The sequence below is a fragment of the Bradyrhizobium amphicarpaeae genome (genome assembly GCF_002266435.3).
GTDB lineage: Bacteria > Pseudomonadota > Alphaproteobacteria > Rhizobiales > Xanthobacteraceae > Bradyrhizobium > Bradyrhizobium amphicarpaeae.
Map to the genome: position 1 here is coordinate 616,640 of NZ_CP029426.2, position 112,190 is coordinate 728,829.

General features: G+C 64.7%; 110 protein-coding genes and 1 tRNA gene (2 of these 111 running past the window's edge). 56 read left to right on the forward strand and 55 right to left on the reverse strand.

The window, feature by feature from the left end; all coding sequences use genetic code 11:
• The 4 genes from CIT40_RS03050 to CIT40_RS03065 all read right to left on the reverse strand — a co-directional run.
• Positions 1-656: the 5' portion of an ABC transporter ATP-binding protein gene (locus CIT40_RS03050; RefSeq protein WP_094890968.1), read on the reverse strand. Its footprint begins 43 nt before the window's first position; 656 of the gene's 699 nt are visible here — the first part of the coding sequence; the start codon lies at positions 654-656; its stop codon lies beyond the left edge, outside the window.
• Entirely contained in the window at positions 653-2,491 is a 1,839-nt protein-coding gene (locus CIT40_RS03055) for a branched-chain amino acid ABC transporter ATP-binding protein/permease (protein ID WP_094890967.1), read from the reverse strand. The genes CIT40_RS03050 and CIT40_RS03055 overlap by 4 nt, the downstream gene beginning before the upstream one ends.
• Positions 2,492-2,502: 11 nt before the next feature.
• Entirely contained in the window at positions 2,503-3,378 is an 876-nt protein-coding gene (locus CIT40_RS03060; RefSeq protein WP_094890966.1) for a branched-chain amino acid ABC transporter permease, read from the reverse strand.
• A 100-nt stretch (positions 3,379-3,478) separates the two neighbouring features.
• Positions 3,479-4,810: a substrate-binding protein gene (locus CIT40_RS03065; RefSeq protein WP_094890965.1), complete on the reverse strand. Its 1,332-nt coding sequence runs from the start codon at positions 4,808-4,810 to the stop codon at positions 3,479-3,481.
• A gap of 457 nt (positions 4,811-5,267) precedes the next feature.
• Here CIT40_RS03065 and CIT40_RS03070 point away from each other — a divergent pair, with 457 nt between their 5' ends.
• Positions 5,268-5,666 (forward strand): hypothetical protein, encoded by a 399-nt coding sequence (locus tag CIT40_RS03070; protein WP_244611903.1) that lies wholly within the window; start codon positions 5,268-5,270, stop codon positions 5,664-5,666.
• 185 nt (positions 5,667-5,851) lie between these two features.
• The gene (locus CIT40_RS03075) at positions 5,852-6,265 is read left to right on the forward strand and encodes a MarR family winged helix-turn-helix transcriptional regulator (RefSeq protein WP_244611904.1); all 414 of its coding nucleotides are present in this window, start codon (positions 5,852-5,854) and stop codon (positions 6,263-6,265) included.
• A gap of 21 nt (positions 6,266-6,286) precedes the next feature.
• On the opposite strand, the gene prfA is transcribed toward CIT40_RS03075, so the two are convergent.
• The 3 genes from prfA to CIT40_RS03090 all read right to left on the reverse strand — a co-directional run bounded on the left by prfA (position 6,287) and on the right by CIT40_RS03090 (position 11,328).
• On the reverse strand, positions 6,287-7,372 hold the full coding sequence (gene prfA, locus CIT40_RS03080) for a peptide chain release factor 1 (RefSeq protein WP_094890962.1): 1,086 nt from the start codon (positions 7,370-7,372) through the stop codon (positions 6,287-6,289).
• Between the two features lie 59 nt (positions 7,373-7,431).
• Positions 7,432-9,699: a phosphoenolpyruvate--protein phosphotransferase gene (gene ptsP / locus CIT40_RS03085; protein WP_094890961.1), complete on the reverse strand. Its 2,268-nt coding sequence runs from the start codon at positions 9,697-9,699 to the stop codon at positions 7,432-7,434.
• Between the two features lie 372 nt (positions 9,700-10,071).
• Positions 10,072-11,328: an aspartate kinase gene (locus CIT40_RS03090; RefSeq protein ID WP_094890960.1), complete on the reverse strand. Its 1,257-nt coding sequence runs from the start codon at positions 11,326-11,328 to the stop codon at positions 10,072-10,074.
• Between the two features lie 151 nt (positions 11,329-11,479).
• On the opposite strand from CIT40_RS03090, the gene CIT40_RS03095 reads away from it, so the two are divergent.
• The 3 genes from CIT40_RS03095 to CIT40_RS03105 all read left to right on the forward strand — a co-directional run bounded on the left by CIT40_RS03095 (position 11,480) and on the right by CIT40_RS03105 (position 13,741).
• The gene (locus tag CIT40_RS03095; protein ID WP_094890959.1) at positions 11,480-11,947 is read left to right on the forward strand and encodes a PH domain-containing protein; all 468 of its coding nucleotides are present in this window, start codon (positions 11,480-11,482) and stop codon (positions 11,945-11,947) included.
• 14 nt (positions 11,948-11,961) lie between these two features.
• Complete coding sequence (ubiG, locus tag CIT40_RS03100) at positions 11,962-12,735, forward strand: bifunctional 2-polyprenyl-6-hydroxyphenol methylase/3-demethylubiquinol 3-O-methyltransferase UbiG (protein ID WP_162307327.1); 774 nt, start codon at positions 11,962-11,964, stop codon at positions 12,733-12,735.
• Between the two features lie 106 nt (positions 12,736-12,841).
• Complete coding sequence (locus CIT40_RS03105) at positions 12,842-13,741, forward strand: EamA family transporter (protein WP_094890958.1); 900 nt, start codon at positions 12,842-12,844, stop codon at positions 13,739-13,741.
• 59 nt (positions 13,742-13,800) lie between these two features.
• On the opposite strand, the gene CIT40_RS03110 is transcribed toward CIT40_RS03105, so the two are convergent.
• Genes CIT40_RS03110 through CIT40_RS03125 form a run of 4 tightly spaced genes read right to left on the reverse strand, consistent with a single transcriptional unit; the run spans position 13,801 to position 16,275 of the window.
• Complete coding sequence (locus CIT40_RS03110; RefSeq protein WP_094890957.1) at positions 13,801-14,283, reverse strand: DUF1178 family protein; 483 nt, start codon at positions 14,281-14,283, stop codon at positions 13,801-13,803.
• Positions 14,280-15,158, reverse strand: a complete 879-nt coding sequence (locus CIT40_RS03115) for a carbon-nitrogen hydrolase family protein (RefSeq protein WP_094890956.1) — start codon at positions 15,156-15,158, stop codon at positions 14,280-14,282. The genes CIT40_RS03110 and CIT40_RS03115 overlap by 4 nt, the downstream gene beginning before the upstream one ends.
• The gene (gene grxC / locus CIT40_RS03120; protein ID WP_094890955.1) at positions 15,155-15,430 is read right to left on the reverse strand and encodes a glutaredoxin 3; all 276 of its coding nucleotides are present in this window, start codon (positions 15,428-15,430) and stop codon (positions 15,155-15,157) included. Before grxC ends, CIT40_RS03115 begins: the two co-directional genes overlap by 4 nt.
• Before the next feature lie 35 nt (positions 15,431-15,465).
• Positions 15,466-16,275, reverse strand: coding sequence for a ComF family protein (locus CIT40_RS03125; protein ID WP_094890954.1), 810 nt, complete (start codon positions 16,273-16,275; stop codon positions 15,466-15,468).
• Positions 16,276-16,339: 64 nt separating this feature from the next.
• Between CIT40_RS03125 and CIT40_RS03130 the strand changes: the two genes are divergently transcribed.
• Positions 16,340-17,188 carry a methyltransferase domain-containing protein gene (locus CIT40_RS03130; protein ID WP_094890953.1) on the forward strand — a complete coding sequence of 283 codons (849 nt, stop codon included), beginning with the start codon at positions 16,340-16,342 and terminating at the stop codon, positions 17,186-17,188.
• A gap of 144 nt (positions 17,189-17,332) precedes the next feature.
• On the opposite strand, the gene CIT40_RS03135 is transcribed toward CIT40_RS03130, so the two are convergent.
• The gene (locus tag CIT40_RS03135; RefSeq protein WP_094890952.1) at positions 17,333-17,743 is read right to left on the reverse strand and encodes a (deoxy)nucleoside triphosphate pyrophosphohydrolase; all 411 of its coding nucleotides are present in this window, start codon (positions 17,741-17,743) and stop codon (positions 17,333-17,335) included.
• Between the two features lie 150 nt (positions 17,744-17,893).
• On the opposite strand from CIT40_RS03135, the gene CIT40_RS03140 reads away from it, so the two are divergent.
• Complete coding sequence (locus CIT40_RS03140) at positions 17,894-19,246, forward strand: TadE/TadG family type IV pilus assembly protein (RefSeq protein ID WP_094890951.1); 1,353 nt, start codon at positions 17,894-17,896, stop codon at positions 19,244-19,246.
• A gap of 153 nt (positions 19,247-19,399) precedes the next feature.
• On the opposite strand, the gene argJ is transcribed toward CIT40_RS03140, so the two are convergent.
• Both argJ and CIT40_RS03150 read right to left on the reverse strand, forming a co-directional pair.
• Positions 19,400-20,659 carry a bifunctional glutamate N-acetyltransferase/amino-acid acetyltransferase ArgJ gene (gene argJ, locus CIT40_RS03145; RefSeq protein WP_094890950.1) on the reverse strand — a complete coding sequence of 420 codons (1,260 nt, stop codon included), beginning with the start codon at positions 20,657-20,659 and terminating at the stop codon, positions 19,400-19,402.
• A gap of 123 nt (positions 20,660-20,782) precedes the next feature.
• Positions 20,783-21,709, reverse strand: a complete 927-nt coding sequence (locus CIT40_RS03150; protein WP_094890949.1) for a peptidylprolyl isomerase — start codon at positions 21,707-21,709, stop codon at positions 20,783-20,785.
• 354 nt (positions 21,710-22,063) lie between these two features.
• On the opposite strand from CIT40_RS03150, the gene secA reads away from it, so the two are divergent.
• Together secA and CIT40_RS03160 are read left to right on the forward strand one after the other, a co-directional pair.
• Entirely contained in the window at positions 22,064-24,904 is a 2,841-nt protein-coding gene (gene secA, locus CIT40_RS03155; RefSeq protein WP_094890948.1) for a preprotein translocase subunit SecA, read from the forward strand.
• A gap of 258 nt (positions 24,905-25,162) precedes the next feature.
• On the forward strand, positions 25,163-26,680 hold the full coding sequence (locus CIT40_RS03160; RefSeq protein WP_094890947.1) for a sensor histidine kinase: 1,518 nt from the start codon (positions 25,163-25,165) through the stop codon (positions 26,678-26,680).
• Here CIT40_RS03160 and CIT40_RS03165 read toward each other — a convergent pair.
• Positions 26,640-27,050 carry a response regulator gene (locus CIT40_RS03165; protein WP_202975464.1) on the reverse strand — a complete coding sequence of 137 codons (411 nt, stop codon included), beginning with the start codon at positions 27,048-27,050 and terminating at the stop codon, positions 26,640-26,642. The two genes, CIT40_RS03160 and CIT40_RS03165, sit on opposite strands and share 41 nt — an antisense overlap.
• A gap of 328 nt (positions 27,051-27,378) precedes the next feature.
• On the opposite strand from CIT40_RS03165, the gene CIT40_RS03170 reads away from it, so the two are divergent.
• Positions 27,379-27,783 carry a DUF6006 family protein gene (locus CIT40_RS03170; protein ID WP_148667164.1) on the forward strand — a complete coding sequence of 135 codons (405 nt, stop codon included), beginning with the start codon at positions 27,379-27,381 and terminating at the stop codon, positions 27,781-27,783.
• A gap of 63 nt (positions 27,784-27,846) precedes the next feature.
• Here CIT40_RS03170 and CIT40_RS03175 read toward each other — a convergent pair whose 3' ends face one another.
• Complete coding sequence (locus tag CIT40_RS03175; RefSeq protein WP_094890944.1) at positions 27,847-28,281, reverse strand: MarR family winged helix-turn-helix transcriptional regulator; 435 nt, start codon at positions 28,279-28,281, stop codon at positions 27,847-27,849.
• A 179-nt stretch (positions 28,282-28,460) separates the two neighbouring features.
• On the opposite strand from CIT40_RS03175, the gene CIT40_RS03180 reads away from it, so the two are divergent.
• The 7 genes from CIT40_RS03180 to CIT40_RS03210 all read left to right on the forward strand — a co-directional run bounded on the left by CIT40_RS03180 (position 28,461) and on the right by CIT40_RS03210 (position 36,022).
• Positions 28,461-29,645 (forward strand): substrate-binding domain-containing protein, encoded by a 1,185-nt coding sequence (locus CIT40_RS03180; protein ID WP_162307328.1) that lies wholly within the window; start codon positions 28,461-28,463, stop codon positions 29,643-29,645.
• A 144-nt stretch (positions 29,646-29,789) separates the two neighbouring features.
• A complete protein-coding gene (locus CIT40_RS03185) occupies positions 29,790-31,304 on the forward strand; it encodes an amidase (protein WP_094890942.1) in 1,515 nt (504 codons plus the stop codon).
• Between the two features lie 99 nt (positions 31,305-31,403).
• Positions 31,404-32,261 (forward strand): branched-chain amino acid ABC transporter permease, encoded by an 858-nt coding sequence (locus tag CIT40_RS03190; RefSeq protein ID WP_094890941.1) that lies wholly within the window; start codon positions 31,404-31,406, stop codon positions 32,259-32,261.
• A 3-nt stretch (positions 32,262-32,264) separates the two neighbouring features.
• Positions 32,265-33,482, forward strand: coding sequence for a substrate-binding protein (locus CIT40_RS03195; RefSeq protein WP_094890940.1), 1,218 nt, complete (start codon positions 32,265-32,267; stop codon positions 33,480-33,482).
• A gap of 6 nt (positions 33,483-33,488) precedes the next feature.
• Entirely contained in the window at positions 33,489-34,613 is a 1,125-nt protein-coding gene (locus CIT40_RS03200) for a branched-chain amino acid ABC transporter permease (protein WP_094890939.1), read from the forward strand.
• Positions 34,603-35,334 (forward strand): ABC transporter ATP-binding protein, encoded by a 732-nt coding sequence (locus CIT40_RS03205; protein WP_094890938.1) that lies wholly within the window; start codon positions 34,603-34,605, stop codon positions 35,332-35,334. Before CIT40_RS03200 ends, CIT40_RS03205 begins: the two co-directional genes overlap by 11 nt.
• The gene (locus CIT40_RS03210; RefSeq protein ID WP_094890937.1) at positions 35,327-36,022 is read left to right on the forward strand and encodes a branched-chain amino acid ABC transporter ATP-binding protein; all 696 of its coding nucleotides are present in this window, start codon (positions 35,327-35,329) and stop codon (positions 36,020-36,022) included. The genes CIT40_RS03205 and CIT40_RS03210 overlap by 8 nt, the downstream gene beginning before the upstream one ends.
• A 518-nt stretch (positions 36,023-36,540) precedes the next feature.
• Here CIT40_RS03210 and CIT40_RS03215 read toward each other — a convergent pair.
• The 5 genes from CIT40_RS03215 to CIT40_RS03235 form a co-directional block, all read right to left on the reverse strand.
• A complete protein-coding gene (locus CIT40_RS03215) occupies positions 36,541-37,638 on the reverse strand; it encodes a helix-turn-helix transcriptional regulator (protein WP_094890935.1) in 1,098 nt (365 codons plus the stop codon).
• Positions 37,639-37,975: 337 nt separating this feature from the next.
• Positions 37,976-39,469 carry a murein L,D-transpeptidase gene (locus CIT40_RS03220; RefSeq protein ID WP_244611905.1) on the reverse strand — a complete coding sequence of 498 codons (1,494 nt, stop codon included), beginning with the start codon at positions 39,467-39,469 and terminating at the stop codon, positions 37,976-37,978.
• 484 nt (positions 39,470-39,953) lie between these two features.
• Positions 39,954-40,916 carry an acetyl-CoA carboxylase carboxyltransferase subunit alpha gene (locus tag CIT40_RS03225; RefSeq protein ID WP_094890933.1) on the reverse strand — a complete coding sequence of 321 codons (963 nt, stop codon included), beginning with the start codon at positions 40,914-40,916 and terminating at the stop codon, positions 39,954-39,956.
• A 278-nt stretch (positions 40,917-41,194) separates the two neighbouring features.
• Positions 41,195-42,154, reverse strand: a complete 960-nt coding sequence (xerD, locus tag CIT40_RS03230; RefSeq protein WP_094890932.1) for a site-specific tyrosine recombinase XerD — start codon at positions 42,152-42,154, stop codon at positions 41,195-41,197.
• A gap of 17 nt (positions 42,155-42,171) precedes the next feature.
• Entirely contained in the window at positions 42,172-42,318 is a 147-nt protein-coding gene (locus tag CIT40_RS03235; protein ID WP_014439243.1) for a hypothetical protein, read from the reverse strand.
• 146 nt (positions 42,319-42,464) lie between these two features.
• On the opposite strand from CIT40_RS03235, the gene CIT40_RS03240 reads away from it, so the two are divergent.
• From CIT40_RS03240 to CIT40_RS03250, 3 genes are read left to right on the forward strand one after another with little or no spacing between them, the layout of a single operon-like run.
• Positions 42,465-43,088 carry a shikimate kinase gene (locus CIT40_RS03240; protein WP_162307329.1) on the forward strand — a complete coding sequence of 208 codons (624 nt, stop codon included), beginning with the start codon at positions 42,465-42,467 and terminating at the stop codon, positions 43,086-43,088.
• Positions 43,085-44,233 (forward strand): 3-dehydroquinate synthase, encoded by a 1,149-nt coding sequence (gene aroB, locus CIT40_RS03245; RefSeq protein ID WP_094890930.1) that lies wholly within the window; start codon positions 43,085-43,087, stop codon positions 44,231-44,233. Before CIT40_RS03240 ends, aroB begins: the two co-directional genes overlap by 4 nt.
• Before the next feature lie 29 nt (positions 44,234-44,262).
• Positions 44,263-45,567: an HlyC/CorC family transporter gene (locus CIT40_RS03250; protein ID WP_094890929.1), complete on the forward strand. Its 1,305-nt coding sequence runs from the start codon at positions 44,263-44,265 to the stop codon at positions 45,565-45,567.
• Between the two features lie 38 nt (positions 45,568-45,605).
• On the opposite strand, the gene CIT40_RS03255 is transcribed toward CIT40_RS03250, so the two are convergent.
• Positions 45,606-45,875, reverse strand: coding sequence for a BolA family protein (locus CIT40_RS03255; RefSeq protein WP_094891073.1), 270 nt, complete (start codon positions 45,873-45,875; stop codon positions 45,606-45,608).
• Between the two features lie 158 nt (positions 45,876-46,033).
• On the opposite strand from CIT40_RS03255, the gene CIT40_RS03260 reads away from it, so the two are divergent.
• Positions 46,034-46,669: a J domain-containing protein gene (locus tag CIT40_RS03260; protein WP_094890928.1), complete on the forward strand. Its 636-nt coding sequence runs from the start codon at positions 46,034-46,036 to the stop codon at positions 46,667-46,669.
• A 548-nt stretch (positions 46,670-47,217) separates the two neighbouring features.
• On the opposite strand, the gene CIT40_RS03265 is transcribed toward CIT40_RS03260, so the two are convergent.
• Positions 47,218-48,312, reverse strand: coding sequence for a citrate synthase/methylcitrate synthase (locus tag CIT40_RS03265; protein ID WP_094890927.1), 1,095 nt, complete (start codon positions 48,310-48,312; stop codon positions 47,218-47,220).
• A gap of 81 nt (positions 48,313-48,393) precedes the next feature.
• On the opposite strand from CIT40_RS03265, the gene CIT40_RS03270 reads away from it, so the two are divergent.
• The gene (locus CIT40_RS03270; RefSeq protein WP_094890926.1) at positions 48,394-49,614 is read left to right on the forward strand and encodes a citrate synthase family protein; all 1,221 of its coding nucleotides are present in this window, start codon (positions 48,394-48,396) and stop codon (positions 49,612-49,614) included.
• Positions 49,615-49,713: 99 nt separating this feature from the next.
• Here CIT40_RS03270 and CIT40_RS03275 read toward each other — a convergent pair whose 3' ends face one another.
• Positions 49,714-50,373 carry a DedA family protein gene (locus CIT40_RS03275; RefSeq protein ID WP_094890925.1) on the reverse strand — a complete coding sequence of 220 codons (660 nt, stop codon included), beginning with the start codon at positions 50,371-50,373 and terminating at the stop codon, positions 49,714-49,716.
• A 312-nt stretch (positions 50,374-50,685) separates the two neighbouring features.
• On the opposite strand from CIT40_RS03275, the gene cobS reads away from it, so the two are divergent.
• From cobS to CIT40_RS03310, 7 genes are all read left to right on the forward strand, one after another.
• Positions 50,686-51,669 (forward strand): cobaltochelatase subunit CobS, encoded by a 984-nt coding sequence (gene cobS / locus CIT40_RS03280; protein ID WP_370139181.1) that lies wholly within the window; start codon positions 50,686-50,688, stop codon positions 51,667-51,669.
• Positions 51,670-51,681: 12 nt separating this feature from the next.
• Positions 51,682-52,092: a GNAT family N-acetyltransferase gene (locus tag CIT40_RS03285; protein WP_094890924.1), complete on the forward strand. Its 411-nt coding sequence runs from the start codon at positions 51,682-51,684 to the stop codon at positions 52,090-52,092.
• Positions 52,093-52,132: 40 nt separating this feature from the next.
• Complete coding sequence (locus CIT40_RS03290) at positions 52,133-52,636, forward strand: DUF29 domain-containing protein (RefSeq protein ID WP_094891071.1); 504 nt, start codon at positions 52,133-52,135, stop codon at positions 52,634-52,636.
• Between the two features lie 27 nt (positions 52,637-52,663).
• The gene (gene cobT, locus CIT40_RS03295) at positions 52,664-54,565 is read left to right on the forward strand and encodes a cobaltochelatase subunit CobT (RefSeq protein ID WP_094891070.1); all 1,902 of its coding nucleotides are present in this window, start codon (positions 52,664-52,666) and stop codon (positions 54,563-54,565) included.
• On the forward strand, positions 54,562-55,656 hold the full coding sequence (locus CIT40_RS03300) for an esterase-like activity of phytase family protein (RefSeq protein WP_094890923.1): 1,095 nt from the start codon (positions 54,562-54,564) through the stop codon (positions 55,654-55,656). Before cobT ends, CIT40_RS03300 begins: the two co-directional genes overlap by 4 nt.
• A 134-nt stretch (positions 55,657-55,790) precedes the next feature.
• Positions 55,791-56,903 (forward strand): NADH:flavin oxidoreductase/NADH oxidase, encoded by a 1,113-nt coding sequence (locus CIT40_RS03305; RefSeq protein WP_094890922.1) that lies wholly within the window; start codon positions 55,791-55,793, stop codon positions 56,901-56,903.
• A gap of 127 nt (positions 56,904-57,030) precedes the next feature.
• On the forward strand, positions 57,031-57,438 hold the full coding sequence (locus CIT40_RS03310; protein WP_094890921.1) for a hypothetical protein: 408 nt from the start codon (positions 57,031-57,033) through the stop codon (positions 57,436-57,438).
• 175 nt (positions 57,439-57,613) lie between these two features.
• Here CIT40_RS03310 and CIT40_RS03315 read toward each other — a convergent pair whose 3' ends face one another.
• The 3 genes from CIT40_RS03315 to CIT40_RS03325 form a co-directional block, all read right to left on the reverse strand.
• Entirely contained in the window at positions 57,614-57,865 is a 252-nt protein-coding gene (locus tag CIT40_RS03315) for a PilZ domain-containing protein (protein WP_094890920.1), read from the reverse strand.
• 181 nt (positions 57,866-58,046) lie between these two features.
• Complete coding sequence (locus CIT40_RS03320; protein WP_094890919.1) at positions 58,047-59,381, reverse strand: DUF2235 domain-containing protein; 1,335 nt, start codon at positions 59,379-59,381, stop codon at positions 58,047-58,049.
• Between the two features lie 315 nt (positions 59,382-59,696).
• A complete protein-coding gene (locus CIT40_RS03325; RefSeq protein ID WP_283810060.1) occupies positions 59,697-59,828 on the reverse strand; it encodes a hypothetical protein in 132 nt (43 codons plus the stop codon).
• A gap of 194 nt (positions 59,829-60,022) precedes the next feature.
• Here CIT40_RS03325 and CIT40_RS03330 point away from each other — a divergent pair, with 194 nt between their 5' ends.
• The 3 genes from CIT40_RS03330 (at position 60,023) to CIT40_RS03340 (ending at position 60,957) form a co-directional block, all read left to right on the forward strand.
• Entirely contained in the window at positions 60,023-60,304 is a 282-nt protein-coding gene (locus CIT40_RS03330) for a hypothetical protein (RefSeq protein ID WP_094890918.1), read from the forward strand.
• Positions 60,297-60,593 (forward strand): hypothetical protein, encoded by a 297-nt coding sequence (locus tag CIT40_RS03335; protein ID WP_094890917.1) that lies wholly within the window; start codon positions 60,297-60,299, stop codon positions 60,591-60,593. The genes CIT40_RS03330 and CIT40_RS03335 overlap by 8 nt, the downstream gene beginning before the upstream one ends.
• An 85-nt stretch (positions 60,594-60,678) precedes the next feature.
• On the forward strand, positions 60,679-60,957 hold the full coding sequence (locus CIT40_RS03340; protein WP_094890916.1) for a DUF1488 family protein: 279 nt from the start codon (positions 60,679-60,681) through the stop codon (positions 60,955-60,957).
• A 131-nt stretch (positions 60,958-61,088) separates the two neighbouring features.
• On the opposite strand, the gene CIT40_RS03345 is transcribed toward CIT40_RS03340, so the two are convergent.
• The 4 genes from CIT40_RS03345 to rpmB all read right to left on the reverse strand — a co-directional run bounded on the left by CIT40_RS03345 (position 61,089) and on the right by rpmB (position 65,019).
• Positions 61,089-62,624 carry a hypothetical protein gene (locus CIT40_RS03345; RefSeq protein WP_244612032.1) on the reverse strand — a complete coding sequence of 512 codons (1,536 nt, stop codon included), beginning with the start codon at positions 62,622-62,624 and terminating at the stop codon, positions 61,089-61,091.
• Between the two features lie 485 nt (positions 62,625-63,109).
• Positions 63,110-63,595 (reverse strand): hypothetical protein, encoded by a 486-nt coding sequence (locus CIT40_RS03350; RefSeq protein ID WP_094890914.1) that lies wholly within the window; start codon positions 63,593-63,595, stop codon positions 63,110-63,112.
• Positions 63,585-64,505, reverse strand: a complete 921-nt coding sequence (locus tag CIT40_RS03355) for a hypothetical protein (RefSeq protein ID WP_094890913.1) — start codon at positions 64,503-64,505, stop codon at positions 63,585-63,587. Before CIT40_RS03355 ends, CIT40_RS03350 begins: the two co-directional genes overlap by 11 nt.
• Before the next feature lie 202 nt (positions 64,506-64,707).
• Positions 64,708-65,019 (reverse strand): 50S ribosomal protein L28, encoded by a 312-nt coding sequence (rpmB, locus tag CIT40_RS03360; RefSeq protein ID WP_094890912.1) that lies wholly within the window; start codon positions 65,017-65,019, stop codon positions 64,708-64,710.
• A gap of 598 nt (positions 65,020-65,617) precedes the next feature.
• On the opposite strand from rpmB, the gene CIT40_RS03365 reads away from it, so the two are divergent.
• The 5 genes from CIT40_RS03365 to CIT40_RS03385 all read left to right on the forward strand — a co-directional run bounded on the left by CIT40_RS03365 (position 65,618) and on the right by CIT40_RS03385 (position 72,749).
• Positions 65,618-66,418, forward strand: a complete 801-nt coding sequence (locus CIT40_RS03365) for a DUF3108 domain-containing protein (protein WP_162307817.1) — start codon at positions 65,618-65,620, stop codon at positions 66,416-66,418.
• Positions 66,419-67,326: 908 nt separating this feature from the next.
• Positions 67,327-70,776: a helicase-related protein gene (locus CIT40_RS03370; protein WP_094890911.1), complete on the forward strand. Its 3,450-nt coding sequence runs from the start codon at positions 67,327-67,329 to the stop codon at positions 70,774-70,776.
• Between the two features lie 114 nt (positions 70,777-70,890).
• Positions 70,891-71,112: a S4 domain-containing protein gene (locus CIT40_RS03375; protein ID WP_244611906.1), complete on the forward strand. Its 222-nt coding sequence runs from the start codon at positions 70,891-70,893 to the stop codon at positions 71,110-71,112.
• 132 nt (positions 71,113-71,244) lie between these two features.
• Positions 71,245-71,583, forward strand: a complete 339-nt coding sequence (fdxA, locus tag CIT40_RS03380) for a ferredoxin FdxA (RefSeq protein WP_094890909.1) — start codon at positions 71,245-71,247, stop codon at positions 71,581-71,583.
• Positions 71,584-71,930: 347 nt separating this feature from the next.
• Positions 71,931-72,749, forward strand: a complete 819-nt coding sequence (locus CIT40_RS03385; RefSeq protein ID WP_162307331.1) for a CarD family transcriptional regulator — start codon at positions 71,931-71,933, stop codon at positions 72,747-72,749.
• A 78-nt stretch (positions 72,750-72,827) separates the two neighbouring features.
• Here CIT40_RS03385 and CIT40_RS03390 read toward each other — a convergent pair whose 3' ends face one another.
• From CIT40_RS03390 to cyoA, 7 genes are read right to left on the reverse strand one after another with little or no spacing between them, the layout of a single operon-like run.
• Positions 72,828-73,361 carry a response regulator transcription factor gene (locus CIT40_RS03390; protein ID WP_094890907.1) on the reverse strand — a complete coding sequence of 178 codons (534 nt, stop codon included), beginning with the start codon at positions 73,359-73,361 and terminating at the stop codon, positions 72,828-72,830.
• Entirely contained in the window at positions 73,351-74,754 is a 1,404-nt protein-coding gene (locus tag CIT40_RS03395) for an ATP-binding protein (RefSeq protein WP_162307332.1), read from the reverse strand. Before CIT40_RS03395 ends, CIT40_RS03390 begins: the two co-directional genes overlap by 11 nt.
• On the reverse strand, positions 74,726-75,574 hold the full coding sequence (locus CIT40_RS03400; RefSeq protein ID WP_094890905.1) for an SURF1 family protein: 849 nt from the start codon (positions 75,572-75,574) through the stop codon (positions 74,726-74,728). Before CIT40_RS03400 ends, CIT40_RS03395 begins: the two co-directional genes overlap by 29 nt.
• Positions 75,571-75,951 carry a cytochrome o ubiquinol oxidase subunit IV gene (gene cyoD / locus CIT40_RS03405; protein ID WP_094890904.1) on the reverse strand — a complete coding sequence of 127 codons (381 nt, stop codon included), beginning with the start codon at positions 75,949-75,951 and terminating at the stop codon, positions 75,571-75,573. The genes CIT40_RS03400 and cyoD overlap by 4 nt, the downstream gene beginning before the upstream one ends.
• Positions 75,948-76,577, reverse strand: coding sequence for a cytochrome o ubiquinol oxidase subunit III (cyoC, locus tag CIT40_RS03410; RefSeq protein WP_094890903.1), 630 nt, complete (start codon positions 76,575-76,577; stop codon positions 75,948-75,950). Before cyoC ends, cyoD begins: the two co-directional genes overlap by 4 nt.
• A complete protein-coding gene (gene cyoB, locus CIT40_RS03415; RefSeq protein ID WP_094890902.1) occupies positions 76,578-78,575 on the reverse strand; it encodes a cytochrome o ubiquinol oxidase subunit I in 1,998 nt (665 codons plus the stop codon).
• 25 nt (positions 78,576-78,600) lie between these two features.
• Positions 78,601-79,761, reverse strand: a complete 1,161-nt coding sequence (gene cyoA, locus CIT40_RS03420; protein ID WP_094890901.1) for a ubiquinol oxidase subunit II — start codon at positions 79,759-79,761, stop codon at positions 78,601-78,603.
• 181 nt (positions 79,762-79,942) lie between these two features.
• On the opposite strand from cyoA, the gene CIT40_RS03425 reads away from it, so the two are divergent.
• Entirely contained in the window at positions 79,943-81,271 is a 1,329-nt protein-coding gene (locus CIT40_RS03425) for an MFS transporter (protein ID WP_094890900.1), read from the forward strand.
• A 138-nt stretch (positions 81,272-81,409) separates the two neighbouring features.
• Here CIT40_RS03425 and CIT40_RS03430 read toward each other — a convergent pair whose 3' ends face one another.
• Positions 81,410-82,900, reverse strand: coding sequence for a M48 family metalloprotease (locus tag CIT40_RS03430; RefSeq protein WP_100298057.1), 1,491 nt, complete (start codon positions 82,898-82,900; stop codon positions 81,410-81,412).
• Between the two features lie 34 nt (positions 82,901-82,934).
• Positions 82,935-83,786: a thermonuclease family protein gene (locus tag CIT40_RS03435; protein WP_094890899.1), complete on the reverse strand. Its 852-nt coding sequence runs from the start codon at positions 83,784-83,786 to the stop codon at positions 82,935-82,937.
• Between the two features lie 250 nt (positions 83,787-84,036).
• On the opposite strand from CIT40_RS03435, the gene CIT40_RS03440 reads away from it, so the two are divergent.
• The 3 genes from CIT40_RS03440 (at position 84,037) to CIT40_RS03450 (ending at position 86,914) form a co-directional block, all read left to right on the forward strand.
• Entirely contained in the window at positions 84,037-85,242 is a 1,206-nt protein-coding gene (locus CIT40_RS03440) for an ABC transporter substrate-binding protein (RefSeq protein ID WP_094890898.1), read from the forward strand.
• Between the two features lie 134 nt (positions 85,243-85,376).
• Complete coding sequence (locus tag CIT40_RS03445) at positions 85,377-86,165, forward strand: enoyl-CoA hydratase (protein WP_094890897.1); 789 nt, start codon at positions 85,377-85,379, stop codon at positions 86,163-86,165.
• 2 nt (positions 86,166-86,167) lie between these two features.
• Positions 86,168-86,914, forward strand: coding sequence for a VOC family protein (locus CIT40_RS03450; RefSeq protein WP_162307818.1), 747 nt, complete (start codon positions 86,168-86,170; stop codon positions 86,912-86,914).
• 184 nt (positions 86,915-87,098) lie between these two features.
• On the opposite strand, the gene CIT40_RS03455 is transcribed toward CIT40_RS03450, so the two are convergent.
• Genes CIT40_RS03455 through CIT40_RS03465 form a run of 3 tightly spaced genes read right to left on the reverse strand, consistent with a single transcriptional unit; the run spans position 87,099 to position 90,193 of the window.
• Positions 87,099-87,911, reverse strand: a complete 813-nt coding sequence (locus CIT40_RS03455; RefSeq protein WP_094891068.1) for an enoyl-CoA hydratase/isomerase family protein — start codon at positions 87,909-87,911, stop codon at positions 87,099-87,101.
• A 40-nt stretch (positions 87,912-87,951) separates the two neighbouring features.
• A complete protein-coding gene (locus CIT40_RS03460; RefSeq protein WP_094890895.1) occupies positions 87,952-89,112 on the reverse strand; it encodes an acyl-CoA dehydrogenase family protein in 1,161 nt (386 codons plus the stop codon).
• A gap of 16 nt (positions 89,113-89,128) precedes the next feature.
• A complete protein-coding gene (locus CIT40_RS03465; RefSeq protein WP_094890894.1) occupies positions 89,129-90,193 on the reverse strand; it encodes an acyl-CoA dehydrogenase family protein in 1,065 nt (354 codons plus the stop codon).
• A 271-nt stretch (positions 90,194-90,464) separates the two neighbouring features.
• On the opposite strand from CIT40_RS03465, the gene CIT40_RS03470 reads away from it, so the two are divergent.
• Positions 90,465-91,250 (forward strand): SDR family NAD(P)-dependent oxidoreductase, encoded by a 786-nt coding sequence (locus tag CIT40_RS03470; RefSeq protein ID WP_094890893.1) that lies wholly within the window; start codon positions 90,465-90,467, stop codon positions 91,248-91,250.
• A 130-nt stretch (positions 91,251-91,380) separates the two neighbouring features.
• Here the strand turns inward: CIT40_RS03470 and CIT40_RS03475 are convergent, their stop codons facing one another.
• The gene (locus tag CIT40_RS03475) at positions 91,381-91,653 is read right to left on the reverse strand and encodes a GlsB/YeaQ/YmgE family stress response membrane protein (RefSeq protein WP_080670147.1); all 273 of its coding nucleotides are present in this window, start codon (positions 91,651-91,653) and stop codon (positions 91,381-91,383) included.
• 42 nt (positions 91,654-91,695) lie between these two features.
• The gene (locus CIT40_RS03480) at positions 91,696-92,268 is read right to left on the reverse strand and encodes a YidB family protein (RefSeq protein WP_094891067.1); all 573 of its coding nucleotides are present in this window, start codon (positions 92,266-92,268) and stop codon (positions 91,696-91,698) included.
• 162 nt (positions 92,269-92,430) lie between these two features.
• On the opposite strand from CIT40_RS03480, the gene CIT40_RS03485 reads away from it, so the two are divergent.
• Both CIT40_RS03485 and CIT40_RS03490 read left to right on the forward strand, forming a co-directional pair.
• Complete coding sequence (locus CIT40_RS03485) at positions 92,431-93,438, forward strand: 2-dehydropantoate 2-reductase (RefSeq protein WP_094890892.1); 1,008 nt, start codon at positions 92,431-92,433, stop codon at positions 93,436-93,438.
• A gap of 17 nt (positions 93,439-93,455) precedes the next feature.
• On the forward strand, positions 93,456-93,671 hold the full coding sequence (locus CIT40_RS03490; protein WP_094890891.1) for a hypothetical protein: 216 nt from the start codon (positions 93,456-93,458) through the stop codon (positions 93,669-93,671).
• A gap of 122 nt (positions 93,672-93,793) precedes the next feature.
• Here CIT40_RS03490 and CIT40_RS03495 read toward each other — a convergent pair whose 3' ends face one another.
• Positions 93,794-94,414 (reverse strand): hypothetical protein, encoded by a 621-nt coding sequence (locus CIT40_RS03495; protein ID WP_162307333.1) that lies wholly within the window; start codon positions 94,412-94,414, stop codon positions 93,794-93,796.
• A gap of 232 nt (positions 94,415-94,646) precedes the next feature.
• Between CIT40_RS03495 and CIT40_RS03500 the strand changes: the two genes are divergently transcribed.
• The 6 genes from CIT40_RS03500 (at position 94,647) to CIT40_RS03525 (ending at position 99,671) form a co-directional block, all read left to right on the forward strand.
• A complete protein-coding gene (locus CIT40_RS03500; protein ID WP_094890890.1) occupies positions 94,647-96,164 on the forward strand; it encodes an AMP-binding protein in 1,518 nt (505 codons plus the stop codon).
• 21 nt (positions 96,165-96,185) lie between these two features.
• Complete coding sequence (locus CIT40_RS03505; RefSeq protein ID WP_094891066.1) at positions 96,186-96,824, forward strand: RraA family protein; 639 nt, start codon at positions 96,186-96,188, stop codon at positions 96,822-96,824.
• 25 nt (positions 96,825-96,849) lie between these two features.
• The gene (locus CIT40_RS03510) at positions 96,850-97,221 is read left to right on the forward strand and encodes a dimethylsulfonioproprionate lyase family protein (RefSeq protein ID WP_094890889.1); all 372 of its coding nucleotides are present in this window, start codon (positions 96,850-96,852) and stop codon (positions 97,219-97,221) included.
• A gap of 49 nt (positions 97,222-97,270) precedes the next feature.
• A complete protein-coding gene (locus CIT40_RS03515) occupies positions 97,271-98,227 on the forward strand; it encodes a tripartite tricarboxylate transporter substrate-binding protein (protein WP_094890888.1) in 957 nt (318 codons plus the stop codon).
• 102 nt (positions 98,228-98,329) lie between these two features.
• Positions 98,330-98,406, forward strand: a tRNA-Arg gene (locus tag CIT40_RS03520).
• A 125-nt stretch (positions 98,407-98,531) separates the two neighbouring features.
• Positions 98,532-99,671 (forward strand): amidohydrolase/deacetylase family metallohydrolase, encoded by a 1,140-nt coding sequence (locus CIT40_RS03525; protein ID WP_094890887.1) that lies wholly within the window; start codon positions 98,532-98,534, stop codon positions 99,669-99,671.
• A 36-nt stretch (positions 99,672-99,707) separates the two neighbouring features.
• Here CIT40_RS03525 and CIT40_RS03530 read toward each other — a convergent pair whose 3' ends face one another.
• The gene (locus tag CIT40_RS03530; protein WP_094890886.1) at positions 99,708-100,433 is read right to left on the reverse strand and encodes an alpha/beta hydrolase; all 726 of its coding nucleotides are present in this window, start codon (positions 100,431-100,433) and stop codon (positions 99,708-99,710) included.
• Positions 100,434-100,593: 160 nt separating this feature from the next.
• Here CIT40_RS03530 and CIT40_RS03535 point away from each other — a divergent pair, with 160 nt between their 5' ends.
• The gene (locus CIT40_RS03535) at positions 100,594-101,574 is read left to right on the forward strand and encodes a helix-turn-helix domain-containing protein (RefSeq protein ID WP_094890885.1); all 981 of its coding nucleotides are present in this window, start codon (positions 100,594-100,596) and stop codon (positions 101,572-101,574) included.
• Position 101,575: 1 nt separating this feature from the next.
• On the opposite strand, the gene CIT40_RS03540 is transcribed toward CIT40_RS03535, so the two are convergent.
• The 5 genes from CIT40_RS03540 to CIT40_RS03560 are packed head-to-tail and all read right to left on the reverse strand — an operon-like array spanning position 101,576 to position 105,635.
• Positions 101,576-102,721: an acyl-CoA dehydrogenase family protein gene (locus tag CIT40_RS03540; RefSeq protein ID WP_094890884.1), complete on the reverse strand. Its 1,146-nt coding sequence runs from the start codon at positions 102,719-102,721 to the stop codon at positions 101,576-101,578.
• Between the two features lie 14 nt (positions 102,722-102,735).
• Entirely contained in the window at positions 102,736-103,563 is an 828-nt protein-coding gene (locus tag CIT40_RS03545; protein WP_094890883.1) for an SDR family NAD(P)-dependent oxidoreductase, read from the reverse strand.
• A gap of 19 nt (positions 103,564-103,582) precedes the next feature.
• Positions 103,583-103,993, reverse strand: coding sequence for a MaoC family dehydratase (locus tag CIT40_RS03550; protein WP_094890882.1), 411 nt, complete (start codon positions 103,991-103,993; stop codon positions 103,583-103,585).
• Complete coding sequence (locus CIT40_RS03555; RefSeq protein ID WP_094890881.1) at positions 103,990-104,445, reverse strand: MaoC family dehydratase N-terminal domain-containing protein; 456 nt, start codon at positions 104,443-104,445, stop codon at positions 103,990-103,992. Before CIT40_RS03555 ends, CIT40_RS03550 begins: the two co-directional genes overlap by 4 nt.
• Before the next feature lie 8 nt (positions 104,446-104,453).
• On the reverse strand, positions 104,454-105,635 hold the full coding sequence (locus CIT40_RS03560) for a lipid-transfer protein (RefSeq protein ID WP_094890880.1): 1,182 nt from the start codon (positions 105,633-105,635) through the stop codon (positions 104,454-104,456).
• 87 nt (positions 105,636-105,722) lie between these two features.
• On the opposite strand from CIT40_RS03560, the gene CIT40_RS03565 reads away from it, so the two are divergent.
• The 3 genes from CIT40_RS03565 to CIT40_RS03575 all read left to right on the forward strand — a co-directional run bounded on the left by CIT40_RS03565 (position 105,723) and on the right by CIT40_RS03575 (position 108,797).
• A complete protein-coding gene (locus CIT40_RS03565; RefSeq protein ID WP_094890879.1) occupies positions 105,723-106,475 on the forward strand; it encodes a TetR/AcrR family transcriptional regulator in 753 nt (250 codons plus the stop codon).
• Positions 106,472-108,028, forward strand: a complete 1,557-nt coding sequence (locus CIT40_RS03570) for an acyl-CoA synthetase (RefSeq protein ID WP_094890878.1) — start codon at positions 106,472-106,474, stop codon at positions 108,026-108,028. Before CIT40_RS03565 ends, CIT40_RS03570 begins: the two co-directional genes overlap by 4 nt.
• Before the next feature lie 64 nt (positions 108,029-108,092).
• On the forward strand, positions 108,093-108,797 hold the full coding sequence (locus tag CIT40_RS03575) for an alpha/beta hydrolase family protein (RefSeq protein ID WP_094890877.1): 705 nt from the start codon (positions 108,093-108,095) through the stop codon (positions 108,795-108,797).
• A 3-nt stretch (positions 108,798-108,800) separates the two neighbouring features.
• On the opposite strand, the gene CIT40_RS03580 is transcribed toward CIT40_RS03575, so the two are convergent.
• Complete coding sequence (locus tag CIT40_RS03580) at positions 108,801-109,775, reverse strand: ketopantoate reductase family protein (RefSeq protein ID WP_094890876.1); 975 nt, start codon at positions 109,773-109,775, stop codon at positions 108,801-108,803.
• 149 nt (positions 109,776-109,924) lie between these two features.
• On the opposite strand from CIT40_RS03580, the gene CIT40_RS03585 reads away from it, so the two are divergent.
• Positions 109,925-110,728 carry an enoyl-CoA hydratase-related protein gene (locus CIT40_RS03585; RefSeq protein ID WP_094890875.1) on the forward strand — a complete coding sequence of 268 codons (804 nt, stop codon included), beginning with the start codon at positions 109,925-109,927 and terminating at the stop codon, positions 110,726-110,728.
• A gap of 3 nt (positions 110,729-110,731) precedes the next feature.
• On the opposite strand, the gene CIT40_RS03590 is transcribed toward CIT40_RS03585, so the two are convergent.
• Both CIT40_RS03590 and CIT40_RS03595 read right to left on the reverse strand, forming a co-directional pair.
• Positions 110,732-111,004 carry a hypothetical protein gene (locus CIT40_RS03590; protein WP_094890874.1) on the reverse strand — a complete coding sequence of 91 codons (273 nt, stop codon included), beginning with the start codon at positions 111,002-111,004 and terminating at the stop codon, positions 110,732-110,734.
• A gap of 162 nt (positions 111,005-111,166) precedes the next feature.
• Positions 111,167-112,051: a LysR family transcriptional regulator gene (locus tag CIT40_RS03595; protein ID WP_094890873.1), complete on the reverse strand. Its 885-nt coding sequence runs from the start codon at positions 112,049-112,051 to the stop codon at positions 111,167-111,169.
• A gap of 111 nt (positions 112,052-112,162) precedes the next feature.
• Here CIT40_RS03595 and CIT40_RS03600 point away from each other — a divergent pair, with 111 nt between their 5' ends.
• Positions 112,163-112,190 carry the start of an FAD-dependent oxidoreductase gene (locus tag CIT40_RS03600; RefSeq protein ID WP_094890872.1) on the forward strand. The gene runs 1,337 nt beyond the window's last position, so only the first 28 of its 1,365 coding nucleotides appear in the window; it begins with the start codon at positions 112,163-112,165; the stop codon falls past the right edge of the window.

Consider the following 112,190-nt stretch of genomic DNA (forward strand, 5'->3'; position numbering starts at 1 on the left):
AGCTCCTGAGCCGGGCCCTCGTGGACGATGTGGCCGTTGTTGATGATGTAGATCCGGCTCGCCAGCGCCAGCGTCGCGGCCAGGTTCTGCTCGACCAGCACGATGGTCTGGCCGGCCGCCGCCAGCTCGCGGCAGGCCTTGACGAGATCGTGGACGATGACGGGTGCAAGTCCCTCGAACGGCTCGTCGAGCAGCACGATCTTGGGATCGCGCACCAGCGCCCGCGCGATCGCGAGCATCTGCTGCTCGCCGCCGGAGAGCTCGGTGCCGCGGTTGCTGCGCCGCTCCTTCAGCCGCGGAAACATCTCGTAGATGCGGCCGAGCGGCCAGCGCTTCGGCGCGGTGATCCCGGCAAGGACGATGTTCTCCTCCACCGACAGGCTGCCGAAGACGCGGCGCTCCTCGTGCACGAGCTGCATTCCCGCCTGCGCGATCCTGTGGCTCCTGCGTCCGGCGATATCGACGCCGTCGAACTTCACGCTGCCGCTGCGCGGCGTCACGACGCCCATCAGGCTCTTCAGCGTCGTGCTCTTGCCGGCGCCGTTGCGGCCAAGCAGCGCCACCACCTCGTGACGTTCGACGTGCATGGCGACGTCGAACAGGATGTGGGAATCGCCGTAATAGCTGTTCAAGCCGTTGACCTCGATCAGGCTCATGCGGCGATCTCCCCATGCACGCCGCCGAGATAGGCCTCCTGCACCGCGGCGTTGGTCTTGATTTCCTCCGGCGTACCGGAGACCAGCACTTTGCCCTCCTGGAGAACCGTCACGCGTTCGACCAGCTCGAACATCGAATCCATGTCGTGGTCGATGATGATCATGGTGCGGCCGCGCGCGATCGATTTGAGCAGCTTGACGGTCTCGACCCGCTCGCGCGGGCTCATGCCCGCGAGCGGCTCGTCGAGCAGCAGCAGGCGCGGCGAGGTGGCGAGCGCGAGTCCGATCTCGAGCCTGCGCTTCTCGCCATAAGCGAGTTCGGCAACCGGCGTGTCGGCGCGGCGGGTCAAATTGACCAAGGCGAGCGTATGCTCCACCTGCTCCGTCAGGCCTTTGACGCTGGAGAGCTTGCGGAAGAGATCGAGGCGGAACTTGCCGCGCAGCTCGGCGAGTGCGGCGATCGTCAGATTCTCCCGTACGGTGAGGCCGGTGAAGAGCTGGTTGACCTGATAGCTCTTGGTGAGCCCGAGCTGGCAAACCTCGGTGACCTTCAATCCCGTGATGTCGCGCCCCTCGAACACGATCTGGCCCGATGTCGGAGCGATCTCGCAGGTCAACATCTTGAAGAAGGTCGATTTGCCGGCGCCGTTGGGACCGATGATGCCGCGCAGCTCACCCTGATTGACGCTGAAATCGATGTCGCTGTTGGCGACGAGTCCGCCATAGCGCTTGGTGAGGCCGGTGGCTTTCAGGATCGGCCCGGAATAAGCGGGGTGCGCGACCTCCTTGGCCTGCATCGGCGCCGGCGCGGGTTGCGCTGTCGTCTCGGCGTCCGGCTCGGCCTCCGTATCGCGCCGCTGACGCCTGCCGGAGACGAGGCGATAAAGGTCCGCTAGACCGCCGATGATGCCGCCGCGCAGGAAACACACCAGCAGCACGAACACGACGCCGAGCACCAGCTTCCAGGCGGCACCCAGGCCCAGCGCGGATTGGAGGAAATCCTGCAAGAACAGCCAGACGGTCGCGCCGACCAGCGGCCCGAACAGCGTGCCTCGGCCGCCAATGGCGGTCTGCATCACCAGCTGGCCGGACGTGTCGAAGGTGAAGGCATCAGGCGGCATGAAGGCCTGGAGCACGCCGAGCAGGCCGCCGGCGAAACCGGCGTAAGCGGCGGCGATCACGAAAGCGGTCAGCTTGTAGCCGTGGATGTTGTGCCCGACCGCGGTGGCGCGCAGCGGATTGTCCCGGATCGCGCTGAAAATGGCGCCGACCGGCGAGCGCACGATCCTGAGCGCGATGATGACACCGATGAAGTAGCACAGCGCGATGAACTGGTAGAGCGACCAGCCATTGGTGAAGTGGAGCGTGGTGAAGCCGAGATTGAAGCTCGGCGTCGGTACCCCCGGCAGACCGTTCTCGCCGCCGGTGAAATCGGAGAGCGGATTGAATTCGACGAAGAAGAACACTTCCGCGATCGCCACCGTGATCATGGCGAAGTAGATGCCGGTCCGGCGCAGCGCGATCAGGCCGATCAGATAGCCGGTCGCCGCCGCCGCGATCATGCCGATGACCAGCGCGCCCAGCACGTTGCCGAAGCCGGCGCGGGTCAGGAGGTAGGCCGCGACGAAGCCGCCGGTGCCGTAGAAGGCGGACTGGCCGAACGACAGCAGCCCGGTGAAGCCGAACAGGATGTCGAAGCCGAGGCCGAACAGGCCCCAGACCAGGATCCGGTTGACGGTGTTGGGTGCGAAGCCGAGATGTGGCAGCACGAAGGGAGCAATGATCAGGCCGATGGCCGTCAGTGTCTCGATCAGGAACGGGCGTTGCTTGAGCATCAGGAAATCACTTACTCGCGGCCCTGGACGCCGAGCAGGCCATGCGGTCGCACCACGAGCACGAGCGTCATTGCCGCAAACAGCATCACATAGGCGTAGCCGGGGTTGAACATGGAGGTGACGCTGATGATCTCGCCGGCGATCAGGCCGCCGAGGATCGCGCCCGGAAACGAGCCGACGCCGCCGATCACCACCACCACGAAGGTCTGGACCAGGATGTCGTCACCGATGCCCGGTGTCAGCGACACCACTGGCGCGTTGACGATGCCGGCAAAGCCGGCGGCCATCGCGCCGATGCCGAACACCACCATGAAGACGCGATAGACGTTGATGCCGAGCGAATCCACCATCACCGAATCCTCGATGCCGGCCCGCACGATCATGCCGAGCCGGGTCCGGTAGAGGATGATGAACAGCGCCCCGAGCGCGATCGCGACGATGCCGACCACGGCGAGGCGGTAGGTCGGATAGAACATGAAGCCGAGATTGGTAATGCCCTGGAATATCGCCGGCGGCGGGACCAGCTGCGACTGGCTGGAGAAGATCAACCGGATGATTTCGACGAAGCAGATGCCGAGCCCGAACGTCACGAGCAGCTGATCCTCGTGCGGTCGATGATAGAAATGGCGAATGATGACGCGTTCCATCGCGACGCCCAGCAGCATCACAAACAGGGAGCCGGCGATCACGGCGATGATGAACGATTCCGTGTACTGGTAGGCGACGAAGCCGGCATAGCCGCCGATCATGAACATCGCGCCATGCGCGAGGTTGAGCACGCCGAGCGTGCCGTAGATGATGGTCAGGCCGGAGCTGATCAGCGCGAGCAGCGCGCCGAGCGCGAGCCCGTTGAAGAGCTGCGAGACGAGGTTGGGCCAACTGATCATGCGATGGTCACGGTTGTGGCGCGTTCCGGCGGTGCGCAAAAAAGGGTGACGCCGCAGGAGCCGGAAGCGGCCTGCGGCGTCACAGGGGGTTAGCGCGAGCTCAGCTGTAGTCGCCGGGATGGCAGCCGAAGGCGTCCGGCTTCTGCATCAAGCCTTCGCCCGGGACGATCTCGACCACGTCGTACCAGTCTTCCTTGTTCTTCATGTCCTTCTGCTGCTTGCCCTTGACGATGAGCACGGGGCGAACGCACTGATGGTCCTCGGGGCGGTAGTGCACGTCGCCGACCAGGGACGGCAGCGTCTCGCCCTTTTCATAGGCCTTGATCACGTCGGGCGGGTTGAAGCTGCCGGCCTGCTCGCACATGTGCGCCCAATGCGCGAAGCTGACATAGGCGTTCTCCGCGCCCCATTCCGGCTTGTAGCCGTACTTCTTCTCGAAAGCCTCGTTGAACATCTTGGCGAGCGGGAACTTGTCCTCGATCGTCCACCAATAGTCGGTCGCGGCGTAGACGCCCTGCATCAGCCCACCGGTCTCGCGCGCGATGAAGGGCACCTGGTAGGGGACGACCAGCTTCATCTTGTCGAGCACGCCGAACTGCTTGGCCTGCTGGGTCGACAGCACCGCGTCGTGGCCCCAGTTGACGTTGATCAGCACGTCGGCGCCGGAATTCGCGACGTTCAGCAGATAGGAGGAATAATCGGGCGCGCCGAGCGGGGCGACCTGGTTGGTCACGGTGGTCCAGCCGGCGGTTGCGAGGAAGTCCTGCATCGACTTGGTGACGGTGTGACCGTAGGTGTAGTCAGGCGTGAGATACGCAGCCTTCTTGCCTTTGCCGAACTCCCTGACCATGACGGGGCCGATCGCCGCCGCGGCGGTCTGGCCGAAGAAATTCTGGCGGAAGCCGTAGCGGACGCAGTCCTTGCCGGTGGTGTCGTTCGACCCGGAGATGCCGCAGACGAAGATCACTTTCTCGCGCTGGGCGAGCTTGTTGAGTGCGACCGCAACGGCGCTCGAGGTACCGCCGGTGATCATGATCGCCTTGTTCTCGCTGATGAAACGCTGCTGTGCCTGCACCGCCTCGTTCGGTTTGGCTGCGGAATCCGCGACGCCGAATTTCAGCTCCTTGCCGAGCACGCCCTTGCTGGTCTTCGGCGAGATCTTCTTGATCAGGTCGTGACCGCTGTTGATGTGCTCGATAGCGAGCTGATAGCCCTTGAGCTCGTCCTCGCCCTGAACGGCATAGGTTCCGGTGCGCGGCACCGAGATGCCGATGAAGGCGGTGGAACCCGAAACGCCTGCGGGATACGAGCCGATCGGCTTGTCCTCGGCAAAGGCGGGCATCGCAGGCAGCACCGAGCCGCCGATGAGGCCCGCCGTGGTCTGGAGCAGGCCGCGGCGCGAGAGGCCACGGCGAATGAGTTGGTCAGTCATGATCGTTTCCTCCGGATATCGTTCTTGTTTGCAGGCAAAGCACGACCTGTCCGGCGGCAGCCGGCCTCGAAGGGCCTGCCTGCACCGGGCACGTCACATCCGCGTGTGGCTCCTGGACGTAAACATTGCTTGTGAACACCTTCTGTCAATTTCGTCTTTGGTCGAACGATCGAGATTATCGCGTGAAAACATATCGGATAACGATATATATTAGTCTTTGTGAGTACGAGGCTGGCGGGTTCGGCGGAGCAAAATGGCGCGGCAGACACCAGTGGCGGGTTCCCGGAAGCAGCAAGCATGGCCGCAAGCGGCGGAGCGACAGGCAACGGAGGGGAACGATCAGCATGCGGCGGCGCAGCCTGGCGATGCCGCCCGCACTGCCGAACCGCGCAATCGGCCCGGCCGACACGCGCTCGTCGTCGGCGGCAGCGTTCATTCAAGGCGCGAGCCCGGCCCGATGCAGAAGCTCAGCGTGCGCGCCCAGAACGTGTTGAAGGAACTCGCGGTCGAACTCACCGGCGAACAGGCGCCGAAGGGAACTTGGTCGCCCTCACACAAATTGCTTCGCGCGCTGACGGCCGAACGCCTCGCGACGGCGCGCAATTGCGGTCCTCATACCATGCGGGAGATCGTGGACTGGGCGCAGGGCTGTGGCGTGACCATCAGCCCGGTGCTGCCGCCGGGCGGCTCGCTGTCGCAGATGTGGGGCGAGTTGATCGCCAATGCGTCGGCCGGCAGCCTGACCAGCGCCGAGATCGCCGGTGCGCTGCAGCGTTCGATCAGGCGGAAAAGCGTCCGCATTCCGATCGCCTTTCAGGTCATCCTGGTGAAGATCCTGCTGTCGAGCTTCGAATAACGACCGGATAGCTGTGCATCCACGACATCGTCCGGTTCCATTCGGGACGGCGGCTTGCTACTTTTGGCTAGGTCGCCCGCCTTCTCGAGCTGGGAGCCCGAGGCAGGGCGGCAAGGCACGGTCCAGTCATGCGGGCGCAGCGATCCAAGGCGACGACAACCACACCGCGCTCCAGCAGCCGTACGATGCGAGACGCCGATTACGCGGCGCTGGCGCAGTTCCGCTACCAGATCCGGAGCTTCTTGGCCTTCAGCGAGCAGGCCGCGGCGAAGGAGGGATTGACGCCGACCCAGCACCAGGCGTTGCTCGGCATCAAGGGCTTTGTGCGTCCGGGACCTGCGACCGTCGGCGACGTCGCGCGCTTCCTGCTGGTCCGGCATCATTCCGCAGTCGAACTGGTCGACCGTCTGGCCAAGCTCAGGCTGGTCAGCAGGCTTGCCGACCCCGACGACGCCCGGCGCGTGCACCTCAAGCTGACCAAGAAGGGTGAGCAGAAGCTTCGGGCGCTCTCGCGGAAGAATCTCGAAGAGCTCCGCCGTGCCGCGAGCCCGGCCTTGAGCCGTCTGTTGAAGTCGTTCCGGGTCTCCAGCGAGGGCTGATTTCGCAGCGATCGCTGCCGTTCAGGCCGCCGCGCCTTGGGCGGCGAGCTGGGCTGCCTGATGCTCGGTGGTCAGCGCGTCGATTAGTTCGCCCAGCGCTTCCCCCGCGATCACCTGCGGCAGCTTGTAGAGCGTCAAATTGATGCGGTGGTCGGTGACGCGCCCTTGCGGAAAATTGTAGGTGCGGATGCGCTCGGAGCGGTCGCCGGAGCCGACCTTCTCCTTGCGCTCGGCCGAGCGTGCGGCGTCGAGGCGCTGCTGTTCGGCGTCGTAGATGCGCGAGCGCAGGATGTTCATGGCCGAAGCCCTGTTCTTGTGCTGCGAGCGGCTGTCCTGCATCATCACCACGATCCCGGTCGGGATGTGGGTGATGCGGATCGCCGATTCGGTCTTGTTGACGTGCTGGCCACCGGCGCCTTGCGCGCGCATGGTCTCGATGCGCAGATCGTCGTTCTTGATCTCGACGTCGACCTCCTCGACCTCCGGCATCACGGCGACGGTGGCGGCGGAGGTGTGAATGCGTCCCTGCGTTTCCGTGTCGGGAACGCGCTGCACCCGGTGCACGCCGGACTCGAACTTCAGTTTCGAGAACGCGCCGCGGCCCTGCACCTCCGCGATGATTTCCTTGTAGCCGCCGACGGTGCCTTCGCTGGCCGAGATCACCTCGACCTTCCAGCCCTGCAGGCTCGCGAAGCGCTCATACATCCGAAACAGATCGCCGGCGAACAGCGAGGCCTCGTCGCCGCCGGTGCCGGCGCGGATTTCGAGCACCACGTTGCGGTCGTCCATGGCGTCCTTGGGCAGCAGCGCGACCCGGATATTCTGGACGAGCTCCTCGATCTTGGCTGTCAGCTCGCCGCGCTCGGCTTCCGCCATGCCGCGCATCTCGGCGTCCGTCGCGGGATCGGCCATCAGCGCCTCGGTGTCGGCGAGTTCCTTGACCGCGGAGCGATATGTTTTCACCGCCTCGATCAGCGGCGTCATCTCGGCGAGCTCACGCGTGACCTGCACATAACGCTCGGAGGGGAGTTGTCCCAGCGATTCGGCCTCGAGCGAGGCGTGGTGCGCGAGCAGGACGTCCAGTTTGGCTTCGGGGAGCGACGACATCGATTTGGTCTCAAAAAAGCGGAGGGAAGCGAGGCGGCGAAGAGACGCGGACAGGCCCGCTACAACGCCAGGCCTTCGGCCTCGGCAAATTCCGTCAGCTTCTGCCGGATCGAGACGCTGCCGGAGGGCGCATCCAGCAGCGGGTCGAGCATCGCCTCGGCCTTTTTCGCGTCGAGGTCGATGACCAGCGCTTTGACCGGGCCGAGCGCGGTCGCCGACAGTGACAGCGAGCGATAGCCCATCGCGATCAGGGCGAGCGCGCCGATCGGCTTCGAGGCCATCTCGCCGCAGAGCGACAACGACTTCTTCGCAGCGTTCGACTTGCGCGCGATCTCGCGCAGCACACGCAGGATCGGCGCCGACATGGTGTCGAAGCGCTCGGAGACCTTGGCATTGCCGCGGTCGACCGCGAACAGGAACTGGAACAGATCGTTGGAGCCGACCGAGATGAAGTCGACCTTCCTCAGCAGCTCGTCGAGCTGATAGAGCAGCGCGGGGACCTCGACCATGGTGCCGATATCGATCCGCTCCGGCAGCGTATGGCCGTGCTGGCGCAGATATGTCAGCTCGCGCTCGACCAGAGCCTTCGCCGAGTCGAACTCGGCGACCTCCGAGATCATCGGGAACATGATGCGCAGCGCGCGGCCGCCGCCGGCGCGCAAGAGCGCGCGGATCTGGCCGCGCAGCAGGCCGGGACGATCGAGCCCGAGCCGGATCGCGCGCCAGCCCAGCGCGGGATTTTCCTCGATCACCGCTTCCATATAGGGCAGCGCCTTGTCGCCGCCGATGTCGAGGGTGCGGAAGGTAACGGGCTTGGTGCCGGCGGCATCCAGCACGGTGCGATACAGCGCCAGCTGGTCGCTGGTGCGCGGCAGGCTCTGGCCGACCATGAATTGCAGCTCGGTGCGGAACAGGCCGATGCCGGCGCTGCCGGTGTCCTCGATATGCGGCAGGTCGATGGCGAGACCTGCGTTGATCATCAGCTCGACCTTCTGGCCGTCCCTGGTGACGCAGGGCCGGTCGCGCAGCGCCAGATATTGCGCCTGGCGGCGGGCGCGGAAGCGCACGCGCTCGGCGAAGGCCGCCTCGACCTCCTGCGACGGGCGCACATAGATCATGCCGGATGTGCCGTCGACGATGACGGCGTCGCCGGGATCGGCGATTCCCGGCGCGTTCGGCACTTCGCCGACCGCGGGGATGCCGAGTGCGCGCGCCACGATCGAGACGTGGGAATTGGCGGTGCCTTCCTCCAAGATGATGCCGCGCAGGCGCTTGCGGTCGTAGTCGAGCAGCGCCGCCGGCCCCATCGCGCGCGCGATGACGATGGCGTTGTCGGGCAGCTGCTCGCGTGACGGCGCGTGGTCCTGGCCGACCAGCTGACGCATCAGGCGGTAGCCGAGATCCTCGAGATCGTGCAGCCGGTCGCGCAAATAGGGATCGGTCGAGCGCAGCATGCGCGCGCGGGTGTCGGACTGCACGCGCTCGACGGCGGCTTCCGCGGTGAGGCCGGTGGCAACCGCCTCGTGCAGCTTGTGCGACCAGCCCTGGTCGTTGGCGAACATGCGGTAGGCTTCCAGCACCTCGCGATGCTCGCCGCCCTCGGCGACATCGCCGCGCTCCAGCATGCGGTCGAGATCGGCGCGCAGCTTGGCGAGCGCGGTGTCGAGCCGCTTGATTTCCTTGGGCAGGTCCTCCGCGATGTAATCCTTGATGACGACGCGCGGCTCGTGCAGCACGACATGGCCGAGCGCGATGCCTTCCGACAGGATCGCACCGACCTTCTGTGCGGAGTGGCGCGCGGCGGGCTCCTGGCCGGGCTGGGCCAGCGCCGAGAGCTCGCCGGAGGCGATCAGCTCCGCCAGCACCATGGCGGTGGTCTGCAGCGCCTCGAGCTCCTCCTCGACATAATTGCGCTTGGCGCGGTTCTGCACCACCAGCACGCCGAGCGTGTTGCCGGCGCGCAGGATCGGCACGCCAAGGAAGGAGTGATAGATTTCTTCGCCGGTCTCGGGGCGGAACGAGAAGGCCGGGTGGCTTTGCGCATCGCTCAAATTGAGCGGCGTCGCCTCGCTGGCGACAAGGCCGACCAGGCCCTCATGGGCGCTCAGCACGGTGTGGTGGACAGCCTCGCGGTTGAGGCCTTCGGTGGCGTAGAGCTCGAGCGTATTGTCGATGCGCAGCACATAGACCGAGCACACTTCGGCCACCATGTTGGCGGCGATCAGCACCACGATCTTGTCCAGCCGCTCCTGGGCCGAGACCTGTTCCGCCATGGTTTCGCGGAGCCGTCTCAACAAGACGCGGGGACCTCCCGACGCGCTCCGCATGTCCCGTCAATCTCCTCCGTCTGCCCGGCCCGGCGGTATTGGCCGGCGGCTGGCCCAAAATCCCAGAAAAACAACCGAATTGTCTGTCCGGCGCAGGCGCAAACTCAAATCTTGTCTTAGATTTTGCGCTTGCACCGAATCAGCGGCCTGAACTGGGACACAGTCTGCGGCAGCCCACCCTGTTCGCCGTATAGCGAATTGGGGCTTGTTTTGCCAAGCAAAACGCCTGCCAAACGCGAAGGTGTGTATACCTTCGCGTTTGCTGCGACCGCTAAGAGAAAATTAGTCCATGCATGGTCCGGAAAAGTGCGAAGCGGTTTTCCGGAAAGGCCATGCTCAAACAACAACCTGAAGCGTGACGATGGTCGCGCTTCAGGCCTGATCGAGACCGTAGAGCGTGTGCAGGGTGCGTACCGCAAGCTCGGTATAGGCGGTGTCGATCAAAACCGAGAATTTGATCTCGGAGGTTGTAATGGCCCGGATATTGATATTCCGCCCCGCGAGGGCCGAGAACGCCTGGGCGGCGACGCCGGCATGGCTGCGCATGCCGCTGCCGATCACCGAGATCTTGGCGACGTCGGTGGCGGTATCCAGCCGGATATAGCCGATCTTGTCCTTGGCGGCGGTAATCGTGTCCTTGGCCCGGGTGTAGTCGGCGGCGGGCACGGTAAAGGTGAGGTCGGTGGTCTTGCCGTCCTCGGACACGTTCTGGACGATCATGTCGACGTTGATATTGGCATCCGCCAGCGGGCCGAAGATCGACGCGGCGACGCCCGGCTTGTCCTCGATCTGGCGTACCGAGATCTGGGCCTCGTCCTTCGAAAAGGCGATGCCGGTGACGACGTGGCTTTCCATGATCTCCTCCTCGCTGCAGATCAGCGTGCCGGGCGGCTGGTTGGCATGCGGGTCGATATCCTCGGGCTTGTCGAAGCTCGAGCGGACGAAGATCGGCATGTTGTGGACCATGCCGAGTTCCACCGAGCGGACCTGGAGCACTTTTGCGCCCTGGGAAGCCAGTTCCAGCATGTCCTCGAACGCGATCTTGTCGAGCCGCTTGGCCTTCGGCACGATTCGCGGGTCAGTGGTGTAGACGCCGTCGACGTCGGTGTAGATGTCGCAGCGATCCGCCTTGACGGCGGCGGCGATCGCCACGGCCGAGGTGTCGGAGCCGCCGCGGCCGAGCGTGGTGATGCGGTTCGTTTCAGGATTGATGCCCTGGAAGCCGGCGATGACCGCGACTTCCTTGCGATCCCTAAAACGCTTGATGATCTCGCTGCCGTCGATGTCCTCGATCCGGGCCGAGGCGTGGGCGTCGCTGGTCTTGATCGGGATCTGCCAGCCCTGCCAGGAGCGGGCCTGGATGCCCATGCTCTGGAGCACGATCGCCAGCAGGCCGGAGGTCACCTGTTCGCCGGAGGCGACGACGGCGTCGTATTCGCGCGCGTCATGCATCGGCGAGGCCTCGGTGCACCAGGCCACCAGCTCGTTGGTCTTTCCGGACATCGCCGAGACGACCACGGCCACTTCATGGCCGGCGTCGACCTCACGCTTCACATGGCGTGCGACGTTGCGGATACGTTCGATGTTGGCGACGGATGTGCCGCCGAATTTCATCACGAGGCGGCTCATGACGACGCGTGCATTCCTTCAAAGGGATCAGTATGGTGACCCGCACCGGACGGGTGCCGGCGGATACCGACCGCGCGTATACATAGCGGCGCGGCCGGGGGCAAGCGGGTTCCTGCGGGGCCGGGTGTGGGGTAATGGGTTAACCGGGATCATGGCGCGCTATATCGACGAGATTCTTCAGCCCGGCGAGAAGGTGCTGTATTCGACCAATGCGCACTGGATCTTCTATTTCCCGGCGATCGTGGCCTGGATCGTGGCCCTGGCGTTCTTCGTCGCATCTCGGCAAACCATCGTCGAAGGGCTCGTGCTGCTCTGCCTCGTCGCCTCCGGCCTCGCGGCTCTGGCCGCACTGTACTGGACCGTGAAGGGCTGGTTCCATCGCTTCACCACCGAGACCGACGTCACCAACCTCAGGGTTGTGCACAAGACCGGGTTCATCAAGCGCCGCACCTTCGAGATGGCGCTGGACAAGGTCGAGAGCGTCGACGTCGACCAGTCGATTCTTGGACGTATTCTCAACTACGGCGACGTGACGATCCGGGGTGTCGGTGAGGGGATCGAGACGATCAAGACCATCGCCTCGCCGCTCGCCTTCCGTAGTTCAATCACCACGCGGTAGGACCGCGCGTAACCATGAGCATGCAGCAAGATACTTTCGCAACCGCAAGCCCGCAGCAGGGCTCGACCGTCGATGCCGCCGAGATCGCCAAATTCTCGAAGCTCTCGGCGGAGTGGTGGGACCCCAACGGCAAGATGGCGCCGCTGCACCGGATCAACCCGCTGCGGCTCGGCTATATCCGCGACGCCGCGTGCCGCAAGTTCGAGCGCAATTTGCGCAGCCTCAACTGCCTCGGCGGCCTGCGCGTGCTCGATATCGGCTGCGGCGCCGGCCTGCTGTGCGAGCCGCTGTCGCGGCTGGGCGCGCAGGTCATCGGCGTCGATCCGTCCCAGAGCAACATCGCCGCGGCTAAGCTGCATGCCGACAAGGGCCATCTTGCGATCGACTACCGCTGCACTACGGTGGAGGAGATCGATCCGCGCGAGCGCTTCGACATCGTGCTGGCGATGGAAGTGGTCGAGCATGTCGTCGATGTGGGAGTCTTCCTGAAGCGTTGCGCCGCGATGCTGAAGCCGAACGGCCTGATGGTGGTCTCGACGCTGAACCGCAACTGGAAGAGCTTCGCGCTCGCCATCGTCGGCGCCGAATACGTCCTGCGCTGGCTGCCGCGCGGCACCCACGAATGGAACAAGTTCGTCACCCCCGACGAGCTGACCAAATATTTGCTCGACAACCGCCTCGTCATCACCGAGCAGACCGGTGTGGTCTACTCGCCCTTCGCCGATAAATGGTCGCTCTCGTCGGACATGGACGTGAACTACATGGTGGTGGCGGAAGCGATGGTGTGAGGGCGTAAGCAGTCCAAAGCATCGCTCCTATGACGTGGGCGTGATTGACCTGCTTCGCTGCTGGCGGCAGGTTGGCTGCACTCTCCCCTGCTCCAGCCCCCATCCCATGCTCACCGTCACCAGCCTCTGGATCCCCTTCACCGTCGTCGCCGCGCTCGGCCAGGTCGCGCGCAATGCGATGCAGCGGTCGCTGACGAAGCCGCTGGGGACATGGGGAGCGACCAATATCCGCTTCCTGTTCGGCTTTCCGTTCTCGCTGCTGTTTCTGGGCGCGGTGTTGATCGCGACCGGCGATCATCTCGGCCCGCCGCCGGCCGTGTTCTGGCCGTGGCTGCTGTTAGGGGCGCTCAGCCAGATCGTCGCCACCGGCCTGATGCTGCTCGCCATGAACGATCGCTCCTTCGTGGTGACGACGGCGTATCTGAAGACCGAGGCGATCCAGACCGCAATCTTCGGCTTCGTCTTCCTCGGCGACCACCTGACCTGGCTGAAGGTGCTGGCGATCGTGATTGCGACCGTCGGTGTCGTCATCACGGCGCTCAGGCCCGGCGGCGAGAAGAGCTTTGCCGAATTGAAGCCGACCATCACCGGGCTCGTTGCCGCGGCAGCGTTCGCGCTGTCCGCGGTCGGCTTTCGTGGCGCCATCATCAACGTGCCGGGCGTCTCGTTCGTGACCTCGGCCTCGTTCACGCTGGTGCTCGGCCTGTTCGTGCAGACGCTGATCCTGACGATCTATCTGCTCTGGCGTGCGCCACAGGTGCTGCAGGCGATCCTCGGCCTGTGGAAGCCATCGCTGCTGGCTGGCTTCATGGGCGCCTTTGCCTCGCAATTCTGGTTCCTGGCGTTCGCGCTGACCGCCGCCGCCAATGTCCGCACGCTCGCTCTGATCGAGGTACTGTTCGCGCAAGGCGTGGCCTATTACTCGTTCAAGCAGCCGATCGCGCCGCGCGAGCTCGCAGGCATCGCGCTGATCATCATCGGCGTGGCGGTGCTGGTGGGGGCCTAGATTCTTGTTTTGACGCGTTTTCTTGACGCGAACCGGTATCCACTTCGCTGGAAAACGCTCTAGTTCCGGTCTTCCGGCAATGTCGGTAGCGGTGACACCTCGATGCCCTCGTCGATCAGCGACTTCGCCTCCTCTGGCGAGGCCTCGCCGTAGATCGGGCGGTGCTCCTTGTCCCCGTAATGCATCGCGCGGGCTTCGTTGGCAAAGCGCTCGCCGACATTGTCGGCGTTCTTCACGATGTGATCGCGCAGCTCTTTCAGCTTGCTGCGCAGCTCTTTCTCCTGCGCCATCAACAGCGAGGTCGGTCCTGACGGTGCAGCCTCGGGCGCGGGAGCAGCCGCGGGCTCAGGCGGCGGCGCTGCACGGCCGCGGCCCTTCTTGCCGACGATGCGCGGGGCCATGATGGCCTTCTCGACCTTGGCCGAGCCGCAGATCGGGCAGGTCACGAGCTTGCGCTTGACCTGCTGGTCATAGGCCGACGAACTCTGGAACCAGCTCTCGAAGTCGTGGTCGCGGTCGCAGCGAAGCGCGTAGCGGATCATGCCGATCCCCGCACCAGGTGCAGATGATCCGGCCCGGCCTTGGGATCGGCCACACCGAAGCGGCGACCGTGCTGGAGCGAGGGGATCGCGCGGCGTGCGGTCTCGACCTGAGCGGGGTCGATCCTGGCCATGATGATGCCGGGCTCGACGTCACCCTCGGCGAGGATCTCGCCCCAGGGTGAGATGATCAGCGAATGGCCGTAGGTCTCGCGCTTGTTCTCGTGGGTGCCGGCCTGGGCAGCTGCGAAGATGAAGCAGCCGGTCTCGATCGCGCGCGCACGCAGCAGCACGTGCCAGTGCGCTTCACCGGTCTTGCGGGTGAAGGCCGAGGGCACGGTGATGAAGGATGCGCCGCTCTCGGCGAGGGCGCGGTACAGCGCGGGGAAGCGAACGTCGTAGCAGATCGTCAACCCGACGCGGCCCCAGGGCAGGTCGGAGATCACCGCGGTCTCGCCCGGCTGGTAGTTGGCGGATTCGCGGTAGCTCTCGCCGTCCGGCAGCTCGATGTCGAACATGTGGATCTTGTCGTAGCTCGCCAGCACATTGCCCTCGGGCCCGATCAGGAAGGAGCGGTTGACCGCCTTCTCCGGCGAAAAGCGCAGCGCCAGCGAGCCGACATGGAGATGGATCTTCAGCTCCGCCGCGAGCGCGCGGTAGGCCTTCAGCGAAATGTCGTCCTCTTCGCTCTGCAGATGTTCGAACAGTGCCTTGCGGTTCAGCTGCATCATGTTGCTGACCTCGGGCGTCTGCACGTAGTCGGCGCCGTTGGCCGCCGCCTGCCGGATCAACTGCGTCGCCTGGGCGAGGCTCGGCTCGGGCAGCAGGCCGGTGCGCATCTGCACCATGGCGGCAGTAAACGTGCGGTTCTCGTTCATGACGTGGCCTTCACACCTTCGAGCATGCCGTCGAGCTTGCCCTCGCGATCGAGCGCGTAGAGTTCGTCGCAGCCGCCGACATGGGTTCCGCCGATCCAGATCTGCGGGAAGGTCGAGCCTTCGCCGGCGCGATCGTACATCTCCTCCCGCCAGGAGGGATTCTTGGCGACGTCGAATTCGGTAAAGGTCGCCTTCTTGCGGGTCAGCAGGGACCTTGCCGCGGAACAATAGCCGCAGCCCGGCCTGGTGTAGATCTCGACAGCAGCAGTCATGGCGTCTGGCGCTCTCATGTCATGAAGTCATTGAATTATATGGGACGAGGGCCGCTCTCGACAACCCGGGCGAAGACCAGCACGTCGACCTGGGCGGCTTTGGCCCGGAGCAGGGCCCGCGCACAGGCATCCAGCGTCGCCCCCGAGGTCAGGACGTCGTCGATCAGGACAATCCGGCGGCCCTGAATTTCCGCCTGACGGTCGAGGGATACCTGGAAAGCGCCCTGCACATTGGTGGCGCGCTGGGCCCGCGACAGGCCGATCTGCTGCTCGGTGGCCCGCACCCGGCGCAGCACCTCAGTCCTCGCCTTGACCCCACTCTGCCGCTCGATGACCTGCGCCAGCGCCCCGGACTGGTTGTAGCGGCGCCGCCAGGCCCGCCGCCAATGCAGCGGGACCGGCACCAGCATATCGGCGCCATCAAGCAGTTCGCCGCCCGCCCGCGCCATCCAGCGGCCCATCGCGGGCGCCAGATCGGTGCGGTCCTGGTATTTCAGCGCATGCACCAGCGTGCGCGCGACGTCGTCGTAACGCACGGCCGCGCGGGCGCGCTGGTAGGCCGGCGGGCTCGCGATCGCCTCCATCGACAGCATGTCGGGGCCGGGATCGTAGACGAAGGGAATGCCGAGCCGCGGGCAATAGGGCCGCTCGATGAACGACAGCCGCGCCCAACACGAAGCGCAGACACCCTCGCCGTGAACCGGCTCGCGGCACGACACGCACAACGTCGGCAGCGCGATGTCGAGCGCGAGTCGTGCGGTACGCGACAGGATGTGACGGCCGGCCGTCCATGCGGCACGCAGCGGTGCGGCGATGGAGCGGGTGCGGGCGGCTTCGACTTCCATGGGGGGAGGCTAGCGCCGCACAGGCCGGATTGCCAGAACCGTCGAGATCGGCGTAACCAGCGGCATGGCCCAGAACCTCCAGACCCCGCCCGCCTTATTCGATCGTGCCTTGCTGCATGCGCGGCAGCGGCGGGCTCAGGCGCAAGGTGCCGTGGGCTTCCTGCTCGATCGGGTCGCCGAGGACATGTCCGACCGGCTGGCCGCGGTGATGCGGGATTTCCATGCGGCGGCCGATCTCTGGACGCCCGGCGAAGGTCTCGCGGACCTGCGTACGCGGCTTCCGTCGATCGCGCACATCGCTCTCGATGCGGGTGGTGTAGAGAAACTGCCCTTCGCGCCGGAAAGCCTCGATCTCGTGGCCTCCGCGCTGGCGCTGCAATTCGTCAACGATTTGCCTGGCGTGCTCGCGCAAATTCGCCGCGCGCTGAAGCCGGATGGCCTGCTGCTGGCCGCGATGATCGGCGGCGACAGCCTGACCGAGCTGCGGCAGGCCTTTGCCGCAGCGGAGGCCGAATGCGAGGGCGGCGTGTCGCCGCGCGTGGCGCCGTTCGCCGACCTGCGTGACATCGGCGCGCTGTTGCAGCGGGCCGGCTTTGCGCTCCCGGTGACCGACGTCGACCGCGTCGTGGTGCGCTACGGCAATGGGTTCGCGCTGATGCAGGATCTCCGCCGCATGGGCGCGGCCAATGTGCTGATCGAGCGGCGGCGCACGCCATCGCGGCGCGCGACGCTGCTGCGGATGGCCGAAATCTACGCCGAGCGCTTTGCCGATGCCGACGGCCGTATCCGCGCGACCTTCGACATCATCTGGCTCTCCGGCTGGGCCCCGCATGCGAGCCAGCAGCAGCCGCTGAAGCCGGGTTCGGCCAAGGCGAGCCTGGCGGAGGCGGTGAAGAAGGCGGGGGAGACGTAGCGGTCTTGCCCCAAAACGCGGCGTCATCCTGAGGCGCGAGCCTCTTCGGCGAGCCTCGAAGGATGCTGGGGGGGCACCTTGGCGCCGTCGCCCTTCGAGGCCTCCGCTTCGCTCCGGCACCTCAGGGTGACGGCGATCTTCCATTCACATCAGCAGATCAATCAAATGCGGGATCAGCGGAATGTCCGCGGGCGGCATCGGGTAGTCGCGCAGCTTGTTGGCACGGACCCAGGCGAGGGTCTGGCCTTCTCGGGGCGTCACCTGCCCTTCCCAGCGACGGCAGATGTAGAGCGGCATCAGGAGGTGGAAGGTCTCGTAGCCATGGCTCGCAAAGGTCAGCGGGGCCAGGCACGGCTCGGCGACGGTGATGCCGAGCTCCTCGTGCAGTTCGCGGATCAGGCTCTGCTCCGGCCGCTCGCCGGGCTCACACTTGCCGCCGGGGAATTCCCAGAGGCCGGCCAGCGTCTTGCCCTCGGGGCGCTGCGCGATCAGGACGCGCTTGTCGGCGTCGACCAGCGCGCAGGCCACAACCAATGTCAGTTTCAGATCGGCCATACGTCAATGTCGCTCGCTGAAGATCGCCCGCAACGGTTTGTTAACCCCGTTGCGGCCCGGGTTTCCGAGGTTCCATAAGTCAGTTCCATAAGTCATATTTAATCCAGGGTTCCTAGAGTGGAAACGCTTAAACCGCTCCGGGCTCGAACCATGCGCGCTGCGCTCTCCACCATTATCCGCCGGTTCATTCACGACCGGCGCGGCAATATCGCGGTGATCTTCGCGATCGCCTGCGTTCCGCTGATCACCACGATCGGCTGCGCGGTCGACTATTCGCGCGCGACGCAGACCCGGGCCAAGCTTCAGGCCGCGGCCGATGCCGCCAGCGTCGGCTCGATCGCCAAGGCGTCGCCGGCCTTCAAGGCCGCAGGCTCGATGACCTCCGACGGTTCGATCGCGGTGGGTGTCACCGATGCCCGGAACATCTTCGACGCCAACCGTGCCAACCAGACCGGCTACACGCTCAACAGCGTCACGCCGACGGTGGTCAAGAGCGGCTCGACCGTCACCGCAACGGTCTCGTTCAATGCCACGATGAACACCATGTTCCTCGGCCTGATCGGCAAGACTGCGCTGGCGCTGACCGGAACGTCGACGGCGACGGCGAACATGCCGCTCTACATCGATTTCTATCTCCTGCTGGACAATTCGCCGTCGATGGGCGTGGCGGCGACGCCTGCGGACGTCACCACGCTGGTCAACGCGACCACCGGCAACAGCTTCAAGCCGAACGACAAATGCGCCTTCGCGTGCCACGACTACAACGACTCCAACAACTACTACAATCTCGCCAAGACCCTCGGCGTGACGACGCGGATCGACGTGTTGCGCAGCGCGACCCAGTCGCTGATGGACACCGCCGGCGCCACCCAAACCTATTCGAACCAGTTTCGCATGGCGATCTACGATTTCGGCGCGTCGTCGAAGACCATCGGCCTGCGCGCGCTGTTTGCGCTGTCGGCAAGCCTGTCCAGCGCCAAGACGGCGGCCGGCTCCATCGACCTGATGGGTGTCTACGGCAACAACGATTCCTACACGGCCGACAAGGACACGCAGTTCAGCACGGTTCTGCCGGCGATCAACAACGTGATCAGCGCGCCGGGCACCGGGACGTCCGCAGCGCCGCTGAAATACCTGTTCTTTGTTTCGGACGGCGTCGCCGACGAGTACAACACCGGCTGCTCCAAGCCGACGGTGAGCGGCGGACGCTGCCAGTCGCCGATCGACGTCTCGCTGTGCACCGCCATCAAGAACCGCGGCGTCAAGATCGCGGTGCTGTATACCACCTATCTGCAGCTCCCGACCAACCAGTGGTACATGGACTACATCGATCCCTTCAACAAGGGACCGTTCGGGCCGTCGCCGAACAGCGAGATCGCGCAGAAAATGGAGAGCTGCGCCTCGACGGGACTGTATTTCGAGGTGAGCCCGACGCAGGGCATTTCGGACGCGATGAACGCGCTGTTCAAGAAGGCGATCGCGGACGCCCGGATCTCGGGTTGAGTTGTGACCGTCACCCTGAGGTGGCCGCTCCTACAGCGGCCCTCGAAGGGCGACAGCCCGGCTTTCTCAACGCTGCGGCAGCACGGCCGATGCAGCCTTCGAGGCTCGCGTTCCGCGAGCACCTCAGGATGACGGTCGGAGAGTGGCAGTCCCTTACGACCTGTAATCGCCGTTGATCGCGACATACTCCTTGGTGAGGTCGCAGGTCAGCACGCGGTCGCGGCCTTTGCCGAGGCCGAGCGAGACCTTGATCGCGATCTCCGGCGCCTTCATCGCTTCCGACACTTGCGCCTCGTCATAATCAGGATCGCGCGCCCCGCTCCTGGCGACGCGGATGCCGTTGAAGGAGATCGAGAGCTTGTCGCGATCGGCCGGCTCGCCGGCCTTGCCGACCGCCATCACGACGCGCCCCCAATTGGCGTCCTCGCCGGCGATCGCGGTCTTGACCAGCGGCGAGTTGGCGATCGACATCGCGATCTTGCGCGCCGAGGCCTTGGTCTTGGCGCCCTCGACCGTGATCTCGACCAGCTTGCGCGCGCCTTCGCCGTCGCGGGCCACTTGCTCGGAAAGATTGGCGAGCACTTGATTGAAGGCTTTGACGAACGCTTTCAGGCGCGGATCACTGGCGCGGCTGATCTTCGGGGCGCCGTGCTCGGCGGCAGCGCCGGTGGCGAAGGCCAGCAGCGTGTCCGAGGTGGACGTGTCGCCGTCGATCGTCACCGCGTTGAAGGTGTCCTCGACGCCGGCCTTGAGCAGCGCCTGCAAGGCCGCGGGCGCGATCGGTGCGTCGGTGAAGATGAAGGACAGCATCGTCGCCATGTCGGGGGCGATCATGCCGGCCCCCTTGGCCATGCCGTTGATGGTGACCCTGGCCTTGCCGAGCTTGACGGTCGCGGTCGCGACCTTCGGGAAGGTATCGGTGGTCATGATCGCCTTGGCAGCAGTCAGGTAGTCGCCGGGCTCGGCGGCTTCAGCCAGTCGGCCCAGCACGCCGTCGAACTTGGTCGCGTCCAGTGGCTCGCCGATCACGCCGGTCGAGGCCAGGAAGATTTCGCCCTCGCTGCATCCGACCGCCTTGGCCGCGATCTTCGCGGTCAACGCGGTGGAGGCGCGGCCGGTCTTGCCGGTGAAGGCATTGGCGTTGCCGGAATTGACGACGAGCGCGCGGGCCAATCCTTTTTTAGAAGATCCGCCGCCTTTCAGTTTCGCACGGCACCATTCCACCGGCGCCGACGGGCATTTCGACTTGGTGAAGACGCCGGCGACCGCGGTGCCCTTGTCCATCACCGCCAGCAGGACGTCGGTGCGGTTCTTGTAGCGGATGCCGGCTTCGGCCGTCGCAAGACGAATGCCCGCGATCACGGGCATATCGGGAACGTTTTTCGGGGCGAGGGGAGAGACGGAGGAGGACATCACGGGGCGCCTTGGTGGGGTCTGGACATGCAGATGGCCGGACCATCAAGTGGCCCGGCCATTGCGACGTTAGATACCCTTGGCGTCCGTGAAGTGACAGCGAATTCTTGCGTCTTCGCGGTCTTACTTCTTTGCAGGCGGCGCCATCTTGCTGTCGGACGGCTTGGCTGCGTCCGCCGGCTTGGCGTCCTTGGCGGCATCGGCCGCCGGCTGGTCCAGCCGCTCGACCTTGGCTTCCGTACGCAGCTTGGCGACGTAGTCGGCCTGGGCCTTGCGGGTGACGTATTGCTCGATCTGGGCCTTGACCTGCTCGAAATCGGGCGCCTTGCGGTTGCGCTTTTCCTCGACCTTGATGACGTGCCAGCCGAACTGCGACTTGACGGGGTCGGAGATCTTGCCCGGCTCCAGCGCGAAGGCGACAGCCGAGAATTCCGGCACCATCTGCTCCTTGGTGAAGAAGCCGAGATCGCCGCCGTCGGCCGAGCCCGGATCCTTGGACTTCTTCTTGGCCAGCTCGGCGAAATCGGCGCCCTTGTCGAGCTCGGCCTTCACCGCCTTGGCCTCGTCCTCGGTCTCGACCAGGATGTGGCGGGCGCGCACTTCCTGCTCACCGGTGATCTGCTTGGAGGCCTCATCATAGACCTTCTTCATGGCGTCAGGGGTGGTGGCGGCCTTGCCTTCCTGAGCCAGCAGGCTGTCCATCAGCAGGCGGGTGCGGGCGAATGCCAGGCGTTTCTTGAACTCCTCGCTGTCGGCGATCTTCTTGTCCTCGGCGGCCTTGCCGACGATCTTCATGTCGATCAGGAAGGACAGCACGTTCTCGTCCTTGGTCGCCGGGTCCATCTGGGCGAGGCTCGGCCCGAGTTCCTCCTCGGCCATGGCGACGTCGCTCTTCTTGATTTCCGCGCCGTTGACCTTCGCCAGCACCGGATCGTCGGCGGCCCGGAGCGGGCCGGCGATCGCCAGGGACAGCGCCAAGGCGAGGCAGCCAGCCAGGGCGGACGCATGGCGGAAACGCTGGCCGGTGGTTGCCGGGAACGAGGTGGTCATGGAAAATCCTTATGTTGAAGCAGGGGGCTGCTCGAAGCGGGGCGGACACTCGCCCAATTCAGGGGGGCTTGGCAACGCGAAAAGTCTGTCAAAATGATGAATTAGCCGCAATGCGCCCGCCGTTGACAAGGCCCTGACCGGGCCATATCTCTGCCCGGTCGCGACCATGGCGATGGCGTTTATTTTGCTGCGTTTTTGGCCGTTGAACCCAGACTTGTCCAATTCCCACCCATATGGCGGATGACCCCCGCAGTCCGGGCTCTGACTCCACGAGGCGTCACGGTGAGTTGATGGGCAGGCGGGTGACAACTTCTTAGGCCCAACGCGGTTGAATCGCGAACACAGGAACCAGGCATGATCGGCGCGCTCGCCCGCAAGTTTTTCGGCTCCGCCAACGACCGGCGGGTGAAGGGATATCAGTCCCGCGTCAACGCGATCAACGCGCTGGAGGCAGAGGTCTCGAAGCTCTCCGACGAGGCGCTCAAAGCCCGCACCGAAGACTTCAAGAAGCAGCTCGCCGAGGGCAAGACGCTGGATGACCTGCTGGTCCCCGCCTTCGCCACCGTGCGCGAGGCCGCCAAGCGCACGCTCGGCCAGCGCCATTTCGACGTCCAGCTGATCGGCGGCATGGTGCTGCACGAGGGCGACATCGCCGAGATGAAGACCGGCGAAGGTAAGACGCTGGTGGCGACCCTTGCGGTCTACCTCAACGCGCTCGCCGGCAAGGGCGTCCACGTCGTCACCGTCAACGACTACCTCGCCCGCCGCGACTCCGGCTGGATGGGCCAGATCTACGGCTTCCTCGGCATGACCACCGGCGTGATCGTCCACGGTCTCGACGATGCCGAGCGCAAGGCCGCCTATGCCTGCGACATCACCTACGGCACCAACAACGAATACGGCTTCGACTATCTGCGCGACAACATGAAGTACCGGCTCGAGGACATGGTCCAGCGTCCGCACTTCTACGCCATCGTCGACGAGGTCGACTCCATCCTGATCGACGAGGCGCGCACGCCGCTGATCATTTCCGGACCGCTCGACGACCGCTCCGATTTCTACAACACCATCGACGGCTTCCTGCCCAAGCTCGACAAGACCGATTACGACGTCGACGAGAAGCAGCGCACGGTGACGCTGACCGAGGCGGGCATGGAGAAGATCGAGACCCTGCTGCGCGATGCCGGCCAGCTCAAGGGCGAGTCGCTCTACGACGTCGAGAACGTCTCCATCGTACACCACATCAACCAGGCGCTGCGCGCGCATACCCTGTTCACGCGCGACAAGGACTACATCGTGCGCGACGACGAGGTCGTCATCATCGACGAGTTCACCGGACGCATGATGGCCGGCCGCCGTTATTCTGAAGGCCTGCACCAGGCGCTGGAAGCCAAGGAGCACGTGCAGGTCCAGCCGGAAAACCAGACGCTGGCCTCGATCACCTTCCAGAACTATTTCCGGATGTACGAGAAGCTCGCCGGCATGACCGGCACGGCGTTGACCGAAGCCGACGAGCTCTTCGACATCTACAAGCTCGAGGTCGTGGAGATTCCGACCAACGTGCCGATCGGCCGCCTCGACGAGGACGACGAGGTTTATCGCACCCACAAGGAAAAATACACGGCGATCCTCGCCGAGATCGAGCGGGCCAATTCGCGGCTCCAGCCGGTGCTGGTCGGCACCGCGTCGATCGAGAAGTCGGAAGTGCTGGCCGAGTTTCTGAAGCAGAACGGCTACAAGCAGATCGATTTCGGCAAGGAGAACGCGCTCGACAAGCTTTACGCTGCCGCCCGCGCCGGCAAGCCGGCGAAACTGTTCGCGGTGCTGAACGCGCGCTTCCACGAGCAGGAAGCCTATATCGTCGCGGAGGCCGGCGTGCCCGGCGCGATCACGATCGCGACCAACATGGCGGGACGCGGTACCGACATCAAGCTCGGCGGCTCGCTCGAGATGCGTATCCCGAAGGAGACCGCGGGCATCGAGGACGAGGCCGAGAAGGCCAGGAAGATCGAGCAGATCAAGGCCGACGTCGAGCGCTTCCGCGACATCGTGCTGAAGGCCGAAGAGGTGGTCGAGATCGAGCCGGCGAAGGGCAGCAAGCCCGCCAAGACCGTGACCAAGCCCGGCGGCCTCTACATCATGGGCTCCGAGCGACACGAATCCCGCCGTATCGACAATCAGCTGCGCGGCCGTTCCGGCCGTCAGGGCGATCCCGGCCGCTCGAAATTCTTCCTGTCGCTGGAAGATGATCTGATGCGCATCTTCGGCTCGGATCGCCTCGACAGCATGCTGCAGCGTCTTGGCCTGCAAGAGGGCGAGGCCATCATCCATCCCTGGATCAACAAGGCGCTGGAGAAGGCGCAGCAGAAGGTCGAGGCGCGCAACTTCGACATCCGCAAGAACCTGCTGAAGTTCGACAACGTCCAGAACGACCAGCGCAAGGTGATCTTCGACCAGCGCGTCGACCTGATGAAGGACGAGAGCGTCGCCGAGACCGTCAACGACATGCGCCATGCCTTCATCGACGACCTCGTCGCCAAGCACGTGCCCGAGCACGCCTATGCCGAGCAATGGGACGTCGCGGGCCTGAAGGAGGAACTGAAGCGCGTGCTCGATCTCGACCTGCCGGTCGACGAATGGGCCAAGGAAGAGGGCATCGCCGACGAGGAGCTGCTCACGCGCATCGAGAACCGCGCCGACGAGCATATGGCGGCAAAGGTCGCGCAATGGGGCCCCGACGTGATGCGTTACGTCGAGAAGACCATCCTGCTGCAGACGCTCGACCATCTCTGGCGCGAGCATCTGATCATGCTGGACCATCTGCGCCAGGTCATCGGCCTGCGCGGCTACGGCCAGCGCGATCCCCTGCAGGAGTACAAGACCGAAGCCTTCAACCTCTTCCAGGAGATGAGTGCGCATCTGCGCGAGGCCGTCACGGCGCAGCTGATGCGTGTCGAGATCGTCCCGCCGGAGCAGGAAGCGCCCACGCTGCCGCCGATGGAAGCGCACAAGTTCGACCCCAATACGGGCGAGGACGAAATGGCCGTCGCCAACGTCTCGCTTGGAGCCCAGACCTCCGACGCCGCGCTGCGCGATCCCAACAACCCCGCCAGCTGGGGCAAGGTCGGCCGCAACGAGGATTGCCCCTGCGGCTCAGGCAAGAAGTACAAGCACTGCCACGGGCGGTATGCCTGATCGGAGAATCCGCCGGCCTGCGCCGGTCAGTCCGATCAAGTCCCCGTCCGTGCTCGGCAAGGATGGAACCGTCTTTCACGATTGCTGTTATCCCGGCATGACCTTGCGGGTGTGCGCTCGCTTTGCGAGGGGATGACGCTTTCCGCGCTTGAACTCGCAATGGGACGCAAGGCGTGATGGCGTAAGGTGGGAGGCGGTCACTCTGTGGAGGGCGGCACGCTCGGTGATGGCTGCGGGCGTCGGGGTTAAGGCCGTTTGATGAGTTCCGCAGACAATCTCCCGGCATCCAGAAACGAAGTCCTCGAGGCGCACGATCTCGAAGGCCTGGCACGTGAAGCGGGCTTCGGCGAGCTGACGCGCTTCACGGCGGCGCTGTGTGACGCGCCGATCTGTCTCGTCAGTTTGGTCGGCGACAAGATGCAGCAATTCGTGGCCAAGCATGGCCTCGACGTCTCCGAGACGCCGCGCGAATCCTCCTTCTGTGCCCACGCCATGCTCGGCTCGGACCTGATGGTCGTGCCTGATGCGACCTTGGATTCGAGGTTCGCCCAAAATCCATTGGTCACGGGGGATCCGTTCATCCGATTTTACGCCGGTGCGCCGCTCCTGACGGACGACGGCTTTCCGCTCGGCTCGCTCTGCGTCATCGATCGCGTGCCCAGACCCGGCCTGACGCCGCTGCAGCAGCAGGGCCTGCGTCTCATGGCTGCCCAGGTGATCGGCGCAATGGGGCATCGCAGGACCACGAAGATGCAGCGGGCCAGCGAGGCCGTTGCGAAACAGGCGTTGTCGGAGACCGAGCAGAAGTTTCGCATTCTGGCCGACACCATGCCGCAGATGGTGTGGTCGACGCTGCCTGACGGCCACCACGATTACTACAATGCCAGATGGTACGAGTTTACGGGCGTGCCGGAAGGCTCGACCGACGGTGAGGGCTGGAACGGCATGTTCCACCCCGACGATCAGGACAAGGCCTGGGAGCGCTGGCGGCATTCCTTGCGGACCGGTGAACCCTACGAGATCGAATACCGCCTGAGGAATGCTGCGGGCAATTACCGCTGGACTCTCGGGCGCGCTTTGCCGATCCGCGATGCCGATGGCAGCATCACCCGCTGGTTCGGAACATGTACGGATATCCACGAGCAGAAGCTGCTGATGGAGCAGCGCGAGATGATCAGCCAGGAGCTGAGCCATCGCATCAAGAACATCTTCTCCGTGATCAACGGCCTGATCGGCCTGTCGACACGGACGCATCCGCAGCTCAAGGGGCTCGCGGACGAGCTGCGTTCGCGCATCATGTCGCTCGGAAAGGCCCATGATTTCGTGCGCCCGCACAGCGCCCGCTCTCGGCCGGCTGCGACCCATGCGACGCTGAAGGGACTTCTGGAGCAGCTTCTGTCGGCCTATCAGTCGGAAGCCAGGCGGGTCCTGATCACGGGCGATGATTTCCGGATCGACGACCGCTCCGCAACGCCCCTGGCGCTGTCGTTCCACGAGCTTGCGACCAACGCCGCGAAATACGGCGCGCTCTCGACGCTGGACGGATGTGTCGCCGTGGACGTCAGCCAGGCTGACGATGATGTCGTCGTTGCATGGACGGAAAGCGGCGGTCCCCAGATCAAATCGGCGCCCGCGGTGGAAGGCTTCGGCTCCCGGCTGATCGCCTTGAGCATGTCCAGTCAGCTCGGCGGCAAGATCTCCTACGACTGGAAGCCGGAAGGGCTCCGGGCCGTGGCTATGATTCCAAAGAGTTCGATGAGCCGCCCGGCGCCGTAAAGAACGTGACGTCCGGCGAACGCGGTTGAGCCGCCTCGCCGGCGGCGTGATGGACAGCCGTCAGGATTGCATCGTCGCTGAATGGCTTGCGGATGAAGCCGATGGCCGTCTCCGCACGCGGGGCGATCTGCGTGGGATTGGCGGTCACGTAGACGATCTTGGTGCCGTATTCGCGCGACAGGTCGAGCGCGATCTGCGGCCCGGTCGAACCGTCGCGTAGATTGATGTCGACCAGCGCGATCTGCGCCTTGGGCCCCGCTTCCAGGGCTTCCTTGCGATCCGCAGCGATCGCGGCGACGCGATAGCCCGCATCTTCCAGGATGCGGGCGATGTCACTGGCGACAAAGATTTCGTCTTCGACAATCAACACTGAAGGCGTCATTCGCGACCCATGTGTGACTTGACCATGTGTAACTTAACCGTGTGTCACTCAACCGTGTCATCGGCTCAGCGGACGTCTGCCTGCTCAGCCGGAGAGCTGGCATCAACCAGCGGTTCCGCCTTTTGTTCCGCATGCCTGCAGTGCTCGATCGGCCCGAGCACGGTCACAGGCGGCCTTCGCGCGGCATCGTGTCTCGGAGAACGCCTGCGGTAGATCAATCAATCTTTTGCTACTGCTCATTGTGATCTGGTTCACCTCGATCGAGCGCAGTCCGTGTTTGATTGAATCGCACGGGGGCCGAACATGGAGCCAGACAATGTCCAGACGCGCACTGCCAATCACCTTGTGTGTTCTTGCCCTGAGTTTCTCAGCTTCCGGTTCCGCCCCTGCGAGCCAAGTGGGCGGATGGTGGGGCGGAACATGGTCGTGCAACATTGACGGCCGGCCGGCCCGCATGAAATGGGCCGCAGTGGATGACAGTCAGACGAGCTGCGACGGCGACACTTGCACCACCAGCTCGGGAGCACGCTGGGCAGGTAGCTTCTCGGACAATGGCTCGCGATGGGTGAAGTTGACAAATCCGCGCAGCGGAACGCAGGGCGGCGTCTACTTCAACCATGCCGACGGCAATAAATGGTATTTGGCCAAACCGGTCAGCAACAAGGCCGCGGGCTGGACGACATGGAACGGCCAACGCTATCGTCTCGCGTGCTGGCGATGATGTAATCCTGCGGCGCCGGCTCAGCTCCGCTTCGCAAGGCGCCGACACTCCAATTCACGAGGCCTAATTCGAGCTGTCGATCAAGCTCTCCAGCAGCCGCTTGAGCTCGCTCGTCGACTTGTCGCCATAGCTCTCCAGGATGTGCTCCTCCTGGTCGACCGCGAGCGAGTTGAGTCTCCTGCACAGCACCTTGCCGCGGTCGGAGATGAACATCAGCACCTTGCGGCGGTCGTTCGGGTCCTGCACGCGATAGACCAGCGTGTCGGAGACCATGCGGTCGATCATCTTGGTCAGCGTCGGATGATTGAGCAGCACGGCATCCGCGAGCTCGCCCATCGAGTGGCCATTGCCGTCCGACAGCACCTTAAGGATGCGCCACTGTTCGACGGGAACGCCTTCCTTGCTCAACCGTAGTTCCAGCTGCCGGTTGATCTCCCGGTTGGCTTGCGCGAGCAGATAAGCGAGATGTTCGGTGATTGGAGTGTTTGGTTTTGCCACGGCTAAGACTTCGTCTTGACCCGAATGAGTGAATGTCTTGCAATCAATGCTGCTTCTATATGCACTTCAATTGTTGAATATTCAATATTTTCAAAATAGGATGTTTGCCTAACAAAAGGGCGGAGGCCGCGGCCGCCCGAACAATGTGCTTTCAGGTCTGGTGCCAGACAGGAGTTGGCGTGCGCGCGACGGTAAACTTCCCGGCTCACGGCGGTCCGGCGTTGCCGCCGTCCATGCTGCTCAGGAATCTGTCGTCATCGGCGGCCAACGGTGCGGTGTCGCCGAGCGATCACGCTTTCTTTCGACGGCGCGGCGTCAACAAGCTGCGCGTCGGCTGCTTCATCTGCTGCAGCGGTCCGCCCGGCATCTGGGGGCCGTGCGCGACCAACACCGCGCAGCTCGCGGTCGCCGAGATCAACAAGCGTGGCGGCATTCTGGGGCGTGAGATCGAGCTGTCGATCTACGACGCCGGCGGCCCGCTCGACGGTGTCCTGAATCGCGCCGAGCAGGCGGTCGTCGACGATGAGATCGATCTCATCGTCGGCATGCACACCAGCGCGGTCCGCGTCGCGCTGCGCAAGATCACCACCGCGAACCGGATCCCTTACATCTATACACCCGTCTATGAAGGCGGCGAGCGTACGCCTGGCGTGATGGCGATCGGCGAGACGCCGCGCTGGCAGAGCAGGCCGTCGATCCACTGGCTCGCCGACGCCAAGAAGGCGCAGCGCTGGTACCTGATCGGCAGCGACTATGTCTGGCCCTGGCAGTCGCATCGCGCGGTGAAGCGCTACATCAAGGAAACCGGCGGATGCGTCGTCGGTGAGGAGTTCGTTCCTCTCGGTGAGGATAACCACGAAGCTCATCTGGAGCGTATCCGCGCCGCGAGACCGGATGTGGTCCTGATCTCGCTGATCGGCACCGACAGCATCACCTTCAACCGCGCCTTTGGCGAAAGCGGCCTTGGAGCAACCACGCTGCGGCTCGCCGGTGCGATGGACGAGACCGTGCTGCTCGGTATCGGCGCCGACAACAGCGAGAACATGTTCTGTGCCTCCGGCTACTTCCCCGGCGTCGGCTCGCGCGCCAACGACGATTTCCAAAGCCGCTATCGCGCGATGTTCGGCGCGAACGCGCCGCCGATCGGCTCGCTCGGCCAGTCCAGCTATGAAGGCCTGCGCTTCCTCGAATCCGTCGCCAACAAGGCCGGTTCGCTGTCGATGGCGCCGATGCTCGCCGCGGGTCGCAACATCGTTTACGGCGGCGCGCGCGGCCCGGTTACGGTGCGCAACGGTCACGCCCGGATGCAGATGTATCTCGCTGAGGCCGATGGCCTCGACTTCAAGCTGATCAAGCCGGTCTGACGCCGGCGCGGCAATCCGCTCTCCCCTTCGCGCAAAATAATACTTGAAAAGGAAAATATTTCCGTTTTGAATGTTTTGGCCGGTCGATGCGCATGTCGCGCAAATCGTGGCCGCGCGCCGATCAAGAAACTTCAGGAGAGCGCCGTGACAGTTGTCCTTCCCACGCCAGCCCAGCTTCTCGATGTCGCCAAGCAGTGCGGCCTTTCGCTGACCGACGACGACGTCACCTCGTTCCGCGGCCTGATGCAGGGCTCGATCGAGGCCTACAATCTCGTCGGCGCGATGCCGGACGAGGTGCCGGAGGTGAAATACCCGCGCACGCCGGGCTATCGGCCCTCGGCGGAGGAGAACCCGCGCAACGCCTGGTACCGCAAGTCGACGGTGAAGGGCGCCAGTTCGGGCAAGCTCAAGGGCAAGACGGTCGCGCTGAAAGACAACATCATGCTCGCCGGCGTTCCCATGATGAACGGCTCGGCGACGCTCGAAGGTTACGTCCCCGATTTCGACGCCACGGTCGTCACGCGCATCCTGGACGCCGGTGGGGAAATCCTCGGCAAGACCCATTGCGAATCTTTCTGCATGTCGGGCGGCAGCCACACCGGCGCGGTGGGTGCGGTGCATAATCCCTACAAGATGGGCTATTCGGCCGGGGGCTCGTCCTCGGGCAGCGGCGTCGTCGTCGCGCTCGGCGAAGCCGACATGGCGATGGGCGGCGACCAGGGCGGCTCGATCCGCATGCCGTCCTCGTTCTGCGGCACCTACGGCATGAAGCCGACCTGGGGCCTCGTGCCCTACACCGGCATCATGCCGATCGAGATCTTCGTCGATCACACCGGCCCGATGACGGCCACCGTTGCGGACAACGCACTGATGCTCGAAGTGCTCGCCGGCGACGACGGCTACGATCCGCGCATCAAGGCGCCGAAGGTCGAGGAATACACCAAGGCGCTCGGTCAGGGCGTCAAGGGCATGAAGATCGGCATCTTGAAGGAGGGCTTCGAGCAGCCGACCGCAGAAGCCGCGGTCAACGAGAGCGTCCGTGAAGCCGCCAAGCGTTTCAAGGATCTGGGCGCGACCGTCGAAACCGTCTCGATCCCCATGCACATGGTCGGACCCGCGATCTGGACCCCGATCGGCACCGAGGGCATGACCCAGACCATGATGTATGGCGACGGCTATGGCCTGTCCCGCGCCGATCTCTATTCGACCTCGCTGATGGATTTCCATCGCGGCTGGCGGCGCCAGGCGGATTCGCTGTCCGAGACCACCAAGCTGTTCCTGCTGCTCGGCACCTACATCAACAACAATTTCGGCCCGCGCTATTACGGCAAGGCGCTCAACATCTCGCGACGCCTGACCGCCGCCTACGACAAGGCCTTCAAGGACTACGATCTGCTGCTGCTGCCGACCACGCCGATGAAGGCGACCAAGCTGCCGGAGCCGACAGCCAGCCGCGAGGACTACGTCGCCCGCGCGCTGGAGATGATCTCCAACACCGCGCCGTTCGACATCACCCATCATCCCGCGATGTCGCTGCCCTGCGGCATGGTCGACGGCCTGCCGGTCGGCCTGATGCTGGTCGGCCGGATGTTCGAGGAATCCACCATCTATCGCGCCGCCCATGCGTTCGAGCAGATCGGCGACTGGAAGAAGATGTGAGCGCGGCATTGATGCAGGCGGACGGAAGACCAGAGCGTTTTCGAGCGAAGTGGATACCGGTTCGCGTGAAGAAAACGCGTCAAAACAAGAATTGATCGCATGGCTAACGCGTTCGTCGCAGCGTTCGAGATCCTGAGCTTCGGCGCGATCATCGTCCTGATCGTGCTGGGGCTCGGGATCATCGCCAGCATGATGGGCATCTTCAACTTCGCGCAGGGCGAGTTCGTCCTGCTCGGGGCCTACATCACCTATCTCGCCTACGCCAAGGGCCTGCCGATCTGGGCCGGAATGGTCGCGGCGCCCTTCGTGGTCGGCGCGCTCGGTTTCGTGCTGGAGGCGCTGATCATCCGCCGCTTCTACGCCGCGCCGATCGTCGCCATGCTCGGCACCTATGCGCTCGGCCTGATCATCCGCGAATCCGTGCGCGGCCTGATCGGCGGCTTCTATCTCACCGTGCCCGAACCTATCGGCGGTTCGATCGACATCGGCGCCATGCACATCTCGGCCTGGCGCTTCACCATCATCATCATCACGCTGCTGGTGATGGCCGGTTGCTATCTCCTGCTGTCGCGCACCAACTTCGGCCTGCGCATGCGTGCCACGCTCGAAAATCCGTCGCTGGCGCGCGCGTCCGGTATTTCCACACCTCTGATGTATGGCGCCACCTTCGCATTCGGTTCCGCGCTCGCCGGTCTTGCCGGCGCGCTGATCGTGCCGGTGTTCAGCCTCTATGCGGATCTCGGCCTGCGCTTCCTGATCCAGGGTTTCGTCGCGGTGATGGTCGGTGGGGTCGGCTCCTTCATCGGGCCGGTCGCGGGCGCCGGCGTCATCGGCACGCTCAGCGCCGCGCTGCCGTGGATCATGGCGCCCGTTGTCGCCGACGTCCTCGTCTTCGTTCTCGCCATTGCCTTCATCAAATTCCGGCCGCAGGGCCTCATCGCTGGAAAAGGGGTTTAGTCCATGTTTGATCGTACGCAGCTTTCACGCCGCCGTTTTCTATCCAATTTCGCCTTTGCGTCCGGTGCGGTCGCAACCGGGGTTGGATCCTGGGTGATCCCGGCGCCCTGGGCCAATGCCGCCGAAGCCCCGATCAAGGTCGGCATCGCCACCGATCTCACCGGCCCGATCGCCTACGCCGGCAACGCAGACGCCAACGTCGCGAAAATGGTGATCAAGGAGATCAACGCCGCCGGCGGCCTGCTCGGCCGTCCGCTCGAGCTCTACATCGAGGACACCGCCTCGAACGAATCCGTCGCCGTCGGCAACGTCCGCAAGCTGATCCAGCGCGACAAGGTCGACATGGTGCTGGGCGGCATCACCTCCTCGATGCGCAACGCCATCAAGGACCCGATCGTGGCGCGCGGCAAGACGCTCTACATCTATCCGCAGCTCTATGAGGGCAAGGAGTGCACGCCCTATCTGTTCTGCACCGGGCCGACTCCGGCGCAGCAATGCGACGAATTCATTCCCTGGCTGATCAAGAACGGCGGCAAGAAGTTCGCGCTGCCGAGCGCCAATTACGTCTGGCCGCACACGCTCAACGTCTACGCCCGCAAGGTGATCGAGGCCAATGGCGGCGAGGTCGTGTTCGAGGAATACTATCCGCTCGACCAGGTCGATTTTTCCGCGACCGTCAACCGCATCATCTCCAACAAGGTCGACGTCGTCTTCAACACCGTCATTCCGCCGGGCGTCGGCCCGTTCTTCAAGCAGCTCTATGAAGCCGGCTTCCTCAAGAACGGCGGGCGCCTCGCCTGCGTCTACTACGACGAGAACACGCTCAACATCAATCAGGCCGCCGAAATCGAGGGCCTCGCCAGCTGCCTCGACTATTTCAAGGTGCTGACCAAGGAGAACCCGTTCGACGCCAAGATCCAGGCGGCCTACGAGAAGGACTTCCCCGGCAACTTCCTGTTCGCCGCCGGCAGCGCCGCGACCGGCACCTATCGCGGCCTCAAGCTTTGGGAAGCCGCGGTGAAGGAAGCCGGCAAGGTCGACCGCGATTCGGTTGCGGCCGCGCTCGACCATGCCAAGATCGCCGAAGGTCCGGGCGGGCCGGCCGAGATGGTGCCGGGCAAACGTCACTGCAAGATGAAGATGTATACCGCGGTCGCCAAGGCCGGGAGCTACGAGATCGTCGGCCGCAGCAACGGGCTCGTCGATCCCAAGGAATGCTAAAGCGGAATGCCGAAGTCGATGGGTGCAGTGAAACAGGCGATCCCCGCCGCAATCGGCGGGGAGCCGGACGTCGCCATGGCTAGCAGCGGGACGGCGAAGCAAAAATCGACGCGGAAAATCCTGCCGGTCGTCGAGGGCATCGTGCTGGTCGCGGCGCTGCTCGCGCCGTTGCTGCTGCAGGACTATCTCACGGTGTTCGCGACGCGCGTGATCATCCTGGCGCTGTTCGCGCTGTCGTTCGACCTGGTCTGGGGCTATGCCGGCATCATGAGCTTCGGCCAGGCCCTGTTTTTCGGCTCGGCCGGCTATGGCGTGGCGCTGCTCGCGCGCGACCTCGACATCACCAACATCTTCCTGGTGCTGCCCGCGGGCACGCTGATCGGCCTCACCTTCGCGTTGCTGCTGGGCGGTTTCCTGCTGCTGGGCCGGCATCCCTCCAGCGTGATCTTCGTGTCGCTGGGCACGCTGACCGGCTCCTACGCTGCCGATCGCCTGGCGCGCGGCTGGTATTATCTCGGCGGCCAGAACGGCATTCCCTCGATCGCGCCGATGTCGCTCGGTTCCTACGAATTCACCGAAGGCCCCGCCTTCTATTATCTCGTGCTCGGCATCCTCGTTGTGGTCTATCTGCTCTGCCGCTTCCTGGTGCGATCGCAATTTGGGCTGGCGCTCGCCGGCCTGCGCGAGAACGAGCAGCGCATCGCCTTCTTCGGCTACAAGGCGCAGCACCTGAAGGCGATCATCTTCGCCATCGGCGGCGCCGTTGCGGGGATGGCGGGCAGCCTCTACGCCTTCCACGAAGGCTTCGTCTGGCCCAACATGGTCGGCGTCGTGGTCTCGACGCAAGTGGTGCTCTATGTGCTGTTCGGCGGCTCCGGTACGCTGATCGGTGCCGTCATCGGAGCCGTGATCGTCGAGGGCGTCAGCTTCTGGCTGTCGGACAATTACCGCGATATCTGGCCGATCATTCTCGGCGTGCTGCTGCTGCTGGTGATCCTGTTCCGGCCGCTCGGCCTGATCAGCTTCGTGCTCGGCGAGCGCGAGCGGGTAGGCAGCTTCGGTGCGAAACCCAAGGAGAACGTCAAGGAAAACGTCAAGGAAGACGTCAAGGAGAAGCGCAATGCTCCTTGAAGCCGCCGGCATTACCAAGATCTTCGGCAAGCTCACCGCCCTCGACGGCGCAGCCCTCACCGTCGGCGCCAACGAATTCCACGGCCTGATCGGCCCGAACGGCTCCGGCAAGAGCACGCTGATGAAGTGCATCGCCGGCGCCGAGGTGCCGACCACCGGCAAGGTCTCCTTCGTCAACACCGACATCACCGCGTTCACGCCGACCGAGCGCGCCCGTGCCGGGATGAGCCTGAAATTCCAGATCACATCCGTGCTGCCGTCGCTGACGCTGTACGACAATATCCTGCTCGCGCTGCAGGCGCAGTCCTCGCTGATCGACCTGTTGTTCTCGCGCACGCGGGATGCGCTGCACGAGCAGGTCATGACCATGCTGACGCAATTCCGCCTCGCCGATCGCGCCTTCGAGCCCGCTGCTGCGCTGTCGCACGGCCAGCAGCAATGGCTGGAGATCGCTATGGCGCTGGCCGGCAAGCCGAAGCTGCTGCTGCTCGACGAGCCGACCGGCGGCATGAGCCTCGAGGAGCGCCGCGTCACCGGCGAGTTGCTGCAGCCGATCAAGCAGCATTGCTCGCTCGTCATCGTCGAGCACGACCTCGATTTCATCCGCGACATCTGCGATCGCCTCACCGTGCTCGACCAGGGCAAGGTGCTGGCATCGGGCACGGTGTCGGAGATCCAGGCCAACAAGGCCGTCCAGGAGATTTATCTGCGCCGTGCCTGAATTTTTGGACATCAAGCATCTCGACGCCGGCTATGGCCGCAGCCAGGTCCTGTTCGACGTCACGCTCGGCATTCCCTGGCGCGGCGGCGTCGCCGTGCTCGGGCGCAACGGCGCCGGCAAGACCACGCTGATGAAGACCATCGTCGGCGAGCTGCCGGCGTGGAAGGGCGAGGTCGCCTTCGACGGCCGCGACATCAGCCGCCGCGCCACCCAGGAGCGCGTTCGCGCCGGCATCGGCTACGTGCCGCAGGAGCATTCGGTGTTCGCGCGCCTGTCGGTGCGCGACAATCTCGCCGTCGGCTCGCTTGCGAGCAGCAAGGCCGACGCCGTCGACCACGTGCTGACGATCTTCCCCAAGCTCGGCCAGCGCCTCGACCAGCCCGCCGGCACGCTGTCCGGTGGCGAGCGCAAGATGCTCGCGATCGGCCGTGCCCTGCTCGGCGATCCCAAACTGCTGCTGCTGGACGAGCCGACCGAAGGCGTCTGGATCGGCGTCATCGAAGAGATCACCGAGCGCCTGATCGAGCTCGCCAAGACCATCGCCGTCATCATCGTCGAGCAGCACCTCGACCTCGCGCTGCGCGTCGCCGATTACGCCTATGTGCTCGACCGCGGCCGCGTCGCGCTGCAGGGGCAGGCAGGAGAGGTGAGGGACAATCCGGAGCTGGTGCGGTATCTGGCGCCGTAGCTCAGCTGCCGTAGCCCGCATGAGCGCAGCGACATGCGGGGACGCCGGCCACGGTCCCGGATGTCGCTGCGCTCATCCGGGCTGCACGCTATGAGCGATATTGCTTCGGCTCAAGCCAGGGCGGACGCAGCGTCAATCATTGCCTCTCTATGCGGGAAGTCGCGACCGGTAGGGCGCGGTCAGGAGCAGCATGAAAAGCGCTCGTTCGGCTTGGTACTTTGCGGCGTGTCGGCTTGATTCCCGCCCCCGTACCACGACCGCACCTTCGCTGGTGCAGACGCTCCAGCCCCATCTCTTTCGCTTGCGCTGCACCAATGCCACTTCGAACGTCGGAAACTCCGGTCTGACCATTGTCGCCGCTTCTCGCTTTGCATCCAACCGGACAAATTTGAACCCGGAGGTTCGACCCCTGTCTTCACCCGTTTGGGTGAAGGATGGCTTGCGCATGCCTAGGCAGGGTCCGGTCTGGGCGATGGGGCGTAAGGGGATGAGCAATGTGTCTGCGGATTGATAAGAGTCTAACCGCCGCGCAACGCCTTGCCAGCGAGCAAGCTGACGAGCTCCTGCTGACGGGAAAGGCCGGTCTTCGAAAGCACGGCTTTGAGCTGCGTGCGCACCGTCTCTCGCGTTACGCCGATTTTTGCTGCGAGTGCATCGATCGATCCGGCCTGTGCAACTCCACGTGCGACCTGGGCCTCTGCCGGCGTCAGGTCGAACAGCCCTTGCAGGACTTCCGCACTCGGTACCGCGCCGCGATCGACGGGTGTCACGATAAGCATGAAGGTGGCCTGCGTGAAGATATCGCGTGCCGATCCGCGCACCGGGACGACATGCAGGACCATCGGTACGCGGTCCATCGCCGCTGCGATGGCGAGGGACCTGACGGGCCGGCTGTTGCCAACGAACGGGGTCCCCAGCGCCTCCAGGAACAATCCGTCCGCAGTGACATCGGTCAGAGTCAATCGCTCTGCGCGGTCCTGGAAGAGCGACGGCATCAGCGCCTCGAACAGGGCGTTCGCCGCGAGCAACTTGCCACCTTCGCGCAATATTGCTCCGGGCAGTCCAATGGCCTGCAATGCATCGGCTTGCGCGCGCGCCCGTTCAAAGCCAAGGCGGTTTGCAGTCAAGGACGCCCGAGCCAGATGAGGCCTCAGGCCATCGAGGAACGAGACGATGTCGCGCGGCACAGGTCCGTTGTCTTGATGTCGCGGCATGACGATCGCAATCGAATCGCCGCTCGGTATCGAGATGATGGTCCCGGCCCTGTAGCCGATACCGTGCCTGCGGTAGAAATCGCAGTAGACGCCATTGGTCGCGATTTCCTCCTCCGATAGAAGGTCTCCATCATTGAGGAAGCCGGCGTAGTCGAGAGCGGCGGCACGCGGCAGCAGCGGATCGCGCTCGCTCCATCCCTCTTGCAAGAAAAGACGCATGGTCTGGTCGTGATTGACAGAATTGATCCCGCTGACATAGCCGTCGCGTACCGCGAAAAGCAGTCCGCCATTGCCGCCGATGGCGTTCCCGATTTCATTGAGAACCTCGGGCCACAAAGACGGTATGAGCCCCGCCTCGTAGATGCGGTCAATCAGATGATCGAGATGCTCAAATCCACTCATGCACAGCGCGAAAGAGCCAATCTCGCGACTATAGCGGGGTGACCGGGCGACGCAATCCGGGCACGTCGAGAGGAGCGCCGGATCCTTTTAGGGAACCAATCGGTTCCTCAACCTCACCATGGGCGACTTGTCGGAGGCGGACGCGTTCGAACTTCACGACGAACTTTTCTCCGGCACTTACCAAGTCGCGATCTCTTGCACCCCGCTCTGCGGGATCAACTTCCCAACAGGCTGGCGGATCGCAGGCGGCTATTGCAGCGGCGAGCCCTTAGGTGGGGACGGGCAAACAGCACGGCGTGCTTGGCTTACTCCGGAAGGCGCGGGATCGCCGCAACGTCTACTTCATCGCCCCGAAGCGGCTGTCGAACGAGTTCGACGACACCACCGGCGCGGCGCCCATGATCTGCGTGGCTTCACCTGCGCCATCCGACACGGATGGTTTCAGCGCGGGCCGCGTCTGGGCAAGGCGGGTGTCGGGCTTTGCCGGCTCGGCGGGTTTGGCGGCTGCGGTCGCGGCCGGCTTCGGCGCTTCCTTCTTGTCATGCCCCGGCACGAACCGGGTCACGGCGGCCTTCAGCCGTGATGCGGCGGTCGGCGGCGTCACGGGCGCGGCTGCCGGGGCCACGGACGCCGTGGCTTGCGGCGGCGGGGTGGTCGCGGTCGTCTCAGACGAGCCCATGCCCATCTTGCGGCCGAGGTTGGAGAAGAAGCCGCCGGACTTCTCGGCGGGCTGAGCCGTGGCGACGCGGCTGCTCGCGGGCGGGCTGACGGCGACGACCGGTTCTTCCTGCGGCGCAGGCGCGGACGCTACGCTGTCGAGATTCGGCTTGGGCGGATTGACGTGGCCGGGGATCGTGCCCGGCGCCTTGGCCATCGCCAGCATCTGCAGCGTGGTGCCTTCGGCGCCCTCGGACAGGCCGGTCGAGCCTTCCGGAATCTTCGCGGCGAAGATCTTGTTCATGCCGCCGTCGATGCCGGTGTTCATGCGCGCCACCGGCGTGCCCTTGGCGACCAGCTTGGCGTATTCCGCCTCGTCCCTGGCTTGCTTGCCGCGCACGGCGGCGACGACGTCCTCGGGAATCACATAGGCCGGGCACTTCGCCGAGGCGTCGAACACCGGGTCGCGCTTCGCATCGGGCGCGCGGGTCGCGTCGAAGACATATTTCTTCTCGCAGAAATCGACCTTCGGCTCCTGCCGCGTCACCTCGAAATGATCATAGCCTTCCTTGATCATCTTCCAGAACGGCATGTTCGGATTGTTGCGGTGCTTGGCCATGTTCACCGGCGTCATCCTGAACGGATAGGCCTGCAGCTGGAACGCCTTCTGGCCGCCGAAGAAGGACTCGCGGCCGAGCGAATAGATCTCCGCGATCTGCTCGTCCGTCATCGCGTAACAGCCACGCGACGAGCAGTCGCCGTGCACCATCAGCTGCGAGCCGGTGCGACCCAGCGCCTTGTCGAACGCGTTCGGATAGCCGGTGTTGAACGAGAGGTAGTAGGCCGATTGCGGATTCATCTGGCTCGGATTGATCGAGTAGAATCCCTCCGGCGCCTGGCGGTCGCCTTCGCGCACCTTGGGGCCGAGATCGCCCGACCAGCGGCAGATCGGATAGGTCTTGAGCAGCGCGAACTGGCCGTTGCGGGCCTGCTTCCAGACCTCGAGCTCGGCCTCCTGCTTGAACAGGCGCACCAGGATCGGCGATTGCAGATCCATGTCCTTCTCGACCATCGCGGCGAGCAGCTTCGGCGGCACGGGCTGGTTGGCCTTGGCGTTGTTCGCGAGCGACACCTGGTCGGTGTCGCAGCCGGCCAGCATCACGCTGGCCGTCATCAGCGCAACCGAAGCCAAAAGCGCGCGAGCAAGCGGACGAGAAATCAAGACGAACCCCACAGCGTGCCGGGCAGATAGCGCGAACCCCAATTCGTTTGGCGCATGATCCGACCGGCGAACCGGACCCGTCGTGACGGGCTTTGTCAGCTCACGCCCCAGCGCTATGCCCTGAAGCCATTGATTAAAATTCTAACCTCTGGGTCATGTGGTCGCAACCCGAGCGGGGATCACGAGGCCGTTGGCCCCAAGGTGTGGTCAACAGAGACTTAAATCAGGCCGGAACTTGGGCCTTGCGGCCAAACCATTACTGAGATCGCCGATTTGGGCAAAAAAAGGGTTAACGCGGGGTTACCGGGGTGCTCGAGGGCGGTTCCGTAGGGTGGGCAAAGGCGCAAAGCGCCGTGCCCACGAGCCGGTCCTCATAGTTTGCAGTGGTGGGCACGCTTCGCTTTGCCCACCCTACGGCACCGGAACCCAGCCCGAATCAGCCCAGTTTGCGGCCGATATCGAGGAATTTCTGCCGGCGCTGCTGGCGGATCGCGGTCCCGTCCATACCCCGGAGCTCGTCGAAGGCCTTGGCGATGGCGTCGCCGGTGGTGGCGATCATGGCGGCGGGGTCGCGGTGGGCGCCGCCGACCGGCTCCTTCAAAATGCTGTCGATCACCCCGAAGCGCAGCATGTCCTGGGCGGTGATCTTCATGTTGTTGGCGGCTTCCTGCGCCTTGGTGCCGTCGCGCCACAGGATCGAGGACGCCGCTTCCGGTGAGATCACGCTGTAGATCGCGTGCTCCAGCATCAAGACCTTGTTGGCGGTGGTGATGGCGATGGCGCCGCCCGACATGCCTTCGCCGGTGATGATGGCGACGTTCGGCACGGTCAGCGCCATGCAGGCATCGGTCGAGCGCGCGATGGCTTCGGCCTGGCCGCGTTCCTCGGCGCCGATGCCGGGATAGGCGCCGGCGGAATCGGCCAGCGACAGCACGGGCAGGCCGAAGCGCTCGGCCATCTCCATCAGCCGCACGCATTTGCGGTAGCCTTCCGGCCGCGCCATGCCAAAATTGTGCTTGATGCGGCTCTCGGTGGAATCGCCCTTTTCCTGGCCCATCACGCAAATCGCTTCGCCGCGGAAGCGGCCGAAGCCGGCGACCAGCGCCTCGTCCTCGCCGAACTTGCGGTCGCCCGCGAGCGGCGTGAACTCGGTGATCAGCCCTTTGATGAAATCGTTGAAATGCGGTCGCTGCGGATGCCGCGCGACCAGCGTCTTCTGCCACGGCGTCAGGTTCTGATAAAGGTCGGCCAGCGCCTGCGCCGCCTTGTCCTCGATCCGCCCGATCTCGTCGGCGATGTCGGTCCCGGAGGCCGCAAGCGTCCTCAGCTCGTCGAGCTTGGAGTCGAGCTCGGCGACGGGCTTTTCGAAGTCGAGATAGCTGCGCATCTGGTCTTGCATCAACTCAATATAGGGAGGACGGGGCGAGGCGGCGAAGCGGATTTAGACAGGCGGCAAGAAGTGTAGCTTCTTCAATGAGTTGACCTGTGTGCTCATGAGCCAGCCCATCAAATCATGCGAAGGCACCGGCTCTTTCTGCGGAGATGTGGCCGAAGTCAAGGCGGTTTCGGCCGAGGTCGAAAGCTTGTAGCCCGGATGAGCGAAGCGATATCCGGGGCGGGTCGCGCCTCGGGCACCAATCCCGGATGTCGCTGCGCTCATCCGGGCTACGGCAGCAACTACTTCTCCGCCAGCGGGTGCAGGTCGCGCACCAGGCTCTTCAGCCGCTCTTCGACCACGTGGGTATAGATCTGCGTCGTCGAAATGTCGGTGTGGCCGAGCAGGGTCTGCACGATGCGCAGATCGGCACCATTGTGCAGGAGGTGGCTGGCAAAGGCGTGGCGCAGCACGTGCGGGGAGACCAGCCGGGCCTGCAGCCCCGAGGCGACCGCGAGCTCCTTGAGGTCGCGGGCAAAATGCTGCCGCGTCAGATGCCCGCTCTCGCCGAACGAGGGGAATAGCCATTTCGAGGCGGCGAGGCTGTCTTTCTTCTTCTCCGCCTTCGCGCTGTCCGTCGCCGCGAGATAATCCGCCATCGCCTGCCGCGAGGCCTCGTTGAGCGGCACCAGCCGCTCCTTGTTGCCCTTGCCGCGCACCACGATCATGCGCGCGTCGCGCTTGGCCGCCGTGCGCGGCAGCGCCACCAGCTCGGAGACGCGCAGGCCCGTGGCGTAGAGCACCTCGAGCAGGCAGTAGAGCCTTAAAGACCGCAGCCGCTTCGACGGCGAGGCATCCTCCGCCTCGCTCAATTCCTTGGCGCGTGTCAGCATGCGATCGACATCGGCAATCGACAGCACCTTCGGCAGGCCGCGGCCGCGCTTGGGGCCGGACAGGATCGCGGCGGGATCCTCGGCCCGGATGCGTTCGTTAAGGAGGAAGCGGTAGAGATGCCGCATCGCCGACAGCCGCCGCGCGACGCTGGTGGATTTGAAGCCGCGGCTGTCGAGATCGGCGAGATAGTCGCGCAGCGTCTGCGTCTCGGCGTCGGCAAAGCTGTGCCCGACGCGGGTCAAGAACTCCGAGAAATCGGTGAGGTCGCGGCGATAGGCGTCGAGCGTATTGGGCCCGGCGCCCTGTTCCGCCGCGAGCATGTCGAGGAACAGGCCGGTCAGCTTGGCATCTGAGGGCGGGTTGCGCATGCCCAGGAAGCTAGCTCCTATTTCTTGAGAAACTTGTCCGGCGGAATCGTCACCGTCATTTCCCGCGACTTGGGACTGACGAAATTGGCCAGTGCGAAGACCACGCCATAGACGATGCCGGCGATCACGGCGACGACCGTCAGGAAGCGGAACAGGCTGGGCATCGGTCTGGGGTCCGGCTGGCAAATTAACCAATGAAATCATCCAACATGTTCGCCGTTTCGTGGCAAGAGTCCTCTGGCGAGGGCCCCAAGGGGGTCGTATAGGTGGCCAAAGCGTGCCGTCTTTGGCGGCAGATCGAGCGAGATTCATGTCCGACGCCGCCGTGCCGATGCCAGCTTCGCTAGAGACCGACATCCTGTCGGCGCTCGGGGCGCGCTCGATCGTGCTCATCGGTATGATGGGGGTGGGCAAATCCACGATCGGCCGCCGTTTGGCTCTCAGGCTCAGGCTGCCCTTCGTCGATGCCGACACCGAGATCGAGACCTCGGCCCAGATGACCATCCCGGAGATCTTCGAGCGCCACGGCGAGCCGTATTTCCGTGACGGCGAGGCGCGGGTGATCGCGCGGCTGCTCGACGGCGGGCCGGTGGTGCTGGCGACCGGCGGCGGCGCCTTCATGCGCGAGGAGACGCGCGCGCGCATCGCCGCGAAGGCGGTGTCGGTCTGGCTCAGGGCGGACCACGACGTCATCATGCGCCGCGTGCGGCGCCGTGCCGACCGCCCGCTGCTCCAGACCGCCGATCCCGAAGGGACGGTGACGCGCCTCCTCACCGAGCGCGAGCCGGTCTACGCCCATGCCGACCTCACCATCGCCTCGCGCGACGTGCCGCACGACAAAATCGTCGATGAGACCATCGAGGCGCTGCGCGCGCATCTCTGTGGTGAGCAAGCCGCCCCACCACCTGCCGACGTTGTGAGTGCGTCAAGATGACTGCGCCGTTGAAACATTCCGATCCCGTCAATGTCGAGGTCGCGCTGGGGAATCGCGCCTATGACATCGTCATCGGCCGCGGCGTGCTGGCCTCGCTCGGCGAACGGGTCGCGGCCTTGCGTCCCGGCGTGCGCACGGCGATCGTGACGGATCGCACCGTGGCGAAATACTGGCTGGAGCCCGCGGAAGCTTCGCTCGCCGCCAGCGGCATCCCGACCTCGCGCATCGTGGTCGAGGAAGGCGAGATCTCCAAGACCTATGCGGGCCTGGAGAGGGTCAGCGAGGCCCTGATATCGGCCAGGATCGAGCGCAACGATCTTGTCATCGCGCTCGGTGGCGGCGTGGTCGGCGATCTCGCCGGCTTTGCCGCTGCGATCCTGCGCCGCGGCGTCGATTTCGTGCAGGTGCCGACCTCGCTGCTGGCGCAGGTCGATTCATCCGTCGGCGGCAAGACCGGCATCAACTCGCCGCAGGGCAAGAACCTGTTGGGGGCCTTCCACCAGCCGGTGCTGGTCATTGCCGATACCGCCGTGCTCGACACGCTGTCGCCGCGCCAGTTCCGCGCCGGCTATGCCGAGGTCGCCAAATACGGCGTGCTCGGCGACGAGGCCTTCTTCAGCTGGTTGGAGACGAACCATTCCGACATCGTCAGGGGCGGCTCGGCGCGCGAGCATGCGATCGCGACGTCCTGCCGCGCCAAGGCCGGTGTCGTCTCGCGCGACGAGCGCGAGACCGGCGAGCGCGCACTGCTCAATCTCGGCCACACCTTCGGTCACGCGCTGGAAGCCGCGACCGGGTTCTCCGACCGCCTCTTCCACGGCGAGGGCGTCGCGATCGGCATGACGCTGGCCGCGCAGTTCTCGGCCAGACTCGGCATGATCGGCGAAGCCGAGGCGTCGCGCGTCGAACGTCACCTCATCGAGGCCGGCCTGCCGACGCGCCTGCAGGATATCGCGGGCTTCGCGCAGGAGGGGCTTGCCGATGCCGACGCGCTGATGACGCTGATGGCGCAGGACAAGAAGGTCACGCGCGGCAAGCTCACCTTCATCCTGCTGGAGGCGGTGGGGCGTGCGGTGATCGCGAAGGATGTCGAGCCGACCCCGGTGCGTGATTTCCTGAAAGAGAAGCTTGCGCAGAAGGCGTGACACGCGGCTGAATTTCTTTTGAGTGATGCATGGACTGGCTCGGATTCACCATCGTTATTCTCTGCCTGCTCGTCTCCGGCTTCTTCGCCGCGAGCGAGACCGCGCTGACCGGCGCCTCGCGCGCCAGCATGCTCCGCCTGTCCAAGCAGGGTAATCGCGACGCCGACGTCGTCTCGGATCTGCTCGACATGCGCGAGCGCCTGATCGGGGCGCTGCTGCTCGGCAACAACATCGCCAATATCAGCGCGTCCGCGCTTGCGACCTCGATCTTCACGGCCTGGTTCGGCGATGTCGGCGTGCTCTATGCGACCGGGTTGATGACCGCGCTGGTCGTGATCTTCGCGGAGGTATTGCCCAAGACCATCGCCATCAACGCGCCCGACCGGATGGCGCTCGCGGTCGCGCGCCCGATGCGGCTGACCATGTATGTGCTGGGTCCGCTGCTCAAGATCGTCGAGGTCATCGTGCGCCTGCTGCTGCGCCTGTTTGGCCTCGCCGGCGAGCACCAGGCGATCCTGTCGCCGACCGAGCGCCTGCGCGGCGCGGTCGACCTGCTGCACCACGAGGGCAAGTTCGAGAAGCAGGACCGCGACATGCTCGGCGGCCTTTTGGACCTGCGCGAGCTCCAGGTTTCCGACGTCATGATCCATCGCACCGAGATGATGATGATCAACGCCGATTTGCCGCCGGAAGAGCTGGTGCGCGAGGTGCTGGCGACCGAATACACCCGCATTCCGCTATGGCGCGAGAAGCCCGAGAACATCATCGGCGTGCTCCACGCCAAGGACCTGCTGCGCGCGATCCGTGCCGCCGATGGCGACACCTCGCGCATCGACGTCTCCACCATCGCGCTGCCGCCCTGGTTCGTGCCGGAGATGCGGCCGGTGTCCGAGCAGCTCAAGGCGTTCCGCCGGCGCAAGACGCATTTTGCACTGGTCGTCGACGAGTACGGCGAAGTCGAAGGCCTGGTGACGCTGGAAGACATCCTGGAGGAGATCGTCGGCGACATCTCCGACGAGCACGACGTCGTGGTCGCGGGCGTGCGGGCCCAGCCGGACGGCTCGGTCGTGGTCGACGGCTCGGTGCCGATCCGCGACCTCAACCGCGCCATGGACTGGCATCTGCCCGATGAAGAGGCAACCACGGTGGCCGGACTCGTCATCCACGAGGCGCGCTCGATCCCCGACCGCGGCCAGAGTTTCACCTTCCACGGCTTCCGCTTCCGCGTCCTGCGCCGCGAGCGCAACCGCATCACCGCGCTCCGTATTTCACCGGTGCCGCGCGAAGCAGAGCTGGAAGGGGCCAAGCCGAGACGGGCGGGGACGTCGTTCTAGTTCTCTTACCCTCCCCTGGAGGGGGAGGGTAAAGCGTATCAACCTTCCCCCGGCGCCTTGGCCTGAATCGCCAGCGCGTGCACGCTGCCTGCCAGTTCCGCAGCCAGCGCCGAATTTATCATCCGGTGTCGGTCGACCCGGCTCTTCCCTTTGAAGGCATCGGATACAATATAGACACGGAAGTGCGTCTCACCGCCCGGCCGATGGCCGGAATGGCCCTCATGCAAAAGTGACTCGTCGACGACTTGCAGGCTTTCCGGCGTGAAAGCTTCCTGCAACTTGTTGCTGATAGTGTCTTTCATAACCATGAGTGCCATTAAAACCTGCGCAAGGGCCCCGTCAATTGCGTAGGCCGCCCTTGACGGCCGTACTTCAAAGACGCCGAAGTGAAACTTCGGCTACCCGTGGTCAGCTAATTGCAATGTCAAGACTTGAAGGTTTTTGCATTGCGTAGTCAAAGTCAGCCATGCCGATCGATTCATCGAAGTTCTTCGACTCCATCCGCGTCAAGCCGCGGGGCAAGCAGCCGGAAGTGAAGCCGCGCGACACCGCGGTAGGCTGCGAATGGGCCGGATGCCAGAACAAGGGCGCGCATCGTGCCCCGAAGGGCCGCGAGAACCAGCGCGAGTACTGGCACTTCTGCCTGAACCACGTGCGCGAATACAACCAGAACTACAATTTCTTCTCCGGCATGAATGCCGATGCGGTCGCGCGCTACCAGAAGGACGCGCTGACCGGCCACCGTCCGACCTGGAAGATGGGCGCCAATGGCGGCGTCAAGAAGGGCGCGGAAGCCGAGATCGATGGTGCCTTCGATCCGTTCAGCATGTTCCAGGAGCTCAACGGCCGCACCGGCTGGCGCAAGGGCCCCGAAGCGGAGCCCAAGGCCGAAACGCGCAAGGTGATGAACGCCGAGCGCAAGGCGCTCCAGGTCATGGGCCTCGGCCCCAGCGCTACGCTCGCCGACGTCAAGACCAAGTACAAGGCGCTGGTGAAGCAGCACCACCCCGACGCCAATGGCGGCGACCGCTCCACCGAGGATCGCCTGATCGAGATCATCAAGGCGTACAATTATCTGAAGACGGTGGTGCGGGAGGCGTAGAGCCTCGCCGCGCGCTTGTTGATGCCGCCCGCTGGTGAGCGGACGGCACCGTCAATGTTACCTGCCCCGGCAAACGCGAACCCGCTTGACGACGCGGCGTCCATGATAGCCGCGCGTGACGACGGTGCGTACGGTGCAGACCCTTCGCGGAGCGTAATGATAGCGTGCGTTCGCGACGTCCCCGGAAACCGTTGCGCTGGGGATAGGGTGAGCCGGCAGCGCATTGGCTGGTGCCGCGAGTGAGGAGAGAGCGAGCAGCGTTCCCGCAGCGAGGGCGCAAGTGAGCTTCTTCATTATCATTCCTTTTCTTGTTCACCCCTGAAGAGTTTTATTGGGGCAAGCATGAATGCACCGAGAGCCTCCATGTTCCAGTTCGCCGATAAGTACTTTCGTCGCATCGGTTGCGGTGCCTCCACAACAACGGTCTCGTAGCGTGGGCAATGCGGACGCGTGCCCACGCATTCCTTGCGATCGAGAGCGATGGTGGGCACGGCGCGAGTGCCCCCTTGCCGGCCCTACGATTTACGGATTCGCGGAGACATCCGCTCTCAAGCTTCCGGCATCGCGCCCACGTAGGACGAACTCGGCCTGATCAGCCGTCCGGTCCGCTGCTGCTCGCGTGCATGCGCGGTCCAGCCTGCGGCGCGTGCCACCGCAAAGATCGGCGTGAACGCCTGCCTTGGAATCGCCAGCGCATCGAGCAGGATCGCGGTGAAGAACTCGACATTCGTCTCCAGCGGCCGCTCTGGATTTTTCTTCCGTAGCGCGCTGCGGATATAGGCCTCGACCTCGCCGGCAAACGGCAAATCGGTGCCGTTGGACGCCAGCGCCTCGACCGCGGTCTTGAGCACGTCGGCGCGCGGATCGCGCACACGATAGACGCGATGACCAAAGCCCATCATCCGCTCGCCGCGGGCCAGCGCCGCATCGACCCAGGGCTGGATCCGCTCGCGCGAGCCGATCGCATCCAGCATTTCCAGCACCGGCTCCGGCGCGCCGCCATGCAGCGGACCCGTCAGCGCGCAATAACCCGCCGTGACCGCGGCGAACAGATCGGCTTGCGTCGAAGCCACCACGCGCGCGGTGAAGGTCGAGGCGTTCATGCCGTGGTCGCTGGCGGTGACGAGATAGGCATCGAGCGCGGCGACCTCGCGGGTTTCGGGCGTGGCGCCGCGCAGCATCCGCAAGGTGTCGGCGGCATGGCTCGCATTCGGATCGGGCGCGAGCGGCTCGAGCCCTTTGGCGCGCCGCACCAGCGCACCCGCGATCACCGGAAACGCGCCGACGATCGTCGCCTCGTGCTCCAGCCCGTTCTCCGCGCGAAGGCCGGCGACCGCCGCGCGAAACCCGTCGACGATGCCCATGCCCCGCGTCGCCGGCAGCAAGTCCGGCAGCCGCGCGAAGGCACGTTCGCGCGCCAAGCCCAGGTGTGAGCGCACATTTGCTTCGGTGAGGTTGGTCTTGCCGGCGCCGTTCCAGAGCCGGGCGGTGACGCCCTCAAAGCTCGAGATAGCGGCCAGGCGGCCGACATGTTCGCCGGCGATGATCAGTTCGCCGCGCTCGCCATCGACATGGCTCAGGACCGTCTCGGCCGCGGGAACGCCGTCCAGCCCGATCTGGCTCTTGGTGAGGTGAATGTTCATGGCCCAATCTCCGTGTTGCACTGCACGGCGGAAAGGTCGGGCCTCTCGACAGGTTGATCAATCTTGATTACGTAAATCAATATGAAAAATTCTTCGGAGCTCTACCTCTCCGCCCGGGAGGCCGCCGCCGAGCTCGCGATCTCGCCGGCCACGCTCTACGCCTATGTCAGCCGCGGCCTGATCCGCTCCGAGCCGACGCCGGATTCGCGCAAGAACCGCTACCGCGCCGAGGATGTGCGGGCGCTGAAGGAGCGCCGTGTGCCGTCCCCGGAGCCGCGCGGCCTGCGCAGCTTCGATGCCGACCTGCCTGTCATGGACACCGAGATATCGACCATCACCGAGGAGGGCGCGATCTATCGCGGCGTCAATTGCGTCGATCTTTCCGAGCACGACACGCTGGAGCACACCGCGACGCTGCTTTGGGATGTCTCCGAGGTCGATCCGTTCGCTCCCGACAACCAGCCCGAGCTCTCCGAGGAGATGCGCATGATCGGGCAAGCCGCGCGCCGGGCCGCGCCGATCGACCGCGCCATCGCCGTGCTCGCGCTGGCCGCGAGCGTCGATCCCCGCGCGTTTACGCGTGCGCCCGACGGCCGCGCCATGGTCGGCGGGCGCATCGTCCGCCTGCTGGTCGCGACCATGCTCAATTCAGAACCGTCATCCGAGCCGCTTCATCAGCAGATCGCAAAGGCCTGGGCCGCCGACAACAAGCACGCGCCCGATCTGATCCGCCGCGCGCTGGTGCTGCTGGCCGATCACGAGCTGAACGCCTCGACCTTCACCGCGCGCTGCGCGGCCTCGACCGGCCTCAACCTCTACGATGCTGTCATCGCCGGTCTCGCCGCGCTGAAAGGCCCCAAGCATGGCGGCGCCGGCGTGCTGGCCTCGCAGCTCGTCAAGACCCTGGTCGACCGCGACGTCGCCCCGATGGTGCGCGAGCGCGTCGCGCTCGGCGAGCGCTTTGCCGGCTTCGGCCACGGCGTCTACAAGCGCGGCGATCCCCGCGCGCAATCACTGCTCAACGCGCTATCGCGCGCCGGCGCGCCGCGCAAATTCACCCGCGAAGTGCCGGAGCGGATCGCGGAAGCGACCGGCGAGTTCGTCAACATCGACTATGCGCTCGCCGTGCTCGTGCACGCGCTGCGTCTGCCCGCGGGCAGCGAGCTCGCTTTGTTCGCGATGGCCCGCAGCGTCGGATGGATCGCCCATGCCAGCGAGCAATTGCAATTCGGGAAGCTGATACGGCCGAGGGCGAGGTATGTCGGGCCGGCGCCGGGGCGGAGAGCGGGAGCGGCTGGTTAGAGCCTTCGGTATGCGTACCGACCGACGAGTCTTCGCCAAACTACTCCCTGGGGTAATGGGTCCCTGGTTCGCAGGGACGACAGCGGTGGTGTAGTGACATCAAGCCCGCGGCTTGGCTTCCGCGACACCGCCGCCATTGCGCCGGCGATAGATCCACACCGCGACACCGCCCACGATCGCCACCGCCACCACCGTCAGCATCCAGATATGCTTGCCGACATGCCCATGGTGATGCAGCCCGGCATATTCGTGCAGGGCCGATACCGCCAGCACGCCCGGCAGCACGTGGGCTGGCGCCCAGGCTAGGATCGCCGGGATGTTCACCGCGTAGAATTTCGCCGGCGCCATGCCGAGCGCGCCGGCCGTCACGGGCACGAAGGCGCGGATCGGCGGCACGAAGCGGGCGAAGAACACGGCCCAGGTGCCGAAGCGGTGGAAGAATGTCTCGCTCTCGGCGACCACGCGCGGATAGTTGGTCAGCGGCCAGGTGTCGAGGATCTCGCGCTGCTGCCGGTGTCCGATCCAGTAGGCCGAGCCGTCGCCGAGCACGGCGCCGAGGATGGCGGCGAGCAGCACCCATTGCAGCTTCAGCTCGCCGCCCGGAACCAGGGCGCTCAGCGCCAGGATGATGGTCGAGCCGGGGATGACCGACCCCACCACCGGGACCGCTTCGAGCAGGGCCGCCAGGAACAGGGTCAGATAGGCCAGCCACGGATGGGCCGAGACGAACGAGATGAGGGGATCGAGGAAGGACGTCACGTCGTCTCTATGGAGGGTTGGAGCACTCGGGCTTGGACCCTACATAAGTAAGCAGAGCCGGCGAAAGTGCCATTCGCGCAGGCAGGACTGCCCTCCCGCCCGAAATTCGAGCGTGATTCGCAAGGCAGCCCTCCAAAAACTGCGTTCCTGGCCTATCTAAATGAAAAGACAACGGAACTTTGATTGTGGCGCGGGCTTCTGCCGGCCACTCGTCTCTGATAGGTTGATTTTCAGCACCCAGCCGCAGCCAACGTGCGAATAACCGGTTTCGGGACCGCCCGGGACCTCGGAGGATTGATGACGACCGCCGCCATGTCCAAAGTTGAGGAAGTTTCCGGTCTGCCCGACATGAAGGTGTCGGTGCGCCAGGTGTTCGGGATCGACAGCGATCTCGAAGTCCCCGCCTATTCCGAAGTCGATCCTCATGTGCCCGAAGTCGATTCCGACTACCGCTTCGACCGCGCCACCACGCTCGCCATTCTCGCCGGCTTCGCCCGCAACCGCCGCGTGATGGTGACCGGCTATCACGGCACCGGCAAATCCACCCATATCGAGCAGGTCGCGGCCCGCCTGAACTGGCCCTGCGTGCGCGTCAACCTCGACAGCCACATCAGCCGCATCGACCTCGTCGGCAAGGACTCCATCGTGGTCCGCGACGGCAAGCAGGTCACCGAATTCCGCGACGGCATTTTGCCGTGGGCGCTCCAGCACAACGTCGCGCTGGTGTTCGACGAATACGACGCCGGCCGCCCGGACGTGATGTTCGTGATCCAGCGCGTGCTGGAAGTCTCGGGACGCCTGACGCTGCTCGACCAGAACAAGGTGATCAAGCCGCATCCGTCGTTCCGGCTGTTCGCCACCGCGAACACCGTCGGCCTCGGCGACACCTCGGGCCTCTATCACGGCACCCAGCAGATCAACCAGGGCCAGATGGACCGCTGGTCGATCGTCACGACGCTGAACTATCTCAGCCATGACGAGGAAGTGGAGATCGTGCTGGCGAAGGCCAAGCACTATCGCACCCAGGAAGGCCGCGACATCGTCAACAAGATGGTGCGCCTCGCCGATCTCACCCGCAACGCCTTCGCCAATGGCGATTTGTCGACGGTGATGAGCCCGCGCACGGTGATCACCTGGGCCGAGAATGCCGACATCTTCGGCGATATCGGCTTTGCGTTCCGCGTCACCTTCCTCAACAAATGCGACGAGCTCGAGCGTCCGCTGGTCGCCGAGTTCTACCAGCGCTGCTTCAACGCCGAGCTGCCGGAATCGGCGGTCAACGTGGCGCTGAGCTGAGAGTTCAACCCGGTGGAAGTCCGAGTCGAGACGACTTACGGCGCGACGAAAAAGTTCGTCGCGGCCGGTCTCGAGGCCTTCAATCGGCACCACCAGACGGGCGGTGCGCCGAAATCTTTTGCGGTGACGGTCCGAGAAGATGACGATGCGCGAGGCGGCTTGGTCGCCGAAGGCGTTGGTCGTTGGATGGTCTTCACCCTCTTGTGGGTGGAGGACCAATATCGTCGCCGCGGATTTGGAACCTCGTTGCTTCGTACGGCAGAAGCCGAATCGAAGAAAAGGGGTGCAGTTGGTGTTCTGGTAGATACCTATTCGTTCCAGGCGCCGGCATTTTACAGGAAGAATGGCTATGCGGCCTATGGGCAAGTCGACGACTTTCCAGAAGCCGGAATGACTTGGTTTCGATTCAAGAAAGCGCTCTGATCGATTGGCACCGTTGGATTCTGCGAAGAAAGCGAATGCGATGAGCACGACGACCAGCAAAGTCCGCCCCGGGTCGAACGAAACATCGACCGCGCCTGCCCGCTATGAGGACGATCTCTATGGTTGGGTTGAGGCTCAGATCGCGCTGCTGAAGGCGGGCCGGCTGACCGAGGTCGATGCGGAGAATATTGCGGAGGAGCTGGCGGATGCGGGGCACGATCAGTACGACAAACTGGAAAGTGCGCTGAGCGTCCTGATGATGCACCTCTTGAAATGGGACCATCAGGCGACCCATCGATCGCGAAGTTGGGTGAACACCGTGCACGAGCAGCGAAAGCGTATCACGCGCGTGCTGCGCAAGAACCCAAGCCTCAAGTCGCGTATTCCGGAGGCGACAGAAGAGGGTTATGAGGATGCGCGGGACAATGCCGCGGCTGAAACCGGGATCGCCAAGAAGCTCTTCCCGAAAGTCTGCCCTTATGACTGGTCCGTTATTACGACGCGCGTTATCGAATTTGACGATCTCCGGTCGCCGGAAGAATAACATGTTGCTGGAGCTTTGGCCGATCTCATGACTACTTCCAACTCCAAATTCCGCAACACCAAGGAAGCGCCGACCGAGCCGTTCAAGCGATCGGTTGCGGCCTGCCTGAAGGCGATCGCGAAATCGCCCGAGCTCGATGTCAGCTTCGCGGCCGAGCGGCCCGGCCTCGCGCCCGGCAAGGCGCGGCTGCCGGAGCCGGCGCGAAAAATGACCAAGCGTGATGCCGCGATCGTGCGCGGGCACGCCGATTCCATCGCGCTGAAGATCGCCTGCCACGACGCCAAAGTTCATCGCAAGTTGATGCCCGGCAATCCGCAGGCGCGCGGGGTGTTCGAGGCGGTGGAGCAGGCCCGCGTCGAGGCGATCGGCGCGCGCCGCATGGCGGGCGTTGCGAAGAACCTCACCGCGATGCTCGACGACCATTTCCATCGCGGCAAGTTCGACGAGATCACCGACCGCGCCGACGCCCCCTTGGCGGACGCGCTGGCGATGCTGGTGCGCGAGCGCCTGACCGGCCTGGCGCCGCCGACCGCCGCGAAGAAGATGGTCGATCTCTGGCGTCCCATTCTCGAAGACAAGATCGGCAAGCGGCTCGACCGGCTCGATACCCTGGTCGAGGACCAGACCCGGTTCGGCGACGCCGTACACGATCTGCTGACCGCGCTCGATATCGGCGACGAGCGCAGCGCCGACAGCGAAGAGGATGACGAGAACGACGAGAACCAGGACGGCGACAACGATCAGTCCGGCGCCGAGGGCTCGCCCGATTCCGACGCGGCACAGGAGATGAGTGCCGACCAGGCGCAGGCCTCGAGCGAGGAGATGAGCGAGAGCGCGATGGAAAGCGCGCAGGCCTCGACCTCCGACACCTTCGACGACGGCGAGCTCGGTGACGACGAGACGCCGGGCGAGGCGACGCGTCCGAACTCGAGCGGCAAGAACGAGCCGCGCGGGCCGGAATACCATGCCTTCGCGCCGAAATTCGACGAGGTCATCGCCGCCGAAGACCTCTGCGACCATGACGAGCTGGAGCGCCTGCGCGCCTATCTCGACAAGCAGCTCGCGCATCTGCAGGGCATCGTCGCCCGCCTCGCCAACCGGCTGCAGCGCAAGCTGATGGCGCAGCAGAACCGCGCCTGGGAGTTCGACCTCGAAGAGGGCATCCTCGACCCGGCGCGGCTGTCGCGCGTGGTGATCGATCCCTACCAGCCGCTGTCCTTCATGCACGAGAAGGAGGCGACGTTCCGCGACACCGTGGTGACGCTGCTGCTCGACAATTCCGGCTCGATGCGCGGTCGCCCGATCACGGTCGCAGCGACCTGTGCAGACATTCTGGCGCGCACGCTGGAGCGTTGCGGCGTCAAGGTCGAGATCCTCGGCTTCACCACGCGCGCCTGGAAGGGCGGGCAATCGCGCGAGGCGTGGCTTGCCGCCGGCAAGCCGGCCAATCCCGGCCGTCTCAACGATCTCCGCCACATCATCTACAAATCCGCCGATGCCCCCTGGCGCCGCGCGCGCAAGAATCTCGGCCTGATGATGCGCGAGGGTCTGCTGAAGGAGAACATCGACGGCGAGGCGCTGGATTGGGCGCACAAGCGCCTGCTCGGCCGGCCCGAGCAGCGCAAGATCCTGATGATGATCTCGGACGGTGCGCCGGTCGACGATTCCACGCTGTCGGTCAATCCCGGCAATTATCTGGAGCGGCATCTGCGCCACATCATCGAGGAGATCGAGACCCGCTCGCCGGTCGAGCTGATCGCGATCGGCATCGGCCATGACGTGACGCGCTACTACCGCCGCGCGGTGACGATCGTGGATGCCGAGGAGCTCGGCGGCGCCATCACCGAGAAGCTCGCCGAACTGTTCAGCGAGACCAACACGGCGCCGACGCAAAGCTCCGGTCGCCCGCGACGCAAATTGCATTCGTGAGCACGCATCGATCCCGCCGCAGCTTTCTCAGGTATGCGGCGGCGGGATTTTCCACTCTCGCAGTCTCCCGCCTCGCGCAGGCGCAGGCGGCGGCCGAGCCGCCGCCGCGCGCGCTGCAGGTCGAGAACGCCGTCGTCGAGCCCGTCGGCGTCGAGGTCAACGCGCGCGCCATTCCCCATTTCGAGCCGCGTGACCGTACGCGCACGCGCTTCGGCTCGCTGGAGTACCGCAGCGGCCTGGTGCTGACCTCGCCCTATCGCGGCTTTGGCGGTTTGTCCGGCATCCGCCTCGATGCCAGGGGCGAGAGCTTCCTCGCCGTCTCCGACCAGGGCGGCTGGTTCACCGGTCGCATCCGCTATTCCGGCGGCAAGATGGCCGGGCTCGCCGACGTCGAGGCCGCGCCGCTGCTCGGCGCCGAGGGGCGGCCGATCACTGAAAAACGGCTGTGGTGGGATTCGGAATCGATCGCGCGCGACGGCGACGTCGTCTATGTCGGGCTCGAGCGCGTCAACCAGATCCTGCGCTATGATTTCTCCAAGGGCGGCACACGCGCGCGCGGCGAGGTGGTGCCGGTGCCGGCGGGCGTGCGGAAGCTGCCCTTCAACAAGGGGCTGGAGGCGCTGGTCGTCGTGCCCAAAGACAAGGACAAGGGCAAAGGCCGGAACCTGCCGCTGGCGGGCACCCTGATCGCCTTCTCCGAGCGCGGGCTGGATGCCGACGGCAACCTCACCGCCTTCCTGATCGGCGGTCCCACGCCCGGCCAGTTCAGCGTGCGGCGCACCGAGAAATACGACATCAGCGATGCCGTGCTGTTGCCTTCCGGCGAGCTCCTGATCCTCGAACGCAAATTCTCCTGGTTCACCGGCGTCAACATCCGCATCCGCTCGTTACCGCTGAAGGGAATCGCGCCCGGCGCGCTGGTCGACGGCCCCGCGCTGTTCGCCGCCGATCTCGGCCACGAGGTCGACAACATGGAAGGCATCGACGCCCACGTCACGCCCGAAGGCGAGACCGTGCTGACGCTGATCTCCGACGATAATTTCTCGATGCTGCAGCGAACCCTGCTGCTGCAATTCACGCTGGCGGAATAGGCGGCGGCGCCGTCTCGCGACGAATGATTGCCGAAATGCACGCCGGGGCTAGCCGCCATCCCCCCGCACGGCTGGCAATCCGCGCGTCGCTCGCTACACTCCTCCAATTGCCCCTCTCACCGGAACTCCCCCGCATGAGCGTCCTGTTTTCCCCGATCAAGCTGCGCGGCCTGACGTTGAAGAACCGCATCGTGGTGTCGCCGATGTGCCAATATTCGGCCGACGACGGCGTCGCCACCGACTGGCACTTCACCCACATCAACAACCTCAGCCTGTCGGGCGCGGCGATGTTCTGCATCGAGGCGACGCACGTGGAGGCGATCGGCCGCATCACGCCGGGCTGCCTCGGGCTCTACAGCGATGCCGCCGAGGCCGCGCTGAAGCAGATCCTCAATTCGGTGCGCAAGCATTCCACCACGGCGATCGCGATGCAGCTCGCCCATGCCGGCCGCAAGGCCAGTAGCGCGCGGCCCTGGGACGGCGGCCAGCTGATCCCGGTGGAGCAGGGCGGCTGGCAGACGGTGGCGCCGTCGGCGCTGCCGCACAAGGACGGCGAGGCCGCCCCTACGGCGCTGGACGCAGCCGGCCTCAAGCGCATCCGCGACGCCTTCGTCGACAGCGCCAAGCGCGCGGAGCGCATCGGCATCGACGCGATCGAGCTGCACGGCGCGCACGGCTATCTGCTGCATCAATTCCTGTCGCCGATCTCCAACAGGCGCACCGACGAATATGGCGGCTCGCTCGAAAACCGCATGCGCTTCCCGCTCGAGATCTATGATGCGGTGCGCGCGGTGTTTCCGCACGACAAGCCGGTGGGCATGCGGGTGTCGTCGACCGACTGGGTCGAGGGCGGCTGGGATCTGGCGCAGACGATCGCGTTCGCCAATGCGCTGAAGGCGCGCGGCGTCGACTGGATCGATGCCTCCTCCGGCGGCGTCTCGCCGCTGCAGAAGATCCCGCTCGGCCCCGGCTATCAGGTGCAGTTCGCCGAGGCCATCAAGCGCGAGACCGGATTGCCGACCATCGCCGTCGGCCTGATCACCGAGGGCAGGCAGGCCGAGGAGATCGTCGCATCCGGCAAGGCCGACATGGTCGCGCTCGCCCGCGGCATGCTCTACGACCCGCGCTGGGGCTGGCACGCTGCCGCCGATCTCGGCGGCGAGGTCGAAGCCCCGCCGCAATACTGGCGCTCGCAGCCCTCGACGCAGAAGGCGCTGTTCGGCAAGACCACGTTCGGCGCGCGGTAGTTTTTCGCCCTCTCCCTGCAACAACCGGGAGAGGGTGCCAACTCACCCCCTCCGTAAATCCCCTCAGCTTCCACCTTCGGTAAAACTGGCCTAACCTTGCCTGCAGTCGAGGCAACGGAGGCCGGTCATGCGTTATCCTGTCCGCAAAACCGCTCACATTTTCGAGCGCGTGGGCCTTGCGATGGCAGGCGCCGCATGCGGCCTGTTCGTCGGCGCCAACGTGGGATCGGCGATCCCGCAGCTCACCACGCAGGGCTTTCTGCTCCTGATGATGCTGCTCGGCGGCATCGGCTTCTATCTCGGCATCGACACGCCGCAGATGCCGTTCGACGACGCGCACAGCCACATCGATGCCGCGGAATTCCTCAGCGCCGCCGGCACGCTCTGCGCCACCTTCACCGCCTTCGTCTCCGTCGCCGTCATCGTGCTCAGGCTCGATCCGCACATGGGCTGGACCTGGCTCGTCCTGATCGGCTGGATCGTCGGTGTCGGCATGCAGATCGTGGCCGGCGCGAAGGCGAGGATGCGGAGGTAGGGCTTCTTCCTTCTCCCCTTGTGGGAGAAGGTGGCGCAAAGCGCCGGATGAGGGGTCTGCCTCAGCGAGTCCGGCCGTAAGAGATCAGCCTGCGGAGGCAACCCCTCACCCGTCTCGCCGCTTCGCGGCGAGCCACCCTCTCCCACAAGGGGCGAGGGGAAGAAACCGGCGCCGCTCAGAACACCACGCCGACCCGCGTGCCGCGCTTCCAGGCGATGCGGCAGCGCTTCCTGGTGTTGACGTGCAGCAGCTCGAATCTGTCGGGGATCTTCACCTGGCCGCCGAGATCGACGCAGGCGCCGCCGGGCGAATAGTCGATCAGCGTGCAGGTGATGACCGGCGCGCGCGGGTCGGTGATGATCTTGGCCTGGCGCGACACCAGCCCTGCAGGCTTCACGCGGGCAAATCTGCGCGGATGGTTTGGCACGTCTCCTCCAATTCCGCAGGTGGTGGGGCGGATCCTGTGCAGGATGATGCGGATCAGTCGATGCGATCCGGCTAAAGCGGACGGGAGAATTTTAATGAAATGGTGCGGCGAAAGAAGAAAACGGAGGTAGCGGGGTCTTACCCTCCCCCTCCAGGGGAGGGTAAGAAAGAGCCTGCACCCATCACCCCGTCACGATCTCCGCCTCGGCTCCGGCGTCCACCCCCGGCGGCACCGGCATCGGCACCGTCTCATACGCTTTCGGCATGTTCACCGGCCGGTAGTCCGGCTCCACCGCGATCCGTTTCAGCACGCTCTCATGCACATGCGCGCCTTCGGGGATCAGGCGCGGCTCGCAATCGGGGATGTAGAAGCCGAGAAACACCTTCCGCTCCGGCCATTCCCTATATTTCGCGCTCTTCGGAATGAACTCCAGCACCCGCCAGCCCGCCGTCATGGAATCGTGCAGCACGCCCGTCTTGCCGGTGTAGGCAGGCGCGACATATTGGAACGGCGAGTTCTTGCGCTGGATGCCCCAGGCGAGCTGCTTCACCGTCGGCGGGTTGAAGTTCAGCCCCGCCTTCTCCGCCTCCGCGATCATCCAGATCAGCGGATATTTGGAGTCGCCGCTCTGTGCCTCCGGATAGCCGCCGCCGACGTCGCTGTGCACGCCGGCGAACCACACCTGCAGGATGTCCTGCGGCACCTTCTTCTCGTCCCGCACATAGCGGTTGCTCCAGAACTCCTGCGGCTCGCAGTACGTCTTGAGGCGGAACATGCAGCGCCGCTCGTCGATCGCGATCGCCTGCCGGAAAATCCTGACGCTGGGGTTGCGCAGCGTGAAGGCGAGCTCCTCCAGGCTCGGCCAGAACAGCCGGTCGGGGCGCGGCACGATCACGCTCGCCACCGTGTCCCACACGCCGATGAAATGGATGGTCGGCCAGCGCGTCGAGGTGATGCGCGCGAACTGCGCGGCGAGATCGAACGCGTCCTTCGGCAGCGGTCCCTGCTCGTCGAAGGTGACGTCGCTGAGGTCTTCGACGTCGTTGCCGCGCCCGGTGCCGGAATATTGCTTGTAGGCGACGAGCCCCGAGCCTGCGAGGTTGGCCTGCTCCGGCCTGATCAGGCCGATCTTGTGGATCAGCCCCGCCAGCACGCGAACCGTGTAGGCCCCGCGCGAGAAGCCGAACAGATAGATCCTGTCGCCGGCTGCGTAATGCTCGACCAGGAAGCAATAGGCGCTGAGCACGTTGTCGTCGAGCCCGTAGCCGGTGGCGAGCCCCAGCACCAGGTTGATATTGGCTTTCAGGCGGTGCCACGTCGTCGGCTCCGTCACCGTGCCGACGCCGGGATCGTAGAACACCATCTGCCGCGGCTGCGTCCGGTCGGTCTTGCGCAGGCAGCGATACAGCTTCAGGACGTTGGAGATGTTCTCCGAAATCTCGTTGCCGGTGCCGTCACAGCAGATGACGAGGTTCTTCGGCTCGGGTTTGGCCGCGGTGGTGTGGACCTGCTCCACGGTATGCGCCTCCAGGTGATGCTACCGGGGCGAGTATAGCGGAAAAGCGCGACGGCGAGGAGACGATGCGTCTGCCTTTGTGGGCGCCAGACAACGCTTTGCGCGGTCGGAGGCACGCCTCGTCCTTCGAGACGGCGCTGACGCGCCTCCTCAGGATGAGGCTGAACGGCATTGTCGCTGGTTGATGCTGCCTCCGCGCACTCCACTCGTCATCCTGAGGGCCCGCCGAAGGCGGGCGTCTCGAAGGATGGCCGCAAGCGAGATCGCCCGATCGCCGATCACCCTGCGATCGCGCAGAATGGCGAAAGACGCGCCCTACTTCTTCTTCTGGCCGATCTCCGGCTGCCACGCGCCTTCCTTGCGGCTCGGTGCCGCGGCGATCGCCTTGGCCTTGTCCTTTTTCGGCTTCTTGGTTTCGCGATTGCTGCGTTGCTGTCCCTTGGCCATGATGTCGGTCTCCTCCGGGGTTTCGATCTCGCGCGACGCAGGCGATGATGCGTTGCGAGCCTACGCCCGCATCCCGCCGATAGCGAGGCCTAAAGCGCCGCAGATCACGATAGTGCTGGCTATTGCCGGGCATTGGGCGCATGCTTCGCGTTAGCCACGTCGGTTGGGGCCTGACCAGCGCAAGGGAGGCTTTCATGACCATTCGCTCGCGGCGCGAAACCATCACATTCAAGCATCCGGTCCACATCCGCGGCATTGCGCGCGCCTTGCCGGCGGGCGCCTATGAGGTCGTCACCGACGAGGAGATGATCGAGGGCCTGTCGTTCGCATCCTGGCGCCGCATCGCCACCATGATCAATGTGCCGTCCGAGGGCGTGCAGGGCGCAACCGAGATGCTGTCGATCGGCTCGGTCGACCTCGCCGATGCGCAGGCGGCCGATGCGCAATCCGAAGAGGCCCGCGCCGTTCATGACTGACATTCCGGTCGATCTCGACAAGCACCGCGGCATGGCCGCGCAGAAGGCGACGGATCTGCGCCGCGCGCTGGCCGATGTCGAGGCCCAGGTCCGCGAGCTGCGCGAGCGCGAGGCCGAGCTGGAAAACCGCATGATGACGGTGCCGGCCACCTCGTGGCCGGAAGCCGCGGTGAAGGCGCGCCATCTGCTCAACCTCTATGCCGCGAGCCTGCCGCTGGAAGACACCCGCCACCGCGCGCTGGTGGCCGCGCTGTTCGACGATTTCGCCAGGCTCAGCGGCGACAACTGAACTGAGCGGATCGCGCGGCCGCGATCGCGCCGGGCCGTTCGCGTACATGCGGTCGCCTCAACACGATCGCGCAAAGGAGTACCCCATGACAGTCACCACCAGCCGCTTCATCGCCCACGACCAGGACCGCGGCATCGTCCAGTTCTCGATGCAGGACGGCGCGAAGGAATTCGCCTGCGCGATCTCGACCTCCGCCATGGACGACCTCGAGCGCGGCCCGCGCGCCCGGCCCGCCGAGCGCGAAGCCCAGTTCACCCGCCTCCGCGACCGTATCGAAGCCTGCGTCGAGCGGAAGTATCAGGCAACGGAGTTCGAGGGAACGCCGCCGGGCATCGTGCTGCGGAGCATTGATTTCAGGGGGTAGGGGGAGGGTGGCAAATCGGCCGCGGTCGGTTTTGATCAGGCCCGTTACCGAAATCGCAACCAACATTTGCCGCGGCTGCGTCTCGTCGGTGTTGCGCAGGTAGCGATCGAACTTCGGACGTTGGAAAAACTCTAACTGATAGATTTCACGATATAGCCATCGAAAAAAAGCCGGGTGCAATCAAGAGTCGCAGTAAGCCTCTCTAAATTCTCGAGCTCTTCGCTGGTTGAGAAAATGACTTGCTGACCCCTTTCTTTGGCCTGGGCTGCTCTTTTTAAGAGCCCCTCAAAGCTCACCTTGGCAGAGGATTGTTGCCGCGGTTCATCAAATATCAGAATTCCTGGGTGATTAGTCCGCTCGGCGGCTTCGAGCTCTAACAAGCCAAGCTGGTAAGCCCATTTGAGGCGTATTGCGTCACTAGCAGATGTCTCGAAGCCAATTTCGAATCCTTCTTTTTGCGGCCGGTATGTATCCTCGGACACGCTGATTTCACTCGGATTGAAAGTCGTGAAGTTAAACTCTCGCGCCAGAACCCTAATAGCAGCGCTGAGCCACGAAAGCTTTTGCGTATCGGACTTGCTAAGCTTATCCGAAGGTAGGGCAGCCTGTAGTTTGAGCAAGCTTTCGCAGACGTCGGCTAGTGATCTCAGGTGATCAACAGATTCATCAAATGCGGTTTGAGCTTCTTGAAGGTCTTTGAGGCGGTTTTCAATGCGAACCCTCTCCTCAACAGCTGCTAAAGATGGGGATATGTTGGGAGAGATCAGATCTGTTCGTAGAGTTCGAATTCGATCGTATAGTTCGCTTAATTCGCGATCCATGCTGGAAGTAGCGTTGTTTATCGCCTGTATCGATTCCGTTTCTCTCTTCAAGATGTTCTCGAACATCTTCAATTCGGAACGGAGGTAGCGAATGTTATCCTCGATCGGCATCACCGCAGTTAAAGCGTCTTGTGCAAGGAGGATGTCGTGCAGTGATTGTTCGCACGTTGGACAACGATCTGGACTTAAATCAGATACCGTGCCCGCGAATCGCTGCAGCTTCTGAACGTCTTGATTTTTCTGTAAGTCCTCGGCCAGCGATTTGATGCGCCGTTCTAGTGATCCGATGTCCGTTTCCTTCAGCGACTTCGCATTGTGGTGCGCTATCCGGCGTGCATTTAGGACGTCAACCTCCTTAATTAGGTGGTCTAACTCCAAGGCGGTGTCTTGGGCCGCCTCGCCAACAGTGGGAATTGGGAGGGACGTCAGCTCAAAGACGCGACGCCGGAGTCCAGAAAGCATGTCTCGGAGGGGAATCCATTTTTCACGATCAGCTACGAGTATCTGTCCTCGATTAAGATCGTCCTTGAGTGACGTTTGCTTCAGGGGAAGGCCGTCCGATTTGCAGCCATTGCGACGCATGAGTCGTTCGATCTCATCCAAGCGCAATCGCCATTCTCGCTCATTGGTAGCTAAGTGCTCGGCTAATCGTTGTCGTTGGAGTTCGAGCTTGTGGACATCAAGGTCCAGAATGAACTCAACGGCTCTCTTATGAACGTCGCGAATTCGAAGATATGTAGGAATAGCCGCAGGGATTGAAGACCAGCCCGCCTTTTGTTCTACCCAGAAGAGCGGAAAGATTGTCTCCAAATACAGTTTTCCATCGGGAGCGTCGTAGCGTCTCACTTGGGGGAGCTCCCAATTTAGAAATCTCTCGAGGAAATAGTGGAACCCGTCCTCTCGAGCAGCTGCCCCAGGATCCGCGACAAAAAAATCGCGGCTCCGCACCGTTTCAGTTGGATTTGATAGCGTTGGCCCAAAGTCAACGCGAATAAGACGATTGTCTAGCTTTGACTTAATGGGCCGATGGACTGTTACGACGTGACCGTCGTTGTTTTCGATCTCAAGCGAAACGCTGGATTCAAGCACCGTGTGTCGGTTTCGGTCATCTGTATCAACGAACGAAGTCATCACGTGCGGTAGCGGTATCTCCCGCCTGGGACTTAACATTCGCTCCATGCCGAGGGCGTAGAGCATACCCTGTAAGCAGGTCGACTTGCCTTTCGTGTTGTCGGCCCAGATCACATTGAGTCCTCGGCCAAACGGGATATCAGCACCGTACGGACCGTCAGTGGTTTGAGCTCGGAGTCGCAAGTGCCTAAGGCGTAACCTCAAAGCAAATCCTCCATGCGCCAAATCTTGGTCAGCGTATTCTCCGTCAATCTTGGCGCTATCTGAGACAAGAAGGTGCGCTCATCCGTTAGTACATCCGGGGTATTTGCGATGATGTTCGCGATCTCTGCTCCTCTAGGGGTAAGCGAGACTGACTGTCCCTTGTCCACCGAAAGAAGCTTCAAGGCATGTCCAAAGGTCACGGCTCGATTTAGCCAAGGCTCGACCCGGACCGACAGATCGGCGGGGCGTAAACGACCCTCGAAGAGTTCTCGTACGTCTTGCCGACCTTCAGGTAATCGAACAGCGTGAGCGAGAAATTGTATTCGCTGGAAGCTTCCTTTTTTGCCTCGGCTGTAGAATAGGCTGAGCAATAGGATCGCGATACCCCAAGACATTCTAAGGTCGCCAGCCACAGGCTCAGGACGAGCTTCGAACGAAAACGGGCCCGTCAGAAGAGACTTGAGCAATGTTTCAAGCGGCATCTGCTTTAAAATCCAAGGGGCACCGCATTAGCCACTCACAAACAGTTCCGTATGCAATTTGCCGAACGTGAGTATCTGAAAGATTCGGTGCGGCCTCTTTGAGCACTTCGATCAGATTCTCGATCTCAGTGTTCAAAATTGCGCCAGGGCCTGGGCCACCCGACGGGCCGGCTAAGATCAACCGGCGAGATTTCTGAGTAATTGCAGAGACGATCCTTTCGTGAAGATCTGGTGAGCCGGAGCGAAGCGCATCCAAAGTAGATTTGCACTCTAGAAATGATCGGGCTGCTTCACCGACTGCTTCATCAACATCTTTGGGTCCTGCACGTTTCAGCAACTTACTGCGAGCGTTGTCGAGTAAGTCTGGGGAATCCGATTGTAGTTGGCTAAGTTGGTCCGCTGTAGGCGGCAGAATGTCGAAGGCAATCGTATTCAGTGCAGCAAGCCCTGCCGAGAGCACGGATGGTGCGAACGTCAATTGGTCTTGAACGCTGACTTCAATGTTCTTGTCGAGATGGGAGCATTTCAGCGCACGAAGTTCGATGGTCTTTTTTGAGCAGTGAAGATTAACGTCCTTGCTGTCGTGTAAAGGCACCAACAGCACCCAGTGCTTTATTGGCGTGTTTAGAAAGAGTTTCGATATCTCCGTTGCGTTTGAAACGAACTTTCCCGTATCGGTCGTGATTTTCTTCTTTTGCCGCTCTGCTCTTATCGCAATATCGATGGGCTCGCGTACGGCGTAGCATTGATAAGCCACTGCATCGGAGGTGCAGTAGCAATCGATACCGAGGTCCCCTTTGTGCGCCGCTGGAATTTTTTGGATATTGAGTGGGCCGTGTCGGCTCTGCAGTAAGCCGAGTGCGAAGATTTCCCAATCATCCGAATTCCAGACTTGCGGTGTGCCAGTCATGACCTGCTCCCCCGACAGGCATCTGAATCTGATCAGACTTACATGACCACGAGCTTGACACAACCGAGCCGCGTATTTGGACTGTGCATCGCGACCACAAACAAAAACGGCCGGATCTTCCGATCCGGCCGCAACGCAAACTCTCAACTGGCTAAGCCTACGCCACGCGACGCAACCTAGCCCCCGCCCAATTCAATAAATCTCAGCTGGCCTTCTTCGCCGGCGCGACCGACGGGCCGACCTTCTTCTGGATGGCGCGCTTCAGCTCGAGGGCGCGGGGCGACAGCACGTCGGCCTTGGCCTTGAGCAGGAAGGCGTCGAGGCCGCCATTGTGGTCGACGCTCTTCACCGCGTTGGTGGAGACGCGCAGGCGCACGTTGCGCTCCAGGGCTTCGCTGATGAAGGTCACGTTGACCAGGTTCGGCAGGAAGCGGCGCTTGGTCTTGATGTTGGAGTGGCTGACCTTGTGGCCGACGAGGGGGCCCTTGGCCGTCAGTTCGCAGCGGCGAGACATGGCTTCAATCCTTATCCTGAAACCCCCAACGATGTGCGGCCGCCATTCTGGGCGCCACGGGGGCGAATTCTTTTGTCCTTGCAGGGAGCGGCGGACGTATAGGGGGGAAGGGGCGGGACGTCAAGGATTTGGGCGGTCTTTTGAGGGCCACCCGGGGGGGGCGCTCCCTCTCCCGCGCTTGTCTCGCCGAAGCCCGCCTTCGGGCGAAGGCGGATGCGGGAGAGGATTGGGGTGAGGGTTCTCTCCTCTGGGGGGCGGGCCGTTGGTGCCCCCTAGAGGAGAAAGCCCTCACCCGCGCTTCGCGCGACCTCTCCCGCACGCGGGAGAGGTAAGAGACCCCGCGGCACCCTCCCAATCACCAAAACGGCAGCGTTTGTCGCGCCTTACCATCACATAAAGGGCGCATTCGCCGCCGAATAGTCCGGTGCAGTTCCCGGATCGACACGCTCCGACACATTGTTTGCCGCGGTTTTTGGCTTAAGTAACAACCGTCGCGCCCCGATTGGATTGTTTCGTGCTGATATCGCCCCTTTTCGCGTCCAAATCGCGCCCGGCCCGCCCGCGCTTTGCCGGCTGGCTGGCGGTGCTTTGCGGCGCGATCCTTCCCCTGGCGGTGGCGTGGGGCGCCGTGCCGGCGGCGGCGCAGGGCAAGCTCGAGGCGCAATATGAGGCCTCGCTGGCCGGGATTCCCGTCGGCAAAGGCGGCTGGAACATCGACATCCAGGACGACGTGTTCTCGGCGGCGGCCGCGGGCGGCACCTCCGGGCTGCTGAAATCGTTCACGGGCGGGTCCGGCACCGGCGCGAGCCAGGGGCGCGTCGTCAACGGCGCGCTGGTGGCGACCGGCTACCAGGCCTCCACCACCACCTCGAAGAAGACCGAAGAGATCCGCATCACGCTCGACAGGGGCAATGTGAAGGATTTCGCCATCCTGCCGGAGCCGCCGGTCGATCCTGATCGTATCGTCGTCACCGATGCGCATCGCCGCGGCGTCTGGGACCCCATGACCGCCTCGCTGTTGCGCGTGCCCGGCACCGGCGACCCCGTCACGCCGGACGCCTGCCACAACTCGGCCCCGGTGTTCGACGGCCGCATGCGCTACGACCTCAAGCTCGATTTCAAGCGGATGGAGAGCGTGAAGGCGGAGAAGGGCTATCACGGCCCGGTGGTGGTCTGTTCGCTCTATTTCGTGCCGGTCGCGGGCTACATCCCAGATCGCCCCGTGATCAAATACCTCGCCGCCCAGCGCAACATCGAGATCGCCTTCGCGCCGGTGGCGGGCACGCGCATCCTGGTCCCGTTCTGGCTGAAAGTCCCGACGCCGCTCGGCCCGGCCATGCTGGAAGCCACCAGCTTCATCACCACGGCACAGCCGCCGAGGGTGGCGAAGACGCAGTAGGTCGGCTGGCCACGCATTCACCTCCGAGACCGTCACCCTGAGGCGGCCGCCCCTTCGGCGGCCCTCGAAGGGCGACAGCCCGCCTCTCGCCGCGAGCCTTTAAGTGTCAGCCGCCCCAGCCGGGCCGTCCATCCTTCGAGGCTCCCGGCGCGGTGCTATTGCACCGCGCCACTCGCACCTCAGAATGACGGGAGCTGCGCCGGGAGGCTATTTTGCCTTCGGAAAAGCGTTGTGATTTCAACGACATCCCTACAGTGCATGGGGTTGTTTTCGCAAAAAATGGGTCAGGGCAGGCCGTCATGGCCGGGCTGGACCCGGCCATCCATCCCCTGGACGGACGCTCGTGTTGCGATGGATGCGCGGGTCAAGCCCGCCATGACGCGGTCACGGGAATCCATTTGACTCCTCCCCGATTCTGATTCGACTCCGCGCCGTCCCCAACTTAACGGTTTGCGCCATCGAAACGTCACTTGTACGGCGGCCGAAAACTCCATCTAGTTGCAGCCAACAAGACTCCCGCGACATGTTGCGTGAACGGAACATGACTCCTAGGGGAGTCAGCGATTCGGCCGCGATTCGTTCTAGAGTCGTTCCGAAGCTTAAGGCCAAAGGGAAAAGCGTCGCAAGGTGAGACAGTTGCGCGGGGTTTGGGGAAGGCGTTCCTATGTTGCGTCCCGTCACCCTGAGGTGGCCGCCTCTTCGGCGGCCCTCGAAGGGCGACGGGCCCGGCGGGTGCCGCAGGCGCATCCTCGGCTGGCACCCGGGCCGTTCATCCTTCGAGGCTCCCCATGCGGCGCGATGCGCCGCCTGGCTCGCACCTCAGGATGACGGGATGATCAGTCCGCAGTCGCCGCTCCGCCCCAGACAGCACTGACATTCGCCCTCACAGGCACTACCTAATCCCCCAGATGCCCTTTTCCTCCTCCCCCTTCGCCTCCGAGCGCGCGCTGTCCGATCGCGTGCCCGGCGCCGGCGTCACCGCGGTGCTCGGGCCGACCAATACCGGCAAGACCCATCTCGCCATCGAGCGGATGCTGGCGCATCCCTCAGGGCTGATCGGCCTGCCGCTGCGCCTGCTCGCGCGCGAGGTCTACAACAAGATCGCCGCGCGGGTCGGCAGCGATGCGGTCGCGCTCGTCACCGGCGAGGAGAAGATCAAGCCGAAGAGCCCGCGCTATTGGGTGTCGACCGTCGAGGCGATGCCGCGCGACCTCGACGTCTCCTTCCTCGCCGTCGACGAGGTCCAGATCGCCAGCGATCTCGAACGCGGCCATGTCTTCACCGACCGCATCCTCAACCGCCGCGGCCGCGACGAGACGCTGCTGCTGGGCGCCGCGACGATGCGCCCGATCATCGAGCGGCTGCTGCCCGGCGTCTCCATGATCACGCGGCCCAGGCTGTCGCAGCTGGAATTCGCCGGCGACCGCAAGATCACGCGCCAGCCGCGCCGCACCGCTATCGTCGCGTTTTCGGCCGACGAGGTCTACGCCATCGCCGAGCTGATCCGCCGCCAGCATGGCGGCGCCGCCGTGGTGCTGGGCTCGCTCTCGCCCCGCACGCGCAACGCGCAGGTGGCGATGTTCCAGAACGGCGACGTCGATTATCTCGTCGCCACCGACGCCGTCGGCATGGGCCTCAATCTCGACGTCGACCACGTCGCCTTCGCCTCCGACCGCAAGTACGACGGCTATCAGTTCCGCCGGCTGACGCCGTCCGAATTCGCGCAGATCGCGGGACGCGCGGGGCGCGCGACGCGCAACGGCACCTTCGGCACCACCGGCCGCTGCGCGCCGTTCGAGCCCGAGCTCGTCAACGCGCTGCAGAACCACACTTTCGAACCCGTGAAGATGCTGCAATGGCGCAACGCCAGGCTGGATTTTGCCTCGCTCGGCGCGCTCCAGGTCTCGCTGAACCTCGCCCCCGGGCACGAGGCGCTGACGCGCGCGCCTGTTGCCGAGGACATGCGCGTGCTCGAGCACGTGTCCCGCGACGCCGAGGTGCGCGATGTCGCGCATGGCAAGGAGGCCGTGGAGCGGCTGTGGGAGGCCTGCCAGGTCCCCGACTATCGAAAACTGTCGCCGGCGGCCCATGCCGAGCTGGTCACCACGCTGTACGGCTTCCTGATGCGGAAGGGCTGCATCCCCGACGCCTGGTTCGAGGCCCAGATCACCCAGGCCGACCGGATCGACGGCGACATCGACACGCTGTCGGCCCGAATCGCGCAGATCCGCACCTGGACCTTCGTCGCCAACCGTCCGGACTGGCTGAAAGACCCCGAGCGCTGGCAGGGAATCGCCCGCGAGGTCGAAAATAAATTATCGGATGCGCTCCATGAACGCTTGACTGAGCGTTTCGTTGATCGCCGGACCAGTGTATTGATGCGCCGCCTGCGGGAGAACACGAGCTTGAATACTGAAATCGGCAAGACCGGCGAAGTCATCGTCGAAGGCCATGTCATCGGCCGTCTCGATGGCTTCACCTTTGCACCGGATGCGGCGGAAGCCGGCTCCGATGCAAAAGCCTTGCAGGCTGCAGCGCAAGCGGTGCTCGCCGGCGAGATCAACACGCGCGCTGAAAAGCTCGGCAACGCGCCGGACGATCAGTTCGTGCTGACCTCGGAAGGCATCATCCGCTGGACCGGCGACGCCGTGGCGCGACTGTCTGCCGCAGAGGACGCGCTGCATCCGCGCATCCGCATCATCTCCGACGAGCGCCTCACCGGCGCCCCCCGCGACAAGGTCCAGGCCCGGCTCGAGCTCTGGCTCAAGACCCATGTCGAGAAGCTGCTCGGGCCGATGTTCGAGCTGTCCAAGGCCGAGGACGTCACCGGCATCGCCCGCGGCATCGCCTATCAGCTCGTCGAGGCGCTCGGCGTGCTCGAACGTCCGAAGATCGCCAACGAGCTGAAGGATCTCGACCAGCCCTCGCGCGCGGTGCTGCGCAAATACGGCGTCCGTTTCGGCGCCTATCACATCTATTTCCCCGGCCTGCTCAAGCCCGCCGGGCGTGCGCTGGCCGCGCTGCTGTGGGCGCTGAAGCAGGACAATGTCGATCTGTCCTCGCTGTCCGGCGCGCAGCATCTGGCCTCCTCGGGGCGCACCTCGTTCCCGGTCGACAAGGCGCTGCCGCGCGATGCCTATCGCGTGCTCGGCTACAAGCAGGCCGGCGAGCGCGCCGTGCGCGTCGACATCCTGGAGCGCCTGGCCGATCTGATCCGTCCGGCGCTGGCCTGGCGCGAGAACGCGTCCGGCGAAAAGCCGGCCGGCGCCTTCGACGGCCGCAGTTTCGTGGTGACGCAGGCGATGACCTCGCTGACCGGCTCCGCAGGCGAGGATTTCGCCTCGGTGCTGCGTGCCCTCGGCTATCGCATGGAGAAGCGCCCGCCGCTGCCGGCAAAGCCCGTCGTGGCCGAGCAAGCCGTGCCTGAAACCGTCGCGGCTGAGACGCCGCCGGCTGACGGCAGCGCCGAGTCCTCGACGGAGACCGCCGCCGAGGCCGTTGCCGGCCTGCCGGCGGAGGCCTCCACCGACGCTGCCGCCGAGCCGGTCACCGTCGAAGATGCGCCCGGCATGGAGCTGCAGGACGAGCCGGCTCAGCAGGCCGAGCCTGCGCTGGAAGCCTCCCCCGAGGCCCCCGTCACGCCCGAAGACGCCCCCGGCATTGCGCCGCCGGCGGAAGAACCCGCTGCGCCCACCGAGCCTGCCGGCCTCGAAGCCACTCCGGCCGAGACGGCGGCGGCCGAAGCTGCCGCGTCACCCGAAGCCGCGGCGCCTGAAACTGCGGCGACGCCCGCCGAGCCCGAGCTGATCGAGGTCTGGCGTCCCGGCGGCCGTCACGAGGACCGCAAGCCGCGCCACGAGCGCCATCGCCACCAGCGCCACCACAATCAGCGTCCGCAGGCCGGCGCTGAAGCCGGCGCCGCGCCCGCCGAAGGCGAAGCTGCGCAAGCGGCCGATGGTGAGAAGCGGGGCGAGCGACGTCATGGCGGTCATCGCAGAGATTCTGGCCGCGACGGCGGCAGAGACTTCCGCAAGCCGCGCGAAGGTGGCGAAGGCGCGCCGCGTCCCGAGGGGCGCGACGACAAGAACCGCCGCTTCGAGGGCAAGGATCGCGACAACAAGGATCGCGACAACAAGGGGCGCGATCGCGACAAGGGCAAGTTCGGCGGCGATCGCGACAAGGGCCGTGACAATCGCGGCCGTGACCGCGACAAGGGCCGCGACCGCCAGGGCGGACCGTCGCTGCGTCCCTACGCCTCGAGCGCGAACCCGCGCGAGCGCGACCGTCCCGCCGATCCGAACTCGCCCTTCGCAAAACTCGCCGCGCTGAAGGAGCAGCTTTCCGGGCGCAAGGAGTAGCATAGCGTTTTCAAGCGAAGTGCCGAGCGGTTCGCGTGAAGAAAACGCGTCAGAAGGAGTAGTCCCACGAGCGAGCGGCAGCGCCTCGACAAATGGCTGTGGCACGCGCGGGTGGTGAAGGCGCGGACCTCGGCGGCCGAACTCGTCGGATCCGGTCATGTCCGCGTCAACGGTGAGCGCGAAAGATCGCCGGGCCACGCGATCAAGATCGGCGACGTCATCACCGTCGCGCTCGATCGCACCGTGCGCGTCCTGAAGGTGACGGGCTTTTGCGAACGCCGCGGCGATGCCGCCTCGGCGCGAATGCTCTACGAAGAGCTCGGGGTGCGCAATTAATTGCGCTTTGCATTCATTTCTTGGTCGATCAAACGCGCAAAGCCGTCATGATCCGGCCTTCCCGACCTTGCGGCGCCCGGCCATCCGCGCTACGCAAGCCGCGACTTTTAAAAGAGCTTTTCGGAGCGTTGGATGACTTACGTCGTCACTGAAAACTGCATCAAGTGCAAGTATACCGACTGCGTCGAGGTCTGCCCGGTCGACTGTTTCTACGAGGGTGACAACATGCTCGTCATCCACCCTGACGAGTGCATCGATTGCGGCGTGTGCGAGCCGGAATGCCCCGCCGACGCCATCAAGCCGGACACGGAACCGGGCCTCGAAAAGTGGCTGGAAGTGAACACCCAGTACGCCAAGAGCTGGCCGAACATCACCCAGAAGAAAGAATCACCTGCCGACGCCAAGGAATTCGACGGTCAGGAAGGCAAGTTCGAGAAGTATTTTTCTCCGAACCCCGGTTCAGGCGACTAAATCGGGCCCAAACTTAACCCTAATAGCGTCGCTGCCGCCGAAAACCAGCCCTGAAGACCCCTAAATCATTGATTTTTGCGGGAAATGTGCTATATTGGGCACATTAAGCCGAACCCTGTCAGCCCCGTTGGCCCCGCTGGGTTCCCGTGAAACCAAATGTCGAACAGGGGCGTGGCAGTTTCCGCGCGCAGGCTGTGTCACAGAAAACGCGTAAAAAGAGTACTTCAGCGAGGGCTTCCCATAAGGAGGCCAAAAAAGTCGCCGCGGCCAGCCGTAGCGCATCCAAGGGTCGGGCCGCTGCCAAGGCGCCGCCGGCTGCAAAGTCCTCGAAGAACAAAAGAAGCGCAATGCCTAACAAGACTGCCAAACCGGCCGTGAAAGCGACCGTTGCAAAGCCTGCTGCCAAGCCTGTCGCTGCCAAGGCTCCTGCTGCCAAGGCTCCTGTTGCGAAGCCCGCCGCGTCGAAGGCTCCCGTTGCTGCTCCTGCCAAGGCTCCCGTCGCTGCCGCCAAGCCCGCTGTGAAGCCGGCGGCTGCTGCGCCGAAGGTCGAGGAAAAGAAGGTCGTGACCCAGCGCCAGGGCTTCAAGGCCAATGAATTCGTCGTCTATCCCGCTCACGGCGTCGGCCAGATCCTGGCCATCGAGGAGCAGGAGATCGCCGGCGCGAAGCTCGAGCTGTTCGTCATCAACTTCATCAAGGACAAGATGACGCTGCGCGTGCCGACCGCCAAGGTCGCCAATGTCGGCATGCGCAAGCTGTCCGAGCCGGCGCTGGTGAAGAAGGCGCTGGAGACGCTCAAGGGCCGCGCCCGCGTCAAGCGCACCATGTGGTCGCGCCGTGCCCAGGAATACGAAGCCAAGATCAATTCGGGCGACATCGTCGCGATCGCGGAAGTCGTGCGCGATCTCTATCGCTCGGAATCGCAGCCGGAGCAGTCCTACAGCGAACGCCAGCTCTATGAAGCGGCGCTCGATCGTCTGTCCCGCGAGATCGCGGTCGTGCAGCACTCGACCGAGACCGAAGCGGTCAAGGAGATCGAGGCCCAACTGGCCAAGAGCCCGCGCCGCGGTGCCAAGTCCGAAACCGCCGAAGGCGAAGCGGATGCCGAGGGCGATACCGACGACACCGATGGCGACGACACCACCGTCGCCGACGAGGCCGCGTAAGCCGCTTCGTTCTGCGCAAGCAATCAAAAGCCCGGCCGTTTTGGCCGGGCTTTTTGTTTGGATGGCAGGGTGGGTTCGTTACTTCACGGGCCGCTTCTCGAGCTTCCGCGCCAGCGTCCTGCGGTGCATGCCCAATCGCCGTGCCGCCTCCGAGATGTTGAAATCGGTCTCGATCAGGGTCTGGTGGATGCGCTCCCATTCCAGCGTCTTGATCGAGGTCGGTCGCGCATCGAGTGCGACCTCGGTATTCCCGGCGGCCTTGTTGAAGGCGGCCTCGATGTCGTCGGTGTTCGATGGCTTTGCGAGATAGTGGCACGCGCCCAGCTTGATCGCCTCCACAGCGGTCGAGATGCTGGCAAAGCCGGTCAGCACTACGATCAGCATATCAGGGTCATGCGTGTGCAAGAGCTCGACGCAGGCGAGCCCTGAGGCGCCGCCAAGCTTGAGGTCGACGACGGCTTGGCCGAACGTGCGCTCCTCCAGCACGTTCCGCACGTCCTCGATCGAGGCGGCGAGCACGACCTCGTAGCCTCGGCGCTCGAACGAGCGCTTCAGCGTGCGTGCAAAGCCGGCATCGTCCTCGACGACGATGAGCGAACGGTCAGTCGTCAAAATTTCCTCCGATCGCGAGCGTTGCGAGCGGCAGCGTCAGACGCACGGTGGCGCCGCGCTTCCTGTGGTTCTCGGCCGTGACGGTGCCGCCGAGCTTGCGCACGACGTTGACCACCAGGAACAAGCCGAGACCGCCGCCGGCGCGGCCCTTGCTCGACTGATAAGGCTTTCCGAGCTGCGCCAGCATCTCCGGCGCAAACCCCGGGCCACGGTCGCTGATCGACAGGACGAGATTGTCGCCCTCGCGCTCGGCGACGAGCTCGACCCAGTCGCGCGACACCTCATAGGCGTTGTCGAGCACGTTGAAGATCACCTGTTTCAGAGCAACATCCGAGACGATCGCGACGTCCGCGCCGAAGGTGTTGACGAAGTAGAGCGTCCGCGCCGAGCGTGCGTCGCGCCACTCATCGACCAGGGCGGTGACGAACGCCGTCACCGTCGTCGGCGACGAGCCTTCGCCGCGCGCTTCGCCGGCCGAGACCAGGATGCCCGTGACGATCGACTTGCAGCGTTGCAGCGAGGTCTCCATCTCCGCGAGGTCCTCGGCGAGCTCCTGATCGGCGGCAAGATCCGGCATGCGGCGCCAATCGCTGAGGATCACCGAGAGCGAGGCGAGCGGCGTGCCGAGTTCGTGGGCTGCGCCGGAGGCAAGCAGGCCCATGCGCACGATGTGGTCTTGTTCGGCCGCATGCTGGCGGAGCGCGGCAAGATGCGCGTCGCGCTCGCGCAAATTCCTGTTGATGCGGGTGACGAACACCACCAGCAGCACGGCGTTGAGCACGAAGCCGAGCAGCATGCCGGCGACCGTGAGCGTGTAAGTTTCGCTCCACGGGTTCGGCGGCAGGTCGAGCGGCCGGTACGCCAGGGTCAGCCACACAAAACTCGCGCAGGTCAGTGCGACCAGCGACCAGGTCGAGCGCGCATCGAGCAGCACTGCGCCGAGCGTCACCTGCAGCAGGAACAGCGACGTGAACGGATTGGTGGCGCCGCCGGAGAGGTAGAGCTGCGCGGTCAGCGCGGCGACGTCGAGCATCAAGGCGACCAGCAGTTCGTTGTTGGTGATCGCGGCGCGGTGGCGCACCCAGACCAGGCTGGAGACGTTGAGCAGCACCAGCGCGCCGATCACCGCGCCCATCCGCTCCAATGGCAAGGGAATGCCGAGCCCAAAATGCACGCCGCCGATGGTCACGATCTGGCCGACCACCGCGGTCCAGCGCAGCTGGATCAGCAGTGCCATGTTCTTGCGGTTGGTCTCGTCGTCGGTCGGAGCGGTGCCGATCAGCTCGCTGCGTGCGTCCGCCTGCGATTGCAGCGTGACGGCCAGCCCGTCCTGCGCAAGCGTGTGGGAATGCGTCTTCCCGTCGTCAGGTCGGCTCGACGATCGTTCCAGCATCTGATCCCGTCCTGCGGGCGCCGGCATCGGAGCCGCCAGCCTGTTCGTGGACGAAGCGTTTGCGGCGGAACAACCCGCCGCCGAATGTGACGAAGATTCGACCCGCCAGCATGAAAGCCAGGGCAAACCACGTCAGGGCATAGATCAGGTGGTTATTGGGAAAGCTGACCACGGTCAATCCGCCGATTGGACCGCTGCCGGATTGTGATCCGGCATCGGCATCGACGAAGAATGGCGCGACGTCGTGCAGACCCCGGGCCGCGGCGATCGCGGCGACATCGCGCGAATACCAGCGGTTGTGCTGGGGCACGTTGTTCCGGAGGAAGCCGCCATTCGGCTCCGTGATGCGGAGCAGGCCGGCGATCTCGACCCGGCCGTCCGGATTGCCGTCCCGGCGCGTCGATGCGTCACGCCGCTCCGATGGCACGAAGCCGCGGTTGATCAGGACCTGCGTGCCGTCATCGCGCTGCAGCGGCGTCAGCACCCAAAAGCCCGGGCCCTCCTCGGTGACGGCCTGCACCAGCGTCTCGCGGTCATGCAGGAAGCGGCCTTTGAGGCTGACATGCCTGTATTCGTCGCTTGCGGCGCTGACCGCAGGCCATGAAGCGGGCGAGGGGATCGGCTGGGCCGGGGCATGGACGCGCTGCTCGACGCGGTCGATCAGCGCCAGCTTCCAGGCGCGGCGCTCGATCTGCCAGATGCCGAGCGCGATGAGAAGAACGAAGGCTGTCAGCGAGAGGACCGTGAGCCACAGGGCGGGACGCGCAGCCTTGCCGCGCGCCCCGCTCGCCATGTCTGTCACGGTCCCTAATTCGCTCACTTCATTCCGCTCATCTGGTGCATCGGCATCATGTTGCTGTTGAGGTGGTTCATCACCCACAGCGAACCCGACAGCGCGATCACCACCATGACGATGGTGAAGATCAGCGCCATCATGCTCCAGCCGTTCTCGGACGTTGTGTTCATGTGCAGGAAGTAGATCATGTGCACGACGATCTGCACGACCGCGAAGGCCATGATGACCAGCGCGGTGATCTGCTTGCTCGGCAGTGCGCCGCTCATCACCAGCCAGAACGGGATCGCGGTCAGCACGACCGAGAGCACGAAGCCGAGCATGTAGCCCGAGAACGTACTGTGGGCGTGGCCGCCTTCGTGGTGATGATCGTCCGCGTGGGCGGCGTGGGTATCGGTGTTCATCGCAGAACTCCCAGGAGGTAGACGAAGGTGAAGACGCCGATCCAGACCACGTCGAGGAAGTGCCAGAACATCGACAGGCACATCAGGCGGCGGCGGTTGGCCTCGATCAGGCCGAATTTTCCGACCTGCACCATCAGCGTCACCAGCCAGATCAGGCCGCATGACACGTGCAGGCCGTGGGTGCCGACCAGGGTGAAGAAGGCCGAGAGGAAAGCGCTGCGCTGCGGCGTGGCGCCCTCATGGATCATGTGGGCGAATTCGGAGAGCTCGATGCCGATGAAGGCGAGGCCGAACAGGCCGGTGATCGCCAGCCAGATTTGCGTCTGCGCGACCTTGTTCTGCTGCATCGTCAGCATGGCAAAGCCGTACGTGATCGACGACAGCAGCAGCATCGACGTGTTCACCGCCACCAGGGGCAGCTCGAACAGGTCCTTCGGCGCGGGGCCGGCGGCGTAGTTGCCGCCGAGCACGCCGAATGTGGCGAACAGGATCGCGAAGATGAGGCAGTCGCTCATCAGATAGATCCAGAAGCCGAGCGAGGTGCTGTAGCCTTCCGGATGCGGATGTTCGTCGGCGAGATAGAAGACCGGCTCGCCGGATTGGGTGGGATGGACAGCGACAGTCATTTACTTGGCTCCGGCGAGCAGTTTGGTGCGCGCGTCCTCGGCCCGGACGACGTCGTCGGCCGGAATATCGAAGTCGCGGTGATAGTTGAAGGTGTGACCGATGCCGACGACGAGCAGCCCGGCGAAGCTCAATGCAGCCAACCACCACATGTACCAGATCAGGCCGAAACCCATTGCGGTGGCGAGGCCGGCAAGGATGATGCCGGTGCCGGTGCTGCTGGGCATGTGGATCGGCTTGAATCCGGTCAGCGGACGCTGGTAGCCGCGCTTCTTCATGTCCCACCACGCGTCATTGTCGTGAACGACGGGGGTGAAGGCGAAGTTGTAGTCAGGCGGCGGCGAGGAGGTGGCCCATTCCAGCGTGCGTGCATCCCAGGGATCGCCGGTGACGTCCTTGAGCTGTTCGCGCTTGAGGAAGGAGACCGCGAACTGCATCAGCATCGAGAGGATGCCGAGGAACACCAGGAACGCGCCGATCCCGGCGATGATGAACCATATCTGCAAGCTCGGATCGTCGAACACGCGCAGCCGGCGAGTCACGCCCATCAGGCCGAGCACGTAGAGCGGCATGAAGGCCAGGTAGAAGCCAGTCACCCAGAACCAGAACGACATCTTGCCCCAGAACGGGTCGAGCTTGAAGCCGAAGGCCTTCGGGAACCAGTAATTGATGCCGGCGAACGCGCCGAACACCACGCCGCCGATGATCACGTTGTGGAAGTGCGCGATCAGGAACAGGCTGTTGTGCAGCACGAAGTCGGCCGGCGGCACCGCGAGCAGCACGCCGGTCATGCCGCCGATTACGAAGGTCAGCATGAACGCGATCGTCCACAGCATCGGCAGCTCGTAGCGGATACGGCCCCGATACATCGTGAACAGCCAGTTGAACATCTTCGCGCCCGTGGGGATCGAGATGATCATCGTGGTAATGCCGAAAAACGAGTTGACGCTGGCGCCCGAGCCCATCGTGAAGAAGTGGTGCAACCAGACCAGGTACGACAGGATGGTGATGACCACCGTGGCGTAGACCATCGAGGTGTAGCCGAACAGCCGCTTGCCGGAGAAGGTCGAGGTCACCTCGGAGAAGATTCCGAACGCCGGGAGAACCAGGATGTAGACCTCGGGATGGCCCCAGATCCAGATCAGGTTCACGTACATCATCGGGCTGCCGCCGAAATCGTTCGTGAAGAAGTTGGTGCCGACGTAGCGGTCGAGCGTGAGCAGCGCGAGCACGACGGTCAGGACCGGGAAGGAGGCGACGATCAGGACGTTGGTGCAGAGCGAGGTCCAGGTGAACACCGGCATCTTCATCATGGTCATGCCGGGGCAGCGCAGCTTGACGATGGTGCAGATCAGGTTGATGCCGGACAGCGTCGTTCCGACGCCGGCGACCTGCAAACCCCATATGTAATAGTCGACGCCGACGTCGGGACTGTAGCCGATGTTGGACAGCGGCGGATAAGCCAGCCAGCCGGTGCGGGCGAATTCGCCGATGAACAGCGAGGCCATCACCAGCACCGCGCCGCCGACCGTCATCCAGAAGCTGAAATTGTTCAGGAACGGGAACGACACGTCGCGCGCGCCGATCTGGAGCGGCACCACGTAGTTCATCAAGCCGGTCACCAGCGGCATCGCCACGAAGAAGATCATGATCACGCCGTGGGCGGTGAAGACCTGGTCGTAGTGATGGGAGGGGAGGAAGCCCTCGGAGCCGCCGAACGCCATCGCCTGTTGCGCACGCATCATGAGGGCGTCGGCGAAGCCGCGCAGCAGCATCACGATGCCGAGGATCATGTACATGACGCCGATGCGCTTGTGGTCCACGCTGGTGAACCATTCGCGCCAGAGATAACCCCAAAGGCGGAAGTAAGTGAGGCCGCCCAGCAGCGCGGCACCGCCGAGCGCAACCACCACGAAAGTGCCGACGAGGATCGGCTCGTGCAGCGGCAGCGAATCGATGCTGAGACGGCCGAAGATGAGCTTGAGAAGATCAGGAGACATGCGGGATCTCTTTAGGAGTCTGACTTCAGGAATCGGACTTGGGACGCAGTCCGAGGAAGAAGGACGAGGACTTGAGCGGTGTGAAGCCCGGCCGCTTCAGGCCGGCGCCGAGCAGCGGCGCCAAATCGAGGGGAGCCGTGATCGACGCCGTGGTCCTGCCTTGCGGCGCATCGGGCGTGCAGGTGCCGGCGACGAAGCTCGGCTCCGGCCCCAGCGCCGTGCCGCGACGGGCGTATTTGTCGTAGGCCAGCGGCAGCGTGTTGTTCAGGCCCTCAAGGCCGTTGCCGCCCTTGGCGTCGATCGCCATCATCTCGCTCTGGCACATCTTGCCGGTCTCGACGCACATGTTGAGGATCAGGCGGTAGAGATCGGCATCGACGGTGCCCCAGCGTCGCACCGGCTCGTTCTGGCTCGGCTTTTCGAGCTGGAGATATTCGGCGCGGCCGAGCGAGCCGCCCGCCGACTTGGCGCTGGCGACCCAGGCGTCGAAACCCTTGTCGTCGAGGCCCTGGAAGTTGAAGTGCATGCCGGAGAAGCCGGCACCGCTGTAGTTGGCCGAGAAGCCCTTGTAGCTGCCGGCGTGGTTCACCACCGCGTGGAGCTTGGTCTCCATGCCCGGCATCGCGTAGATCTGGCCGGCGAGCGCTGGGATGTAGAACGAGTTCATCACCGAGGACGCGGTGATGCGGAAGTTGATCGGACGATCGACCGGAGCTGCGAGCTCGTTGACGGTGGCGATGCCGTAGTCCGGATAGATGAAGAGCCATTTCCAGTCGAGCGCGACGACGTCGACCTCGAGCGGAGCCTTGGACTGGTCCACGGCGCGGTCGGCATGGATGCGGCCAAGCGTGCGGTAGGGGTCGAGCAGATGCGTGCCCATCCAGGTCAGCGCGCCCAGACAGACGATGATCAGCAGGGGGGCCGACCAGATCACCAGTTCGAGCGCGGTCGAGTGATCCCATTCAGGCTCGTAGCGAGCGGCCGTGTTGGACTGGCGATAGCGCCAGGCGAACAGCACCGTCAGCGCCATCACGGGGACGACGATCAGCAGCATCAGGACGGTGGAGATAATGACGAGGTCGCGCTGTTGGGCTGCGATATCGCCGGCTGGCGCCAGCACGACATAGTCGCAGCCGCTGAGCGCAGCAGCCAGAGGTAGTAGCGCCAGGATCTTGAGACGAGACACGGGCCGAGCCTTTGAGAATGAGTTTCTTTTGCGGGGCCAACGGGTAGCTGCGGCGCAGCAATCCGGACATTGGACAATTTGTCCAATGTTGCAGTGCGGAATGTTGGGTCAGACAAAGCCGGATTGCCTGGCGCCCCGCCGGGCGGTCGGCTTTGGTTTTCAGGACGTTAAGGGCGCACGCATGGCGACGGCACAGACCCCCGCAATGGCAGACCTCCACTCGGGCGAGCACGGCCACGACCAGGCCAGTCCCGGCGAGATCGCCATCGGCGTCATCATCGGCCGTACCTCGGAATTCTTCGACTTCTTCGTCTTCGCGATCGCCTCGGTGATCGTGTTCCCGCGTCTGGTGTTCCCGTTCGCGAGCGAGCTGACCGGCACCTTTTATTCTTTCATGGTGTTCGCACTGGCCTTCATGGCCCGGCCGATCGGCACCGTCATTTTCATGACGGTCGACCGTGCCTACGGCAAGACCGCCAAGCTGATCTCCGCGCTGTTCCTGCTCGGCACCGCCACGGTCGCGCTGGCGTTCCTGCCCGGCTATCACGAGATCGGCGCCGCCGCGATCTGGCTGCTGGCGCTGGCGCGCATCGCGCAGGGTCTGGCCTGGGGCGGCGCCTGGGACGGCATGGCTTCGCTGCTGGCGCTGAACGCGCCGCCTTCCAAGCGCGGCTGGTACGCGATGGTGCCGCAGCTCGGCGCTCCGCTCGGGTTGATCGTGGCGAGCGCGCTGTTCGCCTATTTCGCCGGCAACCTCTCGGCCGACGATTTCTTCGACTGGGGCTGGCGCTATCCGTTCTTCGTCGCGTTCGCCATCAACGTGGTGGCGCTGTTCGCCCGCCTGCGCATGGTGACGACGGAGGAATACGCCTCGCTGTTCGAGACCCGCGAATTGCAGCCGGCGCGCATTTCCGAGACCGTCGCACGCGAAGGCCAGAACATCATGCTGGGCGCGTTCGCGCCGCTGGCGAGCTTTGCGCTGTTCCACATGGTCACGGTGTTTCCGCTGTCGTGGGTGTTCCTGTTCACCCGCGAAAGCCCGGTGCGCTTTTTGATCATCGAGATCGTCGCTGCCGTGTTCGGCGTCGGCGCGATCGTGGCGTCCGGCATCATCGCCGACCGCGTGGGGCGCAAATCGCTGCTGATGGGGTCAGCGATCGCGATCGCGATCTACAGCGGCTTTGCCCCGCAGCTGCTCGACGCCGGCGCGTTCGGCGAGACCATCTACATGGTGATCGGCTTCATCCTGCTCGGCCTGTCGTTCGGCCAGTCCTCGGGCGCGATCGCCTCGAACTTCAAGCAGACCTATCGCTACACGGCGTCGGCACTGACCTCGGACATGGCCTGGCTGTTCGGCGCCGGCTTCGCGCCGCTGGTGGCGCTGCTGCTCGCCACCAATCTCGGCGTCATCGCCTCGGGTGCGTATCTGTTGTCCGGTGCGTTCTGGACCTTGCTCGCGCTCTGGCTCAGCGGCCAGCGCGAGGCCGGCGATATGGACGCGGGGCGCTGAGGCCCAAGCGGTCGCCGCATCACAGGTGTCATAGGGTGGGCAAAGGCACGTAAGCGCCGTGCCCACCGTTCTTCTCCACATGAGAGAAAGACGTGGGCACGCTTGCGCTTTGCCCACCCTACCGCACGAACCCCCTGGTCAATCCGCCACGATCTTCACGCGATCGCGCACCTTCACCTGCGCGGTGCGATCGAGGCCGTTCAGCACGCGAAAGCGCTCGGCGGGATGATCGACGCCGGCCATGCGGTGGGACAGAGATTCCACGGTGTCGCCGGGCTGCACGGTGATGACCTTGATGCGCAGCGGACGCGCGGCCTGGATCTCGTCCAGCGTCAGGCGGCGGAATGAATTGACGGTCTCGCGCGCGTTGCGCTCGCTCTCGGTCGATTTCTGCCGGGTTGCGAAGATGAAGCGGTAGACGTCGCTGCCGAAGCGCAGCGCGTAGACCTTGAACTGCCACTGGTCGCCCTTGGCGGTGGCGGACGCGGCCGGAAAGCCGTTGATGGTGATGTCTTCGGTGGACGCCTTCTCGACGCCCTCCATCCAGCCGGAATTGAGGTAGTCGCCGAGCGACTGCTCGGCCGGGACGCGCACCACGTCGAAACGCATCGCCTGTGCGCCGCCCTCGCGCACGCCGATTACGGCCTGGGCGGTGTTGTCGAGTGTGAAATTGTCCGGCGCCTGGAATGTGAAGCCGAGCTTCGGATGCAGGAAGCGGCGGCCGCGGACGAAACCTTCGCTGGGGTCTTCGCCGTAGACGAGGTTGTCGATCGCCGCGAGATAGGTCTCGCGGTCGCGCTCGGCGCCTTCGGGCGCAGTATATTGCCGCGCGATGGTCTGCGCGTTCTGCACGCGCTCGGGCGTTGCCGGATGCGACGAGGTGAAATCCTGCGCGCGCGGATCGAGCGAGCTCTTGCCCGCTTTCAGCTCGGCATTGCGCTCCATCGCCGAGAGGAAGCGCGCAGCACCGTAGGGGTCGAAATGCGCCTTGGCGGAAATGCCGACGCCGATGCCGTCGGCCTCGAACTCCTGCTTGCGCGAAAAACTCGCCATGGTGAGCTTGGTCTTGGCCAGCGCCAGCGCGGTGAGGTCCGGATCGTTGCTCATGTCGGTGACGACGCGGGTGACGATCGCGGCCTGGCGCGCCTGGTCCTCGCGCATCGCGGCGTGCTTGGACAGCACATGTGCCATCTCGTGGCTGAGGACGGAGGACAATTCAGAGGTGTCGCTCGCGAGCGCAAGCAGGCCGCGGGTGACATAGAGCTGGCCGTTCGGCAGCGCGAAGGCGTTCACCGCGCCAGAATTGAGGATCGTGACCCTGTAGCCCTGGTCGGGGCGATCCGAGGCGGCAACCAGCCGGTCGACGGTCTTGCTGACGAGCGATTCGAGCCTGGGATCGTCGTAAGTGCCGCCATAGCTCGCCAGGATCCGCTCGTGCTCCTTCTCGGTGGCAGGGGTTTGGGCTACGGCCGGCTTCGGCTTCGGCATCGCGACGGTGGCCGGGACGGCGGCGGTCTGGAACCGGCCCATGTCGCCGCAGCCCGCCAGCGCCGTGCCCAGCACGAGGCATAGCACGGCCGGCGCCGCCCGCAGGCGGCGGCGTTCGTTCCGTACGTGCCGTTCTAGCACCCCATTCACGTCGCTTAACCCGTGCCTGGCCCTCTTAGGGCCTTATCCCTGTCGGCTCGTTCGCGCCCAGCAACTCGATCTGCCCCACGAGCCGCACATCGATCCGCGGTCCTGTATTCCCCTCGACCCAGCCCCGGACTCGAACACGTTTATTTTCCAAGGACTTAAGGGTGATGCCGGCGCTTTCGAACGCCGGTAGCGTGCGCTTTGAAATAGTCGCGGCAAAGCCACGTGTCCAGTTCCGTCCGAAGTTGAGGTAGGTCATTGCCCCAGCTTGCCGGACTGACAGGATTTTACCCTCGACCACCACAAAGTGCCCCATCCCCGCCAAAATATCGTCCGGACTTTCCGCGTTTTTTATGGCCGACGGGTCAGCCCAGCTGCCATTTTTTTGGCGCCGTGCCGCGGCCTCCGACGCCATCAGGGCGGCGGCGCAGTCCTTGTCGCTGATCTCGGCGGAAACCAGGGCGTCGCCCTGGGCGAGCAGCATGGACTGCACCGGGGTGTCGCTCTCGCCGATGAAGACCAGCGCGCCCTGGCGGCCGTAGCGGTCGGGCGTGTCGTCAGTGCCGCGGAGTGTGACGTCGCGGCCGGCGAGCAACGAGGTCAGCGCCTGCTTCGTCGTCGCCGTGGGCTCGATGCCGGTGAGGCGGATTTCGCGGCCGTCATCGAGACGCACACTGCGCGCATCGACGATCGCGGCGACGCGGCCTTCGCCTTGGGATTCGAATTGGCATGGCGTCGCGAGCGCGGTGTGGCTCGCGAGGAGAAGGGTCGCCACGATAGAGTAAAGAAGTCGTGCCACGTGACCCGGAGAGGTTGCGTTGTGCTCCTGCTTTACCTCAAGTGTAGCGTTTCGCGAAGACGCTTCCTCATGTCCCGTCATTGCGACCAGCGGAGCGACGAAGCAATCCAGAGTCCCTGCGCGGAAAGAGTCTGGATTGCCTCGCTGCGCTCGCAATGACGCGGAAACATTTTGCGTCGTCTCGCCATTCCGCTTTGCGGAAAGCGCGCAATGATCATTGATCTTCATCGCACCGCGCGCTTGCTGCCCTCTTGCGCATGCGGCATGATTGCGGCAACAGCAACAACCAAGCCGCCATCAGAGTACGGCGCGATAAGGGAGGTCTTTTTCCATGAAGCAAATTTTGTCGGGCATTTTTGCCGCCGCGTTCGCCCTCAGTGCGAGCGCCGTACAGGCCCAGGACAAGCCCCCGCTCAAGATCGGCGGCATCCTCGACATGTCGAGCCTCTATGCCGACATCACCGGCCCCGGCAGCGAGACCGCGGCCAAGATGGCGGTGGAGGATTTCGGCGGCGAAGTACTGGGGCGCAAGATCCAGGTGCTGGCGGCCGACCATCAAAACAAGGCCGATCTCTCCGCCAACATCGCGCGCGACATGCTCGACAACCAGGGCGTCGAGATGATCTACGACGTCGCGGCCTCCGCGACCGCGCTTGCGGCCGGCGAGATCGCCAAGGCGCGCAACAAGATCATCATGTTCAACGGTCCGGGCTCGATCCGTCTCACCAACGAAGCCTGCGGTCCCTATACCATCCATTACGTGTTCGACACCTACGGCCAGGCCAACGTGACCGGCCTTGCGGCCGTGAAGTCGGGCCTCGACACCTGGTTCTTCCTGACCGCCGATTACGCCTTCGGCCAGGACCTGGAGAAGGACACCAGCGCCGTCGTCACCAAGACCGGCGGCAAGGTGCTGGGCAGCGTGCGTCATCCGCTCAATACGTCGGATTTCTCGTCGTTCCTGCTGCAGGCCCAGGCCTCCAAGGCCAAGGTGATCGGGCTCGCCAATGCCGGCGGCGACACCGTAAACGCCATCAAGCAGGCGGCCGAGTTCGGCATCACCAAGGGCGGCCAGAAGGTCTCGCCGCTGCTCGCCTTCGTCTCCGACATCGATTCGATCGGCCTGGAGACCGCGCAGGGCCTGCTGTTGGCTGAAGCCTTTTATTGGGACCTCAACGACGACACGCGCGCGTTCTCGAAGCGCTTCATGGAGCGAACCAAGCGTGTGCCCACCTCGGCGCAGGCCGGCGTCTACTCCTCCGTCACGCATTACCTCAAGGCGGTAAAGGCGGCCGGCACGACCGATGCTGCGGCGGTGATGAAGGTGATGAAGGAAACGCCGATCAACGACTTCTTTGCAAAGAACGGCAAGATACGCGACGACGGCCGCATGATCCACGACATGTACCTGTTCGAGGTGAAGAAGCCGTCGGAATCGAAGGGCCGCTGGGACGATTACAAGCTGCTCGCCACCGTGCCAGGCAGCGAGGCGTTCCAGTCGCTGGAGCAGTCGCGCTGCCCGCTGGTGAAGAAGTGAGCCTCGTCATTGCGAGCGAAGCGAAGCAATCCAGAGATGTTTCCGCAGAGACAGTCTGGATTGCTTCGTCGCTTCGCTCCTTGCGATGACGGTGTGGTGATAGGTCGATCAAACAATAACAAGGGAGACGCCCCATGAACGACATGGTCCTGCAGAAGCTCGAAGGCGGGCTGCTCACCATCACCATGAACCGGCCCGAGCGGAAGAACGCGCTCAACCCCGAGATGGTGTCCGGTTTGGTCGAGGCGGCACGCCGCGCGGCTGACGATCCGGAGGTGCGGGCGGTGCTGTTCAAGGGCGCCGGTGGTTCGTTCTGCGTCGGCGGCGACGTCAAGTCGATGGCGGCGGGCCGGGCGCCGTTGCCGTTCGAGGTGAAGATGGCGAACCTCCGTCGCGGCATGGAGGTCTCGCGCATCCTGCACCAGATGCCGAAGCCCGTGGTGGCGCAGCTCGATGGCGCCGCGGCCGGCGCCGGTCTTTCGATGGCGCTGTCGTGTGATCTGCGCATCGCCTCCGAATCCTGCAAGATCACCACCGCTTTCGCCAAGGTCGGGTTTTCCGGCGATTACGGCGGCACCTATTTCCTGACGCAGCTGCTCGGCAGCGCGCGGGCGCGCGAGCTCTATCTGATGTCGCCGGTGCTCACGGCGAAGGAGGCGCACGCGATCGGCATGGTGACCAAGGTCGTGCCCGATGCGGAGATCGAGACTGCGGCGCACGAGCTTGCGCTGTCGCTGGCGCAGGGCCCGTCAATCGCGCTCGGCTTCATCAAGCGCAACATCAACAACGCCGAGCATCTGCCGCTGGAGGATTGCTTCGACGGCGAGGCGATCCACCACACTCGCTGCAGCGATACCGAGGACCATAAGGAGGCCGCCAAGGCCTTTGTCGAGAAGCGCAAGCCGAGCTTCAAGGGCGCATGACCATGGCGCCCTATCTGCGGCTGCGGCAGATCTGCCTGGTCGCGCCGCAGCTCGCGCCCGTGATCTCCGACATCGCGGAGATCATGGGTCTCGTCGTCTGCTACCAGGACGGCAATGTCGCGAAATACGGCCTGGAGAATGCGCTGCTCCCGGTCGACACGATCATGCTGGAGGTGGTCGCGCCGTTCAAGGATGGCACCACGGCCGGCCGCTTCATCGAGAAGACCGGCGGCCGCGGCGGCTACATGGCGATATTCTGCTGCAACGATCCCGACGAGCGTGGCCGCAACGCCAACGCGCTTGGCGTGCGCACCGCCAACGTGATCGACCATGCGCCCTATCACGGCGTGCAACTCCACCCCCGCGACTGCCGCGCCGCCTTCATCGAGTTCAACCACACCAACGGCAGCGACGATATTCTGGGCGCTTATCCGCCGGCCGGGCCGGATTGGCAGAAATTCATCCGCAAGGATGTGACGCAGGCGCTGACGGCGGTGGAGATGCAGAGCCCGGATCCGCAGGGGCTGGCGGGGCATTGGGGCAGGATCCTCGGCATTGCGGCTGAAGGTGCTCAGTTGAATTTGCCCAACGCGACCTTCCGCTTCGTGAAGGGCGCCAGCGAAATCATGAGCGCGCTGGAGTTTCGTGTGACCGATGTGGCGCGCGTGCTGTCAACCGCCAAGGCCAGGGGGCTTGCGGTGGCGGGCAACGAGTTTCTGCTGGGTGGGGTGACGTTTCGGGTCAACTGAGCGACGGAAGTGTAGGGTGGGCAAAGCGAAGCGTGCCCACCATCTCCATCAATTGGAAAAGACGTGGGCACGGCGCTGCGCGCCTTTGCCCACCCTACGGCATCGCTGTTGCCCGCGTGGAAAGAGACCCCTCATCCGTCGCTTCGCGCCACCTTCTCCCACAAGGGAAGAAGGAAGAAAGCCCTTACCTTCCCTTGAAGTTCGCCGTGCGCCGTTCTTCCGTCGCCTTCACGCCCTCCTTGAAGTCTTCCGTCGCCCGCAATCTCGTCTGCTCGCCGAGCTCGTGATTGGTCGCGGCCATGACGCGGTCGGCCAATCCTGCGCGCATCGTGGCGCGGGTGGAGAGCAGGCCGAGCGGGGAGCATTCGGCGATCTCGCCGGCGAGTTTCATCGCGGCTGCCTTGACCTGGTCCTGCGGCACCAGCTCGTTGGCGAGGCCCCATTTGTACGCCTCTTCGCCGGTGACGCGGCGGCTGGTGTAGAACATCAGCTCGGCGTTGCTCTTGCCGATCAGCTCGGGCAGCGTCGTCGTCAGGCCGAAGCCGGGATGGAAGCCAAGCTTGGTGAAGTTGGCGGAGAAGCGCGCTTCGGGGCAGGTGACGCGGAAATCGGCCGACACCGCAAGGCCGAGCCCTCCGCCGATGGCGGCGCCCTGCACGGCGGCGACGATCGGCTTCTTGGCGCGGAAGATGCGAACGGCCTGGATGTAGAGATGGTTGATCGGGCCGAGATTGTCGGCGGGGTCACCCTTCTTCTCGGCTTCACGCGCTTCCTGCGCCTGCCGCGCCGGATCGCCGAAATTTGCGCCGGCACAGAACGCCTTGCCCTGTGCCGACAGCACGGAAGCGCGGATCTCGATGTCGCGGTCGAATTCGTCGAGCGCATCCGCGATCTGGTTGATCAACGAAATGTCGAAGAAGTTCAGCGGCGGGCGGCGGATCTCGATGGTGCCGACATGCCCGACCTTCTCGACGCCGATGTCTTTATAAGTGCTCATCATGTCCTCGATTGATTAGCGCAAACCAGGCCCTGCGCGGCTAGCGCAAACCAAGTCCGCGGGCGATGATGCCGCGCAGCACCTCGGTGGTGCCGCCCTGGATGGTGAGTTTCGGTGCGGTCTTGATGGCGAAGTCGAGCTGCCGCTCCAGCGTCTCGCGGTTGGTCGCGGTCTCCTCGACGAAGGCAGCGAGATCCCGCACGCGATGCGGCAGCTGCTGCTCCCAGACCGTGCCGATGTCCTTGACGATCGACGCCTCTACCACCGGCTCCTTGCCGGCCTGCAGCATGCCGGCCACCGAGACCGACATGCGCCGCATGGTGTGGAGCTGCGCCACCAGGCGCCCGATGCCTTCGGCGCTACGCGTGTCCGGATTGGGGCCGACCGCACGCACCAGCTCGGTCAGCACGTAATAGGTCTCGAGGAAGCGTTCGGGACCGGAACGCTCATACGCCAGCTCGCTCGTCGCCTGCTTCCAGGCGCCATCGACTTCGCCGAGCACGTGATCCTCGGGCACGAAGAAGTCGGTGAAGACGACTTCGTTGAACTCGTATTGGCCGGTGATCTGGCCGATCGGGTTCACCTGGATGCCCGGCTGCTTCATCTTGACCAGGAATTGGGTCAGGCCGTGACGGCGGTTTTCCTTGGTCGGCGGCGAGGTCCGGAAGATCGCGATCATGTAGTCGGCGATGTGCGCCGACGAGGTCCAGATCTTGGTGCCGTTGATGAGATAGCCGCCGTCGGTCTTGGTCGCGCGCGTCTTCGCCGCGAACAGGTCCGAGCCGGAGTTCGGTTCGCTCATGCCGATGGCAAAGCAGATTTCACCGCGGCAGATCCGCGGCAGGATATCCATCTTGATATGCTCAGGCGCGTATTTGATCAGCACCGGTCCGCTCTGGCGGTCGGCGACGAAGAAGCGCCGCGTCGGCGCGTTGGCGACGCGCATCTCCTCGGTCACGACGTAGCGTTCGAGGAAGGAGCGCTCCTGGCCGCCATATTTCTTCGGCCAGGTCATGCCGAGCCAGCCCTTGGCGCCGACCCGGCGGGAAAATTCCGGCGCGTCGGTGTCTTCGCGGTTGGGCTTGTGCGGGTCGAACGTGCCGGCGGCGATCTCTTCGGCGAGGAAGGCGCGCACTTCCTTGCGCAATTGCTCGCACTTCTCGGGCAGGCGGATCGGGTCGAAACGGAGGGCAGCGGTCATGTGTTTCTCTCCCTGATCAGCGCGACGCCACGAGCGGCCACAATTCGTCGGCGCCGCGGTTTGCGACCAGCTTGCCGAGCTCGACGGCCCAATGGCTCTCCGAGCCGAAATCGTCGCGCCATGCCAGCGCCCGCAGCGAATAGCGGTGCAGGATATGCTCGATGGTGAAGCCGATCGCCCCGTGCACCTGATGCGCGATGGCACCGCCTTTTTCCGCAGCTTCCGCGCAGCGGATCTTTGCCGAGGCCGCTTCGAGATAGACCTCGCCGTTGAACGAAGTGGCGTTCGCGATGGCGTCGGCCGCCGAAGTCGCAGCCGCAAGGGCCGCGGCGGATTCGCCGGCGAGGCGCGCCAGATTGTGCTGCACCGCCTGGAATTTCGAGATCTTCTTCTCGAAGGCGACGCGCTCGTTGGAATAGCGCACGGAGATGTCGAGCATCGATTCCAGCGCGCCGGCGATTTGCAGGCTGCGCGCAACGCCGCCCATCAGCATCAGCGTGGTCTGGTCGAGCTCCTTCGGCGCGGCCTTGCGCGTGACGGGCTGGACCTTGTCGAGCGTCACGGTGTCGCTGTGGTCGTAGCCGACATTGAGGCCGGACTCGATCCGGACCTTGCCGGCATCGACCAGCGCGATCGAGACGCCATCCTTCCCGTGTGCCAGCACCGCAAAATGCTTCGCCGCCTTGGCATAGGGCACGCCGCGGGCGCGGCCGGAGAGCGAACCGTCGGCATCGAGAGTGATGCGGTCCTTGGGCGACGCCGGCAGCACCGTCATCTCGCCCTCGGGCGATGCGATCTTCGCCTGCGCCAGCAGCCAGCCCGCGAGCATGGTCTCGGCCAGCGGAACCGCGACCGCGAAGCGGCCGGCGGCGTTCAGCAGCGCAAAGCCGTCGGCGAGACTCGCGCCGGAGCCGCCGAGATCATCGGGTACCCATGACAAGGGCAGGCCGGCCTCGCTCAGCGCCTGCCACAGCGGCGCCTGCCAAGCATTCTTCTTGTCGTTGTTGATGGTTTGCGGATCGGCGAGATCGGCGAAGATCTTCTCCGCGGTCTCGACGACGATGTTGTCACTCTCCGCCACAGCGTTCCCCGTGTTTTGCCGTTGGCGCGTCCCGCCTGGTGAGCGAGCCGCGCAAGTCTTCTTGGCAGGTCTTCTTGCGCCCGATGATCCGAAAAAGCCATGGCCCTGACAAGCGTTGATCGCAGGTCAACCTGCGGCTCAGGCATGGACAAGGATCAAGAGGAGGCTAATTCCGCTTAGCGGAGTTTGATCGATTTGCAGGGCGCGGCAAACTCGCTAAACAAGGCCAGCGGCTTAAGGCTCGCATCTGAACCAGGGGAAGGAAATCCGGATGGCCAAAGACAATCTGTGCGCGATCGTGACGGGGTCGGCATCCGGCCTTGGCGCGGCAACCGCGGAAATCCTCGCGCGCAGCGGGGCGCGGCTCGTCATCAACTATTCGTCGAGTAAGACCGAGGCCGAGGCGACCGCGGAGGCTTGCCGCAAGGCCGGCTCTCCGGACGTTCTGGTCGCGCAGGGCGACGTTTCGAAGGATGACGATTGCCGCAGAATCGTTGCGGCCGCCAGCGCCTGGGGCCGGCTCGACATCCTCGTCAACAATGCCGGCACCACCAAACATGTTGCCCATGCCGATCTCGACGGCCTGTCGGCTGAAGATTTCCAGCGCCTCTATGGCGTCAACACCATCGGCCCGTTCCAGATGGTGCGCGCCGCGCGCAGCCTGCTCGAGGCCGGCGCGAAGGCCTCGGGGCGTCCGTCCGCCGTGGTCAACGTCTCCTCGGTGGCCGGCATCAGCGGCGTCGGCTCGTCGATCGCCTACGCCGCGAGCAAGGGCGCGCTCAACACCATGACGCTGTCGCTGTCGCGCGCGCTGGCGCCGCTGATCCGCGTCAACACGGTTTGCCCGGGTTATATCGACACGCCATGGTTCACCAAGGGCCGCGGCGAAGCCGGCGCCAAGCAGGTGCGTGACAGCGTGGTGGCGAAGGTGCCGCTCAAGGTCGCGTCATCAGCCGAGGACATCGCGCAACTGGTCTGCTTCCTGGCGATGCCGGCCTCCAGCAACATGACCGGCGAAGTCGTGCGCATGGATGCGGGGATGCATTTGATTACGTGAACTCGTCATTGCGAGCGCAGCGAAGCAATCCAGACTGCCTCTGCGTAAAGACTCTGGATTGCTTCGTCGCTTCGCTCCTCGCAATGACGGAGTGCGATGAGGCGGCGTAACACCTAACAGATGGCGGCCGCTACCCCTTGATCACGCCGCTCGCCACCAGCCGGTGCCAGATGAACAGCACCACCACTGCGCCGAGCGTGGCCATGATGAAGCCGGCGCCCTGGTCGGGGCTGTAATGGCCGATCGCCTGGCCGATGAAGGTGGCGAGAAACGCGCCGGCGATGCCGAGGATAGTGGTGAGGATGAAGCCGCTCGGGTTGTTCGGTCCCGGCGCCAGCCAGCGCGCGATGAGGCCGGCGATGAAGCCGACGACGATGATCCACAACAGGCCGCCCATGCTCATGAGTATGCTCCCCTTCCCGAAAGCGCGTCGATCAAGGTCCGATTAAAGTTTGCCCGAGAGCTCCTGCTCGGTCGGCAGCCGTCCGTCCGGCGTCAGATGATCGATCACCTGCGGCAGATATTGGCTGAGGCCGTTGAGCAGTTCGTCGCGCGACAGGCCGCTCTGGGCGGACAGGCTTTCGATCTGGTCGGCGCCGAGTGCGTTGGCGAGATCGCCGGGTGCGATCGGCTTGTTCTGGCCCTTGCCAACCCAGGAATTCGCGGTGTCGCCGTGGCCGCCCTGCTGGAGCTGGTTGAGGAGGTCGCCAAGGCCGCCGCTCAGCACGGATCCGGCCGCGCCGCCCGCGAGCAGGCCGCCGAGCCCGCCTTTGAGCAGGCCTCCGAGACCGCCAAGACCGCCGCCGTCGGCGTTCACCGGCGGAGGGGCAGGCGTCGGCGACGGCTGCGGCGCCGTACCGGACTGGTTTGCGGTCATGTGCTTGAACGCCTTCCAGGCAAGCAGGCCGAGCAGCGCCATCGTCATCGGCGACATGCCGCCGGAGGATTTCTCGGAGCTCGGCGTAGAGGGGCCGCGCGGGCCGTTCTGCATGCCGTTGAGGACGTCGAGTAGACCCATGGTGCTCTCCTTTGGCGTCTCGTCCGGCGAGCGCTCGCCGCTGACTGCCCCCGGGGCGAAAACATATGGGGCGCTCATGACCGTTACAAGTCGGATGCGACGCGATTGGTTGCCGGCCTCCCCTCTGCTATCGAGGGCGGGTCGTTCAGGGAGCAAGGCGAGGTGATGACGGATCGACCGATCGTGGTGGCCGGCGCGGGCGCCATCGGCTGTTTCGTCGGAGGCCAATTGGCCGCCTCGGGCCGCCGTGTCGCGCTGCTGGTGCGGCCGCGGGTGAAGACCGAGATCGAGCGGTTCGGCCTGCGGCTCACCGGCTTCGACGGTTCCGAGAAGAAGCTGGGTGCGGGCCAGCTCGCGCTGTCGGAGGATCCCGCGATCTTCCACAGCGCCGGCATCGTGCTGGTCACCGTGAAGAGCGCCGACACCGCCGATGTCGCGGATCAGATCGCGCAGCACGCGCCTGAGGATGCCGTCATCGTCTCGCTCCAGAACGGTGTCGGCAATGTCGCGGTGCTGCGGGAGCGCCTTGGTAACCGCCGCGTGCTCGCCGGCATGGTGCCGTTCAACGTGATCGCGATGGGCGAGGGCCGTTTCCACCGCTCGACCTCCGGCGACATCCATATTGGAGAGGATGCCGGGAACACGGCCGCGGCGCTCTCGGTGGCCGGTCTCACGGTGCGCGCGAGCCGCGACATCGCCGGCGTGCAATGGGGCAAGCTGATTATCAATCTCAACAACGCGCTCAGCGCATTGTCCGACTTGCCGCTCGCCGCGCAACTGGCAAACCGCGACTGGCGCAGGCTGTTCGCCGATCAGATGGCCGAGGGGCTCGCTGTGCTGAAGGCCGCCGGCATCGCGCCGGTCTCGGCGACGCCGATTCCAATGAACTGGACGCCGACGCTGCTGCGGCTGCCCGACGTGATCTTCAACGCGATCCTGGGGCGGACCATGAAGATCGATCCCGAGGCGCGCTCCTCGATGTGGCAGGATTTGAAACAGGGCCGCAAGACCGAGATCGACTATCTGCAAGGGGCGGTCATCGCGCTCGCCGAACAAAATCATGTCGAGGTGCCGCTGATGCGCCGCATTGTTGCGCTGATCAGGGAAGCCGAGGCGGCCGGCAACGGTCCGCCGCGTCTGACGCCGCAGCAGATCCGCGGCAGGACTTGAGTAAGAGGAGATGTGCGATGAGGCGTTGGCGAATGATGGGACTGGCGCTGACCGTGCTGTTAGGCGCATCGACACTCGCGCATGCCAGGCCGCCGACGGTCCAGACCTCTCCCGGCTATGACAGGCGACTGCAGGAGAGCCGGTCGCAATTGGGCGGCTCGCCGACAGTCACGGTGCCGGCGGATGTGCCGGTGGCCAAACCGAAACACGGCAAGAAGAAGTACAAGAACTGAGGCTCCAGGTCCCGCTCTAGGGTGGGCAAAGCGAAGCGTGCCCACCAACTCTCTCAATCATTGATGAATGGTCGGCACGGCGCTTTGCGCCTTTGCCCACCCTACAGGTCAGTGCAAGAGACTCAGCCCTTCTTCGCCGGCTTGCTCGGGGTCGGATTGAACAGCTTCTTCAGATCGTTCAAGCCTTCCGACAGCCGCGGCCATTCGCACGAGAACGAGCCCTTGGCGCAGGGCGCGCCCTTCCGCTGGCCGATGGTCTGCTGCACCTTTGGCCGTTCGACCGGCATCGGCACGCGCTCGACGTCGGTTCGCAATGCGACCTGCTGGATTTGCCGCGCCTGTTGCTCCTGCTGCTCGCGCTGCTGACGCGCGGCAGCCTCGGCCGCTTCGTTGTTGCGGCGCTCCTTGGCGAGATAGGCGGTATAGGCTGCGTCGATCTTCTTCTGCTCCTCCGGCGTCGGATTGGGGCCGGCGATGTCGAAGGTGCGATCCTGCAGGAAGTCGTAATAGGAATAGCCGCCGCCCGGCTTGCGGCGGCCGGCGAACTTGGCGTTGCAATCGGCGAGCGCGGCTGTCTTCTCGGATTTGGTCGCGGCTTTCTCGGCGGCGTCGGCGCATTCCTCGAAGTCGACGGGCGCGCGTTTCCACCATTGCGCCTGGGCATGCGCATGCGTCAGCAGAAGAAGCCCTGCTGCGGCAACGAGAAGCAGCGCCGCACGACGCAATGCAATCACGGACGACATTCTACAAGAGCATTCCTTGCCAAACTCAACCCGAACTGAGTCGAGCCGGATTTTTGCCTCTTTATCGTCGGCTTGTCACCCGTGGAACCCGGGAATTTCATGGCTGGGATGCTGACATTTTGTGCTTGACGTGGCGCGGGAGTCACAGCGCCGCAGTCCGGCAAACTGCTACACTTCGACCTGCGAGCGCCTCACCTGAGGCGACGCCAAGAAGACGAAGTGGAAACGCCTGATGCTGCTGCCCCTGTCCGACGTGCCGCGCTGGTACGCTGAACGCAAACCGCAAGGTACGATCGCGATCCGCCATGGGCAGGACACGCTGACATGGGACCAGCTCGAGCGCGGTGCCAACCGGCGCGCGCGGGCGTTCATGGCCAAGGGCGTCAAGCCTGGCGATTTCGTTGCGATCGGGTTGCCGAATGGCAATGCGTTCTTCGAGACCTCGTTCGCAGTTTGGAAGTGCGGGGCGACGCCGACCTCGCTGTCATGGCGGCTGCCGCGCGGCGAGGCCGCTGCCGTGCTCGACATTCTCAAGCCCGCGCTGGTGGTGGGCGGCGAGGCCGATTGGAACGCGCCGAACCGTCTGCCGGCGGATTTCGTTCCGGAAGGTTTTTCGGATGAGGCGCTCGATCCGCCGGTGGCGCGCTACTGGAAGGCCATGACCTCCGGCGGCTCGACCGGCCGGCCGAAAGTGATCCTCGATCATCAGCCGGCGGTGACAGATACCGTGGCCGTGCCGCCGCTCAATATCCCGATCGGGGTCTCGCTGCTCAATCCGGGGCCGCTCTATCACAATGCACCGTTCATCGTGTCGCATTACGCGCTGTTCACCGGCGGCCAGCTCACAGGCCTTGCCAAGTTCGACGCCGAGGAGACGTTGCGGCAGATCGAACGCGAGCGCGTGCAATGGATCAATTTCGTCCCGACCATGATGCACCGGATCTGGGCGCTGCCCGAGCAGGTGCGCAACGCCTATGATCTGTCGAGCCTGCAGACCGTGTTTCACATGGCCGCTCCGATGCCGCCCTGGCTGAAGGAGAACTGGATCGCCTGGCTCGGCCCGGAGCGGATCTGGGAGCTCTATGGCGGCACCGAGCGGCAGGGCGCCTGCATCATCTCCGGCACGGAATGGCTGACGCACAGGGGCTCCGTCGGCAAGATCGGCGACATGGCGAAGCTTCGCATCATCGGCGAGGACGGCAGCGACGTTGCGCCGGGCGAGACCGGCGAGATCTATTTCCTCAACAATGACGGCAGGGACGCCACTTATCACTATCTCGGCGCCGAGCCGAAGCGGCGCAGCGACGGCTGGGAATCGCTCGGCGATATCGGCCGTCTGGACGCGGAAGGCTATCTCTATCTCGGCGACCGTCTTGCCGACATGGTGCTGCGCGGCGGCGCCAACATCTATCCGGCCGAGGTCGAGGCTGCGGTCTCCGAGTGTCCGGGCGTGCGCTCCTGCGTGGTGGTGGGATTGCCCGACCCGGAGCTCGGCCAGCGCGTGCACGCCATCATCGAGCCGGAGGCCGACAGCGATGGCCAGGCGATCGCCGACGGCATGGCGGAGTTCTTGAAGGACAGGCTCAGCCGTTACAAGCACCCTGAAAGCTTCGAGTTCGTCGGCGCCCCGCCGCGCGATGATTCCGGAAAAGTCCGCCGCACCCTGTTGCGCGACGAGCGCGCAGCGTGGATGAAGGAAGGGCGCGCCTTCCGGATATGGCCGGCGAAGGCGCGGGCGCAGGCCGATTGATTGACGGAAGGAATCCAGGACATGACGATCACCATCGCAGCCAACAGCGTGCCCAAGCCGCCGGCCGGGATCATCGAAGGCTTTCGCGGGGCGCCGACCTCGGTCATTTCAGACAATCTCGCCCGGCTCCCCGGCGCGGTCGGGCTGAAGCCGTATCATCGCGGGGCCAAGCTGGTGGGCACGGCCTTCACCGTGCGCACCCGTCCCGGCGACAATCTCGCCATCCACCGCGCGCTCGAGCTGGTCGGGCCCGGCGACGTCATCGTGGTCGACGGCGGTGGTGACGAGACGCGCGCGCTGGTCGGCGAGATCATGAAGAACATTGCACAATGGCGCAAAGCCGAAGGCTATGTGATCGACGGCGCGATCCGCGATGTCGCGGCGTTCGCAGGCGACGACTTTCCATGTTACGCCCGCGCCGTGATCCACCGCGGCCCCTACAAGAACGGGCCCGGCGAGATCAACGTGCCCGTCACGATCGGCGGCAGCGTGATCTCGCCCGGCGACATCGTCGTCGGCGACGAGGATGGCGTGGTGTCGTTTCCCGCCGCGGGCGCGGCTGCGCTGCTGGAAGCCGTGCGCGCCCAGGTCGCTCGCGAGGAGGAGACCATGAAGGCGATCCGCGAGGGCCGCTATCAGGGCTCCTACGGCAAATCCTGATCACAAGAGCAAAAGGGAGGACGGCGTGAGCCAGAAGGAAGAATTCCACAATATCGACGATCCCAGCGACGGGCTGTTCCGTGAGCTCGCGGCGGGGGTGACCACGCGCATCTTCTCCGGCGAGCAGGCGATGCTGTCGGTGGTGACGCTGGCCCCGCATGCGCAGGGCACGCTGCACCATCATCCCGAGGAGCAATGGGGCGTGCTGCTCGACGGCTCCGCCATCCGCGTCCAGGGCGATGAGGAGATTGCGGTGAAGAAGGGCGATTTCTGGCGCACCCCGGGCAATGTGCCGCACACCATGCGCGCCGGCCCTGACGGCGCCCGGGTGCTGGACATCTTCAGTCCGCCTCGGCCAGAATACAAGAAAGCGGGATCGGGCTTCGGCACGACCTGAAGCGCTTAAAAGCAAAAAGCAAAGCGCAAAATAAAACAGGGAGGGGACCATGACGATCACACGACGGGCGCTGCTGGCCGCACCGGCCATTCTCGCATTGACGCCGGCAAACGCGCAGGCCGGCAAGATCACGCTGGTGGTGCCGTTTCCGCCGGGCGGCTCGACCGACGCGATGGCGCGGCTGCTGCAGGCCAGCCTGCAAACCAAACTCAACCGCATCGTCGTGGTCGAGAACAAGTCTGGTGCAGCCGGCGCGCTCGGCGCGGCGCAGGTCGCCAAGAGCCCGGCGGACGGCACCTCGTTCCTGGTCACCTTCGATTCCCACGCGGTGATTCCGTCGATCCTCGACAAGCCGCCGGTCGACGTCGAGCGCGAGCTGATGCCGGTGCTGCTGATCGGCACCGCGCCCTATGTGATCGCCGCCGGCGCCGGCCGCCCTTACAAGAGCTTCGCCGACGTGGTGGCGGCCTGCAAGGCGACGCCGGGCGCGGTGAAATATGCTTCCGTCGGCATCGGCACGCTCGGCCATCTCGCCATGACCGTGCTCGGCAGCAAGGCCGGCGTCGAGATCATGCACGTGCCCTATCGCGGCGGCGGGCCTGCCATGAACGACGTGCTCGGCGGCCATGTCGATCTCATCGCGGGATCGGCGGCGCTGGTCGCCGCCCAGCTCGGCACCAACATGCTGCATCCGATCCTGCAGCTCGGCCGCGAGCGATTGCCGGCCCTGCCTGATACGCAGACCGCGATCGAGGCGGGCTTTCCGGATTTCGAGACGCTGGCCTGGTGGGGCATCTTCGCGCCCGCAGGCACGCCGCCCGATGTCGTCGCAGCCTTCGCGGCGGCGTCCAAGGAGATCCTCAGCGAGCCCGCGACCGCCGCCCAGCTCAAGGATACCCAGCAGATGACGCTGCTGCTCCAGGACGGCGCAGCCTTCAAGACCTTCTTCGACAAGCAGGTCGCCACTTGGGGCAAGGTGGTGAAGGACAACAATATCAGGGCGTGACGGGCCCGCCGACGGCTGCATTGATCGCGGCGAGGGCTTCCGATTCCGCCCCCGCTTTGATATGAACACCTCCAGGCAACCCGCCTCGCTGGCGGGTTCCGCGGTCCCGTAGCTCAGCCGGATAGAGCGGCGGTTTCCTAAACCGTAGGTCGCATGTTCGAGTCATGCCGGGATCGCCATTTTGTCATCGGTAACGGCCGCCATTGGCAGGCCCTCCGGCGCAGGAATTGCTAGAAGCAACAGACTTCCTTCCTGGCCTCGCCGGCCTGTCGGCCGCGCCTCACTGCCTCATCCGGAGACGACAATGCCTTTCGACTTGATCCTGCGCGGCGGACGCGTCGTCGACCCGTCCCAGAAGCTCGATGCCGTGACCGATGTCGCCTTTGCCGGCGGCAAGGTCGCTGCGGTCGGCAGCGGGCTCAAGGCCGATCCGGGCACTGACGTGCGCGACGTCTCGCAGTTCATCGTGACGCCTGGACTGATCGATCTCCACACCCATGTCTATTGGGGCGGCACTTCGCTCGGCATCGACGCCGAGGAATTCTGCCGGCTCTCCGGCGTCACCACCGCGGTCGACACCGGCAGCGCGGGCCCCGGCAATTTCGCCGGCTTTCGCAAGCATGTGATCGAGCCGAGCCAGGTCCGCATCCTCGCTTATCTGCACGTCTCGCATGCCGGCATCTTCGGTTTCTCGCACCGGATCATGGTCGGCGAGAGCGAGGAACTGCGGCTGATGAATCCGATCGAGGCCGCGAAGGTGGCCGATGCCAACCGCGACCTCATCGTCGGCATCAAGGTGCGCGTCGGCTTGCACTCCTCGGGCACGTCGGGCGCCGTCCCGCTCGACATCGCGCTGGAGGTCGCCAACGAGGTCGGCATGCCCTTGATGGCGCATATCGACCATCCGCCGCCGAGCTATGAGGAGGTGCTGGCGCGTCTGCGTCCCGGTGACGTGCTCACCCATGCATTCCGCCCCTTCCCGAACACGCCGGCAACCGCGCAGGGCACGGTGAAGAAGGCGGTGCTGGACGCGCGCGAGCGCGGCGTGCTGTTCGACATCGGCCACGGCAAGGGCTCGTTCGCCTTCAAGACCGCGCGCGCGATGCTCGCCAACGGCTTCTATCCGGACACCATCTCGTCCGACATCCATCAGCTCTGCATCGACGGCCCGGCCTACGACCAGGTCACGACCATGTCGAAGTTCCTGTGCATGGGCATGGAGCTGTCCGACGTGATCGCGGCCTCGACCGTGAACGCGGCGATGGCGCTGCGCCGCCCCGAGCTCGGCAGCCTCAAGCCCGGCAGCGTCGGCGACGCCACGCTTGTTACGGTGAAGCAGGGCCAGTTCGACTATGAGGACGTCGTCGGCGAGCACCTGACCGGCGACCGCAAGATCGTCTCGGAAGGCGTCGTCATCGGCGGCCGCTGGTGGCATCCGAACTGACGACTGGCCGGAATTAGTGACGCGCGGGACACACGCTCAGTCGCGTCCTGCCTCCATGATGGCTTTGGCGAGCCGCGCCGGATCGGAGAAGCAGAGCTCGTGGCTTCCGGATACCTGAACAAGGCGGAAAAGGCCGAGCTTCTCCGACAACCGCGGATGCCAGGGATGGCTGTGCGGCATTGCGATGTCCTCTGTGCAGTTGATGTAGGATTTGGCCAGCGGCATCTCCGCCGGATTGGTCTTGAGCGTGATCTTGTCGGTGAAGGTCGCCATCGGATGCGGATTGAGGATGTTATAGGCGCGCTGCGCCGTTTCCAGATCTGCATCGTTGATGAAAGCTTCCCGCCAGACCGGGAACGGCAGCACCACTGAGCCGTCGCCGCGTTCGGCCGCGATGGTGTCGAACAGTCCGATATAGTGCGGCGGCACCATGTCGTTGAGGCATTCGCCATTGTTGGGCACGAAGGCATTCCAGTAGACCAGGCGGCGGATACGCTCCGGCGCGAGGTCGGCAACGCCCGTAATGATCATGCCGCCATAGGAATGGCCGAGCAGGATGACGTCCTTCAGATTATTTTCGGCAAGATAGTCGGCGATCGACTGAATCGCTTCCTTCAGTCCCGTCGTCTTGGCATCGCCCGGGCGGTTGCCCTTGATCGTAGGCGTGTAGACTTGGTGCCCGGCGGCACGGATCGGTGCCGCGACAGGCTCGAACTCGGCACCGGTGTGCCATGCCCCGTGAACGAGAACGTAGGTCGACATGTTGTGGCCCCTCCTGAGGGTGTGGTTAGATCGACAGAGGTAGGCCCCCTTGCGGCTCGCGCGAGGCACGCAGCGGACAATTCTTGTTGTACGAAGTGTGAACCGGCTGGTTATTTGCCGCTTGGCTGGAAGTGAACCGGATTGGTCTCGGAGTGAACCGATGCAGGAGATCGAGCGCGCCGTTCCGTCACGCCAATCGGCCTGGAACACCGCGGATATCAGGCTAAGCGAGCAATTTGCCTACTACCGCGAGGCAGTCTGCCAGGCCTTTATGAAGTTGACCCCGGAGCCGATGGCGGCCGCAGGCTTCCGCGCCAGTGTCGAGAATGTCAGGCTCGGCGATGCCGCGATCAACCGCGTCAGCTTTCCCGAGCACGTGGTGCGTCGTTCCGCGGCCGACATCGCGGCGTCCGACCGCAGCTGCTTCTATCTCAATCTGAAGCTGGCCGGCCGCTGCCGCATTCGGCAGGACGGTCGCGAGATCAGTCTGTCGTCAGGACAGGTCGGAATTTTCGACAGCGACCGGCAGTTCGCCCTTCTGCACGACCGTGGTCCGCAATTGCGGGTCGCCTCGTTCTGGGTGCCGGCGGAGGTCCTGCGCGAACGCTTGCCGGCGTCGTTCGACGTTACCGCGTCCCGAGTCTCCGACGACCCCTTTGTCGGCCATCTCATCGTGGAGACGGCGCGCACGCTCAGCGACGGTGCGCTACGCATGACCGAGCAGGAGGGCGTGCGGTTGTTCCGGGCGCTGATCGAACTGGTCGCCGTGAGCCTGTCGCGGCGGAGCCGGGCAGGTGCTGCGGCGTCCGAGAGTCTTGCCGACGCAACCACGCTGGCGCTGAAGCGCGCCATTCACCGGCGGCTCCGCGAGCCCGGCCTTGCGGTCGCCGATGTCGCCGAGGCCGTCGGCATCAGCGAGCGGTACGTCCACAAGCTGCTGGCACGATCGGGCTTCAGCTTCACCGATTATGTCATCGACCATCGGCTCGACGGAGCGGCCAGGGATCTCGGCGATCCCGAGATGGCAGGCCGTGCGATCGGCGCCATCGCGTTCGACTGGGGCTTTTCGGACCTCTCTCACTTCACGCGGCGCTTCAAGCAGCGCTTCGGCTGCCGGCCGCGCGACTGGCGTGCGCGTTGACCTACAGCGACCTCGCGATCAACAGCTTCATGATCTCGTTGGTACCGCCGTAGATCTTCTGGATGCGGGAATCGATGAAGATGCGCGAGATCGGGTATTCCTGCATGTAGCCGTAGCCGCCGAACAGCTGGAGGCATTCGTCGGCGGTCTGGACCTGCTTGTCCGAGCACCAGTATTTCGCCATCGACGCCGTGACGGTGTCGAGGTCCTTGGCGACGAGCCGCTCGATGCACCAGTCGACGAAGACGCGCGCGATCATCGCTTCGGTCTTGCGCTCGGCAAGCGTAAAGGCGGTGTTCTGGAAATCCATCAGCGGCTTGCCGAACGCCTTGCGTTCCTTGGTGTAATCGACGGTGAGTTTGACGGCGCGCTCCATCGCGGCGACGGCGCCGACGGCGAGCGCGAGCCGTTCTTGCGGCAGTTGCTGCATCAACTGGACAAAGCCCTGGCCTTCCTCGTTGCCGAGCAGGTTTTCCGGCGCCACGGTCACATTGTCGAAGAACAGCTCCGACGTGTCGGAGGCATGCAGGCCGATCTTGTCGAGGTTGCGCCCGCGCTTGTAGCCGTCGGCGCCCTGGGTTTCGACCACGATCAGCGAGAGGCCTTTTGCGCCGGCCTCGCCGGTACGCGCCACGACCACGACGAGATCGGCAGCCTGGCCGTTGGTGATGAACGTCTTCTGGCCGTTGATGACGTAGGAATTGCCCTGCTTCCTGGCCGTGGTCTTCACGGCCTGCAGATCCGAGCCGGTGCCGGGCTCGGTCATGGCGATGGCGCCGACCATCTCGCCCGAGGCCATCTTCGGCAGCCAGCGCTTCTTCTGCTCCTCCGAGCCGTAATTGAGGATGTAATGCGCGACGATGGCGCTGTGCACGGAGACGCCGGTGGTCAGCTCCGGCACCGTGCTTTCGAGGTCGTCAAGTACCGCCGCGTCATAGGCGAAAGTCGCGCCCAGGCCGCCATATTCCTCGGGCACGCTCGCCAGCAGCGCGCCCATCTCGCCGAGGCCGCGCCAGGCGAAGCGGTCGACCATCTTCTGCTCGCGCCATTTCTCGGCATGCGGCGCCAGATCCTTGGCGAGATATTTCCGGAACTGGTCGCGGAACGTGTCCAGCTCTTCGGTCATCCACGATGATCGGTAATGCATCGGCGCCTCGCTTTTCAGACTATCAGGCCGCCACCGGCGACGACCACCTGGCCGCTGATATAATTGGATTCCGGGCTGCAGAACAGATAGACGGCGTCGGCCGCCTCTTCCGGTGTGCCGCCGCGACCGAGCGGGATCATGCGCGACATCGCTTCCAGCATCTGCGGCTGCACGCCCACCTTGATGTCGCGCCCGGCGACGTCGATGGTCTTCTGCTGCGCCTCGATCGGCTCGGTCAGGCGGGTGTTGATCAGGCCGAAGGCGACGCAATTGACGTTCACCTTGTAGCGGCCCCACTCCTTGCACATGGTTCGGGTCAAACCGATCAGCGAGGCCTTGGCCGAGGAATAGCTCGCCTGTCCGGCATTGCCGTAGAGGCCGGCGATCGAGGAGATGTTCACGACCTTGCGGAACACCTCGCGGCCCTGCTCGGCTTCCTTCCTGGCGAAGACGCGGATCGGCTCGGCCGCCGCGCGCAGGAGTCGGAACGGCGCGACGAGATGGACGTCGAGCATGGCCTGAAACTGCTCGTCCGTCATCTTCTGGATGGTGGAGTCCCAGGTGTAGCCGGCATTGTTGACGATGATGTCGAGCCCGCCGAACTTGTCCAGCGCGGCGCCGACAAAGCGATCGGCGAAGCCGGTGTCCGCGACGCTGCCGTTGACGGCGACGGCATCGCCGCCGAGCGCCTTGATCTCCGCGACCACGGCGTCGCCGGGCTCGGCATCGAGATCGTTGACGACGACGCGAGCGCCTTCGCGCGCGAGCTTGAGCGCAATCGCGCGTCCGATGCCGCGGCCCGAGCCGGTGACGAGCGCGACTTTTCCTTGCAGCTTTGCCATGTGGTCTCCCTGGATTCTGTTACAGCGCGATGACGGCGCTGCCGTCGAGCTTGACCTCGCCGCGTTCGTCCCTGGTGGTGAGCGCGAGCCTTGCGCGCCGCTCGCCGCTTTCGGTGAAGAGCTCGGTCACGGTGCCCTCGCATGTCAGCCTGGCGCCGAGCTGGGTCATGGCGACGAACCGGGTCGCGAAGGCGCGGAGCTTCGATGGCGGCACCGCATCGGTGAGCGCCTGGCCGAGGCAGGCCATCACCAGCATGCCGTGGGCGAACACATCAGGAAATCCCGCCGCCTTGGCGAAGTCGAGATCGACGTGGATCGGATTGTGATCGCCCGATGCGCCGCAATAGAGCGCGAGCGTGTGGCGGGTGATCGGCGGAAAGACCTTGTGGACGATGCGGTCGCCCGTCTTGATGTCTCCGGATGCGATCACGACGCCACCTCGTTGCGGACGACGATGGTGCGCGCGGTATCGGCGACATGCACGCCGTCCTGGTTGGTCACCGTGCACCGGATGCCGATCAGCGTCATCGCGCCGCCCTTCTTCTCCGCGACGCTGGTCACACTCGGACGAAACGTCAGGGTGTCGCCGACCAGAACCGGGGCGTGATAGACGAAGCTCTGCTCGCCGTGCAGTACGCGGGCGAGATCGATGTCGAGCGCGGTGAACATTTCGAAGGGATCGTCGACGTCCATCATCTCCAGGCAGAACAGATAGGTCGGCGGCACCGGCGTGCCGGCGAAACCGGATGCGCGCGCAGCATCGGCGTCGCGATAGACCGGGTTCTGTTCACCCAGCGTATTGAGGAAGTAGCGAAGGCGGCCCGGCTCCACGCGCGCGGTGACGGGCGTGAAGCAACGCCCTACGGCGGACTGATCGACCATGGCGGATATCAGTGCCGCTTGTAGAGGGTGACGACGCAGGCGCCGCCGAGGCCCAGATTATGCTGGAGCGCGACCTTTGCACCCTCGACCTGGGTGGGGCCTGCCGTGCCGCGCAATTGCCGCGTCAGCTCATAGCACTGCGCAAGCCCGGTGGCGCCGAGCGGATGCCCCTTCGAGAGCAATCCGCCGGACGGATTGGTCACGATCCGGCCGCCATAGGTGTTGTCGCCGTCATTGATGAACTTGCCGGCTTCGCCCTCGCCGCAGAGGCCGAGCGCCTCGTAGGTGATCAGCTCGTTGTGGGCGAAGCAGTCGTGCAGCTCGACCACGTCGAGATCGCCGGGCCCGACGCCGGCGCTTTCATAGACTCGGCCGGCCGCCGCTTTGGCCATGTCGTAGCCGACCAGCTGCATCATGTCGCCGGCCTTGAAGGTTGAGGGCGTGTCGGTGGTCATGGCCTGCGCCGCGATCCGCACCTCCTTGCCGATGCCGTGCTTGTCCGCAAACCGTTCGGACACCAGCACGGCGGCGGCGCCGCCGCAGGTCGGCGGGCACGCCATCAGGCGCGTCATCACGCCGGGCCAGATCACCTGGTCGTTCATGACGTCGTCCGCCGTGACCTCCTTGCGGAAGAGGGCGAGCGGATTGTTCTTGGCATGGCGGCTCGCCTTGGCGCGCACCTTGGCGAAGGCGTCCAATGGTGTGCCGTATTTCTTCATGTGGCTCAGTCCGGCGCCGCCGAAATAGCGCAGCGCCAGCGGAATGCCGGGCGCGTCGATCAGCTCGTCCGCGGCCGCGTCGAATTCCTCGAACGCGCTCGGGCGATCGGTGTAGACGCTGCCGAGCGCACCGGGCTTCATCTGCTCGAAGCCCACTGCCAGCACGCAATCCAGCGCGCCGCTCGCGATCATCTGCCGCGCCATGAACAGCGCGGTCGAGCCGGTCGAGCAATTGTTGTTGACGTTGACGATGGGGATGCCGGTCATCCCGACATGGTAGAGCGCGCGCTGCCCGCAAGTGGAATCGCCGTAGACGTAGCCGACATAGGCCTGCTCGACCTTCTCGTAGCCGAGGCCGGCGTCGGCGAGCGCGAGCCTGGTCGCCTCGGTCCCCATCGCGTGATAGGGCGCGCTGGCGCCCGGCTTGGCGAACGGGATCATGCCGACCCCTGCGACGATGACGTCAGACATCGTTCCTCCGATAATTTACCCGTTGGACTTTTTCTTACCAGCGGGTAATATATCGGCCGGTATCCTCCGGAGTCAACGCAGTCGAGCATGGATTCAGCGCCGCCCACTCCGCCGTCATCGCCGCCGTCTTCCTCCCCTTGGCTGCCGTTCGAGAGCCGGCGCCGGGCCCGGGACGAGAAGCGCGAGGCGGTGCTGCGCGCCGCCGTGCAGCTGTTCCTCGAGCAGGGTTATCATCGCGTCACGCTGAACGAGGTCGCCGAGCGGCTGAACATTACCAAGCCGGCGCTGTACAATTACTTCCGGGGCAAGGACGAGATCCTGTTCGAATGCTGGTCGATGGGTGCCGAGCTCGTCGACAGCGTCATCACCGAGATCAATGCCGGCAGCGGCTCGGGCCTCGCCAGGCTGCGCAAGCTGGTGTATGCCTATGCCGCACTGATGGCGACCGATTTCGGTGCCAGCCTGGTGCGCTTCGACCTGCGCGACCTGACCGAGCGGAACGCCGCCGTCGCCCGCGCCGCCAAGAAGCGGATCGACGCCACGTTCCGGGACTATATCGCCGCAGGCATGGCCGACGGTTCGATCAATCCTTGCGATCCCAAGCTTGCCGCGTTCGCGATCGCGGGCTCGCTCAACTGGATCGGCCATTGGTATCGACGGGACGGCGGTTTGTCGCCGACCGCGATCGCCGACGAGTTCACGGCTCGGCTGACCGAAGGCCTGGCGGCTGCCGTACCGCAACACACGATAAAGAAAAACAAGACGCCGGGGGCGCCGCAACGGCGCAACCCAGGACGCAAGACAACAGGGAAGAAGCGAACAGGGGGAGGACCACGATGAACATCACGCACGGCCTGCGGCGCGCGCTGCAGATCAACCCGAACGGGCTCGCCACCGTCTACGGCCAGCGGCGGCGAAACTGGGGCGAAGTCGGTGAACGCGTCGCCAGGCTGGCCGGCGGGCTGCGCACGCGCGGCGTCAGCGACGGCGACCGCGTCGCCGTGCTGTCGTTCAACTCAGACCGCTATCTCGAGCTTTACCTTGCCACCGGCTGGGCCGGCGGCGTGATCGTGCCGCTCAACATCCGCTGGAGCGCGCTGGAAAACGAGGATGCGCTGCGCGACTGCCGTGCTTCCATTCTGGTCATGGACAAGGCCTTCGCGCCGATCGGCGCACAACTCGCGGGCGCCATTCCGGGGCTGAAGCTGATCTATGCCGACGACGGCGAGGTGCCGGCGGGGATGGAGAGTTACGAGGATCTGGTCGCAGGCAGCGCGCCGGTTGCCGACGCCATGCGCAAGGGCGACGATCTCGCCGGCATCTTCTACACCGGCGGCACCACCGGACGTTCCAAGGGCGTGATGCTCAGCCACCGGAATTTGATGGCCAATGCGCTCAACGCACTCGGCGAAGGCCTGTTTCCGACGAGCACGACCTATCTACACGCGGCGCCGATGTTCCACCTCGCCAACGGGGCGGCGATGTACTCGCTCCTGCTCTCCGGCGGCTCCAACGTGATCGTTCAGGGCTTCACGCCCGAAGGTGTGATGGCCGCGATGCAGAACGAGCGCGTCACCGACGTGCTGCTGGTGCCCACGATGATCCAGATGCTGGTCGATCACCCCGCGATCGGAAACTATGACCTGTCGGCGCTCGAACACATCATCTACGGGGCTTCGCCGATCAGCGAGGCGGTGCTCGATCGCGCCGCGCGCGCCCTGCCGCATGTGCGCTTCACGCAGGCCTATGGCATGACCGAATTGTCGCCGATCGCGACGCTGCTGCACTCCGACGAGCATATCGGCGAGGGGCGCAGGAAGGGACGTCACCGCGGCGCCGGCCGTGCCACGCTCGGCTGCGAGGTGCGGATCGTCGACGAGAACGATCGGCCGGTGCCGGCCGGAAGCGTCGGCGAGATCGTGGTGCGCGGCGACACCGTGATGATGGGCTATTGGGAGCGGCCGGAAGAGACCGCGCGTGCCGTCGTCGACGGCTGGATGCACACCGGCGATGGCGGCTACATGGACCAGGACGGGTTCATCTACGTCGTCGACCGCGTCAAGGACATGATCATCTCGGGCGGCGAGAATGTCTACTCGGTCGAGGTCGAGAACGCGCTGGCGCAACACTCGTCCGTGCTGCAATGCGCCGTCATCGGGATTCCCAATGAGCAATGGGGCGAGCAGGTCCATGCCGTGGTGGTGCGGCGCAGCGGCAGCGAGGTCTCGGCCGGCGAGCTGATCGAGTTCACGAAGACGTTGATCGCGGGATACAAGTGCCCGCGCAGCATCGATATCACCGAGACACCGCTGCCGCTGTCCGGCGCCGGCAAGGTATTGAAGCGCGAGCTGCGCAGGCCGTTCTGGGAGGGCCGGGACCGGCGGGTGAGCTGACGTCGCCGCACGCGGTCTGGCGCCCGAAGTTTCGTGTTTCCAGATCGCGGTCGCGCGGCTACCAATGGCGGGATTCATCGGGAGATGTCGGGTCTTGATCGAGACGCGCGAGCTGAAGCTCGATATCGAAGTTGCGGACACGGTCTCGGCACTGCTGCAGCTGCCGGCGAACGCGCGCGCCTGTTACGTTCTCGCGCATGGCGCCGGCGCCGATATGCGGCATGCGTTCATGGAGAAAGTCGCGGTGGGCCTTGCCGAGCGCGGCATCGCGACGCTTCGTTTCAATTTCCCCTACATGGAGAAGAAGCAGGGACGCCCCGACCGGCCGGCCGTCGCGCACGCTGCCGTCCGCGCGGCGGTCGCGGAGGCGGGGCGGCTGTGTCCCGGGTTGAAGCTCGTCGCCGGCGGAAAGTCGTTCGGCGGGCGCATGACATCGCAGGCGCAGTCCAAGGCGCCACTGCCGGGGGTGAAGGGGCTCGCCTTCCTCGGCTTTCCCCTGCATGCCGACAAGAAGCCGTCGTCAGAGCGGGCCGAGCATCTTGCCGGCATATCGGTTCCCATGCTGTTCCTGCAGGGAACACGGGATGGGCTTGCCGATCTCGGTTACCTCAAGCCTGTCGTCGAGAAGCTCGGCCCGAAGGCGACGCTGCACGAGGTCGCTGGCGGCGACCATTCCTTCGCGGTGCTGAAAAAGTCCGGCCGGACGAATGAAGAGGCGCTGACAGAGGTGCTCGACACGCTCGCGGCCTGGATTGACCGGCTCGCCTGAGCTTCACGCCGCATAAAGCCCCTTGTCGCGCGCCTTCTGGATCGCCAGCGCGGCGATCAGGTCGAGCGTCGGCGTCGATAGGCCGGCGGTACGTGCGAAGGCGGCGGGCGCTTTCACCAGCACGTCGATCTCCATGGCGCGGCCGAGCTCGTAATCCTGCAGCAGTGAAGGCTTGTGATTGGGAGCTGGGCCGCTGCGCGTCACGCGCTTGACCTCGGGGATGAAATGCTGGGCGATATCGTTGGCTTCGTTCAGCATGCGCGGAATGACGTCTGCAAAGGCAGGATCGTCGCGCACGCCGCGTGCGGTCTGGCCGGTGAGCAGGCACAACACCGACAGCGACATGTTGGTCAGCAGTTTTGACCAGATCGCCTCGCGGATCTCGGCGACCGGCGGTGACTCCAGCCGCGCGTCGTTGAAGACGTTGCGCAGCCTGGTGATCCGTTCGCAATTGCGGTCGTCGCACTCCCCGATCAGCAGACGGTTGCGGTCTGGCGTCAGGTTCTGCACCACGCCGGGTGCGGTCACCTCGTTGGAGGAGAAGACGACGCCGCCGATGATCCGCTCCTTCGGGATGCAGGCGCGCAGGCGTCCGCCGGGGTCGAGGAAGGAAATGTCCGGCGGTGTCGCGTGCCGCGGCGGCAGGCCGATCCCGTACCACCAGGGAATACCGTTCTGGGCGAAGACGATGGCGGTGTCATCCTGAAGCAGCGGCTTGATGCTGGCGACCAATCCCGGGAGCGCGGTGGCCTTCAAGGTCGAGATCACGACGTCCTGCGGACCGAGTTGGGCCGGATCGCCCGAGGCGTTCACCTTGGCGGAGACCTCGGAATCGCCGACGCGCAATTTGAGGCCATTGGCCCGGACCGCCTCCAGATGCGCTCCCCGCATCACGCACGAAACGTCATGACCGGCGCGCGCCAGCCGGACCGCGATGTGGCTGCCGACGGCGCCCGCGCCGAAAATGCAGATGCGCATGATGATTCCCTGGTCCCGAACTGTCGCCCGGCGCCACCATGACACAAGCCGCCATGCGATGGGCGCGACCGCCCCACGCTGGAAAGATATGGATCGGAATGCGTTGCCTCGGCCATAGTGGAGGGCAAACAACGACCGGAGGATCGCCGATGACTGCCAGCCCCGTGCTGTGGACCCTTGACGAGCGTGGGGTTGCGACCGTCACGTTGAACCGGCCGGAGGTCAACAACGCCTATGACGGCGCGCTGATCGCGGGCGTGCTCGCGGCGATGGACGATCTCGGCAAGAAGCCCAACTTGCGCGTCGTCGTACTCAGGGGCAACGGCAAGCATTTCCAGGCCGGCGCCGACCTCAAATGGATCAACGGCGTGCGGCCGCAATCGGCCGAGGCGAACGAGGCGGCCTCGCGCGCGACCTTCGAGGCCGTGCAACGGCTGAACACGCTGCCGATCCCGACGGTGGCGCTGGTGCAGGGCGGCTGTTTCGGCGGCGGCACCGGCGTGATCGCGGCTTGCGACATCGTGATCGCCGCGGACAACGCCCTGTTCTCGATCACCGAGGTGCGCTGGGGCCTGACGGCGGCGATCATCATCCCGCAGCTCTGCGACGCCATCGGCGTGCGGCAGGTCCGCCGCTATGCGCTGACCGGCGAACGCTTCGGTGCCGAAGATGCCCGCCGCATCGGTCTGGTCCACGAGGTGGTGCCGCTCGCCGAACTCGAAGCTGCCGGCGCCAAGGTGGTCGGGCAGCTGCTCGCCAACGGGCCGGATGCGATGGCCGAAACCAAGCGTCTCGCGCTGGAGAGCTCGTTCGGCGGCATGGCGGTGGACGATGCCGCATACACGCGGCTCGTGCACCTGCATTCGCTCAAGCGCCAGAGCGCGGAAGCGGCGGAAGGGCTGGCCTCGTTCGCGGAGAAGCGGGCGGGGAATTGGGGCGGCGGGAAAGGCTGAGCGTCAGCAGCCGCGGCAGATGTTGTTGATGCTGCGATAGACGGCATCGTCATCCTGTCGCATCTGGCGCAGCGTGTCGAGCGCCTGGCCGTCATTGGCGGGGGCAACGGGCTTGCGCTTCGCCGCGAGTTCGTCCTCCTGCCGCTTGTAGCAGGCTTCGCGCTCGGCCTTGGCCTGGATGAAGCGGCAGCTTTGCTCCACGGCCGCGGCGGAAGAGGTTGAGATCGCGAAGGCGGCGAGGGCGGGCAGGGCGAATTTCAGGACTGTCGAATTCATGGCGGTCCTTCTCTCAGGTTCGTTGATCGAGAGCAATTGCCAATTTGTTACGACGGCGTGTAGCCCGGATGAGCGAAGCGATATCCGGGAATGCCGCGAGAAGTCCCGCATGTCGCTTCGCTCATGCGGGCTACGGCTGTCATCTTGACGATGAGGCAAGGTCTACAGCGACGGCGCGAGTGACGCTTTCAACAGTGTCAGCAGCGCCTGCACCGCGGCGGCGTTGCGCCGCCGCTCGGGGATTGCGGCCTTCACCCACAATTCCGGAATCGGAAAGTCGCGCAGCACCGGCTTGAGCGTGCCGTCCCGCAACGCGTCCGCGACGAGGTAATGCGAGAGCAGCGCGATCCCGTTGCCGGCGATGGCGCTGCGCGCCAGCACGTGTCCCTCGTTGGAGGAGAGCAGCGGGCTGACCTGGATGCTGATGCGGCCTCGCGGTCCGTCAAAAATCCATTCCGGGCCGGTCGGCAGAAAGCTGAGGCAGCGATGCTCGACGAGATCGCGCGGGTGCTTTGGCGTGCCGTGTTTCTTCAGATAGGCGGGTGAGGCGCACAGCAGCCGCTTCAGCGCGCAGAGCGGCTCGTCGACCACGCCGCCGAACGAATGCGGGAAGGCGCCGATGGCGATGTCGAATCCTTCGGTGACGGGATCGACCGGGCGATCGATCAGCACGATGTCGAGTTTCAGCTTCGGGTTCTGGGTCTGGAACGCGCTGAAAGCGTCCGCGAGCCGAGCCACGGTCAGCGAGGTCGGCGCCTTGATGCGTAGGTGATCGACGAGATCGTGGCCCTTCTCGCCCATGCGCGAGAGCAGGTCGGTGGCATCGGTCACCACGCCGCGTGCGCGATGCACATAGCGCTGTCCGGCCTCGGTCAGCCGCAACTGCCGGGTCGAGCGATGAAACAGCGGTGTGCCGATGCGCGTCTCCAGCTGCGTGACGCGCTTGGCCACGACCGAAGTCGAAACGTTGAGCTTTCGCGCGGCGGCTGAAAAGCCGGCCGCATCCGCGGTGGCAAGGAAGGCCTGGAGGTTCACGAGAATATCCATCTCGACCTTTCTCGATTCGCGACAACTGATCGCGTATTTTGGTGGATTGTAGCGTCTCTCGCATTAATTCATAGTCGAACCCAAGCAAGAGATTTTGGGAAGGAACGCGCCATGCGGGCCATGACGATCGAAGAACCGG

Bases quoted from the DNA above. Each gene is read 5' to 3' on its own strand.
- CIT40_RS03055 (WP_094890967.1), bottom strand. From the start codon at position 2,491: ATGCTCAAGCAACGCCCGTTCCTGATCGAGACACTGACGGCCATCGGC.
- CIT40_RS03060 (WP_094890966.1), bottom strand. From the start codon at position 3,378: ATGATCAGTTGGCCCAACCTCGTCTCGCAGCTCTTCAACGGGCTCGCG.
- CIT40_RS03065 (WP_094890965.1), bottom strand. From the start codon at position 4,810: ATGACTGACCAACTCATTCGCCGTGGCCTCTCGCGCCGCGGCCTGCTC.
- CIT40_RS03070 (WP_244611903.1), top strand. From the start codon at position 5,268: ATGCAGAAGCTCAGCGTGCGCGCCCAGAACGTGTTGAAGGAACTCGCG.
- CIT40_RS03075 (WP_244611904.1), top strand. From the start codon at position 5,852: ATGCGAGACGCCGATTACGCGGCGCTGGCGCAGTTCCGCTACCAGATC.
- prfA (WP_094890962.1), bottom strand. From the start codon at position 7,372: ATGTCGTCGCTCCCCGAAGCCAAACTGGACGTCCTGCTCGCGCACCAC.
- ptsP (WP_094890961.1), bottom strand. From the start codon at position 9,699: ATGCGGAGCGCGTCGGGAGGTCCCCGCGTCTTGTTGAGACGGCTCCGC.
- CIT40_RS03090 (WP_094890960.1), bottom strand. From the start codon at position 11,328: ATGAGCCGCCTCGTGATGAAATTCGGCGGCACATCCGTCGCCAACATC.
- CIT40_RS03095 (WP_094890959.1), top strand. From the start codon at position 11,480: ATGGCGCGCTATATCGACGAGATTCTTCAGCCCGGCGAGAAGGTGCTG.
- ubiG (WP_162307327.1), top strand. From the start codon at position 11,962: ATGAGCATGCAGCAAGATACTTTCGCAACCGCAAGCCCGCAGCAGGGC.
- CIT40_RS03105 (WP_094890958.1), top strand. From the start codon at position 12,842: ATGCTCACCGTCACCAGCCTCTGGATCCCCTTCACCGTCGTCGCCGCG.
- CIT40_RS03110 (WP_094890957.1), bottom strand. From the start codon at position 14,283: ATGATCCGCTACGCGCTTCGCTGCGACCGCGACCACGACTTCGAGAGC.
- CIT40_RS03115 (WP_094890956.1), bottom strand. From the start codon at position 15,158: ATGAACGAGAACCGCACGTTTACTGCCGCCATGGTGCAGATGCGCACC.
- grxC (WP_094890955.1), bottom strand. From the start codon at position 15,430: ATGACTGCTGCTGTCGAGATCTACACCAGGCCGGGCTGCGGCTATTGT.
- CIT40_RS03125 (WP_094890954.1), bottom strand. From the start codon at position 16,275: ATGGAAGTCGAAGCCGCCCGCACCCGCTCCATCGCCGCACCGCTGCGT.
- CIT40_RS03130 (WP_094890953.1), top strand. From the start codon at position 16,340: ATGGCCCAGAACCTCCAGACCCCGCCCGCCTTATTCGATCGTGCCTTG.
- CIT40_RS03135 (WP_094890952.1), bottom strand. From the start codon at position 17,743: ATGGCCGATCTGAAACTGACATTGGTTGTGGCCTGCGCGCTGGTCGAC.
- CIT40_RS03140 (WP_094890951.1), top strand. From the start codon at position 17,894: ATGCGCGCTGCGCTCTCCACCATTATCCGCCGGTTCATTCACGACCGG.
- argJ (WP_094890950.1), bottom strand. From the start codon at position 20,659: ATGTCCTCCTCCGTCTCTCCCCTCGCCCCGAAAAACGTTCCCGATATG.
- CIT40_RS03150 (WP_094890949.1), bottom strand. From the start codon at position 21,709: ATGACCACCTCGTTCCCGGCAACCACCGGCCAGCGTTTCCGCCATGCG.
- secA (WP_094890948.1), top strand. From the start codon at position 22,064: ATGATCGGCGCGCTCGCCCGCAAGTTTTTCGGCTCCGCCAACGACCGG.
- CIT40_RS03160 (WP_094890947.1), top strand. From the start codon at position 25,163: ATGAGTTCCGCAGACAATCTCCCGGCATCCAGAAACGAAGTCCTCGAG.
- CIT40_RS03170 (WP_148667164.1), top strand. From the start codon at position 27,379: ATGTCCAGACGCGCACTGCCAATCACCTTGTGTGTTCTTGCCCTGAGT.
- CIT40_RS03190 (WP_094890941.1), top strand. From the start codon at position 31,404: ATGGCTAACGCGTTCGTCGCAGCGTTCGAGATCCTGAGCTTCGGCGCG.
- CIT40_RS03195 (WP_094890940.1), top strand. From the start codon at position 32,265: ATGTTTGATCGTACGCAGCTTTCACGCCGCCGTTTTCTATCCAATTTC.
- CIT40_RS03200 (WP_094890939.1), top strand. From the start codon at position 33,489: ATGCCGAAGTCGATGGGTGCAGTGAAACAGGCGATCCCCGCCGCAATC.
- CIT40_RS03205 (WP_094890938.1), top strand. From the start codon at position 34,603: ATGCTCCTTGAAGCCGCCGGCATTACCAAGATCTTCGGCAAGCTCACC.
- CIT40_RS03215 (WP_094890935.1), bottom strand. From the start codon at position 37,638: ATGAGTGGATTTGAGCATCTCGATCATCTGATTGACCGCATCTACGAG.
- CIT40_RS03220 (WP_244611905.1), bottom strand. From the start codon at position 39,469: ATGACGGCCAGCGTGATGCTGGCCGGCTGCGACACCGACCAGGTGTCG.
- CIT40_RS03225 (WP_094890933.1), bottom strand. From the start codon at position 40,916: ATGCAAGACCAGATGCGCAGCTATCTCGACTTCGAAAAGCCCGTCGCC.
- xerD (WP_094890932.1), bottom strand. From the start codon at position 42,154: ATGCGCAACCCGCCCTCAGATGCCAAGCTGACCGGCCTGTTCCTCGAC.
- CIT40_RS03235 (WP_014439243.1), bottom strand. From the start codon at position 42,318: ATGCCCAGCCTGTTCCGCTTCCTGACGGTCGTCGCCGTGATCGCCGGC.
- CIT40_RS03240 (WP_162307329.1), top strand. From the start codon at position 42,465: ATGTCCGACGCCGCCGTGCCGATGCCAGCTTCGCTAGAGACCGACATC.
- aroB (WP_094890930.1), top strand. From the start codon at position 43,085: ATGACTGCGCCGTTGAAACATTCCGATCCCGTCAATGTCGAGGTCGCG.
- CIT40_RS03250 (WP_094890929.1), top strand. From the start codon at position 44,263: ATGGACTGGCTCGGATTCACCATCGTTATTCTCTGCCTGCTCGTCTCC.
- CIT40_RS03255 (WP_094891073.1), bottom strand. From the start codon at position 45,875: ATGGTTATGAAAGACACTATCAGCAACAAGTTGCAGGAAGCTTTCACG.
- CIT40_RS03260 (WP_094890928.1), top strand. From the start codon at position 46,034: ATGCCGATCGATTCATCGAAGTTCTTCGACTCCATCCGCGTCAAGCCG.
- CIT40_RS03265 (WP_094890927.1), bottom strand. From the start codon at position 48,312: ATGAACATTCACCTCACCAAGAGCCAGATCGGGCTGGACGGCGTTCCC.
- CIT40_RS03270 (WP_094890926.1), top strand. From the start codon at position 48,394: ATGAAAAATTCTTCGGAGCTCTACCTCTCCGCCCGGGAGGCCGCCGCC.
- cobS (WP_370139181.1), top strand. From the start codon at position 50,686: ATGTCCAAAGTTGAGGAAGTTTCCGGTCTGCCCGACATGAAGGTGTCG.
- CIT40_RS03290 (WP_094891071.1), top strand. From the start codon at position 52,133: ATGAGCACGACGACCAGCAAAGTCCGCCCCGGGTCGAACGAAACATCG.
- cobT (WP_094891070.1), top strand. From the start codon at position 52,664: ATGACTACTTCCAACTCCAAATTCCGCAACACCAAGGAAGCGCCGACC.
- CIT40_RS03305 (WP_094890922.1), top strand. From the start codon at position 55,791: ATGAGCGTCCTGTTTTCCCCGATCAAGCTGCGCGGCCTGACGTTGAAG.
- CIT40_RS03310 (WP_094890921.1), top strand. From the start codon at position 57,031: ATGCGTTATCCTGTCCGCAAAACCGCTCACATTTTCGAGCGCGTGGGC.
- CIT40_RS03325 (WP_283810060.1), bottom strand. From the start codon at position 59,828: ATGGCCAAGGGACAGCAACGCAGCAATCGCGAAACCAAGAAGCCGAAA.
- CIT40_RS03330 (WP_094890918.1), top strand. From the start codon at position 60,023: ATGACCATTCGCTCGCGGCGCGAAACCATCACATTCAAGCATCCGGTC.
- CIT40_RS03335 (WP_094890917.1), top strand. From the start codon at position 60,297: ATGACTGACATTCCGGTCGATCTCGACAAGCACCGCGGCATGGCCGCG.
- CIT40_RS03340 (WP_094890916.1), top strand. From the start codon at position 60,679: ATGACAGTCACCACCAGCCGCTTCATCGCCCACGACCAGGACCGCGGC.
- CIT40_RS03350 (WP_094890914.1), bottom strand. From the start codon at position 63,595: ATGCCGCTTGAAACATTGCTCAAGTCTCTTCTGACGGGCCCGTTTTCG.
- CIT40_RS03355 (WP_094890913.1), bottom strand. From the start codon at position 64,505: ATGACTGGCACACCGCAAGTCTGGAATTCGGATGATTGGGAAATCTTC.
- rpmB (WP_094890912.1), bottom strand. From the start codon at position 65,019: ATGTCTCGCCGCTGCGAACTGACGGCCAAGGGCCCCCTCGTCGGCCAC.
- CIT40_RS03370 (WP_094890911.1), top strand. From the start codon at position 67,327: ATGCCCTTTTCCTCCTCCCCCTTCGCCTCCGAGCGCGCGCTGTCCGAT.
- fdxA (WP_094890909.1), top strand. From the start codon at position 71,245: ATGACTTACGTCGTCACTGAAAACTGCATCAAGTGCAAGTATACCGAC.
- CIT40_RS03385 (WP_162307331.1), top strand. From the start codon at position 71,931: ATGCCTAACAAGACTGCCAAACCGGCCGTGAAAGCGACCGTTGCAAAG.
- CIT40_RS03395 (WP_162307332.1), bottom strand. From the start codon at position 74,754: ATGCTGGAACGATCGTCGAGCCGACCTGACGACGGGAAGACGCATTCC.
- cyoD (WP_094890904.1), bottom strand. From the start codon at position 75,951: ATGAACACCGATACCCACGCCGCCCACGCGGACGATCATCACCACGAA.
- cyoC (WP_094890903.1), bottom strand. From the start codon at position 76,577: ATGACTGTCGCTGTCCATCCCACCCAATCCGGCGAGCCGGTCTTCTAT.
- cyoB (WP_094890902.1), bottom strand. From the start codon at position 78,575: ATGTCTCCTGATCTTCTCAAGCTCATCTTCGGCCGTCTCAGCATCGAT.
- CIT40_RS03425 (WP_094890900.1), top strand. From the start codon at position 79,943: ATGGCGACGGCACAGACCCCCGCAATGGCAGACCTCCACTCGGGCGAG.
- CIT40_RS03435 (WP_094890899.1), bottom strand. From the start codon at position 83,786: ATGACGGGACATGAGGAAGCGTCTTCGCGAAACGCTACACTTGAGGTA.
- CIT40_RS03440 (WP_094890898.1), top strand. From the start codon at position 84,037: ATGAAGCAAATTTTGTCGGGCATTTTTGCCGCCGCGTTCGCCCTCAGT.
- CIT40_RS03445 (WP_094890897.1), top strand. From the start codon at position 85,377: ATGAACGACATGGTCCTGCAGAAGCTCGAAGGCGGGCTGCTCACCATC.
- CIT40_RS03450 (WP_162307818.1), top strand. From the start codon at position 86,168: ATGGCGCCCTATCTGCGGCTGCGGCAGATCTGCCTGGTCGCGCCGCAG.
- CIT40_RS03455 (WP_094891068.1), bottom strand. From the start codon at position 87,911: ATGAGCACTTATAAAGACATCGGCGTCGAGAAGGTCGGGCATGTCGGC.
- CIT40_RS03460 (WP_094890895.1), bottom strand. From the start codon at position 89,112: ATGACCGCTGCCCTCCGTTTCGACCCGATCCGCCTGCCCGAGAAGTGC.
- CIT40_RS03470 (WP_094890893.1), top strand. From the start codon at position 90,465: ATGGCCAAAGACAATCTGTGCGCGATCGTGACGGGGTCGGCATCCGGC.
- CIT40_RS03475 (WP_080670147.1), bottom strand. From the start codon at position 91,653: ATGAGCATGGGCGGCCTGTTGTGGATCATCGTCGTCGGCTTCATCGCC.
- CIT40_RS03480 (WP_094891067.1), bottom strand. From the start codon at position 92,268: ATGGGTCTACTCGACGTCCTCAACGGCATGCAGAACGGCCCGCGCGGC.
- CIT40_RS03490 (WP_094890891.1), top strand. From the start codon at position 93,456: ATGAGGCGTTGGCGAATGATGGGACTGGCGCTGACCGTGCTGTTAGGC.
- CIT40_RS03495 (WP_162307333.1), bottom strand. From the start codon at position 94,414: ATGTCGTCCGTGATTGCATTGCGTCGTGCGGCGCTGCTTCTCGTTGCC.
- CIT40_RS03500 (WP_094890890.1), top strand. From the start codon at position 94,647: ATGCTGCTGCCCCTGTCCGACGTGCCGCGCTGGTACGCTGAACGCAAA.
- CIT40_RS03505 (WP_094891066.1), top strand. From the start codon at position 96,186: ATGACGATCACCATCGCAGCCAACAGCGTGCCCAAGCCGCCGGCCGGG.
- CIT40_RS03515 (WP_094890888.1), top strand. From the start codon at position 97,271: ATGACGATCACACGACGGGCGCTGCTGGCCGCACCGGCCATTCTCGCA.
- CIT40_RS03525 (WP_094890887.1), top strand. From the start codon at position 98,532: ATGCCTTTCGACTTGATCCTGCGCGGCGGACGCGTCGTCGACCCGTCC.
- CIT40_RS03530 (WP_094890886.1), bottom strand. From the start codon at position 100,433: ATGTCGACCTACGTTCTCGTTCACGGGGCATGGCACACCGGTGCCGAG.
- CIT40_RS03535 (WP_094890885.1), top strand. From the start codon at position 100,594: ATGCAGGAGATCGAGCGCGCCGTTCCGTCACGCCAATCGGCCTGGAAC.
- CIT40_RS03540 (WP_094890884.1), bottom strand. From the start codon at position 102,721: ATGCATTACCGATCATCGTGGATGACCGAAGAGCTGGACACGTTCCGC.
- CIT40_RS03545 (WP_094890883.1), bottom strand. From the start codon at position 103,563: ATGGCAAAGCTGCAAGGAAAAGTCGCGCTCGTCACCGGCTCGGGCCGC.
- CIT40_RS03555 (WP_094890881.1), bottom strand. From the start codon at position 104,445: ATGGTCGATCAGTCCGCCGTAGGGCGTTGCTTCACGCCCGTCACCGCG.
- CIT40_RS03560 (WP_094890880.1), bottom strand. From the start codon at position 105,635: ATGTCTGACGTCATCGTCGCAGGGGTCGGCATGATCCCGTTCGCCAAG.
- CIT40_RS03565 (WP_094890879.1), top strand. From the start codon at position 105,723: ATGGATTCAGCGCCGCCCACTCCGCCGTCATCGCCGCCGTCTTCCTCC.
- CIT40_RS03570 (WP_094890878.1), top strand. From the start codon at position 106,472: ATGAACATCACGCACGGCCTGCGGCGCGCGCTGCAGATCAACCCGAAC.
- CIT40_RS03575 (WP_094890877.1), top strand. From the start codon at position 108,093: ATGGCGGGATTCATCGGGAGATGTCGGGTCTTGATCGAGACGCGCGAG.
- CIT40_RS03580 (WP_094890876.1), bottom strand. From the start codon at position 109,775: ATGCGCATCTGCATTTTCGGCGCGGGCGCCGTCGGCAGCCACATCGCG.
- CIT40_RS03585 (WP_094890875.1), top strand. From the start codon at position 109,925: ATGACTGCCAGCCCCGTGCTGTGGACCCTTGACGAGCGTGGGGTTGCG.
- CIT40_RS03590 (WP_094890874.1), bottom strand. From the start codon at position 111,004: ATGAATTCGACAGTCCTGAAATTCGCCCTGCCCGCCCTCGCCGCCTTC.
- CIT40_RS03595 (WP_094890873.1), bottom strand. From the start codon at position 112,051: ATGGATATTCTCGTGAACCTCCAGGCCTTCCTTGCCACCGCGGATGCG.